We start from the raw sequence: 115,343 nt of genomic DNA, 5'->3' as shown, positions 1-115,343 counted from the left end.
CGGCGGCTCGCTGGCCAGCACGGACGACGAGAGCAAGCACATCATGCTGTCCTTCCTCTATAAGGCCGACCCGGAATACGGGACCGGCGTGACCAAGGTCGCCAAGGGTGACCTGGCTCGGGTCAAGGCACTGGCGGCCAAATTGGTCGACTGATCTTGTTTGCCTGAAAAGCGGGGCCTCATTCGAGGTCCCGTCTGACCAAGGAGCCTTCCCATGCGTTTCTATCTCTCCCTGTTTCTGGCAGCACTGTCGTTCAGTGTGTTTGCCGGGCCGACGGCAGAGGTCTCGAAAGACCCTGCCGTATTGAAAACCCAATTGCAGGATTACTACTTCGATGCCGCCCGTCGTGGCGATGTACCGATGCTCAATACCTTTATCGAGGCCGGTTACTCCCTCGATACACGCGACAGCAAGGGTTACACCGCGCTGATTCTGGCGGCCTATCACGGCCAGACCGCCGCTGTGGACCGCTTGCTGGCGGCTGGCGCCGATGCCTGCGCTCAGGACCAACGTGGCAACACGGCATTGATGGGCGCCATCTTCAAAGGCGAAGTGCAGATCGCCCGAACCCTGCTGGCGGCCAATTGCAGTCCCGATCAGCGTAACGGCGCTGGCCAGACTGCAGCGATGTACGCCGGGTTATTCAACCGTGTCGAGCTGCTGGATGCGCTCAAGGCCAAGGGGGCCGACCTCAACGCCGAAGATCCGCTGGGTAACAGCGCCGCGCGTCTGGCCAGTGGTGAAATCCGCAACGCGGTGCCGCGCTGATCCGGTCCAGCTGAGCTATCATCGCGGTTTTTGCCGGGAGTTCAGATGGCCAAGGCCAAGCGCATGTACGGCTGCACCGAGTGCGGCTCAACCTTCCCCAAGTGGGCTGGCCAATGCGGCGAGTGCGGGGCCTGGAATACACTGACTGAAACCATGGTCGAGAGCGGCGGCGCTGCGGCGCCTAGCGGTCGCACCGGCTGGACCGGCCAGCAGGCGCAGATCAGGACCCTGGCGGAAGTCAGCGTCGAAGAGATACCGCGTTTTTCCACAGCCTCCAGTGAACTCGATCGGGTCTTGGGCGGAGGCCTGGTGGACGGCTCGGTGGTGTTGATTGGCGGTGATCCTGGCATCGGCAAGTCGACCATTCTGTTGCAAACCTTGTGTAACCTCGCCAAGAGCATGCCGGCGCTGTACGTCACCGGTGAAGAATCCCAGCAGCAAGTGGCCATGCGCGCCCGTCGCCTCGGCTTACCCCAAGACAAACTGCGGGTGATGACCGAAACCTGCATCGAAACCATCATCGCCACGGCCCGGCAGGAAAAGCCCAAGGTCATGGTGATCGACTCGATCCAGACGATTTTCACCGAGCAACTGCAATCGGCGCCGGGTGGCGTTTCCCAGGTTCGCGAAAGTGCGGCGCTGCTGGTGCGCTATGCCAAGCAAAGCGGCACGGCGATTTTCCTGGTGGGCCACGTTACCAAGGAAGGCGCATTGGCCGGTCCGCGGGTCTTGGAACACATGGTTGATACCGTGCTGTATTTCGAAGGCGAGTCGGATGGTCGGTTGCGTCTGCTGCGGGCGGTGAAAAACCGTTTCGGCGCGGTGAACGAGCTGGGCGTATTCGGCATGACTGACAAGGGTCTGAAAGAAGTCTCCAACCCCTCGGCGATTTTTCTCACCCGTGCTCAGGAAGAAGTCCCGGGCAGTGTGGTCATGGCGACGTGGGAAGGTACCCGGCCAATGCTGGTTGAAGTACAGGCGCTGGTCGATGACAGTCATCTGGCGAATCCACGTCGGGTTACTCTGGGGCTGGACCAGAACCGGTTGGCGATGTTGCTGGCAGTGCTGCACCGTCACGGCGGCATTCCGACCCACGATCAGGATGTGTTCCTCAACGTGGTCGGCGGGGTCAAAGTGCTGGAAACCGCCTCTGACCTGGCGCTGATGGCGGCGGTGATGTCGAGCCTGCGTAACAAACCGCTGCCCCATGATCTGCTGGTGTTTGGCGAAGTCGGTTTGTCAGGTGAAGTGCGTCCGGTACCGAGCGGTCAGGAACGCCTGAAAGAGGCTGCAAAGCACGGCTTCAAGCGCGCCATCGTGCCCAAAGGCAACGCACCGAAAGAAGCACCGCCGGGGTTGCAGATTATTGCCGTGACCCGCCTGGAACAGGCGCTCGACGCACTGTTCGAGTAACCGAACGCTTCAACTGAACAAACACAACCCCTGTAGGAGCTGCCGAAGGGGTGATCAGATTTCGATCAGCGCACCCAGTTCACGTTCCAGTTCCTCGGGATCGCCCAGGTTGAATTCAATCAACCGCCGCAAGCGCTCGATGGATTCCAGGCTGATGTGTTTGCAGACGAAGCCCAATTGGCCATGGTCATCGTGGGTCAGCATCATATCCATCTTGATCGCGACTTCAGGCGTCAGATGAATATCGACGCAAAAGTGATGCTCCCGATTGCCCAGCCACGGCTCGGGCTTCTCGACCAGCAGCCCCTTGAGCGACAGATCAATCAACTTCACCTGCCATATGTATTCGTCCTGGCGCAGCTCGGTTCGGGCATCGAACGCAATACGTTTGAAGCGGCGGCGATTGGCAGGGTGGTCGCTCATGGCGCAATCCTCATAAAGGTTCGCTGACTATAGACCTGCATCGCCACGGGCTGCCAGCGCAGAGCATGCGCTAGACCAATGTCGGGGTATGGTCTTTGCCGTCAGGAGAGCTAAACTCGGGGTGGCTGTCTTTCTTGTCCACCCTGGCTGGAATAAAAAATGAAAAATAATAATAGCCTGCTACGCCATTTACCCTGGCTGCTGCTGGCAATCGTAGGAGCGTGCGCCCTTGGCGTAGTGGCATTGCGCCGAGGCGAGCCGATCAACGCCTTATGGATTGTGGTCGCTGCCGTGGCCATTTATCTGGTTGCCTATCGTTACTACAGCCTGTTCATCGCCAACAATGTGATGCAACTCGATCCGCGCCGGGCCACCCCCGCCGTGCTCAACAACGATGGTCTGGACTACGTCCCGACCAACAAACACATCCTTTTCGGTCACCACTTTGCAGCCATCGCTGGTGCCGGGCCTTTGGTCGGTCCGGTGCTGGCAGCGCAGATGGGCTACCTGCCCGGCACGCTGTGGCTGATTGCCGGTGTGGTGCTGGCCGGCGCGGTTCAGGACTTCATGGTCCTGTTCATGTCCACCCGCCGCAACGGTCGCTCCCTGGGCGACATGGTCCGTGAAGAAATGGGCCGCATTCCCGGCACCATCGCGCTGTTCGGCTGCTTCCTGATCATGATCATCATCCTCGCGGTGCTGGCGCTGATCGTGGTCAAGGCCCTGGCCGAAAGCCCGTGGGGCATTTTCACCGTGATGGCGACCATCCCGATCGCGATGTTCATGGGCATGTACATGCGCTACATCCGTCCGGGCCGCATTGGTGAAATCTCCGTGGTCGGCGTGCTGCTGCTGCTCGGTTCGATCTGGCTGGGTGGGCAGATTGCTGCTGATCCGGTGTGGGCCAAGGTGTTCAGCTTCACCGGGATCCAGATTACCTGGATGCTGATCGGTTATGGTTTCGTCGCGGCGGTGCTGCCGGTGTGGCTGATTCTGGCACCACGTGACTACCTGTCGACGTTCCTCAAGATCGGCACCATCATTGCGCTGGCGATCGGCATTCTGATCACCATGCCCGAGCTGAAAATGCCGGCGCTGACCCAGTTCATCGACGGCACCGGGCCGGTGTGGAAGGGCGGGTTGTTCCCGTTCCTGTTCATCACCATTGCTTGTGGCGCGGTTTCGGGTTTCCACGCGCTGATCGCTTCCGGCACCACGCCGAAATTGCTCGCCAGTGAAGGCCATGCCCGTTACATCGGTTATGGCGGCATGTTGATGGAATCCTTCGTGGCGATCATGGCGATGGTTGCCGCCTCGGTGATCGAGCCAGGCGTGTACTTCGCCATGAATAGCCCGGCGGCCGTCGTCGGCGGTGATGTGGTGCAAGTGGCGCAAACCGTCAGCAGTTGGGGTTTTGCAATTACCCCGGAAGCGCTGCAAGCGGTGGCCAGGGACATCGGTGAAACCACCGTGCTGGCTCGTGCCGGCGGTGCGCCGACCCTGGCGGTCGGTATTGCGCAGATCCTGCACAGTGTTCTGCCGGGTGAAAACACCATGGCGTTCTGGTACCACTTCGCGATCCTGTTCGAAGCGCTGTTCATCCTGACCGCCGTCGACGCCGGCACGCGGGCCGGACGCTTCATGCTTCAGGATTTGCTCGGCTCCTTCGTTCCGGCGCTCAAACGAACGGAATCCTGGACCGCCAACCTGATCGCGACTGCCGGTTGCGTGGCGATGTGGGGTTACTTGCTTTATCAAGGCGTGATCGATCCGCTCGGTGGCATCAACACCTTGTGGCCGCTGTTCGGTATCTCCAACCAGATGCTCGCCGGCATCGCGCTGATGCTCGCCACCGTCGTCCTGATCAAAATGAAACGCCAACGCTACATCTGGGTCACCTTGTTGCCGGCCGCGTGGTTGCTGATTTGCACCACCACCGCCGGTTTCATCAAGTTGTTCGACGCCAACCCGGCGATCGGCTTCCTGTCTCTGGCCAAGAAATACAGCGATGCATTGGCCAACGGTCAGATCCTCGCGCCGGCCAAGGACATCAATCAGATGCAACACGTGATCTGGAATGCCTACACCAACGCAACGCTGACAGCGCTGTTCCTGTTCGTGGTGTTCAGCATCCTGTTCTATGCGCTCAAGGTCGGTATTTCGGCCTGGGGCAGCAAAGAACGTACGGATAAAGAATCGCCGTTCCAGGCTGTGCCGGACGCGTAATCGAGGATTGCCAACATGTTCAATGACCTGAGTCGCCTCGGTAAATACCTCGGTCAGGCCGCACGCCTGATGGTCGGCATGCCCGACTACGACAATTACGTCGAGCATATGCAAACCAAACACCCGGACAAACCGGTGATGAGCTACGAGATGTTCTTTCGGGAACGTCAGGAAGCGCGTTACGGTGGCAAGGGTGGGCCGAAGTGCTGTTGATTCAACAGCCGGGTTGACGTAATCCCTGTGGGAGCGAGCTTGCTCGCGATAGCGGTCTGACAGTCAGCATCTCTGTTGACTGTGGAGCCGCCATCGCGAGCAAGTTCGCTCCCACATTTGTTTTTGTGTTGTTTTTTAAATTGTCTGAAGCAGGAGGTTCCAGTTGTCCTCTCCCATCCCGGTCACGATCCTCAGCGGCTTCCTCGGCGCTGGTAAAACCACGCTGTTGCGCCACCTGCTCAAAGCCGAGCACGGGCTGAAAATCGCCGTGATCGAAAACGAATTCAGCGACGCTGGCATCGACACCCAATTATTGGGCGATGAGCCGGTGCAAGTGATGACGCTGTCCAACGGCTGCGTCTGCTGCACCATTCACACAGACCTGACCAAGGCCCTGTACCTGTTGCTCGAACGCCTGGACAGCGGTGAAATCGCTTTCGACCGACTGGTGATCGAATGCACCGGCCTGGCCGACCCAGCCCCGGTGGCGCAAACCTTCTTCATCGATGAAGACCTGCGCGAGCGCTACCTTCTCGACGGCATCATCACTTTGGTGGACGCCGCCCACGCCGACACTCACCTGACCCAGACCATCGCCCAGGCGCAGATCGGTTTCGCCGATCGCCTGCTGGTGAGTAAACGGGATTTGGTGGATGAGGCGACTTTCAACGCCCTCAGCGAACGCCTGACCCGCATCAACCGCCGTGCGCCGATTCGCGTCGTTGAGCACGGGAAGATCGACCTGGCCGAATTGCTCGACGTGCGCGGTTTCAATCTCAACGCGGATCTCGGGGGCGGTGTGAGCCTGCGGCCGGTGAGCAAGGCGCCGTCGATTGATCGGATTTCCAGCCTGGTACTGCGCACCGACAAGCCGCTGGATATCGACAAGCTCAGCGAGTTCATGAACGAACTGCTGGAAGACCATGGCAAGCAACTGCTGCGCTACAAGGGTGTGTTGAACATCGCTGGTGAGCCACGGCGGATGGTGTTTCAGGGTGTGCTGAAGTTGTACGGCTTCGATTGGGACACCGAATGGGCGGAGGGCGAGGCGCGGGAAAGCGTAATTGTGTTTATTGCCGATGATTTGCCGGAAGAGAAGATTCGTGCGGGGTTTGAGCGGGTTGCCGCAATCTGATGCATTGTCGGCGTCTGCTATGGCCCTATCGCGAGCAAGCTCGCTCCCACAGTGGACTGCTTTCTTTCAGTTGGAATGCATTTCCCTGTGGGAGCGAGCCTGCTCGCGAAGGCAGTCTAACCGGTAACACAGGCTTCATGGGCTGAACCCAGCAACGTCTGCTCAAGATGATCCAGATGCCGATTCATCAGCATGCCAGCCCTGCAAGCATCGCCACGCTCCACCGCCTCAACCAGTGCCAAATGCTCCTGCCACGCGCAACAGCTGTGCGTCTGACATTCACTTGCGCAATCGCCAACGAAGTCAGCGGCACCAGGCTTCCCAGAAAATGCGCCAACGGTGCATTCCCCGCCATTTGAGCCAATTGCAAATGAAACTCCCCCGATAACCGAATCGCCGCTGCCCGCCGATCTTGCTCGACTGCCTGGCGCTCGCGCTCGATCAGTGCTCGCAGACGTTTCAATCCTTCTGTGTGTGGACGCTGACACGCCAGCCGCACCAACGTGCTTTCGGCCAGGCGCCGGGCATGCAGGGTCTGTCGCGTTTGCTCGGCATCCGGCGCGGCAACGCGCGGTCGATGGTTGGCGCGCAGCACCACGATTTGCTCATGGGACAACTTTGTCAGCGCCCGCCGAACATCCGCGCGACTGACGCCGAACATCAGCTTCAGGCTGTCTTCGGTAAAACGGCTGGCCGGGTCGATACGTTGTTCGAGAATCGCATCGAACAGTCGCGGATACAGATCATCCACCGGCGCCCGCAGTCGGGAGAAGGGCAGGGGCGCGGCGCTCGGCTGGGCGTGCGAGGGTGAAGCGAAACTGTTCATGGCCTGTCTCCATAAGGGCTCAGCGATTCAAGTTGTCGTCCGGGATATTCAGTTCAATGCCCATGCGCTGGCCTTCCCGAAGGATGTGCCGACGCATTTCGGCGCTGGCCTGGGCGCTGTTCTTGCTGCGGATCGCCCGCACCACGGCTTCATTTTCCTCAAGGCGTTCAGCCAAATGCTCCGGCGAGTTGCGCAGCACTTCGGCACTTTGTTTGAGGGCATTGCTGGTCTGTTGCACGACACTCTGGAAGATCGGGTTCGAGGTCAGGGTGAACAATTCTTCGTGGAACGCGATGTAGGCGCTGACCCCGGCTTCACTGTCGTTGGCCTCCAGGGCTTCGCGCATGTCCATCAGGGTCAGGCGCAGTTGCCCCACTTCCTTGCTGCTGATCGATTGCGCCACCAGGCCGACGATGAACGGTTCGAGGGTGTAGCGCAGTTGCAGCACGTCCTCCAGGCTTGCGCCGGCCACTGCGCTGTCGTGGCTTTGGCTGTCGCTGAGATTGGCTTCCAGCACCACTACGCCTTTACCCGGCATGGAGCGCACCAGCCCGAGGGTTTCCAGCACGATCACCGCTTCGCGCAGGCTCGGGCGGCTGATGCCCAGTTGTTCGGCCAGTTCGCGCTGGCCCGGCAACATGTCGCCGGAGCGCCACTGGCCACGGGCCAGAGCGGCCCGAAGTTTTTCTACTACTGAGGTTACGACGGTCGATGTGGTGATCACTGTTCGCTCCATGAGCCTCTAAAACGTTTGATAACCGTGCCTGCCCGTAGGCAGGCACCGCGATTATTCAGAATTCTTGTTGATGGGGCGGGACGACCGGTTTTCTCGGCTGGAAGGTATAACCCACCTGACCGGAAAGCACTTTGTTTGCCCGTTGGATATCGATGTCCTTTTCCCAGCGAGCAATGGCCACGGTGGCGACGCAGTTGCCGATCAGGTTGGTCAGCGCCCGGCCGATGCCCATGAACCAGTCCACCGCCAGCACCAGCACCAGACCGACCACCGGAATGGCCGGGATCGCGGTCAATGTGGCGGCGAGAATCACCAGCGCCGAACCGGGGATGCCGTGGGCACCTTTGGAGGTAATCAACGACACCAGCAGAATCGTCAGCAGGTCGGTCATGGCCAGCGGCGTGCCGGTGGCGTTGGCGATGAAGACGATGGCCAGGGTCAGGTAGATCGAGAAACCGTCGAGGTTAAAGGAGTAACCGGTTGGAATCACCAGCCCGACCGTCGAGCTGCCGATGCCCAGGTGCTCAAGCTTGCGCATGATCTGCGGCAGCACGGCGTCGGAAGAGGCGGTGCCCATGACGATCAGCAATTCTTCACGCAGGTACTTGAGCAGTGGCCACATCCGCAGGCCGGAAAGGCGCATGACCAGGCCGAGAATCAGCGACACGAACGCGGCGCAGGTCAGGTAAAACAAGCCAACCAGGCTGCCCAGGTGTTGCAGCGAATCCAGGCCATATTTGCTGGTAGTGAAGGCGATGGCGCCGAACACGCCGATCGGCGCCAGACGCACGATCATGCCCATGATGCGGAAGATCACGTGGCTGAGTTCGTTGATCAGCCGGGAAATGCCCGAGGCCGCTTCGCCGACCAGGTTCAGGGCGCTGCCGAACAGCACCGAGAACAGCAGGACCTGGAGGATGTTGTTGTCGGCAAAAGCACCGATCACCGACGTCGGGATCAGGTCCATCAGGAATTGCGTGGTGGTGTGCATCTGCTGGCCACGCTGGGCGATGTCGCCCATGTCGGCGGCGGAAAGTTGTTCCAGATGAATGTTCGCGCCGCTGCCGATGCCGGTACTGAAAGCGAACAGCAGGCCAATCAGCAGGGCGATGGTGGTCAGCACTTCAAAGTAGATGACCGACTTGAGACCGATGCGCCCGACCTTCTTCAGATCGCCCGCACCGCTGATGCCGCTGACCACCACGCAGAACACGATCAGGCCAATGAGCATCTTGATCAGTTTGATAAAACCGTCGCCCAGCGGTTTGAGCTGTGCGGAGTATTCGGGAAGGGTCAGCCCACAGATGATGCCGAGCACCAGTCCGAGAACCACTTGGAGGAAGATTGAACGCGAGCACCATCTGAGCATGAGAGGAATCCTGGTCGGTGTCCTGGCTGCCAACGCTTGAGCGCATCAGATTCAGGACTTAATTATTGTGGTCTTACCGGTATGTCCAGAGCAGGCGCAGTCTACGCTCGGTTTTTTCCAGATGACAAGTAAAAAGAGTGAAATCGGCATGACCGGTCTGACCAGTGGCCAACACCGCCTAGGAGCTGCCGAAGGCTGCGATCTTTTGATCTTTCTACAGGCGAAAAAAAACCGGCCATCACTGACCGGTTTTTTTACAGCTGCGATTTAGCGGTGCAATTAAGCGCCGTATACCGGCAGTTTCTTGCAGATGGTCTTGACCTTCTCACGAACGGCGTCGATCACCGCTTCGTTGTTCAGGTCAGCCAGGATGTCGCAGATCCAGCCGGCCAGCTCTTTGCACTCTGCTTCCTTGAAGCCGCGAGTGGTCACAGCCGGAGTACCGAAACGCAGACCGGAGGTCACGAACGGGGAGCGTGGATCGTTTGGCACGGAGTTCTTGTTCACGGTGATGAAAGCCTTGCCCAGAGCGGCATCGGCGTCTTTACCGGAGATTTCCTGCTTGATCAGCGACAGCAGGAACAGGTGGTTTTCAGTACCGCCCGAGACCACGTCGAAACCGCGCTCGATGAACACGCCGGCCATGGCCTTGGCGTTCTTCACCACTTGTTGCTGGTAGGTCTTGAACTCAGGCTGCAGTGCTTCTTTGAAGCAGATCGCTTTAGCGGCGATCACGTGCTCCAGCGGGCCACCCTGGGCGCCCGGGAATACCGCGGAGTTCAGCTTTTTCTCGATGTCGGCGTTGGCGCGAGCCAGGATCAGGCCGCCACGTGGACCGCGCAGGGTCTTGTGCGTGGTGGTGGTCACGACGTCAGCGAAAGGCACCGGGTTCGGATAGACGCCAGCGGCGACCAGACCGGCCACGTGGGCCATGTCGACGAACAGGTAGGCGCCAACCTTGTCAGCGATTTCGCGGAAACGTGGGAAATCCAGAATCTGCGAGTAAGCAGAGAAACCGGCCACGATCATTTTTGGCTTGTGCTCAACAGCCAGGCGCTCGACTTCGTCGTAGTCGATCAGGCCGTTGGCATCGATACCGTACTGAACGGCGTTGTACAGCTTGCCGGAGGACGAAACGCTAGCACCGTGGGTTAGGTGACCGCCGTGGGCCAGGCTCATGCCCAGGATGGTGTCGCCGGCTTGCAGCAGGGCCAGGTAAACGGCGCTGTTGGCTTGGGAGCCAGCGTGCGGCTGAACGTTGGCGTAATCAGCGCCGAACAGTTCTTTTGCACGGTCGATGGCCAGTTGCTCAACCACGTCGACGAACTCGCAACCACCGTAGTAGCGCTTGCCTGGGTAGCCTTCGGCGTACTTGTTGGTCAGTACCGAGCCTTGAGCTTCCATCACCGCAGGGCTGGTGTAGTTTTCCGAAGCGATCAGCTCAATATGTTCTTCCTGGCGCTGAGCTTCTTGCTCCATGGCGGCAAAGAGATCGGCGTCGTACTTGGCAATAGTCAAATCACGGCTGAACATGGCGGTCCTCAAGGATCGGGGCAGAAAAGGGGGGCATTCTAACCCATCAGGTTTTAGATGGCATATGAAAGGACATCATGTCGCAGACAAGTGGCGTTCATGACGGGATCAGCGGTGATTGTGCTGGCCTGTGGCGAGGGAGCTTGCCCCCGTTGGGTCGCGAAGCGGCCCCGGCATTTCCCCGGTCAAACTGTGCAAACAGGTTTTGCGACTGCTTCGCAGCCGAACGGGGGCAAGCCCCCTCGCCACAACGGCCCTCAATCAATCGAACATGAACAGCGCATCATTGCTGAACTGCGCCTCAAACCGGCTCGCCGGCATCGGCCGCCCAAACAGATACCCTTGAACCTCATCGCACCCATGCTCGCGCAGGAAGTCGAGTTGCTCGTGGGTTTCCACGCCCTCGGCGATCACTGCCAGGTTCAGGCTGTGGGCCATGGCGATGATCGCCCGGGCAATCTGCGCATCCTGCTCGCCCGACGGCAGGCCGTCGACGAAGGTGCGGTCGATTTTCAGCACGTCGATCGGGAATTGCTTGAGGTAGTTGAGCGATGAATAACCGGTGCCGAAGTCATCGACCGCGATGCTCAAGCCAAGGTTTTTCAGCCCGGCGAGAATCTGCATCGCCTCGCTGACTTCGCGCATCAGGATACTTTCGGTCAGTTCCAGCTCCAGGCACGCCGGCGGCAGGCCGGTTTCCTTGAGGATGTTGGCGATCCGCGTGCCGAGCTGACCATCGGAGAACTGCCGTGCCGAGATGTTCACCGAGACTTTCGGTACTCGTACCTTGGCCTGATGCCAGGTCTTGAGCTGGCGACAGGCCTCGCTGATCACCCAGTCGCCGACATCCACCACCAGGCCAAGCTCTTCGAGCACTGGAATGAAATCCCCCGGCGGCACCAGCCCGCGACGCGGATGGCGCCAGCGCAGCAGGGCTTCGGCGCCGGTCAGGCGTTTGCCGTCGCCGCTGAACTGCGGCTGGTAATACAGCACGAATTCGTCCTGCTCCAGGGCATGACGCAGATCGCTTTCCAGTTCCAGGCGTTCGAGGGCGCTGGCGTTCATGTCCGCTTGATAGAACTGGAAGTTGTTCTTGCCGCGCTCCTTGGCGTGGTACATCGCGGTGTCGGCGTTCTTCATCAACTGACTGAGTTCGTTGCCGTCCTGCGGGCTCAGGGCAATACCGATACTGGCGGTGACGAAGAACTCGCGACCTTCCAGCACAAACGGTTTCACCAGGCTGGCGAGAATCTGTTCAGCCACATGAATGGCCCGGTTCAGCGCCACTTCACGGTTGATGCGCGGTTGCAGCAGCAAGGTGAACTCATCACCGCCCATTCGCGCCACGGTGTCGTCATCGTCGACGCAACCGAGCAGGCGCGTGGCCATCTCCTTGAGCATGCGGTCGCCGGCGGCGTGGCCCAGGGAGTCGTTGATCGGTTTGAAGCGGTCGAGGTCGAGGAACATCAGCACCACCCACGACTTCTGCCGCTCGGCCGATTGCAGCGCGGTGTGCAGGCGATCCTGGAACAGCGTGCGGTTGGGCAGGTGGGTCAGGGCGTCGTAATAGGCCAGGCGATGAATCCGCTGTTCGCTGGCCTTGCGCTCGCTGATGTCGCTGAAGAAGCACACGTAGCTGGCCAGGTCGCCTTCGTCGTCGAGCACCGCCGTAATGCCTACCCACGCCGGGTAATGTTCGCCATTGCGGCGTTTGAGCCAGACTTCGCCTTCCCAGGTGCTGTGCTGATGCAGTTGCTTGAGCACATAACGCAGGTGGGCTTCTTGTTGATCGTCGACGGTCAACATGTTCGGCAACTGGTCGAGGACCTGCGACACCGCATAACCGCTGACGCGACTGAACGCCTCGTTGGCCTGGACGATGTAACCGGCCGGGTCGGTGATCAGGATCGCCGAGGTCGAATGTTCGAATACCGTGGCCGCCATGCGCAGGTCTTTCTCGGCACGACGCTGCTGGCTGATGTCACGACCGACCCCGAGCACACCTTCGAACGCACCGTGTTCATCCCAGACCAGCACCAATCGCAGCTCGATCGGGATCTTGCGCCCGTCGGCCCGCAGGCAGTCGAACAGGAACAACTGGGTCTTCACCTGACTGCGCAACAACGTCAGTTGATCAGGTTTATCCAGGGCTTTGCTGACCCGGTCCATCAGGCTATAGATGCCGGTCAGTTGTTGCGGGTTGGCGATGGTCGATTGCCAGCCGTTCTGGAAAATCCAGTCGACGTCATAGCCGAGCACCGCTTGCACCGACGGGCTGACGTAATTGAGCGACAGCTTGTTGTCGGTGGAGAAAATCACATCACTGATGCTTTCGGCGAGCATGCGGTAGCGCTGCTCGCTGTCGCGCAAGGATTCGCTGGCCTCGATCTGCTCGGTGATGTCCTTGGCCACGCCGATGATCCGCGTGACCTGATCGTTTCTATCCCGGGCGAGAGCTTGTTCGCGAATGTCGAAACGCCGCCAATTACCGTTGCGATGACGGAAGCGCAGTTGGCATTGCAGCAACTGCGAGTAACCGGCGTGGCGCTGGGTCTGGCGTGATCGGTGGTAATAATCGGCATCTTCGGGGTGCAGGAGGATTTCCCAGAAGTACTCACCCATCTGGTGCAGTTCGGTCCGGTTGTAGCCCAGCGTCTGACCCAGGTGGTGGTTACTGAAGATCATCCGCTGGCTGATCACGTCCTGCACGTACAGGTGATCCGGTACGGTGCGCACGACATCGGACCAGAAGCCTTCACGCTCCAGCAGCGAGAGCTCGACGAGCTTGCGACTGGTGATGTCATTGATACTCAGAATCACTGCTTTGTAGTCGTGCTGCTCTTCCGGCAGGCGCAGAACCAGCCACAAGTGCTGGTCGCGGCCGTTGGTGTCCTGGAGTTTGATTTCCAGTTCGAGTTGTTTCTGCTGGTTGTGTACCGCCTCGATCACTTGGTTACCGATAGCGGTGCAGTCCTGCGGACAACCATCGATCAGCAGTTTCCAGGCCTGCTCGCAAGAATTGACATTAAGCAGTTGCAGAGCGACCTGGTTGACCTCGGTGATGCGCAACTCTTGTAGCAGTTGCTGGCGCTGTTCCGGGACGTCGAGCCAGGTCTTCAGTTGTTCGCTGCTGCTGATTTGGGTCTTGTCGAAAAAGTTTTTCAGCCCGGACAGATCGAGCACGCAAAGCGCCACGCCGGTGCCATCGAAAATATCCTGATAGCGCCGGCGCCCCTCATGCAGCTGACGCTGACGACGACGCATGCTCAACAGCGCGATAAACGGTAGCAGTGAGAAAGCCAGGCCCAGCAGGCATTTACCGATGAACGCCGGCAGCAGTTGTTCGAGCACACGCTGGCGGTCGAACAGACCACGCAATTGCCAGTCACTGCTGCTCAGCGGCACGGCTAGCACGCTGTTGGCCAGATCATCGTCGCTCAGTGCGCCCGGTTTGGCGGAGGGCAGCGCTTCGTCGCGACTGATGATTTGATGATTGATGCGGTTCTCTACCAGCCATAGCGGCCGGATGCCGGCTTCGCCCTGTTTGGTCAGCGAGGAGAAAAACGTCGGCGTCAGGCGCAAGGCCCAATAACCGCGACTGCTGCCGCTGGCTTGATGCAGCAGCAAGTGCACCACCGAGCCATCGTCAGCGTTGCTGAAATAGTGGGCTTGCGAACGGCTGCGGCGTACCAGATCGCTGAGGTAATCGGCGTCCTGGCTGTCGGTGGCGCTGTCGCTGAGAATTTTGCCGGACGGGCTCAGTAGCGCCAGACTGCGCAGGTCGGGTAGCGATTGCTGCACTTTGCGCAGCAATGCCTGCTGTTCGTCGGCTGATTGCGGTTGCTCGATGATCGGTAGCAGATTGAGCGCGATCTGCGCGTTCAGCGCCATGTTCAGGCTGACTTGGGAGGCGAGGTCGGCGGTGTAGTCGATGGTGTACTGGCGCTGGTTTTTCTGGGTTTGCGTAAGCTGATCCAGCAACTGCCAGAGCAGCAGCGCGAGCAGCAACAGCACGAGTGTCGCCAGCGCGCCCTTCAGGGTTCCGCGCAGGGGGGAGCCGAGCGCGGCAGCCGGTGCACGGGTAGAAAGAGGCGGCGTGACATTAGACAAACTGAAATCCTGCGGTTTGGCTGGATTGGCGCGACGTGCACTATAAGCCGGACGCCCGGAGGGCGGCTAGCATGCCTTGTGTTGTGGCTAAGTGCCAGCCCCTCGCGGCTGGACTGCCTTTCATCATTCAGGTAGCTTTGCCGGTTACGCGGGAGCGTTCCAGCTCCTAGACTCAGGCTTTTTCAGCACGCACGCCTCGATACCCATCTGGCGGACGACGCGCACAGCCTGGCCCGGGCATCGCCTGCGCTCTGATCATTCATCTGTCACTGACCCAAGGTTCTCCATGGCTCAATACGTCTTCACCATGCATCGGCTGGGCAAAGTTGTTCCGCCGAAGCGGGAAATCCTGAAAAACATTTCGCTGTCGTTCTTCCCCGGCGCCAAAATCGGCGTACTCGGCCTCAACGGTTCGGGTAAGTCCACGCTGTTGAAAATCATGGCCGGCGTTGATACCGAATTCGAGGGCGAAGCCCGTCCAATGCCGGACCTGAACATCGGCTACCTGCCGCAAGAGCCGATCCTGGATCCGACCAAGACCGTGCGTGAAGTGGTCGAGGAAGCGGTCAGCGTAATCAAGAACGCTCAGGCGCGCCTGGACGAGGTCTACGCGGCTTACGCTGAAGAAGATGCCGACTTCGACAAACTGGCCGCCGAACAGGCCAAGCTCGAAGCCATCCTGCAAGCCAGCGACGGTCACAACCTGGATCGCCAACTGGAAGTCGCCGCCGATGCGCTGCGTCTGCCGGCATGGGATGCCAAGGTCGAATTCCTGTCCGGTGGTGAAAAGCGTCGTGTGGCCCTGTGCCGCCTTCTGCTGTCTGCCCCTGACATGCTGCTACTCGACGAACCGACCAACCACTTGGACGCCGATTCCGTCGCCTGGTTGGAGCACTTCCTGCACGACTTCCCGGGCACCGTGGTAGCGATCACGCACGACCGTTACTTCCTGGACAACGTCGCAGGCTGGATTCTCGAACTCGACCGCGGCGCCGGTATCCCGTACGAGGGCAACTATTCGGGTTGGCTTGAAGCCAAGTCCAATCGTCTGGCTGCCGAATCCAAGCAGCAGTCGGCCCATGAAAAAGCCATGAAGGAAGAACTGGAGTGGGTGCGCCAAGGCGCCAAGGCCCGCCAGTCCAAATCCAAGGCTCGTCTGCAACGCTTCGAAGAAATGCAATCGCAGGAATTCCAGAAGCGCAGCGAAACCAACGAGATCTACATCCCGGCCGGTCCGCGCCTGGGTGACAAGGTCATCGAGTTCAAGAACGTCAGCAAGGGCTACGGCGATCGCGTGTTGATCGACAACCTGTCGTTCTCCATGCCTAAAGGCGCCATTGTTGGCGTGATCGGCGGTAACGGTGCCGGTAAGTCGACCCTGTTCCGCATGCTGATGGGCAAGGAAACGCCGGATTCGGGCACCATCGAAGTCGGCGAAACCGTGCAACTGGCCTGCGTCGATCAGAGCCGCGAAGACCTGGACGGCAGCAAGACTGTGTTCCAGCAAATCTCCGACGGTTCCGACCAGATCCGCATCGGCAACTACGAGATTCCGTCGCGTACCTACGTCGGTCGCTTCAACTTCAAGGGCGGCGATCAGCAGAAGTTCGTCAAGGACCTGTCCGGTGGTGAGCGCGGTCGCTTGCACCTGGCCCTGACCCTGAAAGAGGGCGGCAACGTCCTGCTGCTCGACGAACCGTCCAACGACCTCGACGTTGAAACCCTGCGTTCCCTGGAAGAAGCCCTGCTGGACTTCCCGGGCGCCGCCATTGTGATCTCTCACGATCGGTGGTTCCTTGACCGCGTCGCGACTCACATCCTGGCGTACGAAGACGACTCGCAAGCCATCTTCTTCGAAGGTAACTACACCGAGTACGAAGCTGATCGCAAGAAGCGTCTCGGCGAAGCGGCTGCCCAGCCGCACCGTGTACGGCACAAGAAACTGGCCTGATATCGGGTTGGTTGCATGAAAAACGGAGCCTTCAGGGGCTCCGTTTTTTTGCCTGAAGTTTTTCAGGGTACCGAGCCGCTACCTTCGCGAGCAGGCTCGCTCCCACATTTGAAATACATTCCCCTGTGGGAGCGAGCCTGCTCGCGAAAGCGGTGTAACTGTTGGTGCATGCCGCGAATCCGAGCTCCTCATTCAGGTGCGAAAACAGCTCGAAAAACGAGCTGATTTATATCCTGTGCACCATTTAATTTCATAACTGCGACATTTTGCGCTGTTCCTGTGCGCGAATCGTTTGCTACAGTCCGGCTCAATCTCTTCCAACGACAATAAATTTGCCGAGACTTTTCCCATGATCGAATCCGTCGAATCCTTCCTCGCACGCCTGAAAAAACGCGACCCGGATCAACCCGAATTCCACCAGGCTGTCGAAGAAGTCTTGCGCAGCCTGTGGCCGTTTCTCGAAGCCAATCCGCATTACCTGACTTCAGGGATTCTGGAGCGCGTCTGCGAGCCGGAGCGGGCGGTGGTATTCCGCGTTTCGTGGGTCGATGATCAAGGCAAAGTCCAGGTCAATCGCGGTTTCCGCATCCAGATGAACAGCGCCATCGGCCCCTACAAGGGCGGCTTGCGTTTCCATCCTTCAGTGAACATGGGCGTACTGAAATTCCTCGCCTTCGAACAGACCTTCAAGAACTCCCTGACTTCGTTGCCGATGGGCGGCGGCAAGGGCGGCTCTGACTTCGATCCGAAGGGCAAGAGCGACGCCGAAGTCATGCGTTTCTGTCAGGCCTTCATGAGCGAGTTGTATCGCCACATTGGTGCCGACGTTGATGTGCCGGCCGGTGACATTGGCGTCGGTGCGCGCGAGATCGGTTTCCTGTTCGGCCAGTACAAGCGCCTTAGCAACCAGTTCACCAGCGTCCTGACCGGCAAGGGCATGGCTTACGGCGGCAGCCTGATTCGCCCGGAAGCTACCGGTTTCGGCTGCGTGTACTTCGCCGAAGAAATGCTCAAGCGCCGTGAACAGACCGTTGAAGGCAAACGCGTGGCGATCTCCGGCTCCGGTAACGTTGCGCAATACGCAGCGCGTAAAGTGATGGACCTGGGCGGCAAGGTGATTTCCCTGTCCGACTCCGAAGGCACGCTGTACTGCGAATCGGGTTTGAGCGAAGAGCAATGGCTGGCGCTACTGGAACTGAAAAACGTCAAACGTGGACGCATCAGCGAACTGGCGACAGCGTTCGGTCTGGAATTCCGCGCTGGTCAGTTGCCGTGGTCGTTGCCATGCGACATCGCGCTGCCGTGCGCCACTCAAAACGAGCTAGACGCCGAAGCCGCGCAAACCCTGCTGCGTAATGGCTGCGTATGCGTGGCCGAAGGCGCGAACATGCCGACGACGCTGGAGGCTGTGGATATCTTCGTCGAGGCGGGGATTCTGTTTGCACCGGGCAAGGCGTCGAATGCTGGCGGCGTAGCAGTGAGCGGTCTGGAGATGTCGCAGAACGCCATGCGTCTGCTGTGGACTGCCGGTGAGGTCGACAGCAAGTTGCACGCGATCATGCAGTCGATCCACCACGCTTGCGTGCATTACGGCGAAGAAAATGGCCGGATCAACTACGTCAAAGGCGCGAACATCGCAGGCTTCGTCAAAGTCGCCGATGCGATGCTGGCGCAAGGCGTGGTTTAAGCCGGTTCGATGCGGATCACTTCAATCACTTGATCACCGACGGGGCGCTGCCACAGCACTTCGTCGTTGAGTCGAGCGCCCAACAACGCTCGGCCCAAAGGTGAACCCCAGTTGATCAGGCCTTTAGCGGCGTCGGCCTGATCTTCACCGACCAATTGCACGCGGCGTTCGGTATTGTGTTCGTCGGCGTAAGTGACCCAACTGCCGATATGTACCTTGTCGGTGGACGTGGCGGTAACCGCCACTTGCGCGCTGCCGAGGCGTTGATTGAAGTAACGCAGGTCGCGTTCCAGATCGGCCTGGCGTTGTTTGTCGGCCTGGTCACCCTTGGCCGATTGCTCGGCGTGCAGGGTTTGCAGTTCGGCCACTTTGGCCTGTAACTGCGCCAAGCCCTGCCGGGGTGACGTAGTTGGGCTGCGCGCTGACCTGCCGTTCCACTGGCTGGTCGGCTTGCGCGGCGGCGTTATCTTCATTGACGAAGGCACGGCTCATGGTTTTCTCCCGTTATAGGGTTTGGGCCATGCTCGCAGGGTTTTAGTTTCGACGAATGTCTGCCAGCGACCTATTGCGAGCGAAAGGCTCGCGCGGCGTCCTGATCTTTCTGCTGCTGCCAGGCTCTTTCGCGCTCATCCCAATAGTGGCTGCGGTAGTCCTCGCGATCCTTGTTTTCCAGCATCGCCTGGCACTGGCGGAAGCCATCGCTCCAGCCGTCGGCGTACTGCTTGTCCTTGAGGTAGCGCGGCACGTTTTTACGGAATTCACCGGTCATCGCCCCGCCAGCCTGACGGCCACTGACGCAACCGTCATCGAAGCCATCGGCGAATGCCGGCGGGTAACCCTTGGCGATCAGCTCTTCATGAGTCGACTGGCAACCCGCGCACAACAGCAACACCCCCAACAAAGCCGCACACCGCCACATCGCACTCTCCCGCGCCGCTTCTTCGGCTTGTAAGGAGAGTCTAGAAGGGGATTCATGAGGCGGCTGTCGTAGGCGTGTGAAAAATCCATCAGCACCACCCATCCAAATGTGGGAGCGGGCTTGCTCGCGAAAGCGGTGTGTCAGTCAACATCAATGCTGAATGACACACCGCCTTCGCGAGCAAGCCCGCTCCCACAGGGTTTATCTGTCGGGCTTTAGATCAGTAGTGATACCACTTCACTTCAAGCATGACTTCGGTTTCCGGGGTGGCGAGGTGGCTGAACTCGCGCTGTGCACTCAGGCGCAAACCAAGATTGCGTGACAACTCCCACTGCTGATTCAAGCTCAGGCTGCGGCGCACTTCGCCGTTGGTGAAGAAATCACCCTTGGTTTCCAGGCTGAAATTACCCAGCGGGTTCTTCCACAACACGCCGCTGTTGAAGCCGGCCGCCGGGGCGACAAACCCGGCGAAGTCGTTGTTGTGTTCGATGCGCACGGTGCCCAGCGCAAAACCGAGCACGTCTTGACCCAGTTGCCAGGTGCCGCCGGCGCCGCCATTGACGTGGCTGACCAGGGTTTCATCGTCATGTTTGCCCGGCACGCGTTCCAGGCCGCCAGTGACCTGCCACGACAGCGGCTGCAACAGCTCGTTGCGCGGCGTCAGTGAGCGAATAGTCGCCAGATCCAGTTGCTGCAATTGCCAGTGATTGCCTTCGTACTGGCGCAGTTTCATTTGCAGGATTTCAATTTGCGCGCCCAGCGGAAAGCTCTCGGCGTTGTCGTTGAGGTCGTGATAGGCCATGCGCAAACCGTATTCGCCGAACGCCTTGTCGCCCCGGGTGCCGAGGCCAGCCTGCCAGGTGCGGGACTCATGGCCGTCCTCGGGCAGGCCGGGGCGGGGGATGTCCAGTTCCGGTGCCGGGTTCTGGTTGATCGCCCGCAGCAGTTCGAAACTGCGCTGCGAGCGTTCAGGGTCGCGCTCCTGGCCGTTGGCGCGGTAGCGTTCCAAGCGGTAAGCCGCATCGATGATCAGCGCTTGGCGTTCGCGCGGTTGAGCCTTGAATGCGGGTGCCTGCAATTGCTTCTGATCGGCGCTGACTTTTAGCACCCATTGCTGTTCTTCAGGATTCAACGGCTCGGCGCGGCTCAGCAATTCTCTTTCGCGTGACGGACGATATTGAATGGACTCCACCAAACCGGCTTCTTTCACCGCTTTGACGGTATCGGTCGGGATTGCAGTCAGTGGGAATTGTTCGGTCAACCGCAAGCTCGGCCGCGCCACTTGCAACAGTTCCAGCAGGCGATAGGAGCAGTTTTCGTCGAAGAAGAAATAGTCGAACTGGATCTGCTTCAGCTCCCAGACGTGCTCGACCATGCGCTCGGTTTCTTCCTGGGTCAGGTTCAGCCGGTATTCCCACAGGTCGCGGTTCTCCAGGCTGCGGTATTCCGAGAGTTTTTCCTGATAAGGCACCAGCGCAAACAAACCGGGATAGCCGCCCATCAAGCCCTTCCAGGCATAGAGGATGCTGTTGTCCGAACCTTCGATGTAGGCGCCGAAGTTGATCGCGTAACTGAGCAGGGCGGTGTGGTCGCTTTGCACGTCAGCCTGGTCGATGCGCAGCAAGGTGTGGCCAAACATCGAGGACGGACTGTTGAGGTAAGCCGCCGGGAAAATCATCACCGTGCTATGGGGCGCGACGTCCTTGAACCATTGCTTGAATTCAGTGCAGTCCAGCGTCGGTAGGTCGGTCAGGTTGAGCTGTGCCTTGAGCCAGCGAGTCCGGGCCGGGTAGACGCATTGGGCGTGCTTTTCACCGGCAGTGGCCGGGGCGTAGAGCGCCTGGACCGTCGCCGCCAGTTCGCGGTCCGGGTGTTCGTTACCGTCGGGGGCGAGGAAGAACTTCTTGTCGCTGACATAGCTGCGCCAGCCACCGAGCTTGGCGGTTTCGTAATGGCCCAGGGAAATCCAGAAAGGGTCATTGGCCAGTTGCTGCAAACGTTGATCGTCGATGTGTGGCGCGGCGGACAGCGGGGCGCAGACACAGAGCGCCAGCCAGGCAAGGCGTTTGAGCATAGTGGGCAACTTAAGTCGAAAGAAACAAAGACCCAAAGAGGGCTAGGTCCAAAAAACAAAAGCCGCTCCCCGAAAGGAGCGGTCGGGTCGAGCTTAAGCTTGAGTCGCGTACTTGGCCAGACGCGGATCGTTCTTCAGAACGGCCAGGGTGTTGGTATGCACGTCGTCAGCGGTCACGTCAGCCTTGCTGAAGATTTGCTGGAAATGCTCGTGAGTCACGGCGGCGAAGTGCGCACGGTCTTCCGGCGCCACGCCCAGTACCACGGCATAAGTGGTCAGCGCTTCGCCCTGACCTTTAGCCATGTCTTCGGACAGCTCGTTCATCATGCCATTCATGGCAAACCAGGATTTGCCGCCATAGGTCAGCGACGCATTGGTGGCGCAACCGTTGGTACCGGACGTCATACCGAACGTCGCGTTACCGGAGGTGCCGTTGGTGGTGGATGCCAGGAAATGCGCCGGGGTGCCACGCTGCCCTTCGAACAGCATGTTGCCCCAACCGCAATCCGGGCCGCCTGGCGCCTGAGCCATGGCGTTGAGGGATACGACGGTGAAGAGAGTACCGAGAAGAATCCGTTTCATAGCTGAGTTCTCTTTGTGTGCATACCAATGGACAAGGGGTTCTGGCGTCATCTCGACGTCAGTGGGCCGGTTATTTAGTTCCAGCCGCGCAGTTTGGAGTTTAGGCACGATCCAGGGGTTCCGTGATTTTTTGCAAATCATTCCCCGCGAACATTGATTTGCGCCCGCCCCGCTTGGGAATGGCGAGTTGTCTATGCTTTGGCTTGAGGCGCGCCTTGCCAGTCGGGTATGGCAGCGCCAGAATGCCGCTATCTGCCCCGCCTGATGTAAGGAAGCCCGATGCCTGATCCTGTTGCTGCCAGCTTGCGTCTAGCGCCCGAAGCGCTGACCCGTCCGTTTTCCGCTGAACAGTTCAGCTTCTCTACCACCAATGATCTGGAGCCCTTCCGCGGTGTACTCGGCCAGGAACGTGCGGTCGAAGCCTTGCAGTTCGGTGTGGCCATGCCACGCCCCGGTTACAACGTATTCGTCATGGGCGAGCCCGGTACTGGCCGGTTCTCGTTCGTCAAACGCTACCTGAAGGCCGAAGGCAAGCGCCTGCAGACTCCGGCGGACTGGGTCTACGTCAATAATTTCGATGAGCCGCGCGAACCCCGCGCCCTGGAATTGCCATCGGGCACTGCCGGTGCTTTCATCGGTGATATCAACGGCTTGATCGACAACCTGCTGGCGACCTTTCCGGCGGTCTTCGAGCACCCGTCTTACCAGCAGAAGAAAAGCGCGATCGACCGCGCTTTCAACCAGCGCTACGACCGTGCCCTGGACGTGATCGAGCGCCTGGCGCTGGAGAAGGAAGTCGCGCTTTACCGCGACAGCACCAACATCGCTTTCACCCCGATGAGCGAAGGCAAGGCACTGGATGAAGCCGAATTCGCCCAGTTGCCGGAAGTCGATCGCGAGCGTTTCCACGTCGATATTTCGTGGCTGGAAGAGCGCCTCAATGAAGAGCTCGCCAGCCTGCCGCAATGGAAGCGCGAGTCGAGCAATCAACTGCGCCAGCTCAACGAAGAAACCATCACCCTGGCCTTGCAGCCTATGCTGTCGCCGTTGTCGGAGAAATACGCCGAGAACGCCGCGGTGTGCGGTTACCTGCAAGCCATGCAGGTTTACCTGCTGAAAACCGTGGTCGAGCAACTGGTGGACGACAGCAAGACTGATGCCGTCGCCCGAAAACTGCTGGAAGAGCAATACGCCCCGAGCCTGGTGGTTGGTCATTCCTCCAGCGGCGGCGCACCGGTGGTGTTCGAACCGCATCCTACCTACGAAAACCTGTTCGGCCGTATCGAATACAGCACCGATCAAGGCGCGCTCTACACCACCTATCGCCAGTTGCGCCCGGGTGCCTTGCATCGCGCCAATGGCGGTTTCCTGATTCTTGAAGCGGAAAAAATGCTCAGCGAGCCGTTCGTGTGGGATGCGCTCAAGCGCGCCCTGCAATCGCGCAAGCTGAAAATGGAATCGCCGCTGGGTGAGCTGGGTCGCCTGGCCACCGTGACCCTGACCCCGCAACACATTCCGTTGCAGGTCAAAGTCATCATCATCGGCGCCCGGCAGCTCTACTACACGCTGCAGGACCTCGATCCGGACTTCCAGGAGATGTTCCGCGTCCTGGTGGACTTCGACGAAGACATCCCGATGGTCGATGAGAGCCTGGAGCAGTTTGCCCAGTTGCTGAAAACCCGTACCTCCGAAGAAGGCATGGCGCCGTTGACCGCGGATGCGGTGGCGCGTCTGGCGACCTACAGCGCTCGCCTGGCGGAACACCAGGGGCGTTTGTCGGCGCGTATCGGCGATCTGTTCCAACTGGTCAGCGAGGCGGATTTCATCCGTGACCTGGCGGGTGACGAAATGACCGATGCCGGTCATATCGAACGTGCGCTCAAGGCCAAGGCGACCCGCACCGGGCGCGTCTCGGCGCGGATTCTCGACGACATGCTGGCGGGGATCATCCTGATCGACACCACTGGCGCGGCGGTTGGCAAGTGCAATGGGCTGACAGTACTGGAGGTCGGTGATTCGGCGTTCGGTGTGCCGGCGCGGATTTCTGCCACGGTGTATCCCGGTGGCAGCGGCATTGTCGACATCGAGCGCGAGGTCAACCTTGGCCAGCCGATTCACTCCAAGGGTGTGATGATTCTGACCGGGTATCTGGGCAGTCGTTACGCCCAGGAATTCCCGCTGGCGATTTCTGCGAGCATCGCGCTGGAGCAATCCTACGGCTACGTCGATGGCGACAGTGCGTCGCTGGGCGAGGCGTGCACGCTGATCTCGGCTTTGTCGAAAACCCCGCTCAAACAGTGCTTTGCCATCACCGGTTCGATTAACCAGTTCGGTGAAGTTCAGGCGGTCGGCGGGGTCAACGAGAAGATCGAAGGCTTCTTCCGCCTCTGCGAAGCTCGCGGGCTGACGGGTGAGCAAGGGGCGATCATTCCGCAGGCCAACGTGGCGACGCTGATGCTCGACGAGAAAGTGCTGTCGGCGGTGCGGGCGGGGCAGTTCCATGTCTACGCCGTGCGTCAGGCTGACGAGGCGCTGAGCCTGTTGGTGGGCGAGCCGGCCGGCGCGCCGGATGCCGATGGCCAGTTCCCGGAAGGCAGCGTCAACGCGCGGGTGGTGGAGCGCTTGCGGGTGATCGCGGAAATGATCAGCGAGGAAGACCTCAAAGAGGCCGAGAAGGAAATCGCGCTGGAGGCGTTGGCCGAAACAAAACCAGCGTGACCCTCCAGGACCGTTCCCACTCGCGTGGGAACGATCTCGACATAGATCCCCTGTAGGTGCGAGGCTTGCCCGCGAAGGCCGCGACGCGGTTTACCTGAATGACCGCGTTATCGTTCTTCGCGGGCAAGCCTCGCTCCTACGGTGGGTTGGTGATTTGCCGAAGAAGTGCCATCAGTCTGGCGTCAATATTCACACAATGACCATTCGGCGCCTTCTGGTTTCGCTTTGCTTGCAAAGCGAACTTTTCCTCTATTCTCAGCTCAAGGATAAGGACAGTAATCACTGGATCGAAACAGCCTTCCCATGGGGGCTGAATACCGGATCTACCGAGGGTCGCCGCCATGTCGCGCAACCTCTGCCTCACCCGTCAATGCCTGGGTCTTGTGACCCGTATCGAGTGCGCCATCCGCCCATTGGCGGGAGATACGGGTATGTGGACCTTACTCTTCGCCGCCGGAATGGCCGGCGAACAGCCATCAGCCATCAAGGCCCAAGGCCCGTTCCATGGCCCATTCGTGGCTGAATCCATCCTCGACACCATCGTTGAAAGCCTGACGCTACATGGCTACGAGCTGGCCGATGACCCACAAATCTGGTGCCTGCACCTGCAAGCCCAGTTGCGGGAAATCAACGGCGGCCGTTGTCGCAGCCTCAATTAACTCCTCCCCATGCAGGAGCTGCCGCAGGCTGCGATCTTTTGACTGTACTCTTCAAGGCGCAGTCTCAGGCAACGACGCCTTGTCGAGTTTGACCTCAAAGCCGTATTGCACGGTGGCGAGGTCTGTCCGCTGATAGGTCTCCACGCGCGTTGGACGGCCATAAAAGTAATGCACTCCAAACAACGCCGGGCCTTCTGCGCTGGCGTCATGGCTGACCGAGAGAATCTGTTTCAGGTAATTGCCGCTGTCGTCCTTGACGAAAAACCGCCATTCGTTGGCCGGGAACAGTTTCAGATCCACCACCAGCATGTTGTTCCTGATCTCCAGGCCTTTGGGCAATGCCTTGGCGTCGTAGGCTTGCTGCGCCACTGTCGCCAGAAACAGCGGCATCGAACCGACGGCAATCGCCGGGGTTTCCGGAAACAGATTCAGGTCATAGGTAATCGTCGCGCGCAGCGGATCGACCTGATAAGCCTCGGGCGGCAGTTCGATTGGCTCGTCGAGTTTGCCATTGTGTTTTTCGGTGAAGAACGTCACCGGGCTCTCGCCTGGATTGAAGTCGTCACCGAGCAATTCATCGTTGAAAGTTCGGCGGTGAGAGAACTCGATGCGCGCGGCGCTCGGTTCTTCCACGGATTGATGGATACGGATGCCGGCTTTCAGTTGCTCCTCCGTCAGCGTCGCGCCCTTGAGCCAGTTAGCGGCTTGATCGTCGTATACCACCACCGATGGGTCCAGTGCCTGAATGGCTTTATCAGTGGTGTGCTGATTGAAGGCGCGAATCGGCAGATCCAGCTTTTTACGGCTCACGGTGACGGCGGAGAAGTCCAGCACGCTGACTTCTAGTGTCTCGATGGGGCCATTGAAATAGACCTTGTTGTAGCGTTTCGGGTGCTGTTGCTCAAACGTCTGCTGATCGTCGTTCAACTGCTTTTCCAGGATATCGCTCCAGCTCTTCTGCTGTTGCAACTGCGCCAGTTGCTTCTCGTAGAAAGACACCTGCTCCGGGCTCTCGTTGATCGACCCGGCGCGCACCAGATATTGCCCGGTGGTGTCGCGAGCCTGAACGATTAGCGGATTGAGTTGGGCGCCGGCCACTTCCGGGGCCAGCGGCAGGCTGTTGCTGAATTCGACTTCGGCGTAGTTCTTTTCAAGCTTCAGCAGTTTGACGCTGAGGTTGTCGTTGGTGCGCGTCTGGCCGACATCCTTTTTCGTCAGGTCGAAGCTGTACAAACGACGCGGGGCGATCACTTCAGCTTTGCCTTTGAGCATCAACGGTTGCGGTTGTTTTTTGTTGTCGACCTCCAGACCTTCGATGAAAGGGTAGGTCACCGTCAGATCGTCCGGATTATCGACGTTGGAACTCGAGGGGCTGAGCTGAATGCCCGGATCGGTTTCCGACCATTCGGGCTGGAAAGGGATCACTTTTTTGTTGCTAAGGGTTACTGACTGCCATTCCAGTCCGTGGGGGAAAGGGAACTGCGCAGGCATGGTGAAGCTGAAAGGGAACACTGGCGACAGATCGGTCAGGTAATCGGAGCTTGAGGTTTTACGCAGCACAAACAGGCCATTGAGGTAGGTATCGACCAGCGCCTGAGGGGTTGGGTAGTGTTTGAGCAGGAGCATGGCGTCATCGCCATACTCGGTCTCAATCGGTTTGGCCTTGAGCTTCAGTTCTGCACGTTCAAGCAACAGCAGCGAGCCGCCGAGGTCAGCGAGGGCGTCCTTGAGCTTCTGATCCGCAATGGCATCCAGGGATTTCTCGAATTGCGCGGTCCTTTCTTCGAGGCTGACGGTCTTTTTTTCATCGGCGGGTGAGCAGCCGTTGAGCAGTAGCAGCACGCCAAAAACGGCACTCGTTAAAGGTAATCGCACATCCATTTCCTGTCTTCCTGTCCGGTATCGCTAATCTGTCATTGGTTTGGACACTAGCAGAAAAACTTCGTCATACACGCGCAGGTTGCGGATTTTTGGGCGGTTTCTGGGTGTAATGGGCGGCTGTTATACTCGCCGCCATTTACCAGCCCTTGTGTGAGATTCAATGGAACGCTTTATCGAAAATGCAATGTACGCCTCCCGCTGGCTGCTGGCGCCGATCTACTTCGGTTTGTCCCTGGGCTTGTTGGCGCTGGCGTTGAAGTTTTTCCAGGAAGTCTTCCATGTCATCCCCAACGTCTTCTCGATGGCGGAATCGGACTTGATCCTGGTGCTGCTGTCGTTGATCGACATGGCGCTGGTGGGCGGCTTGCTGGTGATGGTGATGATCTCCGGCTATGAGAACTTCGTGTCCGAACTGGACATTGACGAGGGCAAAGAGAAACTCAACTGGTTGGGCACCATGGATTCGTCTTCGCTGAAGATGAAAGTGGCCGCCTCGATCGTGGCGATTTCGTCGATCCACCTGTTGCGGATTTTCATGGACGCCAAGAACGTCGATCCCGAGCATCTGAAGTGGTACGTGATCATTCACATGACCTTCGTGGTGTCGGCGTTTGCGATGGGTTATCTGGATAAGCTGACCAAGCACTGATCATTTTTTGATCGCTGTAATAGCGCCGCCCGTCTGTTGTGAAACAGACGGGCGGTGGCGTTTGTGGCTTGTGCTTTGGTGCGCACCGGCCTATCCCTGTAGACGTCCTGACTCGCCATAGCGTGAGGTGCGCTCATGAACTTGCAAGAATTGAATGCCTACGCGATCGCCGGGAAGGTCGATGAGCTGAACCTGATCTCACTGGAAGGCGGGATCTACCTGCTGGAGGCGCGCATGCATGGCGCGGCGTATCCGCTGAGTGATGCCCGCGGCCAGATGTTTCACCTGCGTTCGGTCGAGCATGCCCGCGAAGTGCTCCACGCCTGTCCCGCCGTACAGTTCAACCTTGTGCACACTTCGGTTCACGACGAAATGTGCGGGCTCGGCGACAGTGTGCAGGAAAGCCTGAAGGTGCCGATCGCCTTTCGTAGTACATGGCAGCACTGACGCCCTCATCAATGCCACGGCATCTGTGCTAGTCTGCTCGCCCTTTTGGTTCCGGGCGCTCCGGGATGCGCTGTGCACGCACGGCACGTTCCAGGGCTGTCCGCACAGCGGAGCAGTGTCATGTCCGAAGTAAATCTGTCCACCGACGAAACTCGCGTCAGCTACGGTATCGGCCGTCAGTTGGGCGACCAACTGCGCGACAACCCGCCACCGGGCGTTAACCTGGATTCGATCCTGGCTGGCCTGACTGACGCGTTCGCCGGCAAGCCAAGCCGTGTGGGTCAGGAAGAAATGTCCGCCAGCTTCAAAGTGATCCGCGAGATCATGCAAGCCGAAGCGGCTGCCAAAGCTGAAGCCGCTGCTGGCGAAGGCCTGGCATTCCTGGCTGAAAACGCCAAGCGTGACGGCATCACCACTCTGGCTTCCGGCCTGCAATTCGAAGTACTGACTCAAGGTGAAGGCGCCAAGCCGACCCGTGAAGATCAAGTGCGCACTCACTACCACGGCACCCTGATCGACGGCACTGTGTTCGACAGCTCCTACGAGCGCGGCGAGCCTGCAGAATTCCCGGTTGGCGGCGTGATCGCTGGCTGGACCGAAGCCCTGCAACTGATGAACGCCGGTAGCAAATGGCGTCTGTACGTGCCGAGCGAACTGGCTTACGGCGCTCAAGGCGTTGGCAGCATTGCGCCGCACAGCGTACTGGTATTCGACGTCGAGCTGCTCGACGTTCTGTAAGACCGTGATCCTGTAGGAGCGAGGCTTGCCCGCGAAGGCATCAACCCGGTTTCAAGTTGGAACCGAGTTGCCTGGTTCGCGAGCAAGCTTCGCTCTTACAGGGTTTTTAGCGTTACTCATATTTCGAGCTTATGGTGCAGTTCATTGGTCGGGCGCAACGCCCGGGCATAGCAGAACAGAAACAGATTACGCACCAGTTCCTTGAGCACTACCGGCTCGCTGGAACTCAAGCCACTGACGTCCAGGTCACCCTGATCCTGCAACTCGTTCAAGGCTTCTTCTTCAAGTACCGCACAAACTTCCCCGGTTTCCCGATGCAGGATCCTGAGGTAAGGGTGTGGGCGGTCCAGCCAGGCATCGATCAAATAAGTCATGGGTCTCATCTCCATTGATTGGTTTCAATGAGAATAATTCTTATTCATAAAATAGCAAGGGCCTATTGGCGGCTTGTGTTTTTTTATGGGTAAAGATTGCGTAGGGTCAAAACGACTGGCGTTTGGCTACTGCGAGGGATTGCTGGGCGAAGCGGGGGAGGGCGAAGCACCATCCCACGCCGGGCGCGGGATGGAAGACAGCAGAATCAGACTTTTCTGACGAACTCGGATTTGAGCTTCATCGGGCCGATGCCGTCGATCTTGCAGTCGATGTCATGGTCGCCATCGCACAGGCGGATGTTCTTGACCTTGGTGCCGACCTTGACCACCAGGGAGGTGCCCTTGACCTTGAGGTCTTTGATCACGGTGATGGTGTCGCCGTCTTGCAGGACATTGCCCACCGAATCCTTCTTCACGGTGTCATCGGACCCCACTTCAGCTTCGCCGCCGGCGGTCCATTCGTGGGCGCACTCCGGGCAGATCAGTTGTGCGCCGTCTTCGTAGGTGTATTCGGAATTGCATTTCGGGCAGGGTGGCAACGTGCTCACTAAGGCTCCTTGGTTTGAGGATCGCTAAAAGTCGCACATTGTATAGGGTTTCTATGGGGAGGGGGCTAACAGCAAAAGATCGCTGCCTTCGGCAGCTCCTACATGGGAATGTGTACCCTGTAGGAGCTGCCGAAGGCTGCGATCTTTTGATCTTGCTGTGGTTGCAATCAGTGCGTGCGGGCTACCGCAAACTCGCTCAACTCGACCAGCGCATCGCGATATTCGCTGGCCGGCAGGGCGTCGAGGCATTTGATTGCACGGGCCACGTAATCACGGGCCAGTTGCGCGGTGTATTCCAGCGAACCGGAAGCTTCAACGGCCCCGCGGATGCTTTCCAGGTCTTCGATGCCACCTTTCTGGATCGCCTGGCGTACCAGTGCAGCCTGCTCGGGTGTGCCTTCGCGCATGGTGTAGATCAGCGGCAGGGTCGGCTTGCCTTCGGCCAGATCGTCACCGACGTTCTTGCCCAGGGTTTCCGCATCACCTTTGTAATCCAGCAGGTCGTCGACCAATTGGAAGGCTACGCCCAGGTGATCACCGAAGGTGCGCAGCGCTTCGCTCTGTTCCGGGGTGGCTTCGCACAGGGCTGCTGCGCTGTGGGTCGAAGCTTCGAAGAGCATCGCGGTTTTGCCGCGGATGACTTCCATGTAGGTTTCTTCGGTGGTGCTGGCGTCACGGATCTTCGACAGCTGCAGCACTTCGCCTTCGGCGATGATCCGCGTGGCTTGCGAAAGGATCTTCATGACTTGCATGGAGCCCAGTTCGACCATCATTTCGAAGGAGCGCGAATACAGGAAGTCGCCGACCAGCACGCTTGGGGCGTTGCCCCACATGGCGTTGGCGGTCGAACGGCCACGGCGCATGCCGGACATGTCGACCACGTCGTCATGCAGCAGGGTGGCGGTGTGCAGGAACTCGATAGTGGCGGCCAGCAGGCGCAAGTCATCGCCTTCGCGACCCAGGGCCTTGCCACACAGCAACACTAGTAGAGGACGCAGGCGTTTACCGCCGGCCGAGGTAATGTAGTCGCCGATTTTCGATACCAGCGGCACTCGGGAAGTCAGCTGCTTCTTGATGATGCCGTCGACGGCGCTAAAATCGTCCGCCACCGCGCGGTAGAAAGCTTGGGGTTGCATCAGCGACAGTTGCTCCAGAAGGGTTGCGCGGCATGCTAGGACCCACGTCCGGACCTGTCAAGGCGCGATGGACGGCCTCTTGCAACACTTCGGCAGCTTGCGTACAATCGCGCACCCTGAACTTCCTGGGCAGCACCTGCCTTACGCAATTGCAATCAGGCCTTCCAGCCCTATGCAGCCATGCCAGCCAATACCTCTTCTTATAAAGAGCTGGGTGAGCAGGATTATCGGAGAAATACCATGTCGTACGCAGTAATTGTTACTGGTGGCAAGCAATACAAGGTCGCCCCAGGTGAATACCTGAAGATCGAAAAACTGGAAATCGCTACCGGCGAATCCGTTACTTTTGATCGCGTTCTGTTGGTCGCCGATGGCGATGACGTGAACATCGGCGCTCCAGTTGTTGCAGGCGCTACCGTTGTGGCTGAAGTGATTTCCCAAGGTCGTCACGATAAAATCCGCATCATCAAGTTCCGTCGTCGTAAGCACCACATGAAGCGTATGGGCCACCGCCAGTGGTACACCGAGATCAAAATCACCGGTATTCAGGCTTAATTTCAGCCTAATTCCTCACTAGGAGAATTGACTCATGGCACACAAAAAAGCTGGTGGTAGTACCCGTAACGGTCGCGACTCAGAAGCCAAACGCCTTGGCGTGAAGATGTATGGCGGCCAGGTTATCATTCCGGGCAACATCATCGTGCGTCAGCGCGGCACCCAATTCCACGCCGGTTACGGTGTTGGCATGGGTAAAGATCACACTCTGTTCGCTAAAATCGACGGCGTGATCAAGTTTGAAGTAAAAGGCGCTTTCAACCGCCGTTACGTGAGCATTGTCCCGAAGACTGCAGTCGTCGCGGCATAATTACGTAGATGCTGGAAAAGCCCTGTCTCGCGACGGGGCTTTTTCGTTTGTGGGGTGAGTCTCTTGCAAAGCTGTTTGTGATGGGCGAAAGCAGCTGGATTTGCGGTAGTTGCTTGAGGTCGCTGCGCTCATTTTTGCAAGAGTCTTATGTCTTAGTGTTTTTCGGCTCGTCCGTATGACGAGAGGCGTTTTGTTATGAAGTTTGTTGATGAAGTATCTATTCGAGTAAAGGCCGGCGACGGCGGCAACGGTTGCATGAGCTTCCGTCGCGAAAAATTCATTGAGAACGGTGGTCCGAACGGCGGTGACGGTGGTGATGGCGGCTCGGTCTACATGATCGCCGACGAAAACCTCAACACCCTGGTGGACTACCGTTATACCCGGCACTTCGATGCCGAGCGCGGTTCCAACGGCGGTAGCACCGACTGCACCGGTAAAAAAGGTGAAGAGCTGGTACTGCGCGTTCCAGTGGGCACGACCGTTATCGACTCCGCCACTCAGGAAGTCATTGGCGACCTGACCAAGGCCGGCCAACGTCTGTTGGTGGCTCATGGCGGCTGGCACGGTCTGGGTAACACCCGTTTCAAATCCAGTACCAACCGTGCTCCGCGTCAGACCACTCCGGGTAAGCCGGGTGAGGCGCGTGATCTCAAGCTGGAAATGAAAGTGTTGGCCGACGTTGGCCTGCTGGGCTTGCCGAACGCTGGCAAAAGTACCTTTATCCGTTCGGTGTCGGCCGCCAAGCCGAAAGTCGCTGACTACCCGTTCACCACGTTGGTGCCGAACCTGGGCGTGGTTTCTGTCGATCGCTGGAAAAGCTTCGTGGTCGCGGATATTCCGGGGCTGATCGAAGGGGCTTCCGACGGCGCGGGCCTGGGGATTCGCTTCCTCAAGCACTTGTCGCGTACCCGCCTGCTGTTGCACCTCGTGGACATGGCGCCACTCGATGACGCCAGCGCACCAGATGCTGCTGAAGTCATCGTCAGCGAACTGACCAAGTTCAGCCCGTCCCTGGCTGAGCGTGATCGTTGGTTGGTGCTGAACAAGTGCGACCAGATCCTTGAAGAAGAGCACGATGAACGCGTCAAGGAGATCGTTGATCGCCTGGAATGGACCGGTCCGGTCTACGTGATCTCGGCCATCTCCAAGCTCGGTACCGAGCGTCTGTGCCACGACATCATGCGATACATGGAAGATCGTGCTGATCGCCTGGCGAACGACCCGGCCTACAAAGAAGAGTTGGCAGACCTCGATCAGCGCATCGAAGACGAAGCCCGTGCTCAGTTGCAGGCCCTGGATGACCAGCGTGCCCTGCGCCGCACCGGCGTGAAGTCGGTCCATGACATCGGCGACGATGATTGGGACGAAGAAGATGTGGATGACGAAGACGGTCCGGAAATCATTTACGTGCGTGACTGATTCGTTGCGATAAACTTAAACGCCGCTCTCTGGAGCGGCGTTTTAGTATCTGGAAATCGGTAGTCACCGAATAACGTTATGGGCAGCGCTGGGTCGCGCTGTCCTCAAACTAAGGTTGAAGATGATGCGGAGCAAGGTGACAGGTGCGCAGCGTTGGGTCGTGAAGATCGGCAGCGCTTTGCTGACGGCGGACGGCAAGGGCCTGGATCGCGCGGCAATGGGTGTCTGGGTTGAACAGATGGTGGCCTTGCATGAGGCGGGCGTCGAGCTGGTGCTGGTGTCCTCCGGGGCGGTGGCTGCTGGCATGAGTCGGCTGGGCTGGACCGTACGACCCAGTGCAATGCACGAGTTGCAGGCGGCTGCCGCCATCGGTCAGATGGGGTTGGTGCAGGCCTGGGAGTCGAGCTTTGCCGAGCATGGCCGGCATACCGCGCAGATTCTCCTGACGCACGACGACCTGTCCGACCGCAAGCGCTACCTGAACGCCCGTAGTACTTTGCGCGCGCTGGTCGAACTCAAGGTCATTCCGGTGATCAACGAGAACGACACCGTGGTCACCGACGAAATTCGTTTCGGCGACAACGACACGCTGGCGGCGCTGGTGGCCAACCTGGTCGAGGCTGACTTGCTGGTGATCCTGACCGATCGTGACGGGATGTTCGACGCTGATCCGCGTAACAACCCTGGCGCCAAGCTGATTTACGAAGCGCGCGCTGATGATCCGGCGCTGGATGCAGTGGCGGGTGGTACCGGTGGTGCGCTGGGTCGTGGCGGCATGCAGACCAAATTGCGTGCTGCGCGCCTGGCGGCACGTTCCGGTGCGCACACCATCATCGTCGGTGGGCGCATTGATCGCGTGCTGGATCGTCTCAAGGCTGGCGAGCGCATCGGCACCCTGCTGTCGCCTGAGCGCGGCTTGCTGGCGGCGCGTAAGCAGTGGCTGGCCGGGCATCTGCAAACCCGTGGCACCCTCGTGCTGGATGAGGGTGCGGTAACGGCATTGTCCAAGGGCAATAAAAGTTTGCTGCCGGTGGGTGTCAAGCTGGTCCAGGGCAGTTTCCGTCGTGGAGAAATGGTGGTGTGTGTGGCGCCAGACGGTCGCGAAATTGCTCGTGGTCTCGCTAACTACAGCGCCCTTGAGGCACAAAAAATCATCGGTCAGTCGTCTGAGGCGATTGTCGGTTTATTGGGTTACATGGCGGAGCCAGAGCTGGTTCACCGCGATAACCTGATTCTGGTCTGAAGGAATATCTCAATGCGCGTGGCAAAAGGATTGTTGGGTCTGCTGTTGGCAATGCCGCTGCTGGCCTCGGCCGAGGAAATTGGTCAGGTGTCGACGGTGTTCAAGTTTGTCGGCCCGAATGACCGCATCGTCGTCGAGGCTTTCGATGATCCGAAGGTCGATGGCGTGACCTGCTACTTGTCGCGCGCCAAGACGGGCGGCGTGAAGGGTGGCTTGGGTCTGGCTGAAGATCGCGCTGAAGCGTCCTTGGCTTGCCGCCAAGTCGGGCCGATCAGCTTCAAAGGCGAGCTGAAGGATGGTGAAGAGGTGTTCAAGGAGCGCACTTCGCTGGTCTTCAAGACCATGCAGGTGGTGCGGTTCCTCGACAAGAGGCGCAATACGCTGGTGTACCTGGTCTATAGCGATCGTTTGATCGAGGGTAGCCCGCAGAATGCGGTGACGGCGATTCCGATCTTGCCATGGGCTCACGCTCAATAAGTTAGCGCAGATCCAGAATGTGGGAGCGGGCTTGCTCGCGAAAGCCGTGTGTCAGTCAATGCAGATGTCGACTGATGCGCCGCCTTCGCGAGCAAGCCCGCTCCCACATTTTTTGTGCTGGATTTGCTAAATCGCAGGCAATAAAAAACCGACCCTAGGGTCGGTTTTTTAACAAGCTTATCGCTTATGCGGCAACAGCAAGGTTCAGAGCCTTGACGTGACCGTTCAGGCGGCTCTTATGACGAGCAGCCTTGTTCTTGTGGATGATGCCTTTATCGGCCATACGGTCGATAACTGGCACGGCCAGAACGTAAGCAGCTTGAGCTTTTTCAGCGTCTTTTGCGTCGATGGCCTTAACTACATTCTTGATGTAGGTACGAACCATGGAACGCAGGCTGGCGTTGTGGCTGCGACGCTTCTCAGCCTGTTTTGCACGTTTTTTGGCGGAAGGTGTGTTGGCCACCGTCGAGCTCCTCGAAAGACTTTTTAGGAAATAGCAAACAAAATAGGCCGCGAATCATGCCGATGAGTTGATGTCTTGTCAAGGGCGGTTGAGACGTTCCGCTAAGTGGTAGGTATAAAGAGGCGGGATATTTATTTCCGGCGCTTGACCTGTAAACTCGCGAGCTTTGGCTCTGTGCTGCTGCGGCGCGGAGTATCGCATAAGTAGGCGCTTTGTTCGCCTGCTGTTTATCGACAGGCACAAACTCTTTCAATGAATCTGCTCAAATCGTTAGCCGCCGTCAGCTCTATCACAATGCTTTCCCGGGTTCTGGGGTTCGTTCGTGACACGCTCATCGCACGTACATTTGGTGCGGGGATGGCGACCGACGCCTTCTTTATCGCCTTTAAACTGCCCAATCTGTTACGGCGGATCTTCGCCGAAGGGGCGTTTTCCCAGGCATTCGTGCCGATTCTTGCCGAATACAAGAGCCAGAAAGGCGAAGAGGCGACGCGAACCTTTATTGCCTACGTCTCGGGCCTGCTGACGTTGGTGCTGGCGCTGGTGACGGCGCTGGGCATGATCGCCGCACCCTGGGTTATCTGGGCCACGGCGCCGGGTTTCACCGATACACCGGAAAAATTCGAACTGACGTCCAGCCTGTTGCGGGTGACTTTTCCCTACATCTTATTGATCTCCCTGTCCTCATTGGCCGGGGCGATCCTCAATACCTATAACCGTTTCTCGGTGCCGGCCTTCGTGCCGACGCTGCTGAACGTCAGCATGATCATCTTTTCGGTGTTCCTGACGCCGTACTTCAACCCGCCGGTCATGGCCCTGGGCTGGGCGGTGCTGGTCGGTGGCCTGGCGCAACTGCTCTATCAACTGCCGCATCTGAAAAAGATCGGCATGCTGGTGTTGCCGCGGCTGAATCTGCGCGACACCGGCGTCTGGCGGGTAATGAAGCAAATGTTGCCGGCGATTCTTGGGGTTTCCGTCAGTCAGATTTCCCTGATCATCAACACCATCTTCGCCTCGTTCCTGGTAGCCGGCTCTGTATCGTGGATGTATTACGCCGACCGCTTGATGGAGTTGCCGTCCGGCGTGCTGGGCGTGGCGTTGGGCACGATTCTGCTGCCGACCCTGGCCAAGACTTACGCCAGCAAGGATCGCCACGAGTATTCGCGAATCCTCGATTGGGGCCTGCGCCTGTGCTTCGTGCTGGTGTTGCCGTGCTCCCTGGCACTGGGGATTCTGGCGGAGCCGCTGACCGTTTCGTTGTTCCAGTACGGCCAGTTCAGCGCGTTTGATGCATCGATGACTCAGCGGGCGTTGATCGCTTATTCGGTCGGTTTGCTCGGGATTATCGTGATCAAAGTGCTGGCGCCGGGCTTTTATGCGCAACAAAACATCCGCACACCGGTGAAAATCGCGATTTTCACCCTTATTGTTACCCAGCTGTTCAACCTGGTGTTGATCGGTCCACTGGCCCATGCCGGCCTGGCACTGGCTATCAGTGTTGGTGCCTGCATTAACGCCAGTTTGTTGTTCTATCAACTGCGCAAACAACAGATGTACCAACCGCAACCGGGCTGGGGGAAGTTCGGCCTTAAGCTGGTGATTGCTGTGCTAGTGATGTCCGCGGTATTGCTGACCGGAATGCATTTCATGCCGGCCTGGGATCAGGGGCATATGCTTGAGCGTTTCCTGCGTCTGGGCGCCTTGGTGGTGGCAGGCATGGTGTCCTATTTCGGCATGTTGCTGTTGATGGGCTTCCGTTTGCGCGACTTCAATCGCAAGGCGTTGAGCTGAGGTCTTTACCTCGATAAACACGGGCGGGCCGGCAGTTTTGTCGGCTCGATCACTTTGGGTTACGGTGTTGCCTGTCGTCGGCCGCCGGGTGTGGTTATAATCGACCACTTTATGAGCAAGAAGCGCGTTATGCAGCTGGTTCGAGGCCTCCACAATCTGCGCCCCCAGCATCGGGGCTGTGTCGCCACTATTGGCAACTTTGACGGTGTTCACCGTGGTCACCAGGCTATCCTGGCCCGGCTGCGTGAACGCGCGCTCGAGTTGAACGTACCCAGCTGCGTGGTGATTTTTGAGCCGCAGCCGCGGGAATTCTTCGCCCCAGACACGGCCCCGGCCCGTCTGGCCCGGTTGCGGGACAAACTGCAGCTGTTGGCCGACGAAGGGGTCGACCGGGTCTTGTGCCTGGCGTTCAACCAGCGCCTGAGCAAACTCAGCGCCAGCGAATTCGTCGATACGATTCTGGTAGACGGTCTGGGCGTGCAGCATTTGGAGGTCGGTGACGACTTCCGTTTTGGCTGTGATCGGGTAGGGGATTTCGATTTCCTGCAACAGGCCGGCGTCCTGCAAGGGTTTACCGTCGAGGCTGCGCAAACCGTCGAGCTGGACGGTATTCGCGTCAGCAGCACCCAGGTGCGTAATGCCCTGGCCGCTGCCGATTTTGCCTTGGCCGAACGCTTGCTCGGTCGTCCGTTCCGGATTGCCGGGCGCGTCCTGCATGGCCAGAAGCTGGCGCGCCAACTCGGTACGCCAACTGCCAACATACAACTCAAGCGCCGTCGCGTGCCGCTGACCGGGGTTTACCTGGTCAACGTCGACATCGACGGCAAGACCTGGCCAGGCGTCGCCAACATCGGCGTGCGGCCAACGGTCCAAGGTGATGGCAAAGCCCACCTCGAAGTGCATCTTTTAGATTTTGCCGGCGATCTGTATGACCGGCGTTTGACGGTGGTTTTCCACCACAAGCTGCGTGAAGAGCAGCGTTTCGCCTCTCTGGAGGCGCTTAAGACGGCGATCAATGCGGATGTCGCCGCCGCCCGTGCCCTGTCGCACCTAGCGCCAATCGCTAATGAAGAGCCTTAAATGACCGACTATAAAGCCACGCTAAACCTTCCGGACACCGCCTTCCCAATGAAGGCCGGCCTGCCCCAGCGCGAACCGCAGATTCTGCAGCGCTGGGACAGCATTGGCCTGTACGGTAAGTTGCGCGAAATTGGCAAGGATCGTCCGAAGTTCGTGCTTCACGACGGTCCTCCGTACGCCAACGGCACGATTCACATCGGTCATGCGCTGAACAAGATTCTCAAGGACATGATCATCCGCTCGAAGACCCTTTCGGGTTTCGACGCGCCTTATGTTCCGGGCTGGGACTGCCACGGCCTGCCGATCGAGCACAAAGTCGAAGTGACCCACGGCAAAAACCTGGGCGCGGACAAAACCCGCGAACTGTGCCGTGCCTACGCCACCGAGCAGATCGAAGGCCAGAAGTCCGAATTCATCCGTCTGGGCGTGTTGGGCGATTTCGCCAACCCGTACAAGACCATGGACTTCAAAAACGAGGCTGGTGAAATCCGCGCACTCGCCGAAATCGTCAAGGGCGGTTTCGTGTTCAAGGGCCTCAAGCCTGTGAACTGGTGCTTTGACTGCGGTTCGGCCCTGGCTGAAGCGGAAGTCGAGTACGAGAACAAAAAGTCTTCGACCATCGACGTAGCCTTCCCGATTGCCGACGAAGCCAAACTGGCTGCCGCTTTCGGTCTGCCGTCGCTGGCCAAGCCTGCTTCGATCGTGATCTGGACCACCACCCCGTGGACTATCCCGGCCAACCAGGCGCTGAACGTCCACCCGGAATTCAACTATGCCCTGGTCGATGTCGGCGACAAACTGCTGGTACTGGCTGAAGAGCTGGTCGAGTCGTGCCTGGCCCGTTACAGCCTGGAAGGTTCGGTCATCGCGACCACCACCGGTAAAGAGCTGGAGCTGATCAACTTCCGTCACCCGTTCTACGATCGCTTGTCGCCGGTTTACCTGGCCGAGTACGTTGAGCTGGGCGCTGGCACCGGCGTGGTTCACTCCGCACCGGCCTACGGCGTGGACGACTTCGTGACCTGCAAAGCGTATGGCATGGTCAACGACGACATCCTCAACCCGGTACAAAGCAACGGCGTGTACGCGACGTCGCTGGAGTTCTTTGGCGGCCAGTTCATCTGGAAAGCCAACCCGGCCATCGTCGACAAGCTGACCGAAGTCGGTGCGCTGCTGCACACCACCATCATCGAACACAGCTACATGCACTGCTGGCGTCACAAGACCCCGCTGATCTACCGCGCCACCGCGCAGTGGTTCATCGGCATGGACAAAGAGCCGACTTCCGGCGAAACCCTGCGCAAGCGGGCGATCAAAGCCATCGAAGAAACCAAGTTCGTTCCGGCCTGGGGCCAGGCGCGCCTGCACTCGATGATCGCCAACCGTCCGGACTGGTGCATCTCCCGTCAGCGCAACTGGGGCGTACCGATCCCGTTCTTCCTGAATAAGGAAAGCGGCGAACTGCACCCACGTACCGCCGAGCTGATGGAAGAAGTCGCCAAGCGCGTTGAAGTCGAAGGCATCGAAGCCTGGTTCAAGATGGACGCTGCCGAGCTGCTCGGTGACGAAGCGCCGCTTTACGACAAAATCAGCGACACCCTGGACGTCTGGTTCGATTCGGGCACCACGCATTGGCACGTCCTGCGCGGTTCGCACCCGATGGGCCACGAGACCGGCCCGCGTGCCGACCTGTACCTGGAAGGCTCGGATCAACACCGCGGCTGGTTCCACTCGTCGCTGCTGACCGGTTGCGCCATCGACAACCACGCGCCGTACCGCGAGCTGCTGACCCACGGTTTCACCGTGGATGAGTCGGGCCGCAAGATGTCCAAGTCCTTGGGCAACGTGATCGCGCCGCAAAAGGTCAACGACACTCTGGGCGCCGACATCATGCGTCTGTGGGTCGCTTCCACCGATTACTCGGGTGAAATGGCGGTTTCCGACCAGATCCTGCAACGCAGTGCGGACGCCTACCGGCGTATCCGTAACACTGCGCGCTTCCTGCTCTCGAACCTGACCGGTTTCAACCCGGCCACCGACATCCTGCCGGCCGAAGAAATGCTGGCGCTGGACCGTTGGGCCGTGGACCGCACCTTGCTGCTGCAACGTGAGTTGCAAGAGCACTACGGTGAATACCGCTTCTGGAACGTCTACTCCAAGATCCACAACTTCTGCGTGCAGGAGTTGGGCGGGTTCTACCTCGACATCATCAAGGACCGTCAGTACACCACTGGCGCCAACAGCAAGGCCCGCCGTTCGGCGCAAACCGCGCTGTACCACATCAGCGAAGCGCTGGTGCGCTGGATCGCGCCGATCCTGGCGTTCACCGCCGACGAACTGTGGGAATACCTGCCGGGCGAGCGTAACGAATCGGTGATGCTCAACACCTGGTACGAAGGCCTGACCGAGCTGCCGGACAACGTTGAACTGGGCCGCGCCTACTGGGAGCGGATCATGGCGGTGAAGGTCGCGGTCAACAAGGAAATGGAAATCCAGCGTGCAGCGAAAGCTGTCGGTGGCAACCTGCAAGCCGAAGTGACGCTGTTCGCCGAGGAGGCGCTGAGCGCCGACCTGGCCAAGCTGAGCAACGAACTGCGCTTTGTACTGATCACGTCGACCGCCAGCGTTGCGCCATTCGTACAGGCTCCGGCCGACGCGGTAGCCACTGAAGTCAGCGGCCTGAAGCTGAAGATCGTCAAATCGGCCTTCCCGAAGTGCGCCCGTTGCTGGCACTGCCGTGAAGACGTCGGCGTGAACCCGGAGCATCCGGAAATCTGCGGTCGTTGCGTCGACAACATCAGCGGCGCTGGAGAGGTTCGTCACTATGCCTAACGCGGCTGGCCGTTTCGGACGGCTGAGCTGGCTCTGGTTGAGCCTGCTGGTCCTGGTCATTGACCAGGCCAGCAAGTTCTACTTTGAAGGCAAGCTCGAGATGTATCAGCAAATCGTGGTGATCCCCGATTTGTTCAGCTGGACCCTGGCCTACAACACCGGCGCGGCGTTCAGCTTCCTGGCCGACAGCTCTGGCTGGCAGCGCTGGTTGTTTGCGCTGATCGCCGTCGTGGTCAGTGCGGTGCTGGTGGTCTGGCTTAAACGCCTGGGCCGCAACGAAACCTGGCTGGCTGTCGCCTTGGCGCTGGTGCTGGGTGGCGCGTTGGGCAACCTGTATGACCGCATTGCCCTGGGCCATGTGATCGACTTCATTCTGGTGCATTGGCAGAACCGCTGGTATTTCCCGGCGTTCAACTTTGCTGATAGCGCCATCAGCGTCGGGGCAGTGATGCTCGCGCTGGACATGTTCAAAAGTAAGAAGACCGGAGAAACCGTTCATGACTGAACAGGTATTGGCTGAGCAACGCATCCGCCAGAACACGGAAGTCACCTTGCACTTTGCACTGCGCCTGGAGAACGGCGACACCGTCGACAGCACCTTCGACAAAGCCCCGGCGACCTTCAAGGTCGGCGACGGTAACCTGCTGCCAGGTTTCGAAGCGGCCCTGTTCGGCTTCAAGGCTGGCGATAAGCGGACGCTGACGATTGCGCCGGAAAACGCCTTTGGTCAGCCTAACCCGCAAAACGTACAGATCATCCCGCGTTCGCAGTTCAAGGACATGGAGCTGTCGCCGGGTTTGCTGGTGATCTTCAACGATGCGGCCAATACTGAGCTGCCCGGTGTGGTGAAAACCTTCGATGACGAGCAAGTGACCATCGACTTCAACCACCCGCTGGCTGGCAAGACATTGACCTTTGAAGTCGAGATCTTCGACGTCAAATCGCTGTAAGTAACACCGCAACCCATGTGGGAGCGGACTTTGCGAGAGCGAACTTTGTGGCGAGGGGATTTATCCCCGTTCGGCTGCGTAGCAGTCGTCGACCTATCAGTGCATTCATTGAGAATTGCGGTGACTGGTTCGGGGGCGCTTCGCACCCCAACGGGGATAAATCCCCTCAACACAGAGCTTTGCTCCTACAAGGGTGATTGATCTAATTTCTTGCGCGCAAGACACGAGGCACAGCATGCAAATCAAACTCGCCAACCCCCGTGGCTTCTGCGCCGGCGTGGACCGGGCGATCGAAATCGTCAACCGCGCCCTGGAAGTCTTCGGGCCGCCAATCTATGTGCGCCACGAAGTGGTCCACAATAAATTCGTCGTCGAAGACCTGCGTAACCGCGGGGCAATCTTTGTCGAAGAACTGGATCAGGTGCCGGACGACGTCATCGTGATCTTCAGTGCCCACGGCGTTTCCCAGGCTGTGCGTACCGAAGCCTCCGGCCGTGGCCTGAAAGTGTTCGATGCCACCTGCCCGCTGGTGACCAAGGTGCACATTGAAGTCGCACGCTACAGCCGTGACGGTCGTGAATGCATCCTGATCGGCCATGCCGGTCACCCGGAAGTCGAAGGCACCATGGGCCAGTACGACGGCAGCAATGGCGGCGCGATCTACCTGGTTGAAGACGAGAAAGACGTCGCTGCGTTGCAAGTACACAATCCCGAGAAACTGGCGTTTGTGACCCAGACCACGTTGTCCATGGACGACACCAGTCGCGTCATTGATGCCCTGCGCTTGCGTTTCCCGGCCATCGGTGGTCCACGCAAGGACGACATCTGTTACGCCACGCAAAACCGTCAGGACGCGGTCAAACAACTGGCCGACGAGTGCGACGTGGTATTGGTGGTCGGTAGCCCGAACAGCTCCAACTCCAATCGCTTGCGTGAACTGGCCGAGCGCATGTCTACACCGGCCTACCTGATCGACGGTGCCGAAGACCTGCAAAAGAGCTGGTTCGACGGCGTCGAGCGCATCGGCATCACCGCTGGTGCCTCCGCACCTGAAGTGTTGGTGCGTGGCGTGATCCAGCAGTTGCAGGCCTGGGGCGCTACCGGTGCCGATGAACTGGCCGGCCGCGAGGAGAACATCACCTTCTCCATGCCTAAAGAGTTGCGCGTGCGCTCGATTTGATGTTCTGCGCTTTTTGACACAGCGCCTGCTCAGTTTTTGTACTGCTCAGGCGCACTCGACCGCTAGCCGCCAGCACGATCTGCTGCTGGCTGACCGGTTCGCGAGTCGAGCAGATATGTAATGTCCCAGCCTGAAATGCCCGCCCGGGCATCAGCGGTTGTCCCAGACTGCTGAAACGCACGTAACGACTCACCGACCAATTGCCGACAATCGGCACTCGCCCGTCACTGGCGCGTTCGACCAACAAAGGATTGTTGCTGTCCTTCGGACCTTCGCCGCTAAGATCAAGAATGATCCGCCAGCCCTGGCTCCAATCGCCGTTGATGCCGTGGATGACTACGCTCTGACTGTGCGTAATGGCCATGCTGCGAGCGGTGCGGATGCCATCAAGCAGTGATTGCGCGGCCTGCTCACGATGATTCGATTCGGTAAGCGCCGCAAACGCCGGACTGACCAGCAATAGAACAATCCCGGCAATTGCCAGTCCCATAAGCAGTTCGATCAGGCTGAAACCTTGCTGATGCATGTATTTCCCTCCGTGGAATGCTGCGTTCGCGCAATCCTTGCGCGAGTAATGGCAAAACAACCGTACATCTGCCGGTCGAATGTTCTAGCGTGTAAGGGCAGGTATAGCCGACGGCAACGGAGGGCACCGATGGATCATCGTACAAAAGGTTTCACGCTGGTCGAGGTGCTGATCACCCTCGCGGTTTTTCTGATCCTGATCACGATGGCCGTGCCGATGTTTACCCGTTCGGTGCAAGGCACCCGGGCCGATACCGAGATCGGCGACTTGCAGCGAGGGCTCAATTACGCACGGCTGGAGGCCATCGACCGGGGCATTACCACGCGGCTGCGCCCAACGGCGGGTGGCAGCGTCTGGACCGGGGAACTGACGGTCTACGACAGTACTGGCACACCGGCCAATGTATTGCGGGTTGTTCCAGCGATGAGCAGCGGTGCGACTCTGACGCTAACCTCAGGAGTGACCACCATCGATTTCAACAATCTGGGCGGTTTGTCGGCACCGTCCTCGGCGGTGGTGATCAGTTATGTGTTGGGGGCGCAGAGCAGGACGCTGAATGTGTGCTTGAACGGACGGATTCTACTGGGTGGAAGTTGCGGATGAGGGAACGGAGCAAGGGTGCTCAGGAGGGCATGACGCTGATCGAGGTACTGGTCGCGTTGCTGATTCTGACGGTGGGGTTGTTGGGGGCGGCGGCGGTTCAGTTGAACGCGCTCAAGTACACCGACAGCTCGCGAATGACCAGCCAGGCGAGTTTTATCGCCTACGACATGATGGACCGCATCCGCGCCAACTCCGGCGCCGACTATACCGTCACGCCTCCGACGTCGGGCAACCTGAGCGTTGCCCGGGATCAGGATCTCTACGATTTCACCACCAACATCGTCAACTTCGGCGGTGCGAGCGCCACTGGCAGCGTTACGCTGAATCTGCGGGTGTACACCATCACCATCACCTGGGATGACTCGCGAGCCGCTAATGTCGCCAACACGCGTCGCAGTTTCGTTCTGACCAGTCGCGCCACCGCCGACCCGGTGACGACACCATGAAACATTACAGCCGAGGCTTTGGCCTGATCGAATTGATGATTGCGCTGATACTGAGCCTGATCGTGGTGCTGGGTGTGGCGCAGATTTTCATCTCGGCCAAAAACACCTACGTCAGCCAGAACACCGCGGCCGGCATGCAGGAAGATGCGCGGTTTGTATTGAGCAAGATGATTCAGGAAATCCGCGGGGTCGGTATGTTCGGTTGCCTGACGACTGTCACTGACGCCAGTTCGGCGGGTGATTTCAATGCCAGTCAGTTAGCGCCGATCAGTTGGGACAACACCAATCTCAAGCTCACGCTGGTCACGGCAGATGTGGGTGGTAACGGCGGGACGCCGACCTGGACGGTAGTTTCCGACTGTCGAAACAGTGCGTCGGCCTACACGGGCGTGCGGGCACCGGCCTCCGGGCAAATGGCTTTCCCGATTCGCCGGTTGATTTACAGCTTCAGCAACAACCAACTGTTGATGGGCGTCGGCAGCGGCACGCCGACCCAGGCGGTGCTGGTCAACAACGTCAGCGCATTCAACGTGTCGTTCGGTGTCGCCACCAGCACCACTGACGTGGGGGCCTCCAGTTACAGCAGCAACCCGGCCAACCCCGCGCTGATCCGCAGTGTTCGCCTGACCTTGACCCTGACCGATCCCAACAACCGCGTGCGCAATCAAACTTTCAACGTGGTTGCCGCTTTGCGCAACCGGCTTCAGTAGGTGAGTGCCGGATGAGAACCCTGACAAAAATGCAAAAAGACCAACAGGGAATGGCCTTGTTGATCAGCCTGGTGTTTCTGTTGCTGCTGACGTTGATCGGAATTTCATCGATGCAAAACGCGACCCTCCAGGAAAAAATGGCCGGCAGCGTGACCCTGCGCAATCAATCCTTTCAACTGGCCGAGATGAACTTGCGCATCGGCGAAAGCGCGGTGCAACTGGCGACCTATACGCTGGCAGTGTGTGGCTCCACGACGCAATGTGCGCCGCCGGCTGAATCCTCAGCGGTGACCGGTGCCGGGCTCAACTCCACGTCGGGGGTCAATTGGATCGCCGCCGGTGGCGGTTTTTATGGGGTGCAGAACATCGGCACCACGCTGACAGCCATCAATGTGCCGAGCAACACCTCGGCGACGCTGTATCGGGTCACGGCGGTGGGCATCGTGGGTAACAACATTCGCAGTGTGGTGGAGAGCGTCTATGCCAAGTATTGATCGGTGCCGGATGCTGCTGCTTGGCCTGTTGCTGAGTTTTTATCTGGCGGCGCCGGCCTGGGCGTTTACGCCTTCCGACTCACCGCTGCTGAGTGCTGCAGCGGTACCGCCCAATGTGATGCTGCTGATCGACGACTCCGGCAGCATGAACAGCATTATCTATGCGACAGGGTTTGATCCGACGGTTACCCGCACCCCCGCACGGCAATGCAACGCAGTGCTCGGGCTGTGCCTGACGTCATCAACGATCACCGGCGATCCGGTGTTTCTGTCGAGCCTGCCGACCTCCGGTTGCTCGGGCGGCGCCTATGCGTTTTACAACAACAGCCTGATTCCACAATGCCTGAAGCTGCCGGATCCGGTCGGTAGTGGCAACACGCGATACACCGGCGATTACATTGCCTATCTGGTAGGGCTGGCCAATGGTGCAAACCGTGACTTTACGACCGGCACGATCCCTACCGACTACCGGATCAACGTTGCGCGTAACGTGTCGACGGCATTGGTGACCAGTAACCGGGGCTTGCGTATCGGTTTGTCGACCTTCAATCCGCCTACCGGCAACAGCCCCGCAAACGGCGGATATATCGCACGTTCCATCAGCGATCTGGCGGTCGTCACTGGCAGCGTCACCCAGTCTCAAGCTGACAACAATTACAACAACTTGATCTCAGCCATCAACAACTTGAGCGCCATCGCCAACACGCCATTGGCCGAAACCTACTACGAAATCACCCGTTACTTTCGTGGCATGACGCCGTACTACAACTCGACGCCGGCAACCTACACCAGCCCGATCCAGTACCGCTGCCAAAAGAATTACGGCGTGGTGATCACCGATGGCCTTCCGACCTACGACCGCACCTTCCCGAGCAACGATCCGCTGGGCGGCAGCCGTTTACCCAACTGGGACGGGATCAACAATGACGGCAACAACCTCAATGGCGACAATGAGGGCGATACGCTGTATCTGGACGATATCGCCAAGTTCGCCTTCGACATCGACATGCGTTCGACCGGTACGGATCTGGCGGGCAAGGCCTGGAATTCCGCGGATTTCCCAAAGCAGAACATGAACACCTATACCGTCGGATTCACCTCGTCCAACCAGATGTTGTCGGATGCAGCGGCTTACGGCCAAGGCTTGTATTACCAGGCTAACGACGCTGCCGGCCTCAACGCGGCGTTGTCTTCTGCCCTGAGTAACATCACCTCCAAGGCTGGATCCGGCGGGAGTGGTGTCACCAGCAGCAGCACGCTGGCCAGCGGTTCGAGTTACTACCAGACCACGTACGACCCCAAGGACTGGCGCGGGACGATCAAGTCCTATGGTTTCACCACTAGCGGTTCGGTGAACACCGCAGCGGTGTTATGGACCACCGACACGGTCATCGTGCCTGGCGCTACGGCCCCGATCTACCAGTCCTGGAACAGCCTTACCAACGCTGTGATTACCCTGGCCTACAGCAACTTTTCCCCGGCCCAGCAAACGTCACTCGGCTTGAGCCTGCCGACCGGCATCGTCGGCAATGATCTGGTGGAATGGAGCAAGGGCACCAACAAGACCGGGCTGAAAGTACGCACGGTGCTACTGGGAGACATCATCAACTCGCCGCTGGCACTGGCTTCGCCCACAGACCAAACCGCTTCGGACCTGGTGGGCGACTCCACTTACACCGCCTACCTGGCAACCAAAGCGGCCAACATGAGCGCCAGCCTGGTGGTCAATGCCAACAACGGCTTCCTCAACGTTATCAACGCGGCCAACGGCGCCCGACGTTTTGCCTATATGCCTTCGAGTGTGTTGCCATCGTTGCACTACATCGCCGATCCCGCCTACATCAACGGGGTGAGCCACAAGTTTCTGGTCGATGGTCAGGTCGGCGTGTTCGATATGCAACTCAACAGCGCCTGGAAAACCCTGGCCCTTGGCGGTGTAGGGGCCGGTGGCAAGACGTTCTACGCCGTGCAGTTGTTCGATGCCTCGGCGGGCAATGTATTCAATGCGTTGTGGGAAATCAGTGCGCCGACCACTGCGAACACGGCAAACGTTTTCAATGACCTGGGTTATGCCTATGCCCGCCCCGAAGTGGCACGCTTGGCCGATGGGCGCTGGGCGGCATTCATCTCCAATGGTTATGGGAGCAATTCCGGTGTCGCGGCGTTGTATGTGGTGGATGTTCGTGACGGTTCGCTGATCAAGAAAATCGTCATCGACAGTACCGAAACCACCAACGGCTTGTCGTCGGTGAAGCTCAAGGTCAACTCGCAGAACGTGGTGCAGGCCGCTTATGGCGGCGACTTGAAAGGGCGCATGTGGAAGTTCGACCTGAGCGGCGCGACGACCGACACCTGGGGCGTGGCCTTTTCCGGCAAGCCGTTGTTCACGACTCCCGGTGGCACCACTCAGCCGATTACCGCGCAACCACTGCTGGCGGACAACTCCCTGGGCGGCAAGGAAGTGTTTTTCGGCACCGGCAAATTCAACGAGACCACCGACAAGACCAGTAAGGATCTCCAGGCCTTTTACGCAGTCTGGGATGCCAATGGCGGCGCTGGTCAACTGACCGTGTCGAGTTTGCAGGCACAGGCGGTGACCGGAGTGACCACCAGCAGCACCGGCGGGCAGTTCATCACCACGACTCAGAATGAAACGACTTACCCGGCGGAGCAGGGCTGGTACCTGCCGCTGGTTTACAACAACGTGCTGACGGGTGAGCGGGTGATCAATCAGGCCAGTCTGGTGGCTGGTCGGATCGTGTTCACCACGGCCAGCGTGGATACCACCGACCCTTGCGCCAGTTTCGGCACCGGCAAACTGGTCGAACTGGATGCATTCAGCGGTAAGATGCTCAACTACGCAGTGCTCGACACCAATGGTGACGGGGTGGTCGACAGCAACGATGCGATTTCCAGCGGGGTGATTTTCACCGGTGGTATTCCAACGCTGAACGCGGTCGTCAACAATGCGTCCCGCAAGATCGTGAACGACTCCAGCGGCGGCATTACCTCCCTTGTGGAGAAACCCGGCGGTGGCGGCAGCCGTCGCATCATGTGGCGACAAATACAGTAAGTGAGAGTTGAGGCAATGCGCAGATCCAACCGAGGTTTTACCCTGATCGAAATCATGATCGTGATTGCGATCATCGGGATAATCGCCACCATTGGCTATCCGAGCTTCACCGAATACGTGAAAAAGGGCCGTCGCGCCGACGTGGTCGGGCTGCTTTCCGATCAAGCGCAGATTCTTGAGCGGTTCTATTCAAAAAATAACGTTTACACCAACGTCACAGGCCTGAGCGCGGGTAACGACTACTACACCATTACACCGACCATCACCGATCAGACCTTCCTCGTGACGGCTGTGCGCAAGGTCGGCGCGGCCATGGCTACTGACAAGTGCGGCGATTTCACCATCACCAGTACCGGCGTCAGAGGCATGGTCAACGCCCAGGCCGGGCTGGTCACCAAGGATTGCTGGGGTCGCTGAGTTTCTTTTTCGGGTGCCTCTTGCGCCCTCTGTCTAATGAACGGTTGGATCAGAACATGAGCAGGCAACAGCAAGTGGTGATTGTCGGCGGCGGGGTGATCGGCCTGCTGACCGCATTCAATCTCGCGTCCGAAGTACAGAGCGTTGTGCTGCTGGATCGCTCGAACGTCGGCCAGGAGTCATCGTGGGCCGGGGGTGGCATCGTTTCGCCGCTCTATCCGTGGCGCTACAGCCCGGCGGTTACTGCGTTGGCTCACTGGTCCCAGGATTTCTATCCACAGCTGGGTGAAAGGCTTTTTGCCGCCACCGGTGTCGACCCCGAAGTGCACACAACCGGGCTGTACTGGCTGGACCTGGACGACGAGGCCGAAGCGCTGGCCTGGGCCAAGCGGGAAAATCGTCCGCTACGGGCTGTGGATATCTCGGCGGCTCATGACGCTGTGCCTGTCTTGGGTAGCGGTTTTTCCCGGGCGATCTACATGGCCGATGTGGCCAATGTGCGCAACCCACGGCTGGTGAAGTCCTTGAAAGCGGCGCTGGTGGCGCTGCCGAACGTGACGATCCATGAGCAGTGCGAAGTCAGCGGGTTTATCCGTGAAGGCGATGCGGTGGTCGGGGTGCAGACATCAACGGGCGCGATTTATGGTGATCAGGTGGTGCTGACGGCCGGAGCCTGGAGCGGCGACTTGCTCAAAAGCCTTGGCCTGGAGCTCCCGGTCGAGCCGGTCAAAGGCCAGATGATTCTCTACAAATGCGCGGCGGACTTCCTGCCGAGCATGGTGCTGGCCAAGGGGCGATATGCGATTCCGCGACGCGATGGGCATATCCTGATCGGCAGTACGCTGGAGCACGAAGGATACGACAAGACCCCGACCGAATCGGCGCTGGAAAGCCTGAAAGCCTCGGCCGTGGAGTTGATTCCGGCGCTGGCGGATGCCGAGGTGGTGGGCCACTGGGCCGGGTTGCGGCCGGGTTCGCCAGAAGGCATTCCCTACATTGGCCGGGTGCCAGGGTTTGACGGGCTCTGGCTCAATTGCGGGCATTATCGCAATGGGCTGGTGCTGGCACCGGCGTCGTGTCAGTTGTTTGCGGATGTGATGCTGGGCAGGGCGCCGATCATTGATCCGGCACCGTATGCGCCGGTTGGGCGGATTTAAAGTCAGGATCAAAAGATCGCAGCCTTCGGCAGCTCCTACGCCAATCGCATTCCACGTAGGAGCTGCCGAAGGCTGCGATCTTTTAGAGGCTAATCCAAACCGAGTTTCTTCAGCCTGTAGCGCATCGACCGAAACGACAGATTCAGCCGCTGCGCCGCCGCCGTGCGGTTCCAGCGGGTTTCTTCCAGCGCCTGGAGGATGAGTTTGCGTTCGACGTTTTCCAGATAATCTTCCAGATTGTCGATCCGGGTCAGGTCCGGCACGCCGGCTTCGGCAGCGCAGTTACCGTCGGCCAGGCGCAAGTCGCTGGCTTCGATCTGTTTGTTCTCGCACAAGGTGTGGGCGCGTTCGAGCATGTTCTCCAGTTCCCGCACGTTGCCTGGGAAGCGGTAGCTTTTCAGCGCATCAAGGGCTAGCGGGTGGAGTTTTGTCGCGGGTTGGCCGGTGCCGGCCGCCAGGCGCTTGAGTACATGGCTGGCGAGTGTCTCGATATCGTCCCGGCGTTCACGCAGGGGCGGCACCCGCAACTCGATCACGTTGAGCCGATAATACAAATCCTGACGAAAACGTTCGGCACTGACTTCGGCGTCGAGGTCTTTATGGGTGGCGCAAAGGATGCGTACATCGACCACGGTTTCCTGCTGGCCGCCGACGCTGCGCACGGCTTTCTCCTGAATCGCCCGCAGCAGTTTGACCTGCATCGCCAGCGGTAAATCAGCCACTTCATCGAGGAACAGAGTGCCGCCATGGGCTGCCTGGAACAGGCCTGGTTTGTCTTCGATGGCGCCGCTGAAACTGCCTTTGCGATGGCCGAAAAATTCGCTTTCCATCAATTCCGACGGTATCGCCCCGCAGTTGACCGGGACGAAGGGACGATTGGCGCGCGGGCCTTGTTCGTGAATCAGACGAGCGACCAGTTCCTTGCCGCTGCCGGATTCACCGCTGATGTACACCGGTGCCTGGCTGCGGGCCAGCTTGTCGATTTGTTTACGCAGGCTGCGCATGGGCAACGAATCGCCGAGCAATCGTCGATCGATGGCGGTACTGGTGCCACCGGGTGCGGGCAGGCGCAGGGCACTGGTGACCAGTTCCCGGAGCCGGGTCAGGTCCACCGGTTTGGTCAGAAAGTCGAAGGCACCAGCCTTGAGGGCGTTGATGGCGGTTTCCAGGCTGCCGTAGGCGGTGATCATCGCCACCGGCACTTGGGCGTAACGTTGCTGGATGTGCTGCACCAGTTCCAGACCAGTGCCGTCCGGCAGGCGCATGTCGGTCAGGCACAGGTCGAATGACTCCCGGGCCAGCAGGGCTTGGGCTTCGCCAAGGTTGCGGGCACTGAAAGTGTCGAGTTTCATCCGTCCCAGGGTGATTTCCAGGAGTTCGCGGATATCCGGTTCGTCGTCGACGATCAGGACTTTTTGCCGTGGGCTCATGTTCAACTTTGTTTCCGTCCGTGTGCAAAGGTGATGCGAAAGCAGCCGCCGCCTTGGCGTGGTTTGAAGTCTAGGCGCGCCTGGTTGCTTTCGCACAGCTCACGGGACAGATAAAGCCCCAGGCCAGTGCCCTGGCTGCTGGTGGTGAAGAAGGGTTCGAACAAGTGCGCCTGCTGGTCCGGCGCCACGCCGGGGCCATTGTCCTGCACCTCGAGGACCGGCAACTGGCTGTCGGGGTCGACAAACAACTCAAGCCAGACCTCTGCCTGTTTATGAATCAGGGCGCTGTGACGCCAGCCATTGCGCAACAAATTGTCGAGTATCTGGGACAGTTGATTCGTGTCCATCAGCGTTGTGACATGGCCGGCGCCGATGCGCAGGTGAATGGTCTGGCGTTCGGTCGCGGTCTCGCGGGCTTCGGCGACGAACCGCGCAAGCCACGGCTTCAGATCGAGCCGTTGCGGCGTGGTTTGCTGACGGCGGGACAGTTGCAGGACGTTTTCGATAACCCGATTCATTCGCTGAGAGTGGTCTTGAATAATCTGGGTCAGACGTCTATCCGCGCCGTTCAGTTCCTCGGATTCCTGCAGCAACTGTGCGGCATGACTGATGGCGCCCAGCGGATTGCGGATCTCGTGGGCGATACCGGCGGTCAGGCGACCCAGGGCGGCGAGTTTCAGTTGCTGGGCCTGCTGGGAGATCTGGGCGAGGTCTTCGAGAAAGACCAAGGTCTGATGATGGGGGCTTTGGTCCAGGGCAATGAAGCTTGGTTGCAGCTCGAGGCCGGAACTGGCGATTTTCAGACTTTGGGGTCGCAAGGTCGGGTTGTTGAACCACAGTTGCAGGCGTTCGACCAAGGTCGGTGAATAATCATCGATCAACTCGCCGTCGAGGTGGTCCTGGCCCAGTTGGGACCGGGCGCTGTGGTTGGCCAGTTGCACCCGCCGCTGGTCATCGAGCACCAGGATGCCGGTGCGCATACGTTGCAAAATCAGCGCGTTCAGGGCTTCAAGGCCGACCACTTCGCTGGCCCGCTGCTCGGCCAGGTGTTCGCTGACCTCCAGACGTCGGATCAGACCTTGCACCAGCAATGCCGCGGCAAAGCACAGGGCGCCAAGCGTGCCGGCTTGCAGGTAGTCGTTGGGGCTGGTGGGGCGGCTGAAACTCAGCAGGAAGCTCAAACCGACAATGCCAATGGCCGCGACTGCGGCGATCAGCAAGCCAATACGCCCGCGCAACAGTGTGTTGCCGATGGCCACGGACACGATCAGCAAATTGCCAATGGCGCTGGCCGCACCGCCGGCAGCGTAGAACAGACCGCACAGCAGCAACACATCGGCCAGGGCCAGGCTGAATAACTGGCCGGGACGGCGGGTATTCTCCAGGAACACCACCAGCAGAATATTCAGTACCAGGTACAACCAGCTGCCACTGCGCAGCAGGTCGTTGTTGGCGAACATCAGCAACTGGTTGTCCATGTTGCTGGAGATCAACAGCACCAAGGTGATGCCGATACTTAAACGGTAGAGATGATAGAGGCGCAGCAGTCGCTGGGCTTGTTTGCTGCCGGGGCTGGAAGCCTCAGCGATCACTGGAGCCCGGGCCTTGCTCGAGGTGAGCCTGGCTGCAATACCACTGTTGTTGAAGACTCAGCGCACGGTCGCGAGGCAGGTGCACGCCGCAGTGGGCGCAACGAACCATCGGCGACGCGTCTTGCTCGCGCGGGGCACGGTTGGATTGATTTGAAGCGACGGGCGCCTTGAACTTGCGCCAGAACCATACCGCAGCGGCAATCAGGGCGATCCAGAACAGTAAACGAAGCATGGCGGGCTGCTTTATGAATGATGATCAGGCAGTTTAGCCAAGGACCCGACTAGCGCACAGCCTATTAAAGCGCGGACATGAAAAAGGGAGATCCGCAGATCTCCCTTTTTGTCCATCCGGTGTGATCAGTCGAACACGCCGAAGGTCATGTAGCTGAACCACGAACGGTCGCTGTTGTTGCCTTCCGCTTCGTGTTGTTCTTCCTGGATCACTTCGCCGTTGCCATCTTTAGGCTTGAGCTCGCTAGGAATCGAATCTTTCGCGTCCTGGAACTGCTTCTGCACGTCCTGGTTGGCGCGGGTTTCGCCCGGTGGCAGCGGCGGACGGGATTCGATCAGGCCCAGGGTCGCCTTGCTCAGCCACGAACGGTTGTCCGCTTCGGCTACCGATGGCTTGAACTGACCGTCCACCAGGCTTGGGTGGTTCGGGTAGTTGAGCTTCAGGGTTTCGAGGCTGGTGTTGGCCAGTTCGTCCAGGTGCAGACGCTGGTAGGACTCGACCATCACCGCCAGGCCGTCACCGACCGAAGGGGTTTCCTGGAAGTTCTCCACGACATAACGACCACGGTTCGCGGCGGCGACGTAGGCCTGACGAGTCAGGTAGTAGTCGGCAACGTGAATCTCGTAGGAGGCCAGCAGGTTGCGCAGATAAATCATGCGCTGCTTGGCATCCGGCGAGTAGCGGCTGTTCGGGTAGCGGCTGGTCAGCTGGGCGAACTCGTTGTACGAGTCGCGGGCAGCGCCCGGGTCACGCTTGGTCATGTCCAGCGGCAGGAAGCGCGCCAGCAGGCCGACGTCCTGGTCGAAGGAGGTCAGACCCTTGAGGTAATACGCGTAATCCACGTTCGGATGCTGTGGGTGCAAACGAATAAAACGCTCGGCGGCAGACTTGGCAGCCTCAGGTTCGGCGTTTTTGTAGTTGGCGTAGATGAGCTCGAGTTGAGCCTGATCAGCGTAGCGCCCGAACGGATAACGCGACTCCAGGGCCTTCAGCTTGGCTGTGGCACTGGTGTAGCTACTGTTATCCAGATCTTTCTGAGCCTGCTGGTACAGCTCGACTTCGCTAAGGTTTTCGTCTACGACTTCCTTCGATGAGCAAGCAGCGGTCAATGCGAGGATGGCGATCAGCAGCAGGTGTTTCACTTGCATGGCGGCTTGCGTCCCTATGACGGCCGCTGTCTTGGGCGGGGCCGTCCTGTTATGATGAGCGCCCCTTTGAATAGCATCGGGGCAAAAGACGCCGTATTTAACCACAAGCGCGCAGCCGAAACCAAAGGCTGTGCCGACGCCTAGTCTGAGCATGTCCGATAAAATTGAACTTCGCGCAGAGGTGCCGTCCGAATTGGGCGGCCAACGCCTCGATCAAGTCGCCGCACAATTATTCGCTGAGCACTCGCGCTCGCGCCTTTCCGCCTGGATCAAAGACGGCCGCCTGACTGTGGATGGGGCGGTTATCCGCCCGCGAGACATCGTTCATGGTGGCGCCATTCTTGAGCTAACCGCCGAGCAGGAAGCTCAGGGCGAATGGATCGCTCAGGACATTGAGCTGGACATCGTCTATGAAGATGACGACATCCTGGTGATCAACAAACCTGCGGGTCTGGTGGTGCATCCGGCTGCCGGTCACGCTGACGGCACCTTGCTCAACGCCTTGCTGCACCACGTGCCGGACATTATCAATGTGCCCCGCGCCGGTATCGTGCATCGCCTGGACAAGGACACCACTGGTCTGATGGTGGTGGCCAAGACCATTCAAGCGCAGACGCAGCTGGTAACACAGTTGCAGAGTCGCAGCGTCAGCCGGATCTACGAGTGCATCGTGATCGGTGTGGTGACCGCCGGCGGCAAAATCAACGCGCCGATCGGTCGTCACGGCCAGCAACGCCAGCGCATGGCGGTGATGGAAGGTGGCAAGCAAGCCGTCAGCCACTACCGCGTGCTCGAGCGTTTCCGCTCCCACACTCACGTGCGGGTGAAGCTGGAAACCGGTCGTACGCACCAGATTCGTGTGCATATGTCTCACATCAACTTCCCGTTGGTCGGAGATCCTGCCTACGGCGGTCGTTTCCGTATCCCGCCGGCAGCCAGTGTGACCATGGTCGAATCGTTGAAGGCGTTTCCACGTCAGGCACTGCATGCGCGGTTCCTGGAGCTGGATCATCCGACGACCGGTAAACGCATGAGCTGGGAATCGCCACTTCCGGACGATTTCGTCTGGTTGCTGACCCTGCTCAAGCAAGACCGTGAGGCGTTCATCGGATGAGCGACTGGCTGATTCCCGACTGGCCTGCGCCTGCCGGGGTGAAAGCCTGTGTGACCACCCGTGCGGGCGGCGTCAGTCTGGCGCCGTTCGACAGCCTCAACCTCGGCGATCACGTCGACGACAGCCCAGACGCTGTGGCCGAAAATCGCCGTCGCCTCACCGATCATTTCTCTATTCAACCGGCCTGGTTACAGCAGGTTCACGGCATTGCTGTGTCTCATGCTGATCCAGGTCTGGTAGCCACTGCCGACGCCAGTTGGACGGCGACGCCCGGTATTGCCTGCACGGCGATGACGGCAGATTGCCTGCCTGCACTGTTCTGCGACCGTGCCGGCACTCGCGTCGCGGCAGCCCATGCCGGCTGGCGCGGGCTGGCGGCGGGTGTGCTGGAGGCGACCCTCGACAGTCTGGCCGTGGCACCGCATGAGGTGCTGGTCTGGCTCGGCCCGGCCATAGGCCCGCAAGCCTTTGAAGTCGGCCCCGAAGTACGGGAAGTCTTCATCCAGCAACTGCCTGAGGCTGCTAAAGCCTTCGTTCCGAGTCAGAACGCCGGCAAGTTCATGGCCGACATCTATGAGCTCGCGCGTTTGCGTCTGGCCGCTCGTGGCGTCACCGCTGTTTATGGTGGCGGTTTCTGCACCGTGACCGATCCACGCTTCTTTTCTTACCGCCGCAGTCCACACACTGGTCGGTTTGCCTCTTTGATCTGGCTCGAAGACTAAGCTTCCCTGATCTACATCAACCGTATGACGCTTGAAACTCCCAGAATCGACCGCATCTAGTGAGGTATCTGGCAGGTTTCTTCACTCAGGATGGTTTTTTAGGTCCGGCCTGCTCAAAAGGAAGGTGACCCATGCGTATAGACCGTTTAACCAGCAAATTGCAGTTAGCTCTATCCGACGCCCAATCCCTGGCCGTCGGCCTCGATCATCCAGGCATTGAACCGGCGCACTTGATGCAAGCGATGCTTGAACAACAGGGTGGTTCGATCAAACCCCTGTTGATGCAAGTCGGCTTTGACGTCAACAGCCTGCGCAAAGAGCTGACCAAAGAGCTCGACCAACTGCCGAAAATCCAGAACCCGACCGGCGACGTGAACATGTCGCAAGATTTGGCGCGTCTGCTCAACCAGGCCGATCGCCTGGCCCAGCAGAAGGGTGATCAGTTCATCTCCAGCGAACTGGTGTTGCTCGCCGCCATGGACGACAACAACAAGCTCGGCAAACTGCTGCTCGGCCAAGGCGTGAGCAAGAAAGCCCTGGAAAACGCGATCAACAACCTGCGTGGCGGCGAAGCGGTTAACGACGCCAACCACGAAGAGTCGCGTCAGGCGCTGGATAAGTACACCGTCGACCTGACCAAGCGCGCCGAAGAAGGCAAGCTCGATCCGGTGATTGGCCGTGACGACGAAATTCGCCGGACCATTCAGGTTCTGCAGCGCCGTACCAAGAACAACCCGGTGCTGATCGGTGAGCCTGGCGTGGGTAAAACCGCCATCGCCGAAGGCCTGGCCCAACGGATCATCAACGGCGAAGTGCCGGATGGTCTCAAAGGCAAACGTCTGTTGTCCCTGGACATGGGCGCGCTGATTGCTGGTGCCAAGTATCGCGGCGAGTTCGAAGAACGCCTCAAATCCCTGCTCAATGAGCTGTCGAAGCAGGAAGGGCAGATCATTCTGTTCATCGACGAACTGCACACCATGGTCGGCGCCGGTAAAGGCGAAGGCTCGATGGATGCCGGCAACATGCTCAAACCGGCATTGGCTCGCGGCGAACTGCACTGCGTCGGCGCGACCACGCTCAACGAGTACCGCCAATATATAGAGAAGGACGCGGCCCTCGAGCGGCGCTTCCAGAAAGTATTGGTGGAAGAGCCGAGTGAAGAAGACACCATTGCTATCTTGCGGGGCTTGAAAGAGCGGTATGAGGTTCACCACAAGGTAGCGATCACCGACGGCGCGATCATCGCGGCGGCCAAGCTCAGCCATCGCTACATCACTGACCGTCAGTTGCCGGACAAGGCCATCGACCTGATCGACGAGGCTGCCAGCCGTATCCGCATGGAGATCGATTCCAAGCCGGAAGTGCTCGACCGTCTGGAGCGTCGTCTGATTCAGCTGAAGGTGGAGTCCCAGGCGCTGAAGAAAGAAAGCGACGAAGCGGCGATTAAACGCCTGGAAAAACTCCAGGTAGAAATCGTTCGCCTGGAACGTGAGTATTCGGACCTCGAAGAAATCTGGAACGCGGAAAAGGCCGAAGTCCAAGGCTCGGCGCAGATCCAGCAGAAAATCGAACAGTCCCGTCAGGAGCTGGAAGCTGCCCGCCGCAAAGGCGACTTGAACCGCATGGCCGAGCTGCAATACGGGGTTATCCCGGACCTGGAGCGCAGCCTGCAAATGGTCGACCAGCACGGCAAAAGCGAAAACCAGTTGCTGCGCAGCAAGGTGACCGAAGAAGAGATCGCTGAAGTCGTGTCGAAGTGGACCGGCATTCCGGTGTCGAAAATGCTCGAAGGCGAGCGCGACAAGCTGATGAAGATGGAAAGCCTGTTGCACCAACGTGTGATCGGCCAGGACGAAGCGGTGATCGCGGTCTCCAATGCGGTGCGGCGTTCCCGTGCCGGGTTGTCCGACCCGAATCGCCCGAGTGGTTCGTTCATGTTCCTCGGCCCGACCGGGGTCGGTAAGACCGAGCTGTGTAAGGCGCTGGCCGAATTCCTCTTTGATACTGAAGAGGCGATGATTCGCATCGATATGTCCGAGTTCATGGAGAAACATTCCGTGGCTCGACTGATTGGTGCGCCACCAGGCTACGTAGGCTATGAAGAGGGCGGTTACCTGACTGAGGCGGTGCGTCGCAAGCCTTACTCGGTAATCCTCCTGGACGAGGTCGAGAAGGCCCACCCGGACGTCTTCAACATCTTGCTGCAAGTGCTGGAAGACGGCCGACTGACGGATAGCCATGGCCGCACGGTGGATTTCAAAAACACCGTGATCGTCATGACCTCAAACCTGGGCTCGGTACAGATCCAGGAGTTGGTCGGTGATCGTGAAGCCCAGCGCGCGGCAGTGATGGATGCGATTTCCACGCACTTCCGGCCGGAGTTCATCAACCGAGTCGACGAAGTGGTGATCTTTGAACCGTTGGCGCGGGATCAGATTGCGGGCATCACCGAGATCCAGTTGGGTCGTCTGCGCAGTCGCCTGACCGAGCGTGAGCTGAAACTGGAGCTCAGCCCTGAGGCGATGGATAAGTTGATCGCAGTGGGTTACGACCCGGTCTATGGCGCACGGCCGCTCAAACGAGCGATCCAGCGCTGGATCGAGAACCCGTTGGCGCAGTTGATTCTGTCCGGTCGTTTCCTGCCGGGCGAGACGGCTGTCGGCATTGTAGAAAACGACGAAATCGTTTTCTCCTGAGCCGTAATGCCAGTGAAATAAAGAAGGCCTCGCATTGCGAGGCCTTTTTTTCGCCAGGCTGTTGAACTCTAAGGAAAAGGCTTGTAAAGTGCGCCCCGCAGTAAGTCACCCGGAAGGGTTTCTGCTCCCCAAGCAGAAATCTGAAATAAGTTGCAAATCATTAACTTGAATGCAATTTAGGGGGTTGACAGAGGTGCTTAAGATTGTAGAATAGCGCGCCTCAGACACACGAACGCAGCGATGCGAACGGGTCGAAGAGATGCAGCAAGCTTCACCGTTGTAAATTGAAATATGTAGTTCCGTGATAGCTCAGTCGGTAGAGCAAATGACTGTTAATCATTGGGTCCCAGGTTCGAGTCCTGGTCACGGAGCCAATTTCAAACCGGGGTATAGCGCAGTCCGGTAGCGCGCCTGCTTTGGGAGCAGGATGTCAGGAGTTCGAATCCCCTTACCCCGACCATTTTTGGGTCGTTAGCTCAGTTGGTAGAGCAGTTGGCTTTTAACCAATTGGTCGTAGGTTCGAATCCCACACGACCCACCATTTTTGAAACCAGTTAACGCTGGGATCAGATCTTAAGATCAGAGGCCAAAAGCGCTGATCGAAGAAGAAGGCGACTGAGTGGTCGCCTTTTTTTTACCGGGGTATAGCGCAGTCCGGTAGCGCGCCTGCTTTGGGAGCAGGATGTCAGGAGTTCGAATCCCCTTACCCCGACCATATTAAAAATCCTCGTATCGAAAGATACGGGGATTTTTTTTGTCTTTGAAAAAGTGAATACGCTTCAAGTCGTCGTACAACTTGCCGATAACGAGCCATCGGAGCGCAAACAGCGCTTCCCTCCCGCCCATAAAAAGAAAAGGCGCTCGTTATGTTTCTTCGTCAGCTGAATATTGCCCCTCGTGCAGCGCTGGGTTTTGCCTTGATTGCGGTGCTGGTGGCATTGCTCGGGGTATTTGCACTGGGGCAGATGTCGAGCATTCGTGACAGCGAGGTGGCGGTGGAAAGCCAGTGGCTGCCGAGCATCCGTGGCGGCGACGAGATTCGCGAGATCATGCTGCGCATTCGCACCATTTCCCTGCGCATGGCCCTGGACCAGGATCCGAAGAACATCGCGCAATACCGCAGCCAGATGGACACCCGGGACAAGGAGCTGAGCGACAAGATTGCCGCCTATGACAAATTGGTCAACACCGCTGAAGGCAAGCAGTTGTATGACCAATTCAAAAGCACCTTCGCCGCTTACCGCTCGGGCATCGCCCAGTCGTTCACCTTGGCCGAACAAGGTCGTCACGATGAGTTGACCAAGCTGCTGCTGGTGGACATGAAGACCGTGGTCGATGGTTCCGGCAAACAGCTCAATGACTTGGCAGATCTGTTCGCTAAACAAGTCGCCGCCGAAAGCCAGAATTCTGCAGCGCACTACGAAACATCGCGGACGATCGTCAGCCTGTTCATCGCCCTGGCGGCGCTGGCCACCGTCGGTTTGGCGATGTTGCTGACTCGCAGCATCGTGCGCCCCCTGAACGAAGCCTTGAATGCCGCAGAAAACGTGGCCCGAGGCGATCTCACCAACCCGATCCAGACCCATGGCAACGATGAAGTCAGCCGCTTGCTCAAGGCGCTGGCGACCATGCAGCAGAACCTGCGCGAAACCCTGCAAGGCATCAGCGGTTCGGCCACCCAACTGGCCACGGCGGCCGATGAATTGAACGCAGTGACTCTCGACAGCACCCAAGGCCTGCAACAGCAGAACAACGAGATCGAGCAGGCTGCCACCGCAGTCAATGAGATGACCACTGCCGTGGAGGAAGTCGCGCGCAATGCGGTGTCGACGTCTGACGCCACACGCCAGTCCAGCGAGTCGGCGCATCTGGGCCAGGAGCGAGTCAGCGAAACCGCCAGCGCCATCAGCGCCCTCGCCAGCGATGTACAACACACCGGCGAACTGGTGCAGTCGTTGGCCAATCAGTCCCAGGACATCGGCAAGGTGCTGGACGTGATTCGGGCCATCGCTGAGCAAACCAACCTGTTGGCGCTCAACGCTGCGATTGAAGCAGCGCGCGCGGGGGAGAGTGGTCGCGGTTTTGCGGTGGTCGCAGATGAAGTGCGGGCACTGGCGCATCGCACGCAGCAGTCGACCCAGGAGATCGAGCAAATGGTTCAGGGCATGCGCAGCGGGTCGAGCCTGGCGCTCGACTCCATGCAAGCCAGCGCTTCTCGGGCAGCCAGTACGTTGGTGTTGGCCGAGCGTGCCGGCGAGGCCTTGCAGACTATCACTACCTCGGTGCACGAGATTCACGAACGAAACCTGGTGATTGCCAGTGCGGCCGAAGAGCAAGCGCAAGTCGCGCGGGAAGTTGATCGCAACCTGGTGAATATCCGTGACCTGTCGGTGCGCTCTGCCGCTGGCGCCGATCAGACCAGCGCCTCCAGCCATGAACTGTCCAAACTGGCCAATGCACTGCAAGGCATGGTGCAACGCTTTCGGGTGTAAACGAAAGGCAGGTTAAACCGAGGTGAATGCATCGCGGGCAAGCCACGCTCCCACAATTGATCTTTGTTGGTCGCACATTTTGTGCGCGACGCAGATCCAATGTAGGAGCGAGGCTTGCCCGCGAAGAGGTCCTAACCAGCGCCGAAAATATTAGTGCAGTTTCAGCCGCGGCTCAGTCCCGCGCCCAATCTTGCTACCGAGCATCAACATCGCCGTCCGAAACGCGCCATACAACGCCATCTGATGCATCCGGTACAACGACACGTAAAACATCCGCGCCAGCCAGCCTTCCAGCATCACGCTGCCGGTGAGGTTGCCCATCAAGTTACCCACAGCCGAAAAACGCGACAGCGAGATCAGCGAGCCGTAATCGGTGTACTTGTACTCCGGCAATGCTTTGCCTTCGATCCGCAGCTTCAGGGATTTGGCCAGCAACGACGCCTGTTGATGCGCAGCCTGGGCCCGTGGCGGTACGTTGCGGTCGGTGCCCGGTTGCGGGCAAGCGGCGCAGTCACCGAAGGCGAAGATGTTCTCGTCTCGGGTGGTTTGCAGGGTCGGCAGCACTTGCAGCTGGTTGATGCGGTTGGTTTCCAGGCCATCGATGTCCTTCAGGAAACCCGGTGCACGAATCCCGGCGGCCCAGACTTTCAGGCTGGCGTTGATCACTTTGCCATCGGCAGTGATCAGGCTGTCGGCGGTGACTTCACTGACGGCCGCATTGGTCATGACGTTGACCCCGAGTTTCTCCAGGGTTTTATGCACAGGCCCGCCGATACGTTCCGGCAAGGCTGGCAGCACCCGTGGCCCGGCTTCGATCAGGGTGATGTGCATGTTTTCCGGTTTGATCCGGTCCAGACCGTAGGCTGCCAATTCATGGGCGGCGTTGTGCAGTTCTGCCGCCAGCTCGACGCCAGTGGCCCCGGCGCCAACGATGGCCACGCTGATTTGCTCCTCGACATCGGTTTGCCCGGCATGGGCGCGCAAGTAATGGTTGAGCAATTGCTGATGAAAACGCTCGGCCTGTTTGCGGGTGTCGAGGAACAGGCAGTGCTGCGCTGCGCCCTGGGTGCCGAAATCGTTGGTGGTACTGCCGACGGCAATCACCAGCGAGTCGTAGCCCAGTTCACGGGCCGGCACCAGTTCCACGCCGGCGTCGTCGTAGGTGGCGGCCAGCTGGATTTTTTTCTGTGCGCGATCAAGCCCGCTCATGCGCCCCAGCTGGAACTCGAAGTGGTTCCATTTCGCTTGGGCAACATAGTTGAGTTCGTCTTCGGATGAGTTCAGCGACCCTGCCGCCACTTCGTGCAACAGCGGTTTCCATATGTGGGTCAGGTTCGCGTCGACCAGCATCACACTGGCCGTGCCGCGCTTGCCCAGAGTCTTACCCAGACGGGTAGCCAACTCCAGACCGCCGGCGCCGCCGCCAACGATAACAATACGATGAGTCATGGGGATATCTCGCAAGGCTAAAAGAAATCGGTGCGATTACCCGAGCGAGCGCGAGGCAGCTCATAGCGTCAGGTAACTGATCAGTCGGCTCAACAGGCCCAAACCAATGGTCACTGCCAGCACCACCACCAGGAGCATCCACGGCCTGAAAGGCCGGCGCTCGACTTGGTGTTGGGACAAGTGCAGGTACTCTTCGACATGCTTCTGGTCGTCGGGGTTCAGGCGGCTGGTCATATTAGGCCTCGTCAGGGGAGTAGACGTTGCTGAATGTGTAGAAGCTACAGGCAGATTTAACGAACGTTGAACGGAGCATAGCCGCTGTCCGGGATGGGCTCGACACTCACCGTATCGTCCAGTCGAATGATTCCACTTTGTATCACTCGGGCGGTGATTCCGCCATGGCCGCGAACGGCCTGAAATGTCCCGGGGCCGAGGTTGTTTTGAAGACGTGCGCAAGGTTGGCACCAGCCGGTGGTTTCGAAAATCGCCTGGCCGATTTTGAAGCGACGTCCCTTGAGGCTGAACAGGTTAATACCGCTGATAGCGAGGTTGCGCCGCAATTCATCAGGCAGCACCGGTTTTTCGTCCGGGCGTCCCATCAGCGAACTGATCACAGCCAGATGTTCCCACTGAATCAGCGTCACTTGCCGCGCATTGCGTACTCCGGGACGGGCGCGATCACCGGTCAGACCTGCCTCAAGTCGCGCTTCCACGGCATCCAGTTCGATCATCGGCACGTGAGGTTCCGGGCGCACACCGATCCAGCGCACGCGACCTTGTTGCGGCACTTCGGCAATCAATTCCTGCAACGGGCTCAAAGGCTGATCCCGACGTCGAAGACGATGCTGCGTCCCAGGTTGCTGCGCAGGAAATCCGGGGCATCCGGATGGGCAAAGAGCACGCGGGCGAACGTCGGGCCGACCAGCGATAACGAGCGCCAGCCTTGGCGCAGGTATTCGGTGGGTGGCGGGAAATGGCTGTTCAGGTCCAGCACTTCGCGCTTGAGACTGGCGAAGGCGATGATATCGAGCTCCCCCAAGTCCATCCCGCGTTCTTTGTAGTTGTGGGCTTTTTTGCGCAAGGTCGGCGCCAGTCTCAGCAAGAACTCATTGGCCGGAATGCGCCGGGGCTTGGCCTCGCGGCGCACCAGCGAACTCAGGGAAAACGCGCTGCGCCGACGTTGCAGTTCGTCGCGCCATTCGTCGTTGAGGCGCCGGCCTTCGTCGAGCACGAAGAACACCTCGAAACTGGCGTCCCGAAACAGCACGTCCGGTGGCTCGCCGGCCGGGGCGAATTCGTCGGCGCGATAGGGAATGTTCAAGCCTTGCAGCAGGCGTTGACAGACCCAACGCTCACGCTCCCATTTGCGGGCATTGGACAGGAACGCGTTGGCTTGCTCGGCCGCGATGGTCAGCAGGCGTAAATAATCTGAGTCATCCATAGGCCCAAGCTTAGCGTTCAAATGCGACAAGCAGATAGCTTTGCATCGAGCGGTGTAGACTTTTCAACTTAAGGATCCCAGCCTTCGGCAGCGCCTACGGGGTGGGAATGCTGAAACGTGAGGGAATCATGATCGGTGCTGAACTGTTGTCGTTCACAAGTCTGACAGTCGGCTGGCTGATTTATGTGCCCGTGGTGATTTGGGCGATCTGCCGCGCTCCGTGGGTCGAGTTATTCTCCGACCGGCGTCGGCAGCATTTGCTGTTTGGCACGGTGTTCGCGCTGTTTATGCTGTGGTTGGTGCGACGGGATTTTGATACCGGCGTGTCGTATCACTTTATCGGCATGACGGCGGTGACGCTCTTGTTGGACTGGCCGCTGGCGATTGTCGGTGGATTGGTCGCGCAACTGGGGCTGGTGCTGCTTGGGCGACAGGATTTGGTGGCTGTCGGGGTGAATGGCTCGCTGCTGATTCTGCTTCCGGTTCTGGTCACCGAGTGCTGCGCGATCTTGGTGGAGCGGGCGCAACCGCGTAATCCCTTTGTGTATATCTTCGTTTCCGGTTTCTTTGCGGCGGCGCTGTCGGCATTGCTCTGTCTGCTGGTGGGGCTCTGGTTGCTGTGGTTCGACGAAATTTTTGCCATGCCGTACTGGCTGGAAGACTTCATCGGCTATCTGTGGCTGATCATCTTTCCCGAGGCATTCATCAACGGCATGGTGATCAGCGCATTGGTGGTGTTTTGCCCCGAATGGCTGGAGACGTTCAATCGCACCCGCTACCTTTCGGCACCGTGGAAAGACGACGACCCCAAGTCTTGATCCACATCAAATCCCTCAATCACTGACGCTTCCATGCTTCGGGAAACCTACAGGAGCATCGAAATGAGTGTCTACGAGTGGGCAAGGCAGGAGTTGCGTCACAGTCTGGATGCGGCGCAGGAAGTGGGGTTTGATCCGGGGTTGAGCCTGCGCGCCTTGCTCAGCGCGGTGGTGCAACAGAGCAAGGCGGTGCGCAGTGTCGAGGATCTGGCGGATGAGTTGCAGTTTCTCGCAGAGAACCTCGATGAAGGCCAGGACTACGGTTTTATGCGGCCCTGACTTTTGAGGATAAAGACTCGGTTCAGTGACGCGGCTCGAAGTCTTCGCTGAACAGGTCGTCCTCGGCATCCGGGCTGACCGGAATCTTGTGTTCTTCCGACGCCCAGGCACCCAGGTCAATTAGTTTGCAACGGTCCGAACAGAAAGGCCGGAACGTGCTGGTGGCGCTCCATTCAACAGGGGCACCGCAAGTTGGGCAGGTGACGACAGGGGGTTGGCTCATGACTGGCCTCCACGCAAAGTTAGGTAAAAGTGATGCAGGCGTTCGACCTCACTGTGCAGCCAGGCGAGGTCGCGGTCATTGACCACCACATCGTCGGCATGGCTCACGCGATCCTGCCTGTTGGACTGGGCCTTGAGGATCGCCTGAACCTGTTGCTCGCTGGTCTGATCACGCTGCAGTGTGCGTTCGATCTGCAGTTGTTCCGGGGCGTCGATCACTAAAACCCGTTGGGTCATGGCGTACTGCCCGGACTCGATCAACAGCGGCGACACCAGAATTGCGTAAGGCGATTGTGCCTTGGCCAGATGATTAACGATTTCCTCGGCGATCAGCGGATGCAGCAGCGCTTCGAGCCAGCGGCGTTCTTCCGGGACTTCGAAGATCAGCTTGCGCAGTGCGCCGCGATCCAGTTGCCCGTCGGCTTGCAGCACGCCGGGGCCGAAGTGCTCGGCGATCTTCGCCAGAGCCGGGCGCCCCGGTTCCACCACCCAGCGTGCGGCGTGATCGGCATCGATCACGTGCACGCCCAAGTCGATAAAGTGCTGGGCGGCCGCGCTTTTACCGCTGCCGATGCCGCCGGTCAGGCCGAGAATCCAGGGTTTTTCCACGGGGGTATTCATTTAAAACCGACAAACTGCCAATAGAAGTCGGTTATTTGACCACCCCAGAGCAAGGCAATCCAGCCGGCAATTGCCAGATAGGGACCAAAGGGGATCGGCGTCGAGGTTTTCGCGTCCCGCAGGCGCAACAAAATCACCCCGAGAATGGCGCCCACCAAGGATGACAACAGGATCGTCAGCGGCAGGATCTGCCAACCGCCCCAGGCCCCCAGCATCGCCAGCAACTTGAAGTCCCCGTGACCGATGCCATCCTTGCCGGTGATCAGCTTGAACAGCCAGAACACCGACCACAGCGCCATATAGCCGGCCACTGCGCCCCACAAGGCATCGTGCAGCGGCACGAACAGGTCGAAGCTGTTGACGATCAGTCCCAGCCACAACAGTGGCAGCACCAACACATCGGGCAACAGTTGATGTTCGGCATCGATCAGGCTCATGGCCAGCAGGCCCCAAGTCAACACCAGCACCAGACAGGCAGGCCAGCCGAAACCGAAATGCCAGGCGATAAATGCCGAAAGCATACCGCAGGCCAGTTCGGTCAGCGGGTAGCGCTTGCTGATCGGTGTTGCGCAGTTTGAGCAACGGCCACGCAAAAACAGATAGCTGAGCACCGGGATGTTTTCCCAGGCACGGATTCTGTGGGCGCAGTGCGGGCACTGAGAGTGGGGCAGCATCAGGTTGTAGGTTGGCAGGGGCGTTTCGCCGGGCAGGCCCAATACATCGTGGGCTTGCATTCGCCATTCCCGCTCGAGCATTTTCGGCAGGCGCCAGATCACCACGTTGAGGAAGCTGCCGATCACCAGGCCGAGTACCAGGGCAGTGATCACGAAGGCCAACGGATAGAGACTCAGGTATTCATTCAAAGGCATGTCAGACCGCTGAGCCGAGTTGGAAGATGGGCAGGTACATGGCAATCACCAGCCCGCCGACGATAACCCCCAGCACCACCATGATGAACGGCTCCATCAGGCTGGTGAGGTTGTCGACCATGTTGTCCACTTCGTCCTCGTAAAAACTGGCGACCTTGTCGAGCATGTCGTCCAGGGCGCCGGACTCTTCGCCAATGGCGGCCATCTGGATCGCCATGTTCGGGAAGATGCCGGAAGTGCGCATGGCGAAATTCAGCTGCATGCCGGTCGACACGTCCTGCCTGATGCGCAACACCGCGCGTTTGAACACGATATTGCCGGTTGCGCCGGCCACCGATTCCAGGGCATCTACCAGTGGTACGCCGGCGGCGAACGTGGTCGACAGCGTGCGCGCGTAACGGGCTACGGCGGACTTGTACATCAGCGTGCCTACCAATGGCAGTTTCAACAGCCAGGTGTCCATCCGGTCGCGAAAAACCTGAGACTTTTTGAAGGCGCGACGCACGCCGTAGATCGCCACGACCAATGCGCCGAGGATCAGCCACCACCACTCCTGCATGAACTCCGACAGGCCGATCACCATCAGGGTGAAGGACGGCAGTTCGGCGCCAAACCCGGCGAACACCGTTTTGAATTGCGGCACCACTTTGACCAGCAGAATGCCGGTGACGATGATCGCGACGAACACCACGGCCAGTGGATACGTCATGGCTTTCTTGATCTTGGCCTTGAGGCTTTCGCTCTTTTCCTTATAGGTGGCCACCCGGTCCAGCAATGTATCCAGGGCGCCGGCTTGTTCACCGGCGTCCACCAGGTTGCAGTACAACTCATCGAAATATTGCGGCTTCTTGCGCAGCGATGCCGCGAAACTGTTACCCGCAGCGACCTCTTGTTTCACCTCGTCCACCAGCTTGCGCATGGCCGGGTTTTCGAAGCCTTCGCCGATGATGTCGAACGACTGCAACAGCGGCACGCCGGCCTTCATCATGGTCGCCATCTGTCGAGTGAACAGCGAAATGTCCTGAGCCTTGATGCGTTTGCCGAAGTTGAAAATCGAGGCGGATTTTTTGCGTATCTTGCCCGGATTGATGCCTTGCTTGCGCAGCTGCGCCTTGATCAGTGCCGGGTTCTGACCGCTCAGTTCGCCGGTCATTTTCGTGCCTTTCTTGTCCGTGCCTTCCCAGGCGTACACGCTGATTTTTGCTGCCTTGACCGCCATGTTCAGTCCTTGGTGACCCGGTTGATTTCTTCCAGGCTGGTGATGCCTTGCATGGCCTTGATCAGGCCCGAAGTACGCAGGTCGTTGAAGCCGTCCTTGCGCATCTGAATCTCGATTTCCAGGGAGTTGCCTTCGGCCATGATCAGCCGTTGCAGTTCTGGTGTGTTTTTCACCACTTCATAGATCCCGATTCGTCCTTTGTAGCCGTTGTTGCAGAGATCGCAACCGACCGGCTCATAGATCGTGAACGAGCCGATGCGTTCCTCGGGGAAGCCTTCCTTGATCAGCGTTTCCCGGGGTATTTCGATGGCTGTCTTGCAATGGCTGCACAGTTTGCGCGCCAGGCGCTGGGCGATGATCAGGCTGACCGAGGTGGCGATGTTGAAACCCGGAATGCCCATGTTGTGCAGGCGAGTCAGGGTTTCCGCGGCGCTATTGGTGTGCAGGGTCGACAGTACCAAGTGGCCGGTCTGAGCAGCCTTGATCGCTATTTCTGCGGTTTCCAGGTCGCGAATCTCGCCGACCATGATCACGTCCGGGTCCTGACGCAGGAACGAGCGCAACGCCTGGGCGAAATCCAGTCCCTGCTTGGGATTGACGTTCACCTGGTTGATGCCTTCCATGTTGATCTCCACCGGGTCTTCGGCGGTGGATATGTTGATGTCCACGGTGTTGAGGATATTCAGCCCGGTGTAGAGCGACACGGTTTTGCCCGAGCCGGTGGGGCCGGTGACCAGAATCATCCCTTGTGGCTGCTTGAGGGCGGCCATGAACAGGGCTTTCTGGTCAGGTTCGTAGCCGAGGGCGTCGATGCCCATTTGGGCGCTGGACGGGTCGAGAATCCGGATCACCACTTTTTCGCCCCACAGGGTCGGCAGGGTGTTTACCCGGAAGTCGATGGACTTGGTCTTGGACAGGCGCATCTTGATCCGCCCGTCCTGAGGGCGCCGCCGTTCGGAAATGTCGAGGCTGGCCATGACTTTCAGCCTGGCGGCGATCCGGCCGGCCAGTTGAATCGGTGGCTTGGCGACTTCGCGCAGAATGCCGTCGGTGCGCATCCGTACGCGGTAGGTTTTTTCGTAGGGCTCGAAGTGCAAGTCGGAAGAGCCGCTCTTGATCGCATCGAGCAACATCTTGTGGACGAAACGCACCACCGGCGCATCATCCGCATCTTGCCCGGCGATGGAGTCCTGATGCCTGTCGTCGAACGATTCGACTTCCACTCCATCAAGATCAACGTCGGCCATCTCTTCGAGGCCGGTGGCGTGGGTGTCGAAGAATTTCTCGATGGCGTCGCTGAGCTTGTCGTCCTCGACCAGAATTGCTTCGGTGCTCAGCCCGGTGCTGAACTGGATGTCGTTGATCGCCTGGTGATTGGTCGGGTCGGAAATCCCCACGAACAGTTTATTGCCACGTCGCCAGAGGGGCAGGGCGTGATGCTGGCGGACCAGTTTTTCGCTGACCAGGCCTTTGGGCTGGGTTTCCTTGTCGAGGCAGTTGAGGTCCAGCAGGGCCATGCCGAAATGTTCCGAGGCGATCTCCGCCACTTGCCGGCTTCTCACCAGTTTGTTCTGGACCAGATAACTGACCAGGGAAATGCGATTGCGTTGGGCTTGCTGATACGCCTGTTGCGCGCTTTTGTCAGTGAGCAGTTCGGCCAGCACCAATTGCTTGGCCAGGCCGCTAAGGGCGATGTCGTTCATGGGGATACCGGACGCAGACAGTTCATGACTTATAGCCTAGTCAAGGGATGCAGCGAAACCAGCGGCGTTCAGGTGACAAAAAGTGTCAGATAGTGCGGTTACCGGGGGTAGGAGAGGGCGGAGCGCGGTATCGGCGCCCACTGCTCAGGGCCTGAAGGCGTTGGCATGGGCTATGCTGCGTCCTTTGCAGATCATGAGATTCCGACTCATGCATGGAGCTTGTCTATGAACACTCAAAAAGGTTTTACCCTGATCGAGCTGTTGATCGTGGTGGCGATCATCGGGATTCTGGCGACGTTTGCGTTGCCGGCTTATACCAAGTACCAGGCGCGGGCCAAGGTGACCGCCGGCCTGGCGGAAGTCAGCGCCCTGAAAGTGCCGTTCGAGGACACCATCAACCAAGGTACCGATCCAACGCTGACGCTGGTCGCGGGTAGCGCGACGTTTTCAACCACCAACTGCGGCACGGTGACCGCTTCGGGTACGGCGTCCACAGGGGCGGGAACCATCGTGTGTACGCTGGCCAACGCACCGGCTCCGGTGCTGGGCAAGACGATTACCCTGACGCGTTCTTCCGGCACCGGTTCGACAACCGGTACCTGGAGCTGCGCTTCGACGGTCAACGCCGACTACGCGCCTAAAGGCTGCCCAGGTAGCGGTACTTGATCAATTAGGTCGCGCCTGCAAATGCCCCGTTTTACGGGGCATTTTCTTTTCTCGGCGATAAATAAAAGCTTCAATAATTTCAGCGTCTTAGGAACTTTCCAAAAAACCGCAACTTGCATGCGATTTAATCGGTGGTCATGCAAATTGCATGATTCCGAAGATTTTCTTAATTTTTAAGTTATTGATTTATAACGATTTATTGTGTTTTCAAAAGTTGGCACAGCGTTCGCAATATACCCAGTAACCCTGCTGAGAAGACATGCAGCAGACTTTCTAGAAAAACAGGAGTTACTCGTATGAAGAAGTTCGCTATCGCTGCTGCTACTGCAACCGCGCTGACCCTGACCATGGCCAACGCTGCATTCGCTCAGACCACCACCACTCAAGCCCCGATGACTCTGGCGGCCGGTGAAATGACCAAGGCTGAAGGCGCTACGTCCGATACCTGGATCACTACCAAAGTCAAAAGCGACCTGGTCACCGAAAAAGGCATTCCAGGCACCGACATCAAAGTTGAAACCAACAAAGGCGTTGTATCGCTGTCGTCGACTGTAGCCGTTACCGCAGCTCAGAAGACCACCGCTGTTGCCATCACCAAGAAAATCAAAGGCGTCAAAGCGGTTTCCGCTGACGGCCTGAAAGCCGAGTAAGGCAAGACTTCTCGCCTGGACTGGGAGAGGGCGCGGTAGGCGGGCCGAGCAATACGTCTGCCGCATCTGAGAGTTCATGCGAACGGCCACAAGGATGTGGTCATTACAGGCCTGCGACATTCGTGTCGCAGGCCTGTTCTATTGTGAGCGTCGCAAAAGCAAAAGATCGCAGCCTTCGGACGATCTTTTGATCTTCAGTTACCGCGTTTGCTGCTGATCGCTCTCAATCGATTACCCTCAAACCGCAGGTACTGATACATCCCGCCATTCGGTCCGTAGGTCCATTCCTCGACCTGAAACTCTTCCCGTCGGTTGGCGCTTTTTTTGTAGCCCAGCAGATCGCGGCTGACCGGTTCGCCACACTTTTGCAGCACCTCGCCGGACCTGTCCCCCACACTGACCAATTGACTGCCACAGCGCAGGGTATCGGCTGCGCTGGCCTGACTGGCAGCCATCGCCAGGGCCAGGCCGATCAGCAATGGTCTGATCATCACTCGGCGTCCAGGTGCAGTGGTGTAATCACCCGACCGTCACTTTGCGCTTCACCCAGGTTGGCGTCGATGAAGTACACGCGGTCGTCGGCCATTTGCGCCTTGTCCACCAGGAAGTCCTTGATGCTGCTGGCCCGTTCCTGGCCCAGTTGACGCAGCAGCACGTCGCTGGAACTCCAGAACTTGATCACGTCGGCGCGCATTTTGGCGGTGCGTTCTTCCTTGCCAAGGTCCTTCCATTCAGCCGGCGGTTGGGTCTTGAGGCGTGTGCGGTAAATCCCTTCCAGCAGCGGACCTTTCTCGCCATCCGGCACTTGCAGCAAGGACGCCTGGGCCGGGACTTTGTCGCCGCGACGCTGGAGCATTTTGTAGTAGTTGTACTGGTATTCGCGTTCCAGTCGTTGCTCGGCAATCAACGGACCATCGCTGCTCTGCGCAGCGGTGCCTTCGATTTCCAGGCGCAGGGCCGGACGTTCCTTGAGTGCGCCAGAGAGTTTGACCAGCGACGCTTCAGCGTCCTTGCTCAGGTCACTGGAGCCCGGTGCAAACGACACGGTACCGAGGTCTTCCGAACCGCCACCACTGATCAACCCGCCAATCAGTTTGAACGGCGCGGCGGCCGCCTTCACGATCAGGTTGCGCAGGGTCTGCCAGACAATTGGCATCACACTGAACTGCGGGTTGTTCAGGTCGCCGGTCACCGGTAACTCGATGGAAATCTTGCCGTCGACGTCCTTGAGCAAAGCGATCGCCAGTTTCAGCGGCAGGCTCGTGGCGTCCGGGCTGTCGACTTTCTCGCCCAGTTGCAGTTGTTCGACCACGACCTTGTTTTCGGCCTTCAGTTGGCCCTTGGTGATCAGGTAATGCAGGTCGAGATTGAGCCGGCCCTTGCGGATGCGGTAGCCGGCGAACTTGCCGGAGTAAGGCGTCAGGGTGGTCAGCTCAACACGTTTGAAACTGGTGGCAATGTCGAGGCTGGCCATCGGGTCGAACGGGTTGACCGCGCCCTTGATGGTCACCGGCGCATAGCGATCAACCTTGCCCTTGACGTCGACACTCGCGGGTTTCGCCTGACGGCTGTCGATGGTGCCGATCGCTCCGTTGAGCTCTTGAACGGCAGTGGCGAAGTTCGGGGTCAGGCTGAAGTCGGCGAAGTTCGCCGAGCCGTCATTGATGGCAATACCGCCTACATGAATGCCCATCGGTTTGTCTTTGCTGGCCGCCGGTTTGGCCGCAGCACTTTTTGCACCGGAATCGGCGGGTTGCGGAATCAGCAAGTCATCGATGTTGGTGGTGCGGTCATCGTTGATCATGAAACGCACATAGGGCTGGAACAGGTTGACCTTGTCGATCGACAGGCTGTTGCCGTGCTGATAGTTCAGGCCTTCGAGCACCAGTTGCTGCCACTTGAGGAAGTCGCGGGTTTTCAGGGTGTCGAGGGTGTGCAGTTGATCGACCTGGGCACGGCCGGTCACGCTGAACGCCAGCGGATCGGTGCTTTTCAGGTCCACTGCCAAGTCACTGCCGAGCATGCCGCTGCGTAGTTCCAGGCGAATGAACGGGGTGATGTAGGACTGGGCGACTCGCAGGTCGATGTCTTTGGTTTGCACTTTCAACTTGGCACTGACCGGCGCCAGATTGACCAGGCCGTCGGCCGTGATCTTGCCTTGCTTGCCCACGCCGGTGTCGAGCTTGAGGTTGAAAGGCGAGCCATTGAGGCTATCGAAGTTCTGCAAATCCAGGTTCAGCGGGCCGACTTCCAGCGCCACTGCCGGTTGTGCTTTGCGGTCCGCCAGATGCACTTGGTAGTCGCGCAGTTGCACGTCTTTGAGCAGCACCTGCCACGGTTTGCTCGGTGGCGCCGGTTCAGGTTTTGGCGAATCGGCTGCTGCTGGAGTGCTTGTCGGTTCGGCTTTAGCTTTTACCGCTGCCTTGGATGGCTGGCTGGCGAACAGTTTCTGCCAGTCCAGTTGGCCATCGGCTTCCAGGGCCGCCCAGGTTTCGAGTTTGTTGCTGCGGATTTTCCCGACGACGACTTGCTGCTTGGCCAGGTCGACGGTGGTGTCACTGACGTCCAGGCGTTCGAGTTTCACCAGCGGCCGACCGTCCGGCGTGTTGATAGCAAAAGGCGCGACGCTGACCGCGACGTTGCTCAGCAGCAGTTCGGTTTCTTTGGCCAGATTGAGTTTGTAGTCGGTGCTCAGGTTCAGCACGCCGTTTTCCAGGGCCAGCGGCAGCGTGTCCCGTACGTACGGCCACCAGACTTTCATCTGGCCGTCGGTGACTTTCAACTTACCTTCGGAGGCGATCGGGATCAGGCTGAAATTGCCGCTCCAGTCGATTTTCCCGCCTTCCGGGCCGGCCGCGACCAGGGTCATGTCGGCATTATCATCGGGCAGGGTGCTGAGGTTATTCAGCTCGAAATCGAGTTTGTCGTAAAGGAATTCGATGGGCTCGCTTGGGCGCGCATCCTGGAAGTGTACATAGCCGCCGGCCAGTTTGATTCGCTCTACCCGCAGCGGAAACGGCTTGGCGTTCGGATCGGCCGGGGTCGGTTCGCTGGCGGGTAGTTTGAACAGACCGAGCAGATTGAGTTTGCCGTCCTTGCCGAAAAGGATTTCGGTCTTGGGTTTGTCCAGTTCGATATCGGACAAGTGCAGAGCCTTGGTCCAAAGACTGTCGATCTGCAGGTTGGCGTACAGACGTTCAAAGCCGACCTGTTCCTTGCCCGGTTCACCGATGACCAGGCCCCACAGAGTGACTTCAAGGCTGAAAGGGTTGAGTTCGATCCGCTGAATATGCGCGGGCATCGTGGCGTAGTTGGCCAGTTGCTGGTTGGCGATCCGCAAGGCGATGCCCGGCAAAATCAGAAACCCCAGCAGGCTGTAGAGGGCCAGGGCAGTCAGCAAGGCGCCGATAGCGCGAATCAATCCTTTGGGCATGTGCGGCTTCATTTGTCTGATCGGAGTGCCTTGGAGTATGGCACGCGTTTTCGGTTCAGAAGTACTTGCCGCTATTCAGGATTGTTCAGATTCTTTTGCAGGAACAAATAACATGTGGGAGCGAGCCTGCTCGCGAAGGCGTTGTATCAGTCGCTATATCTGCTGTTGATACACCGCTTTCGCGAGCAGGCTCGCTCCCACATCGGATGGTTGTCAGCCGCGCGGGAGGGCTCAGAGTTGCAGGATCAGGGTTTTCAGCGGTGGCTGCTGATCCATCGACGGGAAGTCGCCGCCCGGTGTCATCACCGACCACTCTCGCACCGGCCGCCCGGCTTTCTCCGCACACCGCAGGACCTGGTCGCGCCAGTCGTCCATGCTGACTTTTGCCAGGTTGTTGCAGCAGATCAGCACGCCGTTGTCGGCGGTGGTCAGCAGGGCGGGTTTGAGCAGGCTCTGATAGTCGCGCAGCAGGTCGACGGTGCCGAATGCACTTTTGGCCCAGGCCGGTGGATCGAGCAGCACCAGATCGTACTGACGTTGTTCCAGGCGTTGATAGCTAGGCAGTTTCTGCCCGCGACGCTGACTGATCGGCAGGCCGGCCAATTGACGGATCGCCGGGAAGTAATCGGACTGGATGAATTCCATGGTCGGCAACTGCGGGTTGAGTAGACCGTTTTCGCGGCCGACGGCCAGGTTGCCCTCGGCAAAGTCCAGGTTGCAGACCTCGCTCGCGCCACCCGCCGCCGCACTCAGGCCGACGCCGCAGGTGTAGGCAAACAGGTTCAGTACGCTTTTGTTTTTGCTGTGCTCCTTGACCCAGCCGCGGGTGTTGCGCAGATCGAGGAACAGCAGTGGGTCCTGCCCGGCGTGACGGCCGCGAACCCGATAGTTGAGGCCCCATTCGTGGCCGACCAGGTCTTGCAGGGCGGCTTCGTCGGCGCGGTAGACGGTGTCTTCGCGGTCGATGCGCGAATTGCCCCGGGAGCGATCGTTGTAAACCAGCAGGGTGTCGAGGCCCAGTTGTTGATTGATCGTTTCGTGCAGTTGCAGCAAGTCATCGCGTTCCAGCGACTGGTGAAAACTTTGCACCAGCAATTGTGGGCCGTAACGGTCGATGGTCAGGCCGCCGGCGCCTTCCTGGCTGCCATGGAACAAGCGATAGCAATCGGTGCCCTGCTGATGCAGTTCGGCAAGCAGGTCCTGGCGATGGTCGAGGGCGGCGCGCAGCGCCTGAATCAAGGAAGACATGCTGGGCGCCTTGCAGGAGGGAATTTGGCGCGGGAGTTTAACAGCTTGGTGTGGACGAGGTGCATCCTGTGGCGAGGGGGCTTGCCCCCGTTCCAGTGCGCAGCACTGGCAAAATTTTAGTAACACTCTATATTTTGGGGCCGCTTCGCAGCCCAACGGGGGCAAGCCCCCTCGCCACAAGGTTAGCGGTTAGTTCAACAACCCCATCCGCCGCTTGGCCCGCTGCACTGAGCCATTGCGCATGGCCCAGCGCAGCATCGGCGCACTGCGTTTGACGCTGGCGCGGATCAGTTTGCGTTGCAGCGGGCTCTGGCTGACGCCGAGCATGTCACTGGCCCAGTCCGGCAGCAGGTCGATCCCGGCCTGCATCATCAAACCGCCAAACGGTTTGGCCAGGCGGCTGGGGGAGGGCGCGTTCAACAGCAATCGCAGGACTTCACGACTGCGCTCATCGCACAGTAATTGTGGGCGGATTCGCTCAAGGTACTCGGCCATTTCCTTACGGTTGCGCGGCACGTCACGAGCCCCGAGTCGTTCAGCAACCAGCGCGATTTCGCCGTAGTAACGGTCCTGATCCGCCAGGGACAGGTTCGGGTTGCGGTAACGCAAATGCGCAGCAAGGAAGTTGCTGACTTCGGCCACGTGCACCCACGTCAGCAAATCCGGATCGCTGGCGGCGTAAGGCCGACCATCCGGTGCGGTGCCGACCACTTGCAGGTGAATGGTCCGGACTTTCTCGATCAGCCAGTCGGCGTCCTTGCGCGAACCGAACGTGGTCCCGGCGATGAACTGACTGGTGCGGCGCAATCGGCCGATCATGTCTTCGCGGAAATTCGAGTGGTCCCAGACCCCGGCCAGGGCCAACGGATGCAGGGCTTGCAGCATCAGCGCACTGATGCCACCGATCAGCATGCTGCTGAAATCGCCATGAACTTGCCAGCTCACCGAATCGGGGCCGAACAGCCCGGGATCGCCCTTTGGGTTCTCCAGATCGAGCTTGCCCAGGGACAGCCCCGTCAGACTCATGAGTTGGGTTTCGATGCGGCTGCGGATGAATTCCATGGCGACTCAGTGCTGAAGGGCGGGCGCGATCGGTTGAGCGCGCCCGCAATGTTATTGATTCAGTCGCTTATCGATCAGGCCCTGCACCACACTGGGATCGGCGAGTGTCGAGGTATCGCCCAAACTGTCCAGCTCATTACAGGCAATCTTGCGCAGAATCCGCCGCATGATCTTGCCCGAACGGGTTTTCGGCAAGGCTGGCGCCCATTGAATCAGGTCTGGCTTGGCGAAGCTGCCGATTTCCTTGCTGACGTGAGCCAGCAGGTCTTTCTTCAGTTCGTCGTTGGGCTCGACGCCGTTCATGGGCGTGACAAAGGCGTAGATGCCCTGGCCCTTGAGGTCGTGGGGGTAACCGACCACCGCCGCCTCGGCGATGCTGTCGTGCAGCACCAGCGCGCTTTCCACTTCGGCGGTACCGATGCGATGCCCGGACACGTTGATCACGTCGTCGATACGCCCGGTGATCCAGTAGTCGCCGTCCTCGTCGCGTCGCGCGCCGTCGCCGGTGAAGTAGTAGCCGGGGTAGGGTTTGAAGTAGGTTTCGACCATGCGTTTCGGGTCGCCGTAGACGCTGCGAATCTGTGCCGGCCAGCTGGATTTGATCGCCAGCACGCCGCTGCCGGCGCCTTTGATTTCCTTGCCGTGCTCGTCGAGCAATACCGGTTGTACGCCAAACATCGGTTGGGTGGCGCAGCCCGGTTTGATTCGTTGGGCGCTGACCAGCGGGCTGAGCATGATGCCGCCGGTTTCGGTCTGCCACCAGGTGTCGACAATCGGGCAGCGTTGCTCACCGACCACGTTGAAGTACCAATCCCACGCTTCCGGGTTGATCGGCTCTCCGACACTGCCGAGTAATCTGAGGCTCTGGCGCGACGTTTCCTTCAACGGTTCGGGGCCTTCACGCATCAGCGAGCGCAGGGCGGTCGGCGCGGTGTAGAAGATATTCACGTGGTGTTTATCGATGACCTGCCAGAAGCGCGAGCTGCTCGGGTAGCTCGGCACGCCTTCGAAGATCAGCGTGGTCGCGCCGTTGGCCAACGGCCCGTAGACGATGTAACTGTGGCCGGTGACCCAGCCGATATCGGCGGTGCACCAGAAGACTTCGCCGTCGCGGTAGTCGAGCACGTACTTGAAGGTCATCGCCGCTTGCAGCAGGTAGCCGCCGGTGGTGTGCAACACGCCTTTGGGTTTGCCGGTGCTGCCGGAGGTGTAGAGGATGAACAGCGGGTCTTCAGCATCCATCGGTTCGGGCGGGCAATCGTCACTGACGTCGCGCAGGGCCTGGTGATACCAGAGGTCACGGCCTTCGACCCACTTCACGTCACTCTGGGTACGCTCGACCACGATCACGGTGCTGACGTCCGGGCAACTTTGCAGAGCCTTGTCGACGTTCGCTTTGAGCGGCACGAATTTACCGCCACGCACGCCTTCATCGGCGGTGATCACGGTGCGGCAGTCGGCGTCGAGAATGCGGTCGCGCACGGAGTCTGGAGAAAAACCGCCGAACACCACCGAATGCACGGCACCAATGCGCGCGCAGGCGAGCATCGCGTAGGCAGCTTCGGGGATCATCGGCATGTAGATGCACACCCGATCACCTTTCTTCACACCACGACTTTTCAGTACGTTGGCCAGGCGGCAGACGTTGTGATGGAGTTTTTTGTAGGTGATCTGGGCGGATTCGACCGGGTCGTCACCTTCCCAAATGATTGCGGTCTGATCGCCCCGTTTTTCCAGGTGACGGTCAATGCAGTTGTAACTGACGTTCAACTGGCCCCCGGCGAACCAGCTCGCTTCACCGGTTTTCAGGTCATAGCGCTGGACGGTTTGCCACGGTTTGCTCCAGTCGAGAAAGCGCGTGGCCTGTTTGGCCCAGAAGGTGCTGGGGTGTTCGATGGATTGTCGGTACAGGCGCTGGTAGTCGTCCTGACTCAATTGGGCAGCCCGGCGCACGGCATCGGCTTTGGGGAACGTGCTGATATCGAACATGACGGTTCCTTATTCTTGTTTTGCGACAAGATAAAGATGCGCCGAGAGACGAAAGGGTTCAAGCCAGACACAAAACCAATGTGGGAGCGGGCTTGCTCGCGAAGTCGGTGTGTCAGTCAACGTTTAAGCTGAATGACCCGCCGCATTCGCGAGCAAGCCCGCTCCCACAGGGTTAGCCGCGGTGACGACCGCGGAAGTAGTTGATCAGGCCTTGGGTCGAAGCATCGTCAGCCGGGGTTTCTTCGCTGCCGACCAGGCGGTTGTAGACGCCTTTGCCCAGCTCTTTGCCCAGCTCCACGCCCCACTGGTCGAAGGCGTTGATGCCCCAGACCACGCTTTGCACGAAAACTTTGTGTTCGTACAGCGCCACCAGTGCGCCGAGACGACGCGGGCTGATGCGCTCGACCACCATGGTGTTGCTCGGGCGGTTGCCCGGGATCACCTTGTGCGGTGCAAGCTTCTGTACTTCGTCTTCGGCCATGCCCTTGTCACGCAACTCGGCTTCGGCCTCGGCGCGGGTCTTGCCGAGCATCAGTGCCTGGCTTTGGGACAGGCAGTTGGCGTACAGCCACTGGTGGTGATCGGACACCGGGTTGAAGCTGACAATCGGCACGATGAAGTCAGCCGGAATCAGTTGGGTGCCTTGGTGCAGCAACTGGTGATAAGCGTGCTGACCGTTGCAGCCGACGCCGCCCCAGATGACCGGGCCCGTATCGGTAGACACCGGGGTGCCGTCCTGACGCACGCTCTTGCCGTTGGATTCCATGTCCAACTGTTGCAAGTGCTTGGTGATGTTACGCAGGTAGTGGTCGTACGGCAGGATCGCGTGGCTTTGCGCGCCCCAGAAGTTGCCGTACCAGACACCGAGCAACGCCAGCAGTACCGGCATGTTCTGTTCGAACGGTGCGCTCTGGAAATGCTGGTCCATGGTGTAGGCACCGGACAGCAGTTCCTTGAAGTTCGACATGCCGATGGCCAGGGCAATCGGCAACCCGATGGCCGACCACAGCGAGTAACGCCCGCCGACCCAGTCCCACATCGGGAAGATGTTTTCTTCGCGGATACCGAAGGCCACGGCGGCGGCATTGTTGCTCGACACCGCAATGAAGTGACGATACAGCTCGGCTTCCGAACCACCCTGCGCCAGGTACCAGGCACGTGCGGCCTGAGCGTTCTTCAGGGTTTCGAGGGTGTTGAAGGATTTCGACGAGACGATGAACAGCGTGGTCTCGGCGCGCAGCTTCATGGTCAGTTCGTGGAACTCACTGCCGTCGATGTTTGCCAGGTAGTGGCAACGCACGCCTTTCTGGGCGTAGGACAGCAGCGCTTCGGACACCAGTTCAGGGCCGAGGAACGAGCCACCGATGCCGATGTTCACCACGTCAGTGATCGGCTTCTCGGTGTAACCGCGCCACAGTCCATCGTGGATGCGGCCCACGAGGTCGGTGATCTGGTTCAGCACTTTGTGCACTTCAGGCATCACGTTGACGCCGTTGACCGACAACTTGTCGCCCACTGGGCGGCGCAAAGCGGTGTGCAGCGCTGGTCGACCTTCGGAGGAGTTGACGATTTCGCCGTCGAACAGCGCTTTGATAGCGCCCTTGAGATCGACTTCGTTGGCCAGGCCCACCAGCAGGTTACGGGTCTCGGCGGTGATCAGGTTCTTCGAATAATCGAGAAACAGGCCGCAGCTGCTGAGGGTGAATTGAGTAAAGCGCTGCGGGTCGGCATTGAAGGCCTCGCGCATGCTGAAATCCTGCATGGCTTGGCGGTGGTCTTTCAACGCTTGCCAGGCGGGCAGAGCGGTAACGTCGTGAGGAGTGCGGTAATACGCCATCGCTGCGGTTTTCCTTTTACTTGAACTGCCTTTAAGACATTGAAGATCCCGGAATGTCCCGACCACAGGGTGGGTTACGTCCGGTCAATCTGCTTGGAGACGATTAAATAGCGCAGGGCGGTAACAGTAAACCTCGCGTGTGGATCTGTCTTCGCTTTGTATGACTCGTTTTCTGTACTTTTTTAACATCAAGGTTAGAAACAGTCCGACAAACGGACGAGGATGAGGAGGTTCAGGCGACCTGAACCGGAATGGCATTGCTGGTGTGGCTCAGTTCATTGCCCGGCGCCATGTAAAGCATGCGCGGTTTGAAGTTGAGCAGTTCGGCCTCGCTGTAGTGAGCGTAAGCGCAAATGATGACCCGATCGCCAACCTTGGCCTTGTGCGCCGCGGCGCCGTTGACCGAGATCATGCCGGAACCTTCTTCACCACGAATCGCGTAGGTGGTGAAGCGTTCACCGTTGTCGATGTTGTAGATCTGGATCTGTTCGTATTCACGGATGCCGGACAGGTCCAGCCATTCGCCATCAATGGCGCAAGAGCCTTCGTAATCGAGTACTGCGTGAGTGACTTCGGCGCGGTGCAGCTTGGCTTTGAGCATGATGGCGTGCATGAGTGTTTTCCCAGGTCGGAATCGAACGGCGGGCAGTTTGCCCGAAGGCTTGAGGGGCATCAATACGATGTGGAAATCGCCGCAGATCAAATGTGGGAGCGGGCTTGCTCGCGAATGCGCTGGGTCAGCCAACATCAATGCTGAATGACCCAGCGCATTCGCGAGTAAGCCCGCTCCCACAGGGGTATTGCGGTGTTTAGGCTGGCGCGTCGAGGTTCAGGTGCAGGTTGTCGATCAACCGCGTAGTCCCGAGGAACGCCGCCACCAGAATCACCAGATCCCGATCTTGCGCAGTGGCCTGACGCAAGGTCAGCGCATGGCGGATTTCCAGGTAATCGGCCCGCAAGCCAGCCGCTTCGAGCTGTTTAATCTGCGAGTCGATCAGCGCCGGGTAATCGCGATCACCCTGTTTAATGGCGTCGGCCATCGACGACAGCGTGCGATACACCACTGGCGCAATCGCTCGCTGTTCTTCATTGAGAAAGCCATTGCGCGACGACAGGGCCAGGCCATCGGCAGCCCTTACGGTCGGCTCGCCGATGATCTGGATCGGCATGTTCAAGTCGTGCACCAGCGCGCGAATCACCGCCAGTTGCTGGAAGTCTTTCTGGCCGAAGATCGCCAGGTCCGGCTGAACCATGTTGAACAGTTTGCTGACCACCGTCGCCACGCCCTCGAAGTGCCCAGGACGGCTGGCGCCGCACAAGCCTTCGGACAGTTGCGGAACGCTGACACGGGTCTGGCCGGCCATGCCGTCGGGGTACATTTCTTCGACGGTCGGGGCGAACAGCAGGTGGCAGCCGGCCTGGAGCAGTTTTTCCTGATCGGCCGTCAACGTGCGTGGGTACTTGTCGAGGTCTTCGCCAGCGCCGAATTGCAGCGGGTTGACAAAAATGCTCGCGACCACGAAGTCCGCCCGTTGGGAGGCTTTGGTAATCAGTGCGACGTGACCGCTGTGCAGGTTGCCCATGGTCGGTACGAAGGCGATGCGCTTGCCTTCACCGCGGGCACGGGCCACGGCGGCCCGCAGTTCGCGGACGGTTTTTACGGTGTTCATGCAGAGAATCCATGTTCGATGCCAGGGAAAGTCGTCGCTTTGACTTCAGTGACGTAAGCGCTCAGCGCCGCTTGAATGCTGACTTGACCGGCCATGAAGTTCTTTACGAACTTCGGCACGCGGCCAGTGATGGACAGGCCCAGCATGTCGTGCAGTACCAGTACCTGGCCATCGGTGGCGCTACCGGCGCCGATACCGATCACCGGAATACCCACGGCTTGGGTGATTTCCTGGGCCAGTTCGCTCGGTACACATTCAAGCAACAGCATGGCGGCGCCGGCCTGCTCCAGTGCGATGGCGTCAGCACGCATCTGCCGTGCCTGGTTCTCGCTGCGGCCCTGGACTTTGTAACCGCCCAGGATGTTCACCGCCTGCGGGGTCAGACCCATGTGGGCGCACACCGGCACGCCGCGCTCGGCGAGCAGGCGGATGGAGTCCGCCAGCCACAAGGCACCTTCGACCTTGATCATGTGGGCGCCGGCCTGCATCAGCGTGGCACTGTTGATCATGGTTTGTTCAAGGGTGGCGTTGGCCATGAACGGCAGGTCGGCGAGGATCAGGGCGTCGGAGTTACCGCGTTTGACGGCAGCCACGTGGTAGGCCATTTCCGCAGTGGTCACCGGCAGGGTGCTGTCGTGACCTTGCAAAACCATGCCGAGGGAGTCGCCCACCAGCAGCACTTCAACACCGGCCTCGTTGCAGGCGTGGGCGAAGGTCGCGTCATAGCAGGTCAGCATGGTGATTTTTTCACCTTTCTGCTTGAGGCTCTGGAGCGTGGTCAGGGTGATGGCTGGCATGTAAAAAATCCTCGTTCAGGCGCTATGGAAACTACTGCGAGTAACGCGCGTGATTCTTCATTTACTCAGGCGCACGGTCTTTTGTCGTGCTTATAAGGCCTGGATTGCGCCCTTTAGCGCCGCGTTGGCGGCAGCGGGACGCCTATAGTCGTGAGGAGGACTCGGGAAGTCAATTGTGTGTGTTACCGCGTTGTTACGGTTGGGGTGTTACCGGGGTAACTGATGCGATTCAGCGGTGCGGCGGGGCTGATTCGACGAATTTTTGTCCGACAAAAACCTGGATATGGAGCACCGCTTTTGTGGCGAGGGGATTTATCCCCGTCGGGGTGCGCAGCGCCCCCTATATCTGTCATCACGGTACATCAGGCTGATCGCATTCAGCCTTTTTGGGGCTGCTGCGCAACCCAACGGGGATAAATCCCCTCGCCACAAAGGCTCAGGAGATTGCAGTTAATCAGTCGGCAGGCGTTCGAGGCCGACGAACAGGTAGGCGGCGAGCAGGTCGGGGTGGGGACACACCACGAACGAATTTTTGCCCGACAAAAACCTTGTTGGAAAAGGGCTTTTGTGGCGAGGGGATTTATCCCCGTTGGGGTGCGCAGCGCCCCCTATATCTGCCACCACGGTACATCAGGCTGACCGTATTCAGCCTTTTTGGGGCTGCTGCGCAACCCAACGGGGATAAATCCCCTCGCCACAAAGGCAGTTAATCAGTCGGGAGGGGTTCTAGGCCGACGAACAGGCAGGCGGCGAGCAGGTCGGGGAGGGGATACAGCACGAACGAATTTTTGCCCGACAAAAACCTTGTTGGAAAAGGGCTTTCGTGGCGAGGGGATTTATCCCCGTTGGGGTGCGCAGCGCCCCCTATATCTGCCACCACGGTACATCAGGCTGACCGCATTCAGCCTTTTTGGGGCTGCTGCGCAACCCAACGGGGATAAATCCCCTCGCCACAAAGACTCAGGAGATTGCAGTCAATCAGTCGGGAGGCGTTCGAGGCTGACGAACAGGCAGGCGGCGAGCAGGTCGGGGAGGGATACAGCACGAACGAATTTTTGCCCGACAAAAACCTTGTTTGAAAAGGGCTTTTGTGGCGAGGGGATTTATCCCCGTTGGGGTGCGCAGCGCCCCTATATCTGCCATCACGGTACATCAGGCTGATCGCATTCAGCCTTTTTGGGGCTGCTGCGCAACCCAACGGGGATAAATCCCCTCGCCACAAAGGCTCAGGAGATTGCAGTTAATCAGTCGGCAGGTGTTCGAGTCCGACGAACAGGCAGCCGCCGAGCAGGTCGGGGTGGGGATACAGCATGAACGAATTTTTGCCCGACAAAAACCTGGATATGGAGTACCGCTTTTGTGGCGAGGGGATTTATCCCCGTTGGGGTGCGCAGCGCCCCCTATATCTGCCATCACGGTACATCAGGCTGATCGGATTCAGCCTTTTTGGGGCTGCTGCGCAACCCAACGGGGATAAATCCCCTCGCCACAAAGGCTCAGGAGATTGCAGTTAATCAGTCGGCAGGCGTTCTGGGCCGACGATCAGGCAGGCGGCGAGCAGGTCGGGGAGGGGATACAGCACGAACGAATTTTTGTCCGACAAAAACCTTGTTGGAAAAGGGCTTTTGTGGCGAGGGGATTTATCCCCGTCGGGGTGCGCAGCGCCCCCTATATCTATATCTGCCATCACGGTACATCAGGCTGATCGGATTCAGCCTTTTTGGGGCTGCTGCGCAACCCACGGGGATAAATCCCCTCGCCACGAAGGCTCAGGAGATTGCAGTTAATCAGTCGGGAGGCGTTCTAGGCCGACGAACGGGCAGGCGGCGAGTAGGTCGGGGGAGGGGATACAGCACGAACGAATTTTTGTCCGACAAAAACCTTGTTGGAAAAGGGGCTTTTGTGGCGAGGGGATTTATCCCCGTTGGGGTGCGCAGCGCCCCCTATATCTGCCATCACGGTACATCAGGCTGATCGCATTCAGCCTTTTTGGGGCTGCTGCGCAACCCGACGGGGATAAATCCCCTCGCCACGAAGGCTCAGGAGATTGCAGTTAATCAGTCGGCAGGCGTTCTAGGCCGACGAACGGGCAGGCGGCGAGCAGGTCGGGGAGGGTACGACCGTCAGGTAGGCGCAGGTCTGGCGGCGCCAGTTCGGCCAGTGGATACAGGACGAAGGCTCGCTCTTGCAGGTGGTAGTGGGGGACTTTGAGGCGAGGTTCGTCGATCAGGCGATCGCCGAACAGCACGATGTCGAGATCCAGCGTGCGTGGCCCCCAACGTTCAAGACGTTCGCGACCCTGGCCATTCTCGATGGCTTGCAGCGCATCGAGCAGCTCCAGCGGCGCGAGCGTGCTGTGCAGCGCGGCAACCGCGTTGGTGTAGCGCGGTTGGCCGGGCAGCAATGAGTCGCTTTGATAAAACGCGGAAACCCCGACCAGTTCGGTCTGCGGCAACTGCGCCAGCGCTTCGACGGCGCTGCGCAATTGTTCGGCGGGGTCAGCTAGATTGCTGCCCATGCCGATGTAGATGCGTTCCATGGATTACTCGCTCGTGGTGCTCGGAGCGCCGGCCGCGCGTTTGCGCTTGGCGCCGCCGCTGCGACGACGCTTGCGTGGCGCACCGGTGCCGTCATCCTTGCCGCTCAGGTCACGGATCATGTCGCGACGTTCGCTGTCGTTAGCGTCCTGATAATCCGTCCACCATTCGCCCAGGCCGTCGGTCTGCTCGCCAGCGCTTTCACGCAGCAGCAGGAAGTCGTAACCGGCGCGGAATCGCGGGTTGTCCAGCAACAGGTCGGCGCGCTTGCCGCTACGGCGTGGCAGACGCTCCTGCATGTCCCAGATCTCGCGGATCGGCATGGTGAAGCGTTTTGGGATCGCAATGCGCTGGCACTGTTCGGCAATCAACTCGTGAGCCGCTTCCTGCATCGCCGGAATCGGCGGCATGCCGCGCTCTTGCAGACGCAGTACACGGCCCGGCAGGGCCGGCCACAGCAGTGCAGCAAACAGGAACGCCGGGGTGACCGGTTTGTTCTGCTTGATCCGCAGGTCGGTGTTGATCAGTGCTTCACTGATCAACGTGTGGGTGTACGTCGGGTTGTATTCCAAGGCTTCGGCGCTGGCCGGGAACAGTGGATCGAACAACTGCAAGTCGACCAGCATCTCAAAGGTGTCCGCGGCGTGGCCGGAGAGGAACAGCTTGAGCACTTCTTCGAACAGACGGGCCGACGGAATCTCGCGCAGCATCGGTGCCAGATCGCGGATCGGCGCGGCGCTGTGTTTTTCGATACCGAAATTCAGCTTGGCGGCAAAACGCACGGCCCGCAGCATCCGTACCGGGTCTTCCTGGTAGCGTTGCTGTGGGTCGCCGATCAGGCGGATCAGGTGATTGCGGATGTCGTGTACGCCGTTGGCGTAGTCGAGAATGCGTTCGCTGACCGGATCGTAATACAGCGCGTTGATGGTGAAGTCGCGGCGTTGCGCGTCTTCTTCCAGAGTGCCGTAGACGTTGTCGCGCAGAATGCGCCCGCTCTCGTTGCGGGAGGACTGGTTGCTGTCTTCCTCCTCATCGTTTTGCGGGTGATTGGCGCGGAACGTCGCGACTTCAATGATTTCGCGACCAAAGTGGATGTGCACCAGTTTGAAGCGACGACCGATGATCCGCGCATTGCGGAATTCGGCACGTACCTGTTCAGGAGTGGCGCTGGTGGCGACGTCGAAATCTTTTGGCGTGATGCCGAGCAACATGTCACGCACACAGCCGCCGACCAGGTAAGCCTGATAACCGGCGTTCTGCAGGCGTTCGACGATGTTCACCGCGTAACGGCTGAATTGTGCCTTCTGCAGCGAATGTTGGCCGCTGTTGAGCACTTCAGGCGTACTACGGATGTGTTGCGTATGACGCTTGGGAGAACGGAATGACTGGAACAACTTCTTCAGCATGGGATGCACTGTTTGAAGGAATGTTCGGCCATAACGAAGAATGACCGCATGATGGGCCGGGATTCTAGCATTTAGTCGGGGGATGGTGTAGGAAGCTGCGCCAGCCTGATGAGGATTGCTCCGAGGCCTTGAAGCGAAGGCTCTGGCGTGGGCTTTTCAGGAATCGCAGAAACTACAAGGGGAGCCGAAGCTCCCCAAGAAGTAGTTGCATGCTCTATTTTTATTATTGGTTTCGGGCTTTTTGTTTTTGTTAAGTGCCCTCGTCATGAAGATTTTCCTTCATGACCCTCCCAATCGGGAGCCAAGAGCAAACGGATTGCTTTGGTCGCTGTGTTGCAGTGATCTTGCGATCCAACCAGTTCAGGCTCTGTCTTAGGACAGTTTTTGTTGTTCTCGGCCTGGTCGTGGGGCACGCCCCAAATACAACGCCTCTCCAAAAGAATCAGTTAGCTGCGCCTCTCGCCGTCTTGTTTTTATTGTGCGTGAGTCGATTCGTCTTATTTTTATTGTCTTGTGCATTGCTTGTTATTGTTCTTGTACTAAACATATAGCAGGGTGCGTGCCAACTTTTGCGAAGCCTAGCAAAACAAGGGGTTAGGCTGCTTGGTGAGGTTTTTCAGGGCCAAAAAAAACCGGGGCTTCGTTACCGTAAGCCCCGGCTTCTGTTACGTGAAAAAGCTGCGGTAACAGTTTTTTCACAATGTCACGTGTTACCCGCACACCTGACAGGTGACGTTCAGCTCTCGCTGGCCACCCCGGTCTTGCGCCGTGGAATGCCCAGGCGTTGACGGCGTTCCCACAGGCACTTGCGGCTGACCCCGAGCTTGCGGGCCAGTTCGGTTTCGGTCATGTGGTCCTGATGCTCGAGGACGAAGTGCTGGAAGTAGTCTTCCAGTGACAGGTCTTCGGTCGGCTCGTGGCTGGCGTTAGCGGCGCTGCCCTGTTGCGGGGCCAGGCCGATGAAATCGTCGTCGTCCAGATCGCTCAGTTCGATGTCGATGCCCAGCAACTCGGCGGAGATTTCCGGGCTCTCGCACAGAATCACCGCACGTTCGACAGCATTTTCCAGCTCGCGGACGTTACCCGGCCAGGTGTAATGACGAATCGCCTGCTCGGCATCCGGGGCAAACTTCAGATCGGTGCGGTTGACCCGCGCGCTCTGCCGCGCCAGGAACGCATTGGCGATTTCGTTGACGTCGGCACCGCGCTCGCGCAGGGCCGGCAGTTTCAATGCAATCACGTGGAGACGGTAATAAAGGTCTTCACGGAACTGGCCGATTTTCGCCAGGCTCTTGAGGTCCCGGTGAGTCGCGGCAATCAGGCGTACATCGACTTTCTGCGATTGCACCGAACCGACCCGGCGAATTTCGCCTTCCTGTAGCACGCGCAACAAGCGAGCCTGGGCTTCGAGTGGCAGTTCGCCGATTTCATCGAGGAACAAGGTACCGCCGTCCGCCGCTTCGACCAGCCCGGCACGCCCGGCGCTGGCGCCAGTGAACGCACCTTTTTCGTGGCCGAACAGCTCGGACTCGATCAGGCTTTCCGGAATGGCGGCGCAGTTCACCGAAATCATCGGTGCCTTGGCGCGTTTGGAGAGGTTGTGCAGGGCGCGAGCCACCAGTTCTTTACCGGTGCCGGACTCGCCCTGGATCAGGACGTTGGAATCGGTGGGCGCGACTTTGCGGATCTTGCTGTACAGGTCCTGCATCGGTGGGCAGGAGCCGATGATGCCGATCTCGCCGTTGCTGTTATCGACGCCCGGTTTCGCGGCACCGTTGGCGGCTTTGCCGACCACCGGTTCACCCGCGGCTGGCGCCGACTGGCGATCACGCAGGATGCGCGCAACAGCCTGGAGCATTTCGTCGTGATCGAAAGGCTTGGCGATGTAGTCCACCGCGCCCATCTTCATGGAATCGACGGCCGAACGCAGGCTGGCGTAACTGGTCATGATCAGCACCGGAGTGCCCTGACCGAGCTTGATCAGTTCAGTGCCCGGTGCGCCAGGCAGGCGCAGGTCACTGACGATCAGGTCAAACGTGGGAATGCTGAAACGCTCTTGTGCTTCCTGCACGGATCCGGCTTCGCTGACCTGGTACTGATTACGTTCCAGCAGGCGGCGCAAGGCGGAGCGGATAATTGTTTCGTCTTCGACGATCAAAATGTGCGGCATTGATTCGATACTCTCGACGGTCTCAGTTCACAGCGGACGTCGCTTCGACATGACGCGGCAAAGTCACCCGAATACGGGTGCCGCGTTGGCTTTGAACATCAGCCGGGCTGTCGATGGTGATTTGTCCATAATGCTCTTCAACGATGGAATAGACCAGTGCAAGGCCCAGACCGGTGCCTTCGCCAGGATCCTTGGTGGTGAAGAAAGGTTCGAACAATCTATCCATGATGTTCTTCGGAATACCGCTGCCTTCGTCTTCCACGATCAGATCGACCGTGTGTTCGCCGGCTTCGCTTTTGACCCGTACCGCGCTGTGTGGCGGCGAGGCGTCGCGGGCGTTTGAGAGCAGGTTGATCAACACCTGGGCGAGCCGCTGGGGATCGCCTTCGACCCAGTGATCGGGGTCGCACAGGTTGTAGAACTGGACTTCGAAATTGCGCCGGTTCAGGGCCAGCAGGCCGATGGCATCCTGCGCGACTTCCGCCAGACAGACGGGCTCGTCGCTGTGCTGATGGCTACCCGCGTGGGCGAAACTCATCAACGACTGGACGATGCGCGACACGCGTTTGGTCTGCTCCAGAATCTGTCCGCTGATTTCCGTCAGTTCGGCGTCTTCTTCGCGCTCTTCGCGCAGGTTCTGCGCCAGGCAGGCGATACCGGTGATCGGGTTGCCGATTTCATGGGCCACCCCGGCCGCCAGTCGGCCAATGCTCGCCAGCCGCTCAGAATGGACCAGTTTGTCTTCAAGCATCTGGGTTTCGGTCAAATCTTCCACCAGCAGCACCAGGCCACTGTTGCCCGGTGCCAGCGGTTCGTCGATCGCCGCTTTGTGCAGGTTCAGCCAGCGGGTCTGGCCATCGAGTGCCAGGTGCTGTTTGTGCAAGTGTTCGTCTGGCAGGTTGATGAAGCCTTGCAGCAATTCTTTCCACGGATCGCCAATGGTGCTCAGGCGCGAACCGACCACGCGCTGCGCGGCAATCCCGGTCAACTCCTCCATGGCTTTGTTCCACATCAGGATCTCTTGATCCTTGGCCAGGGAACAGACGCCCATCGGCAGTTCCTGCAAGGTCTGACGGTGGTAGCGGCGCAGGGCATCGAGTTCAGCCGCCAGGCCGGTGAGGCGCGAGTGGTAATCCTCGAGACGGCTTTCAATGAAGTGGATGTCTTCGGTGACGTAGTTTTCGCCGCCGGCCTTATAAGGCAGGAAGGTTTCGACCATGTCCTGGGCGACGCTCGGCCCCATCAGGCCGGAAAGGTTGGCTTCGATCCGGTCACGCAAACGACGCAAGGCGTACGGTCGGCGTTCGTCGAATGGCAAATAGAGATCGCGCAGGGCCTGTTCGACTTCTTTTTGCGCAGCCTTGGCGCCCAGGGGTTTGGCCAGTTGCGTGGCGAACTCTTGTGGCGAAGCCGCGTGCAGTTCCCGGCGTTGCGGGCGACGGACGTTGTCCACGGCGCAGGCTTCGGCGGCGCTGGCCTCTTCCGGGCTGGCGTTGGTGAACAGCGAGATCAGCGTAAACATCAGCACGTTGGCGGCCAGCGAGGCAATCGCCGCCATGTGCCAACTGGTGTCGTCGAGCACGTAGATCATGTTCAGCAGTGGAATGTAGAAACCCTGCAGATTGCCTACCAGTGGCATCAGCATGGTCACCATCCACACCAGGATCCCCGCCAGCAAACCGGCGATGAAGCCGCGGCGGTTGGCGGTCGGCCAGTACAGGACCGACAGTACGCCCGGCAGGAATTGCAAAGTGGCGACGAAGGCGACGATGCCGAGGTTGGCCAGGTCTTGCTCGGCGCCCAGCAGCAGGTAGAAGCCGTAGCCGGCCATGATGATCGCGACAATCAGCGCCCGGCGGGTCCACTTCAGCCAACGGTAGATGTTGCCTTCGGCCGGCGGCTGATACAGCGGCAGCACCAAATGGTTGAGCGCCATCCCGGACAACGCCAGGGTGGTAACAATGATCAGCCCGCTGGACGCCGATAAACCGCCGACATAAGCCAATAGCGCCAAGGCCTTGTTATTGGCGGCGATGCCGACTCCGAGGGTGAAATATTCCGGGCTCGTTGTAGCGCCCAGTTTCAGTCCGGCCCAGAGAATCAGCGGCACGGCCAGGCTCATCAGCAGCAGGAACAGCGGCAAGCCCCAGCTCGCACTGACCAGTGAGCGCGGGTTGAGGTTTTCGGTAAACGTCATGTGATACATGTGCGGCATCACAATCGCCGAAGCGAAGAACACCAAAAGCAGCGTACGCCACGGGCCTTCCTGCAAAGGCGTGTGCAGGGCGGCGAGGGCGGTCTGGTTTTGCAACAGCCAGACTTCCAGCTGTTGCGGGCCGTCGAACACGCCGTACAACGCATAAAGGCCAACGCCGCCGATGGCGATCAGCTTGATCACCGACTCGAAGGCAATCGCGAATACCAGGCCTTCGTGTTTCTCCCGGGTCGCAATGTGGCGCGAGCCGAAGAAGATCGTGAACAGGGTAATCAGTGCGCAGAAACTCAGGGCCACGCGGTGTTGCACCGGTTCGCGAGTGAGAATGCCGATGGAGTCGGCTACCGCTTGAATCTGCAACGCCAGCAACGGCAGGACGCCGATCAGCATGAAGATCGTCGTCAGCGCGCCGGCCCAGGTGCTGCGGAAGCGGAAGGCGAACAAGTCCGCCAGTGACGACAGTTGATAGGTGCGAGTGATCTTCAGGATCGGATACAGCAACACCGGCGCCAGCAAAAATGCGCCGGACACCCCGAGGTAGCTCGATAGAAAGCCGTAGCCGTACTGATAGGCCAGGCCCACGGTGCCGTAGAACGCCCACGCACTGGCGTAAACCCCCAGCGACAGGGTGTAAGTCAGCGGGTGGCGAATGATCGCCCGGGGGATCATGCCCCGTTCGCTGATCCAGGCGACGCCGAACAGCACCGCCAGGTACGCGGCGCTGATCAGGATCATCTGGGTCAGGCTAAAGCTCATCGGCATCTTTTTGGCTCTGCAGGATGAAGGTCACGACGATCAGAATCAGCCAGAGCAGATAAGGGCGATACCAGGCGCCAGTGGCGTCGATCCACCAATCCATGATGGCCGGGGAGAACAGATAAATCCCCACTACCAAAAGCAGGACCAAGCGATAGATGTACATCCCGGCCTCTCTTTTTTAGGCGCGTGCCCGAAAACGTGCGGCGATGGTAACGGATGGCGGCGCTACTGCAAGTGCCATCACTGCAGTTGCGCTTCGGGCAGGGTCAGTGTGCGCGGGATCTTTGCGGCATCCCAGTGGGCGATGCCCCAATTCAGTACTTCCCGAGGCGTGGCGTAAGCCAGTTCGCTGCCCGGATTTTGCCCCAGCGCGCGTAATGCCCGCAGTAACAGTGGCGTGGCCTGATCGTCGGCCAATGGCGGCGAACGGTAGGATTTGCCGAGCTTGTTACCGTCCGGCTGAGTAATCAGCGGCACGTGCAGGTAACGCGGTTGCCGCAGGCCGAGCAGTTCTTGCAGGTAGAGCTGGCGTGGTGTCGAGTCGAGCAAGTCGGCGCCGCGCACGATGTCGGTGATGCCTTGCCAGGCATCATCGAGCACCACGGCCAGTTGATAGGCATAGAGCCCGTCGCGGCGGCGAATCACGAAATCGCCGACATCCCGACCCAGGTGCTGGCGGAACTCGCCTTGCACCCGGTCGATGAAATGGTATTCGAGCTCCGGCACCCGCAGGCGGATGGCCGCGTCTTCAGCGCCATGCCCGGCATTGCGGCACAGGCCCGGATAGATGCCGTGATACGGCTCCAATTGTTTGCGTGAACAGGTGCAAGCGTAGGCCAGGCCATGACTGAACAGACGATTGAGCACTTCGGCATAGGCGTCGTGCCTGTCGCTTTGACGAACCAGTTCACCATCCCACTCGAAACCATAGCGTTCCAGCGCGTTGAGGATCGCGGCTTGGGCGCCGGGTTCTTCCCGAGGTGGGTCGAGGTCTTCCATGCGCATCAGCCAGCGGCCACCCACAGAACGGGCGTCGAGGTACGAAGCGAGTGCAGCGACCAGCGAACCGAAGTGCAAGTGGCCGCTGGGCGTGGGGGCGAAACGGCCGATGTAGGGAGAGACATTCATGAGGGCGATGGTACGTCGTCTGATCGTGCGCGATCCACAGGGTTCGGTGCTGTGCCGAATTTCAGAAACAAAAACGGAGCGTTCGCACGCTCCGTTTTTCGTTCAAGTCGAGATTACTTGCCGACTTGCTTTTCCTTGATTTCCGCCAGGGTCTTGCAGTCAACGCACATGTCGGCGGTAGGGCGGGCTTCCAGTCGCTTGACGCCAATCTCGACGCCGCAGGACTCGCACCAGCCATATTCTTCGTCTTCGATCAATTGCAGCGTTTTGTCGATCTTCTTGATCAACTTGCGCTCACGATCACGGGCGCGCAATTCAAGGCTGAATTCTTCTTCCTGGCTGGCACGATCTGCCGGGTCAGGGAAGTTGGCCGCTTCGTCTTTCATGTGATCAACCGTACGGTCGACTTCCTGCATCAAGTCCTGTTTCCACTTATTCAGGATCTTGGTGAAGTGAGCGCGCATGGGCTTGCCCATGTACTCTTCGCCCTTTACTTCTTTGTAGGGTTCGAAGCCGCTGATCGACTGGTTTTGTTGTTGCTTTGCTTGGGTGGACATGAAATAGACCGCCTCTACTCTTGTAATCCATTGCGCAGGATTGCTCCATCACCGACACCTGCCGGCCCTGCGGCTGCAAGCGGGCGAACTTACCAGATCAAATCGGGCCGCGCTACTCCCGGATGTCGAGGGGGTGACCCGCGGTGCTTGCAAATGATTGCAAAGCCTTGTCTGGTGGTGATGGAGACCTGATCAAATATTGATTTTAGTCAAACCTGGCGCGCACGCTTGAGTCGTTCAGGCCAGAGTTATAACGGCTCTGACCGCTTTAGGTTCTCGCTCGTTCCAGTGGTTGGGTAGAATCGATTCTTTTACCCGTTGAAGGAAGGCTAATGGCTCAGTCCTACAGTGCCCGCAGTCGTGCGATTGAACCGTTCCATGTCATGGCGCTGCTGGCGCGGGCCAATGAACTGCAGGCTGCCGGTCACGACGTGATCCACCTGGAAATCGGCGAGCCGGACTTCACCACCGCCGAGCCGATCATCCAGGCCGGCCAGGCTGCGCTGACGGCGGGCAAGACCCGTTACACCGCGGCACGGGGCATTCCCGAACTGCGCGAGGCCATTTCGGGCTTTTATCAGCAGCGTTACGGGCTGAACATCGATCCACAGCGAATTCTGGTGACGCCGGGCGGTTCCGGCGCGTTGCTGCTGGCCAGCGCTTTGCTGGTCGACCCAGGCAAACACTGGCTGCTGGCGGACCCGGGCTACCCGTGCAACCGGCACTTCCTGCGGCTGGTGGAAGGCGCGGCGCAGCTTGTTCCTGTCGGTCCGGACGTGCGTTATCAGCTGACCCCGGACCTGGTGGCGCGGCATTGGGACCATGACAGCGTCGGCGCCCTGGTGGCTTCGCCGGCCAATCCGACCGGGACCATCCTGACCCGCGATGAGCTGGCCGGGCTGTCGGCTGCGATCAAGCAGCGCCACGGCCATCTGGTGGTGGACGAGATCTACCACGGCCTGACCTACGGCACCGACGCGGCCAGCGTGCTGGAAGTCGATGACAGCGCCTTTGTCCTGAACAGTTTTTCCAAGTATTTCGGCATGACCGGCTGGCGCCTCGGTTGGCTGGTGGCGCCGCAAGCAGCGGTCGGCGAACTGGAAAAGCTCGCCCAGAACCTCTACATCAGCGCCCCGAGCATGGCCCAGTACGCCGCGTTGGCCTGCTTCGAACCGGCGACCATCAGCATTCTGGAAGAGCGCCGCGCCGAATTCGGTCGTCGTCGCGACTTCCTCTTGCCGGCCTTGCGTGAGCTCGGTTTTGGCATCGCCGTGGAACCTGAGGGCGCGTTCTACTTGTATGCAGATATCAGCCAGTTCGGCGGTGATGCCTTCGCGTTCTGCCGACACTTCCTCGAAACAGAGCACGTGGCGATTACCCCGGGCCTGGACTTCGGGCGTTATCAGGCCGGGCATCACGTGCGGTTTGCCTACACCCAAAGCCTGCCGCGCTTGCAGGAAGCGGTGGAACGGATCGCTCGCGGCTTGAAGAGCTGGCAAGGCTGATGCGTTTTCATCCTCCCCTTGAAGAAGGTCGTCTGATCCGTCGTTACAAGCGTTTTCTCGCCGATATCGAAACCGTTAGCGGCGAGTTGCTGACGATTCACTGCCCGAACACCGGCTCGATGCTCAATTGCCAGGTCGAGGGCGGGCAGGTCTGGTTCAGCCGCTCCAACGACCCGAAGCGCAAATTACCCGGCACCTGGGAAATCGGTGAAACCCCGCAAGGGCGGTTGTTTTGCGTGAACACCGGGCGAGCCAATGGCTTGATCGAAGAGGCGTTGCGTGCCGGCGTGATCACCGAGTTGAACGGTTTTACCGAGCTGAAACGCGAAGTGGCCTATGGGCAGGAAAACAGCCGCATCGATTTCCGTCTCGATTACCCGAACGGGCCGGCGTACGTGGAAGTCAAAAGTGTCACTTTGGGCTTTGACGGTACGCCAGTGGCGGCGTTTCCCGATGCGGTGACCCAGCGCGGGGCCAAGCATTTGCGGGAACTGGCGCATCTGGCCCGGGACGGGATTCGCGCGGTGCAGTTGTATTGCGTCAATCTCAGCGGCATCGACGCCGTGCGTCCGGCAGAAGAAATCGATTCGGCCTACGCCGCCGCGTTGCGTGAAGCGGTGGCGTGCGGCGTTGAGGTGCTGGCTTATGGCGTGCGTATCAGCCACGAAGAGATGCTGGTTGACCGGCGTCTGGACGTATTGCTCAACGGTTAAAGGCTGATCCAGATCCCTTGCGCGTCTTCGCGGCTGGGAACGACGGTCAGGGATTGCCCCGCGCAGGGGCCGGCGACGCATTCGCCGTCCTCGATAAGAAACAGTGCGCCGTGGGTGGCGCACTGGATCAGGCTGTTGCTGGGGTCCAGAAACTGGTCGGGTTTCCATTCCAGCCCCACGCCACGGTGCGGGCAGCGGTTGATGTAGACGTAAACCTGACCACCCCGGCGCACGGCGAAGAGCTTCTGGCCGTCGATGTCGAAACCGCGGCTGCTGGCATCGGCCAACTCCAGGCCCTGGCAAAGAAACTTCATGTCTATCCTCAAGTGTCGCGGTTCGTGACTGGATATGTCCGGACTTGACGCGCAAATGCAAACAATTATCAAATGGCCGCCCGCCCATGGGGGCGCTTGCCGGATGTCGAGGATACTTGGCCTGTCAGGTTGATGCCCGGGAAAACCCTTTAAGGAAGCCGTTTATGCGTCTGAGTACCCGCGTTGTCGCCTTGTGTGTCGGACTCATCGTCAGCCACCAGGCGGCAGCGGCCGAACTGCCGCAGCGATGGGTGAGTGCCGGTGGCGCCTTGTCGGAGTGGGTGAGTGCCTTGGGTGGCGAGTCAAAACTGGTGGGCGTCGATACCACCAGTCAGCATCCGGATTCTTTGAAGGCCCTGCCGAGCATTGGCTATCAGCGGCAATTGTCGGCGGAAGGCATCTTGAGCTTACGCCCGCAGATGCTCATCGGCACCGAAGAAATGGGTCCACCGCCGGTGCTTTCGCAGATTCGCAGTGCCGGTGTTCAGGTCGAATTGTTCTCGGCCCAGCCGGATTTGCCTGCCTTGCAGGGCAACTTGCAGCATCTGGGCAAGTTGCTCGGCGCAGAAGACCAGGCGACCCAGGCATTCCTGGCGTATCAACAGAAACTGGATCAGCAAAAGCTCCGGATCACCGAGGCGCAGCTCAAACAGAAATCGCCGGGTGTGCTGTTGTTGCTCGGCCATGCGGGCGGCAATCCAATGATCGCCGGCAAGGACACCGCCGCCGATTGGTTGCTGCAACAGGCCGGCGGCCACAACTTGGCGACGCATACCGGTTATAAACCTTTTTCCAACGAGTCCTTGGCCAGCCTGAACCCTGAAGTGCTGGTGTTCTCCGACCGTGCGCTGACCGGCGATGCGGCCCGCGCAGCATTGTTCAAGGAAAACCCCATCTTGTCCTCGACCCGTGCCGCGAAGGACGGCCGCGTGATGGAACTCGATCCAACTTTACTGGTGGGCGGGCTCGGACCGCGGTTGCCCGAGGCGCTGAAAAAGTTGTCTGACGGTTTATATCTCGGCGCGAGTGACCAATGACCACTTTGGTTAAACCCCGCACACTGTTTATTGGCTTGAGTCTGCTGTGTTTGCTGGCGATCTGGCTGTCGTTGGCGCTGGGGCCGGTGAGCTTGCCGTTGCTCGACACGTTGCGTGCGGCGCTGCGGTTGATCGGTGTGCCGATTGCCCCGGACGGTCTGGAGCAGGCTGAACTGATTCTTGGGCAGATTCGCCTGCCGCGAACCCTGCTCGGTTTGGCGGTGGGCGGTGTGCTGGCCTTGTCTGGCGTGGCAATGCAGGGTCTGTTTCGCAACCCATTGGCCGATCCGGGGCTGGTCGGTGTTTCCAGCGGCGCCGCACTGGGCGCGGCGATTGCGATTGTCGGTGGTTCGGCGTTTGGCGGCTTGCCCGAGTCCTTCGGGCCTTATCTTTTGTCGTTGTGCGCGTTTCTTGGCGGGCTCGGCGTGACCGCGCTGGTGTATCGACTCGGCCGGCGTAACGGGCAAACCAACGTCGCGACCATGCTGCTGGCCGGTATTGCGTTAACGGCGCTGGCCGGTTCGGCGGTGGGTTTGTTCACCTATCTGGCGGACGATGCGACCCTGCGCACGCTGACTTTCTGGAACCTGGGCAGCCTCAACGGCGCCAGTTATTCGCGGCTCTGGCCATTGCTGCTGGTGACGGCTGGTGTGGCGCTGTGGTTGCCGCGCAGGGCCAAGGCCTTGAATGCATTGTTGCTGGGCGAGTCGGAGGCCGGTCACCTGGGCATTGATGTCGAAGGGCTCAAGCGTGAACTGGTGTTCTGCACCGCGCTGGGTGTCGGCGCGGCGGTGGCGGCAGCAGGGATGATCGGGTTTGTCGGGCTGGTGGTGCCGCATCTGGTGCGGCTGCTGGCCGGTCCTGATCATCGGGTGCTGTTACCGGCCTCGGTGCTGGCGGGGGCGAGTCTGTTGTTGTTCGCTGACCTGGTGGCGAGACTGGCCCTGGCGCCGGCCGAGTTGCCGATTGGTATTGTCACGGCGTTCATTGGCGCGCCGTTCTTTCTGATTCTGCTGCTCAGGAGGCGTGCCTGATGTTGCGCACAGAAAACCTGAAGATCCGCCGAGGCAGCAAAACGGTGCTGACGGACATCACACTGGAACTCAAGCCGGGTGAAGTCCTCGGTGTGCTGGGGCCGAACGGTGCTGGCAAGAGCACCTTGCTCGGCGCGTTGTGCGGTGAATTGCGTCCTGATGAAGGACGCGTCTGGCTCGATGAGCGTGGCCTTGAGCCACTGCACGGGTGCCCTGCGAGCGCAGCGATTGGCGGTACTACCGCAAGTGTCGACCCTCGACTTCGGCTTTCGTGTCGAGGAAGTGGTCGGCATGGGGCGTTTGCCTTATCAAAGCGGTCGGGTGCGCGATGACGAAATTGTTGCCGCCGCGTTGGGCGCCGCCGATGCCGGGCATTTGAGCGGTCGCAGTTACCTGGCGCTGTCCGGCGGCGAACGTCAGCGAGTGCATCTGGCCCGGGTGCTGGCGCAGCTCTGGCCCGGCGAGGCGGGGCAGACCTTACTGCTTGATGAGCCGACCTCGATGCTCGATCCACTGCATCAGCACACCACATTGCAGGCTGTGCGCGAGTTTGCTGATCGCGGTGCCGCGGTGTTGGTGATCCTGCATGATCTGAACCTGGCGGCGCGTTATTGTGATCGTCTGTTGCTGCTCGAAGGCGGGCGCCCGGTGGCGCTGGATACACCAGAGCAGGTGCTGCGTCCGGAGCCGCTCAAAGCGGTGTTCGGGCTGGAAGTATTGGTGCAGCCGCACCCGGAGCGTGGGCATCCGCTGATCATCGCCCGCTGAGTCGTTCATCGAGGTGAGAGCATGCGTGGGATCTGGGGGTTGGCGCTGCTGGTATTGGCGGGGTGTCTGGCGGGGTGTCAGCATGTTGCGTTGCCGCCTCCGGTCAGTGGCGACATTCGTGATCTGCACAACGGCCAACTGCTGACGACGCAGCAATTGCTGGCGCGTCTTGCCAAGCCCACGCGGGTGATCATTGGCGAGCAGCATGACAATGCCGATCACCATGCCGCGCAGTTGTGGTTGTTGCAATCGCTGAGCGAGCAACGACCGCAGGGCAGCCTGCTGCTGGAAATGCTCACGCCGGATCAGCAGCCGAAAGTCGATGCGCTTCGCCAATCTGCGTCGCTGCCCAGCGACCTCCCTAATGCGCTGTCCTGGCAGGATGGCTGGGACTGGAATCTTTATGGGCCGATCGTTCGCTTCGCCCTCACACAACCGTATCCGCTGCTGGCGGCCAACCTTGAAAGCACTGAAATCCGCGCGTTCTATCAACAGCCGCCGCGCTTGAGCGGGGCACGCAGCAATGCGCAAACCGTGAAAGCGACTCTGCTGGCGCAAATCAGTGGCTCCCATTGCGGACTGCTTCCAAAATCCAAAATGCCAGCAATGCTGGCGGTGCAGCAGCAACGTGACCGGCGAATGGCTGAGCGTTTACGTGTCGCCCCCGAGCCTTCGCTGCTGTTTGCCGGTGCGTATCATGCGCGCAAGGATGTCGGTGTACCGCTTCATATACTGGATTTGGGCGAACCCGAAGCGCCAACCGTGCTGATGCTGGCGCAGCAGGGCAGTGAGGTCACGTTGGCGATGGCTGATTACGTCTGGTACACGCCCGCCACGCCGGCACCGGATTATTGCGAAGAGATGCGTAAGCAGATGGGCAAGTAGCGTCGGCGACTTTTCTACAGGCAAAAAAAGACCCGGCAAGAGCCGGGTCAAATAACCGTGATTAGCCTGATGAGGAGATAATCTGAGAGTCCGAACCAAGGGCTTTTCAGAAAATCGACCAGTCTCGCGACCAGTTGTGATAATCATAGCGATTCTCATTACCAAGTCAACCGCTGTTTTCTCATTTATTTTCAATCAGCCAGCAGGCCCTGTAATCGTTGGGTTTAGCCTGGATTTTTAAGTGAACTCAACTGGGTAATCTGCTTGTTCAGCAAGTCAATGCGCCGCGCCATGCTCTCGATCAGGCTGTGGGAAATCTTCGGATTGCTTTGGGTCAGGCTCAGAAACTGATCCTTGGGAATCAACATTACCGTGCTCGGTTCGCTGGTGATCACACTGGCGTTGCGCTTCTCGCCAGTGAACACCGCCATGGCACCGAAAATCTCATCCTTGGGCACATCGCCGACTTTATGCCCGTCGACAAACGCTTCGGCATGGCCTTCGATGATGACGAATACATGGTCTGCCTCGTCGCCCTGGTTGATCAGGATTTCCCCGGCCTCCACCCGTTTGAAACCATTGGTACTGCGAAACTCGCGCGGTTTCAGTTCGGCTACGGCGTGGGCGAGGATTGCCATTTGCCCCAACAGGTATTCGAGGAATTGATCCGCCCGGCCGGGCTCGGCATACACATGCTGGACAATCTCACTGCGCCGATAAGGTTGCAAGCGCAGTGGCCCATCACTGCACAAACGGCAATCGGCCCAGGCTTCGCCCTGTTGCAGGCCGAACAAATCACCTTCCTGCCAGTAAAACAGCGCCCGTGCACCGATGCCGCCATGGATCACACCGTCAGTCAGCAGAAACAACTGATCGCCTGGCAACTGCGCCATCAGGTCATCCGTCGATTCCAGTTGCAGATCCGGCCCGCACGGTGCCAAGCCGTGCAGCCACTGCGCAGGCAAATTCTGCAAGCGATTGATCAGTGTGTCGGCGTAAGCCGGTTGTTCCCCGAGCAAGTACATGGCGATGGGCGCCTGTTCAATTCTTGTGGCGTGAAGAAATGGCTTCCAGTTGTTTGTTCAGCGCTTCCTTGCGTTCAGCGGGGATGTCGTTCCAGTGCACGTCCATCAGGGCGCCTTCAATTGCATACAGCAACACCTTGGACGCCCGGAACCCACGCGTACGCACGGCCCGATAAGCATCCACCGCCCCCAGGCGACGCAAGTCCGAGGCGCTGTGGATGCCCACGGCATGCAGCCACTGCGCTGACGTCTTGCCAAGATTCTTCAGGTGTTGCAGTTCATCATTCATCAAGCCTCCTTGCGACGGCCGAACGGTGCGTGGGCGAGCCTTTGAGGAGTGTAGCCATCAGTAGGAAAAGCGTGATTGTTTGGTCGGTTTCGACGCAAACGCTTCTAAGAGGCAAGGTCCTGAAGCGTTCGAAGGGGCTGCGAATGCAGCAGAGGAGGGCAGCGCAAATAACTGTGGGGAGCGGCGGTGCGACGATTCGACTTGTTCGCGAAGACGTAGTGTCAGTCGACATGAATGTTGAAGGTTAAACCGCTTTCGCGAGCAAGCCCGCTCCCACAGGGGGCGTGTCGTGTCAGGTAGGCGATGCGGATGTTAGCGGGTGCGATAGCGCAGGCGTGTCCCGAAATTCATCGACATCAGGATTTCGTCGGCACTCAGCTCTGTTGGGAAGTAGGCGCCGGAGATTTGCGCATGGGCCAGGCTTGCACCTTCCAGCGAGGCATTGCGGAAGTCGATGCCACGCAAGTCGGCGGAACGGAAGTACGCATCGGTGAAGTCGATGCCATCGGCGTTCAGCTCACGCAGATCAAGACCACGGAAATCGCCACTGACCATGTCAATCGGGCCATCGAGGGGGCGTTGCTTGTTGAAGCCTGTGATGTCGTCTTTGTGCAGCAAGGCATAAAGCGGGGTGTCGAGAAGTTTCGGCTGGCTCATGTCAAATCACCTGTTGGTTTTATGACGCCAGTATAGTGCCACTATTTGACAGCCGTGAAGCCAGCGAAGGCTCCACGGCTGAAAAATTTCTTACAAGCCCGGCAGGCGCTGGCGAATCTGCGCCACGACAGCGTCCAGGGTCCCGCTCTCATTGGTCTGAACACGCTTGCTGCAGAGAATCTCGGCCGGCGTCAGTGCTTCGCGGGTGCCTTGCTGGTCGGCGATAACGGCCAGATTGGCGTCGGACGGATCCTTTTTGTCTGCCTGACGCAGGGCCAGCCAGCTCTCGATTACGGCTTGCGGTGCGTTGCAATCCAGAATCAGGAAGGGTGCGCCGGTCGCTTCAGCAATTTTTGCCGCGCCGTCACGCTGGTCGCGCTTGAGGTAGGTGGCATCGATCACCACCGGGAAACCGGCACGCAGGATTACGTCAGCGATTTCATGCAGGCGGGTGTAGGTCGCTGAGCTGGCGTCAGCACTATAAATGCCGGCCTGTGGATCGTTCGGCACGGTCTGCTCGCCGAACAGACGTTTGCGTTCTACGTCGGAACGCAGGCGAATGGCACCCAGTGCTTCCACCAGACGCATGGCCACACGGCTTTTACCGACAGCGGAAACGCCGTGGGTGATGGCCATGAAGCGCGAAGGAATGGTGCTGTAGCTTTCCGCCAGGTTGGCGTAGTTGCGGTACTGGCGCAGGGTGGTGGCGCGCTGCACCGGATCGGCCTCGGCCGGCATGCTGAACAGGCTGACCTTGGCGCGAACCAGTGCACGGTAGGCTTTATAGAAGTTGAGCAGCTCAAGGCCCTGATAGTCGCCGGTCAGTTCCAGGTACTGGCTGATGAAACGGCGCGCCAGGCTCTTAAGGCCGCGGTCTTCCAGGTCCATTGCCAGGAAACCGGTGTCAGCGTAGACGTCGGTGAAGCGGAACGGCTCGTTGAACTCGATGCAGTCGAAGATCACGACCTTGCCGTCGATCACGGTGGCGTTGCCCAGGTGAATGTCACCGTGGCATTCGCGAATGAAACCGTCGGCCTTGCGTTGGGCAAACAGCGGCTTCAGACGCTCGAAGCTGCTTTCGGCCCAGGCTTGCAGGGCGTCGAGTTGCAACAGATCAGCCTTGTCGCTGAGGAACGGGCGGATCTGTTCGAAGTTCTGGCGTACCGGTGCCATGACGCTGTCCGGGGTGCCTGCTTCGTGTTCGGCAGGTACTTTCGGCGCAGTGAGGTGGAACTGCGCAATTTGCGCGGCCATCTCGTCGATGTGCGCGGTGGTCAGTTCGCCGTTGGCTTGCAGGGTGCTGAGCAATTGGCTTTGCGGGAACTGACGCATTTTCAGCGCGTATTCGACAACCGGGCCGTCACCGCCCAGTTGTGGGGCTTCGGCACTGCCGGTGATCGGCAACACTTCAAGATACAAATCATTGGTCAGACGCTGGTTCAGGCGTAGTTCTTCACCGCAGAAATGTTCGCGAGCATCGAGGTTGGTGAAGTCGAGGAAGCCGAAGTTCACCGGCTTCTTCACTTTATAAGCAAAGGGACCCGTGAGGATGACCCAGGAGATATGGGTCTCGATAACCTGGAACCCATCGACGGGATGCGGGTAGAGGGCCGGGTTTTGCAGGGCGGCGATCAGGGACTGGCTCACAGGCGATCCTTCAGAGTCGGGGGAAATTCAAGGTCGCCATTATGGCCGCAACTCCGCCGGACGCAAACCTTGGCAGGCTCCTGTTGAGTATGAATAAAGTGCGTATAATCCGCCGCCATGACTCGTACTCGATCCCCTCGCAGCAAAAAAAAACCACCGTCCAGCGGCCTGCGCCCCTGGCTGGGCTGGGCCCTTAAACTCAGCCTGGTCGGCCTTGTCGTGCTTGCCGGGTTCGCGGTTTATCTGGACGCCATCGTTCAGGAGAAGTTTTCCGGCAAGCGCTGGACCATTCCGGCCAAGGTGTATGCGCGCCCGCTGGAGCTGTTTACCGGCCAGAAGCTGAGCAAGGACGACTTCCTCACCGAACTCGACGCCTTGGGCTACCGGCGCGAAGCTGTGAGCAACGGTCCCGGCGCAGCAGCGGTCAGCGGCAATACCGTCGACTTGAACACCCGTGGCTTCCAATTTTATGAAGGTATGGAGAAGCCCCAGCCCGTACGGGTGCGGTTCTCCGGTGACTATGTGGCCGAACTCTCGGCGACCAACGGTTCGAAGCTTTCTGTGGTGCGGCTGGAACCGCTGATGATCGGCGGGATTTACCCGAAAAACCTCGAAGACCGCATTCTGATCAAGCTCGATCAGGTTCCGCCGTACCTGCTCGACACCCTGGTCGCGGTGGAAGATCGGGATTATTACAGCCACTGGGGTGTGTCTCCCAAATCGATTGCCCGAGCTATTTGGGTCAACACCTCTGGCGGCAAGATGACCCAGGGTGGCAGCACGCTGACGCAGCAGTTGGTCAAAAACTTCTACCTGACCAGCGAACGCAGCCTGACCCGCAAACTCACCGAAGCCATGATGGCGATGTTGCTTGAGCTGCATTACAGCAAACAGGACATTCTTGAGGCTTACCTCAACGAAGTGTTCGTCGGTCAGGATGGCCAGCGTGCGGTGCACGGTTTCGGCCTGGCCAGTCAGTTCTTCTTCGGGCAGCCGTTGTCCGAACTGAAACTGCATCAAGTCGCGCTGCTGGTGGGCATGGTCAAGGGGCCGTCCTATTACAACCCGCGTCGCAACCCGGAGCGGGCGCTTGAGCGGCGCAACCTGGTGCTTGATGTGCTTGAGCAACAAGGCGTTGCTACTGCCGAACAAGTCGCTGCCGCGAAGGCCATGCCGCTGGGCGTGACGACTCGCGGCAAACTGGCGGACAGTTCGTTCCCGGGCTTTATCGATCTGGTTAAGCGTCAGTTACGTGAAGACTATCGCGACGAAGACTTGACCGAAGAAGGCCTGCGGATTTTCACCAGTTTCGACCCGATCCTGCAGATGAAGGCCGAAGCCTCGGTCAACGACACCTTTAAACGACTGGCCGGGCGCAAAGGTTCGGATGATGTCGAAGCGGCCATGGTCGTGACCAATCCGGAAACCGGCGAAGTCCAGGCCATGATCGGCAGCCGTCAGGCGAGTTTTGCCGGTTTCAACCGTGCCTTGGATGCGGTACGCCCGATCGGCTCGTTGATCAAGCCTGCGGTTTATCTGACTGCTCTTGAGAAACCAAGCCAGTACACCTTGACCAGTTGGCTATCGGATGAATCCTTCTCGGTGAAAGGTGCAGACGGTCAGGTCTGGAAACCACAGAATTATGACCGACGTTCCCACGGCACGGTGTTCCTGTATCAAGGGTTGGCGCATTCCTACAACCTGTCGACTGCGCGTCTCGGGTTGGAGCTGGGTGTACCGAACGTCCTCAAGACCCTGGCGCGCCTGGGCGTGAGTCGAGAGTTCCCGGCGTTCCCGTCGATGCTGTTGGGCGCGGGTGGTCTGACGCCGATGGAAGTGGCAACCATGTATCAGACCCTGGCCAACGGCGGGTTCAATACGCCGATGCGCGGGATTCGCAGCGTGCTGACTGCCGAAGGCGAGCCACTTAAACGTTATCCGTTCCAGATTCAGCAGCGTTTCGATCCGGCCTCTATTTTCCTGATCCAGAGCGCCATGCAGCGCGTCATGCGTGAAGGTACCGGTAGCTCGGTTTATAACGTGCTGCCCAAAACCCTGACGCTGGCGGGCAAGACCGGTACCAGTAACGATTCGCGGGACAGCTGGTTCGCCGGTTTCAGTCAGGATCTGCTGGCGGTGGTCTGGCTGGGTCGCGACGATAACGGCAAGACACCGTTCACCGGCGCTACCGGTGCGTTGCAGGTCTGGACCAGTTTCATGCGCAAGGCCGATCCGCTGCCGCTGGACATGCCGCAGCCGGACAGCATTGTTCAGGCCTGGGTAGATTCGCGCACCGGGCAAGGCTCTGATGCCAACTGCCCAGGTGCGGTGCAGATGCCGTATATTCGCGGCAGTGAACCGCCTCCCGGCGCCGCTTGTGGTGGTCAAGCCCCTGCTTCCGGTGAAACGGTGATGGATTGGGTCAAGGGCTGGATGAATTAAGCAAAGAGGGTTTCAAGTGAATAAGTGGTTGATTCCAGCGGTTACCGCCGTGGCTTTGCTCAGCGGTTGCTCCACCGTACAGCGCGGTTCGATTCCGGTTGTGGACTCCGGCAGCGCTGTATCTAACAGTGAGCGGATTCAGGCGAATGGCGGTTTCCGCAAGACGACAGTAAAACGTCCGGTGCAAGGTCAGCCCCAGGCCATCCCGCAAGGTGATAGCGGCGTAGTGGTGATGGTACCGGGTGGTGGCGCCGTGACTTCGGCCCCGATCAGCACTTCGCCGATCACGCCGGGCCCGATCACGCCGGGCCCGATCACGCCGGGTCCGATTGATACCTCGCCGGTTCAGTCCGCGCCAATCAATCAGGGCAGCTACAGCATGCCATCGACCCCGAGCGGGATTCCGTCGGCAAGCACCGGTGGCGGCTTGTCTGCCGACGAGCAACTGGATGGTCCGGTGCTGGCGCTGCTGACTACCGCTCAACAGCAACAGGCCAGTGGCGACCTCAACGGTGCGTCCTCCAGCCTGGAGCGCGCCCAGCGAGTAGCTCCGCGTGAGCCGCAAGTGCTTTATCGTCTGGCGCAGGTGCGTATGGCTCAAGGCGATGCACCACAAGCCGAGCAGTTCGCTCGTCGTGGTCTGACCTTTGCCAGTGGCCGTCCGGATCTGCAGGCCAACCTGTGGGAACTGATCGCTCAAGCTCGTGAAAAGCAGGGTGATACCGCTGGCGCCACACTGGCCCGTCAGAAGGCCAAGGTTGCGCTGTGATGGATGCACGTTTCCCGAAAATTGCCGAGCAGTTGCTGCTGATCGAACGTGAGCTGCGGATTCAGGGCTGGTGGGACGAGGTCTCGCCAAGTGCTGAAGCACTGTCCAGTGTCGAGCCGTTCTCGGTCGACACCCTGGACTTTGAGCAATGGCTGCAATGGATCTTCTTGCCGCGCATGAAAGTGATCCTCGAACAGGATCTGCCGTTGCCCAATGCGTCAGGGATTCAGGAAATGGCCGAAATGGTCTTTGCCTCCCGCAATGTCCAGGGCAAGGATCGGTATCTGCAGGTCCTGCTCAAAGAGTTCGACCTGCTGATCACCGCCTCGCGCTGATCCCCGATCTTTGTGGGAGCGGGCTTGCTCGCGAAAGCGGTGTCACATTCAAAATTGATGTCGGCTGACCCACCGCTATCGCGAGCAAGCTCGCTCCCACAAGGGCGCGACGTTACTGGCAGTTCTCGGCAATCTGCTTCTGCGCCTCAACAATGCGCTCCTGACGCTGCGCATCATCCAGCCGTCGCATCTGTCCCTCGACTTCCTCCCTCAAACGCGGATTGTTCTGCAACTGCGCAAGGTTCGTCCGCGCCTGTTCGCAAAAGGTCTTGAGCTGCGCCTGTTGGTCAGCGACCTGTTTCTTGACCTTGTCGTCGATCGCTTTCTGATCACCCAACACACCGCTACCCGGCATTGGCGCAGGTTTCTGCGCGGGCGAGGAGGGCGTCTGCATGCTGGTCGACGGCTGACCCGGTGGCGGCTGGGCATCGAAGTGGGTCACCCCTTGGGCATCCACCCACTTGTAGATCTGAGCCGCCATGCACAAAGGGCTCAGGGTGATCAGCAGACTGGCGGTGAAGAAGAACGTTCGCATGCCATTTCCTTGTCATAAGTTGCGCAATTGAAGCTAACACACTTGCGGTTTACGGGTTTTTTCTTGCGTTCTCATGCGCTTACTCACAATAAAGCACATAGACGACTTGACTTGCAGAGGACGAAACAGAAGAATCCAAAGTCCGCTGTAGAGGGACTGCCAGAAGCAGACCCACTCGGTAGATCATGAGGCGCATACCCGCGCCGACCTGTTACACCCGCAACGCGTTACCTCGCGCTGGGTGGGAAAGGCCCGCAACACTTGGGACGATCCCAATACTTGCTCAGTCAGTGCTGACGTAGTCGGCGACCACCGTCGCTCATGCTCTGCCGAGAAGTAAACCTATTAAGACCCGTCCCCTTGTGTGTGGACGGTATTCTGGCGTTTTAGAGGTGAACAACGTGGAGCTTTTATCTGGCGGTGAGATGCTCGTCCGCTTTTTGCGTGACGAAGGCGTCAAATATATCTACGGGTACCCGGGCGGTGCTCTTCTTCATGTCTACGATGCCCTGTTCAAAGAACCGGAAGTGACCCACATCCTGGTTCGTCACGAACAGGCTGCGACCCATATGGCTGACGGTTATGCCCGTGCCACCGGTAAAGCCGGTGTGGTACTGGTGACTTCCGGCCCGGGCGCAACCAACGCCATCACCGGTATTGCCACGGCCTACATGGACTCCATTCCGATGGTGGTCATTTCCGGCCAGGTGCCTAGCAACATGGTAGGTACCGACGCGTTCCAGGAAACCGACATGATCGGTATCTCCCGGCCGATCGTGAAGCACAGCTTCATGATCAAGCACGCTTCGGAAATCCCGGAAGTCATGAAGAAGGCGTTCTACCTGGCGCAATCCGGTCGTCCTGGTCCGGTCGTTGTCGATATTCCGAAAGACATGACCAACCCGGCCGAGAAGTTCGAATACATCTTCCCGAAAAAAGCCAAGCTGCGTTCCTACAGCCCAGCTGTTCGCGGTCACTCCGGGCAAATTCGCAAGGCAGCAGAAATGCTCCTGGCGGCCAAGCGTCCGGTGATGTACGCCGGCGGCGGCGTGATTCTGGGTGGCGGCTCCGCGCCGCTGACCGAATTGGCGAAGATGCTCAACCTGCCAGTGACCAATACCCTGATGGGCTTGGGTGCCTACCCAGGCACCGACCGTCAGTTCATCGGCATGCTCGGCATGCACGGCAGCTACACCGCTAACCTGGCGATGCACCATGCTGACGTGATCCTGGCAGTCGGCGCACGTTTCGATGACCGTGTGATCAACGGCCCGGCGAAGTTCTGCCCGAATGCCAAGATCATTCACATCGACATCGACCCGGCTTCGATCTCCAAGACCATCAAGGCCGACGTGCCTATCGTTGGTCCGGTCGAGAGCGTCCTGACCGAAATGGTCGCGATCCTCAAGGAAATCGGCGAGACCCCGAACAAGGAGTCCGTTGCCAGTTGGTGGAAGCAAGTTGACGAGTGGCGCGGTGACCGCGGCCTGTTCCCTTACGACAAGGGCGACGGCAGCATCATCAAGCCGCAAACCGTGGTCGAAACCCTGTGCGAAGTGACCAAGGGCGATGCCTTTGTCGCCTCCGACGTGGGTCAGCATCAAATGTTCGCGGCGCAGTACTACAAGTTCGACAAGCCTAACCGCTGGATCAACTCCGGTGGCCTGGGCACCATGGGCTTCGGTTTCCCGGCGGCCATGGGTATCAAGTTGAGCTTCCCGGATGCCGACGTCGTCTGCGTGACAGGCGAGGGCAGTATCCAGATGAACATTCAGGAACTGTCCACCTGTCTGCAATACGGTTTGCCGGTCAAAATCGTCATCCTGAACAACGGTGTTCTGGGTATGGTTCGCCAGTGGCAAGACATGAGCTATGGCAGTCGTCACTCGCATTCCTACATGGAGTCGTTGCCTGACTTCGTCAAGCTGGCAGAGGCCTATGGTCACGTAGGCATGCGCATCACCGACTCGAAAGAATTGAAGTCGAAGATGGAGGAAGCGTTTGCCATGAAGGATCGCCTGGTGGTGCTCGATATTTCAGTCGACACCAGCGAGCACGTCTACCCGATGCAGATCAAAGACGGCTCCATGCGCGATATGTGGCTGAGCAAGACGGAGCGTACTTAATCATGCGGCACATTATTTCCTTGCTTCTGGAAAACGAACCGGGCGCTCTGTCTCGTGTAGTCGGCCTGTTCTCGCAGCGCAACTACAACATCGAAAGCCTGACTGTGGCACCAACCGAAGACCCGACCCTGTCGCGCCTGACGTTGACCACTGTCGGCCACGATGAAGTTATCGAGCAGATCACCAAGAACCTGAACAAGCTGATTGAAGTGGTCAAATTGGTCGACCTGTCGGAGAGTGCTCACATCGAGCGCGAACTGATGCTGGTCAAGGTCAAGGCCACCGGCGCCCAGCGCGCCGAGATCAAGCGCACTACCGATATTTACCGTGGGCAGATCGTAGATGTCAGCGCCAGCGTGTATACCGTTCAATTGACCGGTACCAGCGACAAGCTCGACAGCTTCATTCAGTCCATCGGCACCGCCTCGATTCTGGAAACCGTCCGTAGCGGCGTAACCGGTATCGCCCGCGGCGACAAAGTACTCAGCATCTAAACCAAATTAGCGAATGGCCTGAACGGCCTGGATATATAGGGGAATTTCATGAAAGTTTATTACGAAAAAGACTGCGACCTGTCGATCATCCAGGGCAAGAAAGTTGCCATCATCGGTTACGGTTCCCAGGGCCACGCTCAAGCGTGCAACCTGAAAGACTCCGGCGTTGACGTTACTGTCGGCCTGCGTAAAGGTTCGGCCACTGTTGCCAAAGCCGAAGCTCACGGCCTGAAAGTGACTGACGTTGCTTCCGCTGTTGCGGCTGCCGACCTGGTCATGATCCTGACCCCGGACGAGTTCCAGTCTGCTTTGTACAAGAACGAAATCGAGCCGAACATCAAGAAAGGCGCCACCCTGGCCTTCTCCCACGGCTTCGCGATCCACTACAACCAGGTTGTTCCGCGCGCTGACCTCGACGTGATCATGATCGCGCCGAAAGCACCGGGCCACACCGTACGTTCCGAGTTCGTAAAGGGCGGCGGTATTCCTGACCTGATCGCTATCTACCAGGATGCTTCGGGCAACGCCAAAAACGTTGCACTGTCCTACGCTGCTGGCGTTGGTGGCGGTCGTACCGGCATCATCGAAACCACTTTCAAGGACGAGACCGAAACCGACCTGTTCGGCGAACAAGCCGTACTGTGCGGCGGTACCGTTGAACTGGTTAAAGCCGGTTTCGAAACCCTGGTTGAAGCTGGCTATGCGCCGGAAATGGCCTACTTCGAATGCCTGCACGAACTGAAGCTGATCGTTGACCTCATGTACGAAGGCGGTATCGCCAACATGAACTACTCGATCTCCAACAACGCTGAATACGGCGAGTACGTGACTGGTCCGGAAGTGATCAACGCCGAATCCCGTCAGGCTATGCGTAACGCCCTGAAACGTATTCAGGACGGCGAATACGCCAAGATGTTCATCAGCGAAGGCGCTACCGGCTATCCTTCGATGACCGCCAAGCGTCGTAACAACGCCGCTCACGGTATCGAAATCATCGGCGAGCAACTGCGCTCCATGATGCCGTGGATCGGTGCCAACAAGATCGTCGACAAAGCCAAAAACTAAGTCGCACGCTTGTACGAGAAACGCGGCCTAGGCCGCGTTTTTTCGTTTGGGTCACCGGTTCTGGTATAAAGCTGCATCGTTTGTGGCCGAACTGTCGTCCCAGACACCTGTCGAAAACTTTCCATCCTGTTGCAAGGTAATGTCCATGAGCGAACGTCCCGAAGAGCCAAACCAGGCTCCTGACGCCGAAAGTCTGCTGCCCATCGATGAACACATCGAAGAAGGGCATGACGCTGAAGGTCGTAAAGTCCGGCATCGTGGTATCTATCTTCTGCCGAATCTTTTCACCACTGCGAATCTGTTCGCGGGGTTCTATTCCATCATCAACTCGATGAGTGCACAGGCTGCATTGAGCGCCGGTGACTCGGTCAGTGCCAGCAAGTATTTTGCGTTCGCCGCCATCGCGATTTTCGTCGCCATGGTGCTCGATGGTCTGGACGGTCGGGTTGCGCGGATGACCAATACCCAGAGCGCTTTCGGTGCCGAGTACGACTCGTTGTCGGACATGGTCGCCTTTGGTGTCGCACCGGCATTGTTGGCATTCGGCTGGGCCCTGGGTGACATGGGCAAGGTCGGCTGGATGGTTGCCTTCATCTATGTGGCGGGCGCGGCGTTGCGTCTGGCCCGGTTCAATACCCAGGTTGGTACGGCGGACAAGCGCTACTTCATTGGCCTGGCCAGTCCGGCGGCGGCGGGTGTTGTTGCTGGGATCGTCTGGGCATTCAGCGATTACGGCATCCAGGGTTCCAAGATGTCGTTTCTGGTGGCGCTGATGGTGGCGGCCGCCGGCATGTTGATGGTCAGTAACATCAAGTACAACAGCTTCAAGGAGCTGGACTTGAAAGGGCGTGTGCCTTTTGTGGCGATCCTTGCCGTGGTGTTGGTGTTTGCCGTTGTATTCAGTGATCCGCCGCGCATTCTGTTGCTGGTGTTCCTCGGGTATGCGGCCTCAGGCCCGGTTCAATACCTGTTACGTCTTCGTCGGAATAAAAACGTGTAATTTCCCTCATACTCCGCAGTCTATTGGTGCATCTGTCCTCCAATGCTGCGGAGTAGCCATGCTGATCAAATTCCCCAAAGCGTCTGACTGCCTTGAGTCAGACGTGACGCCTGAATCCCTCTATCTCTCTCGTCGCAATGTGCTCGGTGTTGCCGTGGCCGGCTTGGCCGTGAGCAGCCTTCCTCGATGGGCCAATGCTGGCGATGCTGCGCGTTACGCCGACGTCGAGCCTGGCAAGGCGCCGTCCTGGTTCGCCGAAAAGCTTTCTTCTACAAAGTGGGGGGCGGTCAACGTCAAGGATGAAGCGATCACACCGTTCAAGGATGCAACCCACTACAACAACTTCTATGAGTTTGGCACTGACAAAGGTGATCCGGCGGCCAATGCTGGCGCGCTGAAGACCGAGCCATGGAGCGTGGTGGTAGACGGGGAGGTGGGCAAGCCTGGGCGGTACGCGCTGGAGGACTTCATGAAGCCTTACCAGCTGGAGGAGCGGATCTACCGTCTTCGCTGTGTGGAGGCCTGGTCGATGGTCATTCCCTGGGTCGGCTTTCCCATCTCGGCGTTACTCAAGGAGGTCGAGCCAACCTCCAAAGCCAAATACATTCGTTTCGAGACCCTGCAGGACCCTAAGAATATGCCCGGGCAGCGTTCCGGTTTTGCCTTGATCGACTGGCCCTATATAGAAGGGTTGCGTCTGGATGAGGCAATGAACCCGTTGGCGATTCTTGCGGTGGGTATGTACGGGCGCGAGTTGCCGAATCAGAACGGTGCGCCTCTGCGTTTGGTGGTGCCATGGAAGTACGGATTCAAGAGCATCAAATCCATCGTGCGGATCAGCCTGGTCAGCGAGCAGCCGAAAACCACCTGGCAAAGCATTGCCGCGGATGAGTATGGTTTTTATGCGAACGTGAATCCTACGGTTGATCACCCGCGCTGGACTCAGGCGCGGGAGCGGCGTTTGCCGAGTGGTCTGTTCAAGCCCAATGTGCGGGACACGCAGATGTTCAATGGCTACTCGGATGAAGTCGCTTCTTTGTATGCGGGTCTCGATCTTCGGAAGTACTACTGATGCGTTTTGCTGTTTGGCGTATTTTTGTCTTTATAGTTATCGCGGTCTGGCCGCTGCTTTGGTTGTATCAGGCCTGGGCGGATGTGCTCGGGCCTGATCCGGGTAAAGTACTGGTTGATCGCTTGGGGTTGGGCACGCTTGTCCTTCTGCTGATTACATTAAGTATGACGCCCTTGCAGAAACTGACTGGTTGGGCGGGGTGGATTGCTGTCCGGCGCCAGTTGGGGTTGTGGTGCTTTGCTTATGTTGTGCTGCATTTGAGCGGGTACACCGCGTTCATTCTCGGTTTTGACTGGTCGCAGTTGGGCGTCGAGTTGCGCAAGCGGCCTTACATTATCGTCGGGACGCTGGGGTTTCTCTGTTTGCTGGCGCTGGCCGTGACGTCCAATCGCTACAGTCAGCGGCGTTTGGGTTCTCGTTGGAAGAAGCTGCATCGACTGGTCTATGTGATTCTCGGACTCGGCTTGCTGCATATGTTGTGGATTGTTCGCGCGGATCTGAAGGAGTGGGCTGTCTATGCTTCTATAGGTGCGCTGCTTCTGGTGCTGCGTATTCCGCCGGTGACGCGTCGTATCCCGCGTTTGCTGGGCAAAAAGCCGGTTTTGCAAGAAAAGCGAA

102 protein-coding genes, 4 tRNA genes and 3 pseudogenes (1 of these 109 running past the window's edge) are annotated in these 115,343 nt (G+C 59.1%); 58 read left to right on the top strand and 51 right to left on the bottom strand.

The window, feature by feature from the left end; translation table 11 throughout:
• The 3 genes in view from JFT87_RS00545 to radA are tightly spaced (at most 60 nt apart) and all read left to right on the top strand, a layout consistent with a single transcriptional unit that may run on beyond the window.
• Positions 1–154, top strand: partial view of a catalase gene (locus JFT87_RS00545; protein WP_201198091.1) — the final stretch only. It extends 1,388 nt beyond the left edge of the window; 154 of the gene's 1,542 nt are visible here — the last part of the coding sequence; its start codon lies off the left edge, out of view; it ends in the stop codon at positions 152–154.
• Between the two features lie 60 nt (positions 155–214).
• Entirely contained in the window at positions 215–769 is a 555-nt protein-coding gene (locus JFT87_RS00540) for an ankyrin repeat domain-containing protein (RefSeq protein ID WP_201198090.1), read from the top strand.
• Positions 770–814: 45 nt separating this feature from the next.
• On the top strand, positions 815–2,182 hold the full coding sequence (gene radA, locus JFT87_RS00535; RefSeq protein WP_123404825.1) for a DNA repair protein RadA: 1,368 nt from the start codon (positions 815–817) through the stop codon (positions 2,180–2,182).
• A 54-nt stretch (positions 2,183–2,236) separates the two neighbouring features.
• Here radA and JFT87_RS00530 read toward each other — a convergent pair whose 3' ends face one another.
• Positions 2,237–2,605 carry a PilZ domain-containing protein gene (locus JFT87_RS00530; RefSeq protein WP_201198089.1) on the bottom strand — a complete coding sequence of 123 codons (369 nt, stop codon included), beginning with the start codon at positions 2,603–2,605 and terminating at the stop codon, positions 2,237–2,239.
• 159 nt (positions 2,606–2,764) lie between these two features.
• Here JFT87_RS00530 and JFT87_RS00525 point away from each other — a divergent pair, with 159 nt between their 5' ends.
• From JFT87_RS00525 to yjiA, 3 genes are all read left to right on the top strand, one after another.
• Positions 2,765–4,831, top strand: a complete 2,067-nt coding sequence (locus JFT87_RS00525; RefSeq protein WP_201198088.1) for a carbon starvation CstA family protein — start codon at positions 2,765–2,767, stop codon at positions 4,829–4,831.
• Between the two features lie 15 nt (positions 4,832–4,846).
• On the top strand, positions 4,847–5,044 hold the full coding sequence (locus tag JFT87_RS00520) for a YbdD/YjiX family protein (protein WP_007895266.1): 198 nt from the start codon (positions 4,847–4,849) through the stop codon (positions 5,042–5,044).
• 163 nt (positions 5,045–5,207) lie between these two features.
• The gene (yjiA, locus tag JFT87_RS00515; protein ID WP_201198087.1) at positions 5,208–6,179 is read left to right on the top strand and encodes a GTPase; all 972 of its coding nucleotides are present in this window, start codon (positions 5,208–5,210) and stop codon (positions 6,177–6,179) included.
• Positions 6,180–6,295: 116 nt separating this feature from the next.
• Here yjiA and JFT87_RS00510 read toward each other — a convergent pair.
• The 5 genes and pseudogenes from JFT87_RS00510 to JFT87_RS00490 form a co-directional block, all read right to left on the bottom strand.
• Positions 6,296–7,005: pseudogene (locus JFT87_RS00510) on the bottom strand (GntR family transcriptional regulator).
• Positions 7,006–7,024: 19 nt separating this feature from the next.
• Positions 7,025–7,729 (bottom strand): FCD domain-containing protein, encoded by a 705-nt coding sequence (locus JFT87_RS00505; protein ID WP_201198086.1) that lies wholly within the window; start codon positions 7,727–7,729, stop codon positions 7,025–7,027.
• 67 nt (positions 7,730–7,796) lie between these two features.
• Complete coding sequence (locus tag JFT87_RS00500; RefSeq protein WP_201198085.1) at positions 7,797–9,110, bottom strand: C4-dicarboxylate transporter DctA; 1,314 nt, start codon at positions 9,108–9,110, stop codon at positions 7,797–7,799.
• A 279-nt stretch (positions 9,111–9,389) separates the two neighbouring features.
• Positions 9,390–10,643 (bottom strand): serine hydroxymethyltransferase, encoded by a 1,254-nt coding sequence (gene glyA, locus JFT87_RS00495; protein ID WP_123509173.1) that lies wholly within the window; start codon positions 10,641–10,643, stop codon positions 9,390–9,392.
• Positions 10,644–10,904: 261 nt separating this feature from the next.
• Positions 10,905–14,753: a sensor domain-containing protein gene (locus tag JFT87_RS00490; RefSeq protein ID WP_201198084.1), complete on the bottom strand. Its 3,849-nt coding sequence runs from the start codon at positions 14,751–14,753 to the stop codon at positions 10,905–10,907.
• 286 nt (positions 14,754–15,039) lie between these two features.
• Between JFT87_RS00490 and ettA the strand changes: the two genes are divergently transcribed.
• A complete protein-coding gene (gene ettA, locus JFT87_RS00485) occupies positions 15,040–16,704 on the top strand; it encodes an energy-dependent translational throttle protein EttA (RefSeq protein WP_201198083.1) in 1,665 nt (554 codons plus the stop codon).
• A gap of 349 nt (positions 16,705–17,053) precedes the next feature.
• On the top strand, positions 17,054–18,391 hold the full coding sequence (gene gdhA, locus JFT87_RS00480) for an NADP-specific glutamate dehydrogenase (RefSeq protein WP_201198082.1): 1,338 nt from the start codon (positions 17,054–17,056) through the stop codon (positions 18,389–18,391).
• Here gdhA and JFT87_RS00475 read toward each other — a convergent pair.
• The 4 genes and pseudogenes from JFT87_RS00475 to JFT87_RS00460 form a co-directional block, all read right to left on the bottom strand.
• Positions 18,388–18,883, bottom strand: a pseudogene (locus tag JFT87_RS00475) (GreA/GreB family elongation factor). The gene gdhA and the pseudogene JFT87_RS00475 sit on opposite strands and share 4 nt — an antisense overlap.
• A gap of 70 nt (positions 18,884–18,953) precedes the next feature.
• On the bottom strand, positions 18,954–19,310 hold the full coding sequence (locus JFT87_RS00470; protein WP_201198081.1) for a hypothetical protein: 357 nt from the start codon (positions 19,308–19,310) through the stop codon (positions 18,954–18,956).
• Positions 19,311–19,530: 220 nt separating this feature from the next.
• Positions 19,531–21,384 carry an Lnb N-terminal periplasmic domain-containing protein gene (locus tag JFT87_RS00465; protein ID WP_201198080.1) on the bottom strand — a complete coding sequence of 618 codons (1,854 nt, stop codon included), beginning with the start codon at positions 21,382–21,384 and terminating at the stop codon, positions 19,531–19,533.
• Positions 21,385–21,477: 93 nt separating this feature from the next.
• Entirely contained in the window at positions 21,478–21,966 is a 489-nt protein-coding gene (locus tag JFT87_RS00460) for a DUF3015 domain-containing protein (protein WP_201198079.1), read from the bottom strand.
• Positions 21,967–22,245: 279 nt separating this feature from the next.
• Here JFT87_RS00460 and JFT87_RS00455 point away from each other — a divergent pair, with 279 nt between their 5' ends.
• Both JFT87_RS00455 and JFT87_RS00450 read left to right on the top strand, forming a co-directional pair.
• Positions 22,246–24,684 (top strand): Lon protease family protein, encoded by a 2,439-nt coding sequence (locus JFT87_RS00455; RefSeq protein WP_201198078.1) that lies wholly within the window; start codon positions 22,246–22,248, stop codon positions 24,682–24,684.
• A gap of 341 nt (positions 24,685–25,025) precedes the next feature.
• A complete protein-coding gene (locus tag JFT87_RS00450) occupies positions 25,026–25,343 on the top strand; it encodes a PA4575 family protein (protein ID WP_201198077.1) in 318 nt (105 codons plus the stop codon).
• 51 nt (positions 25,344–25,394) lie between these two features.
• On the opposite strand, the gene JFT87_RS00445 is transcribed toward JFT87_RS00450, so the two are convergent.
• Complete coding sequence (locus JFT87_RS00445; protein WP_201198076.1) at positions 25,395–27,224, bottom strand: hypothetical protein; 1,830 nt, start codon at positions 27,222–27,224, stop codon at positions 25,395–25,397.
• A 160-nt stretch (positions 27,225–27,384) separates the two neighbouring features.
• Between JFT87_RS00445 and JFT87_RS00440 the strand changes: the two genes are divergently transcribed.
• From JFT87_RS00440 to JFT87_RS00430, 3 genes are all read left to right on the top strand, one after another.
• Positions 27,385–27,873 (top strand): TIGR00645 family protein, encoded by a 489-nt coding sequence (locus JFT87_RS00440; protein ID WP_201198075.1) that lies wholly within the window; start codon positions 27,385–27,387, stop codon positions 27,871–27,873.
• 135 nt (positions 27,874–28,008) lie between these two features.
• Positions 28,009–28,320 (top strand): DUF6482 family protein, encoded by a 312-nt coding sequence (locus JFT87_RS00435; protein ID WP_201198074.1) that lies wholly within the window; start codon positions 28,009–28,011, stop codon positions 28,318–28,320.
• Positions 28,321–28,440: 120 nt separating this feature from the next.
• Positions 28,441–29,058 (top strand): FKBP-type peptidyl-prolyl cis-trans isomerase, encoded by a 618-nt coding sequence (locus JFT87_RS00430; protein WP_201198073.1) that lies wholly within the window; start codon positions 28,441–28,443, stop codon positions 29,056–29,058.
• A gap of 116 nt (positions 29,059–29,174) precedes the next feature.
• On the opposite strand, the gene JFT87_RS00425 is transcribed toward JFT87_RS00430, so the two are convergent.
• From JFT87_RS00425 to JFT87_RS00415, 3 genes are all read right to left on the bottom strand, one after another.
• Entirely contained in the window at positions 29,175–29,432 is a 258-nt protein-coding gene (locus JFT87_RS00425) for a PA4570 family protein (RefSeq protein WP_201198072.1), read from the bottom strand.
• A gap of 206 nt (positions 29,433–29,638) precedes the next feature.
• The gene (locus JFT87_RS00420) at positions 29,639–29,980 is read right to left on the bottom strand and encodes a zinc ribbon domain-containing protein YjdM (protein ID WP_201198071.1); all 342 of its coding nucleotides are present in this window, start codon (positions 29,978–29,980) and stop codon (positions 29,639–29,641) included.
• Positions 29,981–30,147: 167 nt separating this feature from the next.
• Complete coding sequence (locus JFT87_RS00415) at positions 30,148–31,116, bottom strand: polyprenyl synthetase family protein (RefSeq protein WP_201198070.1); 969 nt, start codon at positions 31,114–31,116, stop codon at positions 30,148–30,150.
• 240 nt (positions 31,117–31,356) lie between these two features.
• On the opposite strand from JFT87_RS00415, the gene rplU reads away from it, so the two are divergent.
• The 5 genes from rplU (at position 31,357) to JFT87_RS00390 (ending at position 35,120) form a co-directional block, all read left to right on the top strand.
• Entirely contained in the window at positions 31,357–31,671 is a 315-nt protein-coding gene (rplU, locus tag JFT87_RS00410; RefSeq protein WP_201198069.1) for a 50S ribosomal protein L21, read from the top strand.
• A gap of 34 nt (positions 31,672–31,705) precedes the next feature.
• The gene (gene rpmA / locus JFT87_RS00405) at positions 31,706–31,981 is read left to right on the top strand and encodes a 50S ribosomal protein L27 (protein ID WP_046048788.1); all 276 of its coding nucleotides are present in this window, start codon (positions 31,706–31,708) and stop codon (positions 31,979–31,981) included.
• A gap of 195 nt (positions 31,982–32,176) precedes the next feature.
• A complete protein-coding gene (gene cgtA, locus JFT87_RS00400) occupies positions 32,177–33,400 on the top strand; it encodes an Obg family GTPase CgtA (protein ID WP_201198068.1) in 1,224 nt (407 codons plus the stop codon).
• A gap of 124 nt (positions 33,401–33,524) precedes the next feature.
• Positions 33,525–34,643, top strand: a complete 1,119-nt coding sequence (gene proB, locus JFT87_RS00395; RefSeq protein ID WP_201205034.1) for a glutamate 5-kinase — start codon at positions 33,525–33,527, stop codon at positions 34,641–34,643.
• Positions 34,644–34,655: 12 nt separating this feature from the next.
• Positions 34,656–35,120, top strand: a complete 465-nt coding sequence (locus tag JFT87_RS00390) for a CreA family protein (protein ID WP_201198067.1) — start codon at positions 34,656–34,658, stop codon at positions 35,118–35,120.
• A 184-nt stretch (positions 35,121–35,304) separates the two neighbouring features.
• Here the strand turns inward: JFT87_RS00390 and rpsT are convergent, their stop codons facing one another.
• Positions 35,305–35,583, bottom strand: a complete 279-nt coding sequence (rpsT, locus tag JFT87_RS00385; RefSeq protein ID WP_008154937.1) for a 30S ribosomal protein S20 — start codon at positions 35,581–35,583, stop codon at positions 35,305–35,307.
• Positions 35,584–35,835: 252 nt separating this feature from the next.
• Here rpsT and murJ point away from each other — a divergent pair, with 252 nt between their 5' ends.
• The 6 genes from murJ (at position 35,836) to ispH (ending at position 43,416) form a co-directional block, all read left to right on the top strand.
• The gene (murJ, locus tag JFT87_RS00380; protein ID WP_201198066.1) at positions 35,836–37,374 is read left to right on the top strand and encodes a murein biosynthesis integral membrane protein MurJ; all 1,539 of its coding nucleotides are present in this window, start codon (positions 35,836–35,838) and stop codon (positions 37,372–37,374) included.
• Positions 37,375–37,503: 129 nt separating this feature from the next.
• Complete coding sequence (gene ribF / locus JFT87_RS00375) at positions 37,504–38,454, top strand: bifunctional riboflavin kinase/FAD synthetase (RefSeq protein ID WP_201198065.1); 951 nt, start codon at positions 37,504–37,506, stop codon at positions 38,452–38,454.
• On the top strand, positions 38,455–41,286 hold the full coding sequence (gene ileS / locus JFT87_RS00370) for an isoleucine--tRNA ligase (RefSeq protein WP_201198064.1): 2,832 nt from the start codon (positions 38,455–38,457) through the stop codon (positions 41,284–41,286).
• Entirely contained in the window at positions 41,279–41,791 is a 513-nt protein-coding gene (gene lspA / locus JFT87_RS00365) for a signal peptidase II (protein WP_201194590.1), read from the top strand. The genes ileS and lspA overlap by 8 nt, the downstream gene beginning before the upstream one ends.
• A 7-nt stretch (positions 41,792–41,798) precedes the next feature.
• Positions 41,799–42,236 carry an FKBP-type peptidyl-prolyl cis-trans isomerase gene (gene fkpB / locus JFT87_RS00360; protein ID WP_201194680.1) on the top strand — a complete coding sequence of 146 codons (438 nt, stop codon included), beginning with the start codon at positions 41,799–41,801 and terminating at the stop codon, positions 42,234–42,236.
• Between the two features lie 235 nt (positions 42,237–42,471).
• The gene (ispH, locus tag JFT87_RS00355; protein WP_201198063.1) at positions 42,472–43,416 is read left to right on the top strand and encodes a 4-hydroxy-3-methylbut-2-enyl diphosphate reductase; all 945 of its coding nucleotides are present in this window, start codon (positions 42,472–42,474) and stop codon (positions 43,414–43,416) included.
• Here the strand turns inward: ispH and JFT87_RS00350 are convergent.
• Positions 43,388–43,942: a GspH/FimT family pseudopilin gene (locus JFT87_RS00350; protein WP_201198062.1), complete on the bottom strand. Its 555-nt coding sequence runs from the start codon at positions 43,940–43,942 to the stop codon at positions 43,388–43,390. The genes ispH and JFT87_RS00350 overlap by 29 nt on opposite strands.
• Before the next feature lie 129 nt (positions 43,943–44,071).
• Between JFT87_RS00350 and JFT87_RS00345 the strand changes: the two genes are divergently transcribed.
• From JFT87_RS00345 to thiO, 7 genes are read left to right on the top strand one after another with little or no spacing between them, the layout of a single operon-like run.
• The gene (locus JFT87_RS00345) at positions 44,072–44,545 is read left to right on the top strand and encodes a GspH/FimT family pseudopilin (protein ID WP_201198061.1); all 474 of its coding nucleotides are present in this window, start codon (positions 44,072–44,074) and stop codon (positions 44,543–44,545) included.
• Positions 44,542–44,991 carry a type IV pilus modification protein PilV gene (pilV, locus tag JFT87_RS00340; protein WP_201198060.1) on the top strand — a complete coding sequence of 150 codons (450 nt, stop codon included), beginning with the start codon at positions 44,542–44,544 and terminating at the stop codon, positions 44,989–44,991. Before JFT87_RS00345 ends, pilV begins: the two co-directional genes overlap by 4 nt.
• Positions 44,988–45,701: a PilW family protein gene (locus JFT87_RS00335; protein ID WP_201198059.1), complete on the top strand. Its 714-nt coding sequence runs from the start codon at positions 44,988–44,990 to the stop codon at positions 45,699–45,701. The genes pilV and JFT87_RS00335 overlap by 4 nt, the downstream gene beginning before the upstream one ends.
• A gap of 11 nt (positions 45,702–45,712) precedes the next feature.
• Positions 45,713–46,195: a pilus assembly PilX family protein gene (locus tag JFT87_RS00330; protein WP_201198058.1), complete on the top strand. Its 483-nt coding sequence runs from the start codon at positions 45,713–45,715 to the stop codon at positions 46,193–46,195.
• The gene (locus JFT87_RS00325) at positions 46,182–49,268 is read left to right on the top strand and encodes a pilus assembly protein (protein ID WP_201198057.1); all 3,087 of its coding nucleotides are present in this window, start codon (positions 46,182–46,184) and stop codon (positions 49,266–49,268) included. The genes JFT87_RS00330 and JFT87_RS00325 overlap by 14 nt, the downstream gene beginning before the upstream one ends.
• A gap of 15 nt (positions 49,269–49,283) precedes the next feature.
• Entirely contained in the window at positions 49,284–49,685 is a 402-nt protein-coding gene (locus tag JFT87_RS00320; RefSeq protein WP_201198056.1) for a type IV pilin protein, read from the top strand.
• A gap of 56 nt (positions 49,686–49,741) precedes the next feature.
• Positions 49,742–50,842: a glycine oxidase ThiO gene (thiO, locus tag JFT87_RS00315; protein WP_201198055.1), complete on the top strand. Its 1,101-nt coding sequence runs from the start codon at positions 49,742–49,744 to the stop codon at positions 50,840–50,842.
• Between the two features lie 89 nt (positions 50,843–50,931).
• Here thiO and JFT87_RS00310 read toward each other — a convergent pair whose 3' ends face one another.
• The 4 genes from JFT87_RS00310 to JFT87_RS00295 all read right to left on the bottom strand — a co-directional run bounded on the left by JFT87_RS00310 (position 50,932) and on the right by JFT87_RS00295 (position 55,244).
• Positions 50,932–52,272, bottom strand: coding sequence for a sigma-54-dependent transcriptional regulator (locus JFT87_RS00310; protein ID WP_201198054.1), 1,341 nt, complete (start codon positions 52,270–52,272; stop codon positions 50,932–50,934).
• 2 nt (positions 52,273–52,274) lie between these two features.
• The gene (locus JFT87_RS00305; RefSeq protein WP_201198053.1) at positions 52,275–53,864 is read right to left on the bottom strand and encodes a sensor histidine kinase; all 1,590 of its coding nucleotides are present in this window, start codon (positions 53,862–53,864) and stop codon (positions 52,275–52,277) included.
• The gene (locus tag JFT87_RS00300) at positions 53,854–54,096 is read right to left on the bottom strand and encodes a PP0621 family protein (protein WP_201198052.1); all 243 of its coding nucleotides are present in this window, start codon (positions 54,094–54,096) and stop codon (positions 53,854–53,856) included. The genes JFT87_RS00305 and JFT87_RS00300 overlap by 11 nt, the downstream gene beginning before the upstream one ends.
• Positions 54,097–54,221: 125 nt before the next feature.
• Positions 54,222–55,244 (bottom strand): outer membrane protein assembly factor BamD, encoded by a 1,023-nt coding sequence (locus tag JFT87_RS00295; protein ID WP_201198051.1) that lies wholly within the window; start codon positions 55,242–55,244, stop codon positions 54,222–54,224.
• 151 nt (positions 55,245–55,395) lie between these two features.
• Here JFT87_RS00295 and rluD point away from each other — a divergent pair, with 151 nt between their 5' ends.
• The 8 genes from rluD (at position 55,396) to JFT87_RS00255 (ending at position 62,268) form a co-directional block, all read left to right on the top strand.
• Entirely contained in the window at positions 55,396–56,358 is a 963-nt protein-coding gene (gene rluD, locus JFT87_RS00290; protein WP_201198050.1) for a 23S rRNA pseudouridine(1911/1915/1917) synthase RluD, read from the top strand.
• A complete protein-coding gene (gene pgeF / locus JFT87_RS00285) occupies positions 56,355–57,080 on the top strand; it encodes a peptidoglycan editing factor PgeF (RefSeq protein WP_201198049.1) in 726 nt (241 codons plus the stop codon). The genes rluD and pgeF overlap by 4 nt, the downstream gene beginning before the upstream one ends.
• Positions 57,081–57,211: 131 nt before the next feature.
• A complete protein-coding gene (gene clpB, locus JFT87_RS00280) occupies positions 57,212–59,776 on the top strand; it encodes an ATP-dependent chaperone ClpB (RefSeq protein WP_201198048.1) in 2,565 nt (854 codons plus the stop codon).
• 298 nt (positions 59,777–60,074) lie between these two features.
• A tRNA-Asn gene (locus tag JFT87_RS00275) sits at positions 60,075–60,150 on the top strand.
• A gap of 9 nt (positions 60,151–60,159) precedes the next feature.
• Positions 60,160–60,236, top strand: a tRNA-Pro gene (locus tag JFT87_RS00270).
• 5 nt (positions 60,237–60,241) lie between these two features.
• Positions 60,242–60,317 (top strand) — tRNA-Lys (locus tag JFT87_RS00265).
• Positions 60,318–60,414: 97 nt separating this feature from the next.
• Positions 60,415–60,491 (top strand) — tRNA-Pro (locus JFT87_RS00260).
• A gap of 151 nt (positions 60,492–60,642) precedes the next feature.
• Positions 60,643–62,268, top strand: a complete 1,626-nt coding sequence (locus JFT87_RS00255; protein WP_201198047.1) for a methyl-accepting chemotaxis protein — start codon at positions 60,643–60,645, stop codon at positions 62,266–62,268.
• Positions 62,269–62,418: 150 nt separating this feature from the next.
• Here the strand turns inward: JFT87_RS00255 and JFT87_RS00250 are convergent, their stop codons facing one another.
• Genes JFT87_RS00250 through JFT87_RS00235 form a run of 4 tightly spaced genes read right to left on the bottom strand, consistent with a single transcriptional unit; the run spans position 62,419 to position 65,158 of the window.
• Complete coding sequence (locus tag JFT87_RS00250; RefSeq protein WP_201198046.1) at positions 62,419–63,717, bottom strand: NAD(P)/FAD-dependent oxidoreductase; 1,299 nt, start codon at positions 63,715–63,717, stop codon at positions 62,419–62,421.
• A gap of 60 nt (positions 63,718–63,777) precedes the next feature.
• Entirely contained in the window at positions 63,778–63,951 is a 174-nt protein-coding gene (locus JFT87_RS00245; RefSeq protein ID WP_007938396.1) for a DUF3094 domain-containing protein, read from the bottom strand.
• A 56-nt stretch (positions 63,952–64,007) separates the two neighbouring features.
• On the bottom strand, positions 64,008–64,535 hold the full coding sequence (locus JFT87_RS00240; protein WP_201198045.1) for an MOSC domain-containing protein: 528 nt from the start codon (positions 64,533–64,535) through the stop codon (positions 64,008–64,010).
• Positions 64,532–65,158 (bottom strand): DUF1780 domain-containing protein, encoded by a 627-nt coding sequence (locus JFT87_RS00235; protein ID WP_008154887.1) that lies wholly within the window; start codon positions 65,156–65,158, stop codon positions 64,532–64,534. The genes JFT87_RS00240 and JFT87_RS00235 overlap by 4 nt, the downstream gene beginning before the upstream one ends.
• Positions 65,159–65,286: 128 nt before the next feature.
• Here JFT87_RS00235 and JFT87_RS00230 point away from each other — a divergent pair, with 128 nt between their 5' ends.
• Together JFT87_RS00230 and JFT87_RS00225 are read left to right on the top strand one after the other, a co-directional pair.
• Positions 65,287–65,976 carry an energy-coupling factor ABC transporter permease gene (locus JFT87_RS00230; protein WP_201205032.1) on the top strand — a complete coding sequence of 230 codons (690 nt, stop codon included), beginning with the start codon at positions 65,287–65,289 and terminating at the stop codon, positions 65,974–65,976.
• A gap of 63 nt (positions 65,977–66,039) precedes the next feature.
• Positions 66,040–66,255: a hypothetical protein gene (locus tag JFT87_RS00225; RefSeq protein WP_201198044.1), complete on the top strand. Its 216-nt coding sequence runs from the start codon at positions 66,040–66,042 to the stop codon at positions 66,253–66,255.
• Between the two features lie 22 nt (positions 66,256–66,277).
• Here JFT87_RS00225 and yacG read toward each other — a convergent pair whose 3' ends face one another.
• From yacG to pilB, 5 genes are read right to left on the bottom strand one after another with little or no spacing between them, the layout of a single operon-like run.
• Positions 66,278–66,478 carry a DNA gyrase inhibitor YacG gene (gene yacG, locus JFT87_RS00220; RefSeq protein ID WP_201194621.1) on the bottom strand — a complete coding sequence of 67 codons (201 nt, stop codon included), beginning with the start codon at positions 66,476–66,478 and terminating at the stop codon, positions 66,278–66,280.
• On the bottom strand, positions 66,475–67,098 hold the full coding sequence (gene coaE / locus JFT87_RS00215) for a dephospho-CoA kinase (protein ID WP_201198043.1): 624 nt from the start codon (positions 67,096–67,098) through the stop codon (positions 66,475–66,477). The genes yacG and coaE overlap by 4 nt, the downstream gene beginning before the upstream one ends.
• A complete protein-coding gene (locus tag JFT87_RS00210; protein ID WP_201198042.1) occupies positions 67,095–67,967 on the bottom strand; it encodes a prepilin peptidase in 873 nt (290 codons plus the stop codon). Before JFT87_RS00210 ends, coaE begins: the two co-directional genes overlap by 4 nt.
• Before the next feature lies 1 nt (position 67,968).
• Complete coding sequence (locus JFT87_RS00205; protein ID WP_201198041.1) at positions 67,969–69,186, bottom strand: type II secretion system F family protein; 1,218 nt, start codon at positions 69,184–69,186, stop codon at positions 67,969–67,971.
• Positions 69,187–69,188: 2 nt separating this feature from the next.
• On the bottom strand, positions 69,189–70,889 hold the full coding sequence (pilB, locus tag JFT87_RS00200) for a type IV-A pilus assembly ATPase PilB (protein WP_201198040.1): 1,701 nt from the start codon (positions 70,887–70,889) through the stop codon (positions 69,189–69,191).
• A gap of 225 nt (positions 70,890–71,114) precedes the next feature.
• Between pilB and JFT87_RS00195 the strand changes: the two genes are divergently transcribed.
• On the top strand, positions 71,115–71,555 hold the full coding sequence (locus JFT87_RS00195; protein WP_201198039.1) for a pilin: 441 nt from the start codon (positions 71,115–71,117) through the stop codon (positions 71,553–71,555).
• A gap of 296 nt (positions 71,556–71,851) precedes the next feature.
• Positions 71,852–72,205: a BON domain-containing protein gene (locus JFT87_RS00190; RefSeq protein ID WP_201198038.1), complete on the top strand. Its 354-nt coding sequence runs from the start codon at positions 71,852–71,854 to the stop codon at positions 72,203–72,205.
• Between the two features lie 194 nt (positions 72,206–72,399).
• On the opposite strand, the gene JFT87_RS00185 is transcribed toward JFT87_RS00190, so the two are convergent.
• The 16 genes from JFT87_RS00185 to dksA form a co-directional block, all read right to left on the bottom strand.
• Complete coding sequence (locus JFT87_RS00185; RefSeq protein ID WP_201198037.1) at positions 72,400–72,696, bottom strand: DUF2845 domain-containing protein; 297 nt, start codon at positions 72,694–72,696, stop codon at positions 72,400–72,402.
• Positions 72,696–75,638: a DUF748 domain-containing protein gene (locus JFT87_RS00180; RefSeq protein WP_201198036.1), complete on the bottom strand. Its 2,943-nt coding sequence runs from the start codon at positions 75,636–75,638 to the stop codon at positions 72,696–72,698. Before JFT87_RS00180 ends, JFT87_RS00185 begins: the two co-directional genes overlap by 1 nt.
• Before the next feature lie 231 nt (positions 75,639–75,869).
• The gene (locus tag JFT87_RS00175) at positions 75,870–76,886 is read right to left on the bottom strand and encodes a class I SAM-dependent rRNA methyltransferase (RefSeq protein WP_201198035.1); all 1,017 of its coding nucleotides are present in this window, start codon (positions 76,884–76,886) and stop codon (positions 75,870–75,872) included.
• Between the two features lie 189 nt (positions 76,887–77,075).
• A complete protein-coding gene (locus JFT87_RS00170; protein WP_201198034.1) occupies positions 77,076–77,948 on the bottom strand; it encodes an oxygenase MpaB family protein in 873 nt (290 codons plus the stop codon).
• A 51-nt stretch (positions 77,949–77,999) separates the two neighbouring features.
• The gene (gene acs / locus JFT87_RS00165; protein WP_201198033.1) at positions 78,000–79,937 is read right to left on the bottom strand and encodes an acetate--CoA ligase; all 1,938 of its coding nucleotides are present in this window, start codon (positions 79,935–79,937) and stop codon (positions 78,000–78,002) included.
• 172 nt (positions 79,938–80,109) lie between these two features.
• Positions 80,110–81,774 (bottom strand): glucose-6-phosphate isomerase, encoded by a 1,665-nt coding sequence (gene pgi / locus JFT87_RS00160; RefSeq protein ID WP_201198032.1) that lies wholly within the window; start codon positions 81,772–81,774, stop codon positions 80,110–80,112.
• Positions 81,775–82,006: 232 nt separating this feature from the next.
• Positions 82,007–82,387 (bottom strand): aspartate 1-decarboxylase, encoded by a 381-nt coding sequence (gene panD, locus JFT87_RS00155; protein ID WP_201194633.1) that lies wholly within the window; start codon positions 82,385–82,387, stop codon positions 82,007–82,009.
• A gap of 196 nt (positions 82,388–82,583) precedes the next feature.
• Positions 82,584–83,444 (bottom strand): pantoate--beta-alanine ligase, encoded by an 861-nt coding sequence (gene panC / locus JFT87_RS00150; RefSeq protein ID WP_201198031.1) that lies wholly within the window; start codon positions 83,442–83,444, stop codon positions 82,584–82,586.
• A complete protein-coding gene (panB, locus tag JFT87_RS00145; protein WP_201198030.1) occupies positions 83,441–84,241 on the bottom strand; it encodes a 3-methyl-2-oxobutanoate hydroxymethyltransferase in 801 nt (266 codons plus the stop codon). The genes panC and panB overlap by 4 nt, the downstream gene beginning before the upstream one ends.
• A 2,053-nt stretch (positions 84,242–86,294) precedes the next feature.
• A complete protein-coding gene (gene folK, locus JFT87_RS00140) occupies positions 86,295–86,780 on the bottom strand; it encodes a 2-amino-4-hydroxy-6-hydroxymethyldihydropteridine diphosphokinase (RefSeq protein WP_201198029.1) in 486 nt (161 codons plus the stop codon).
• Positions 86,781–86,783: 3 nt separating this feature from the next.
• Positions 86,784–88,184, bottom strand: a complete 1,401-nt coding sequence (locus tag JFT87_RS00135; protein WP_201198028.1) for a polynucleotide adenylyltransferase PcnB — start codon at positions 88,182–88,184, stop codon at positions 86,784–86,786.
• A 736-nt stretch (positions 88,185–88,920) separates the two neighbouring features.
• Positions 88,921–90,354, bottom strand: a complete 1,434-nt coding sequence (locus JFT87_RS00130) for a sigma-54-dependent transcriptional regulator (RefSeq protein WP_201198027.1) — start codon at positions 90,352–90,354, stop codon at positions 88,921–88,923.
• Between the two features lie 22 nt (positions 90,355–90,376).
• On the bottom strand, positions 90,377–93,331 hold the full coding sequence (locus tag JFT87_RS00125) for a sensor histidine kinase (protein WP_201198026.1): 2,955 nt from the start codon (positions 93,329–93,331) through the stop codon (positions 90,377–90,379).
• Positions 93,315–93,491, bottom strand: a complete 177-nt coding sequence (locus tag JFT87_RS00120; RefSeq protein WP_003176118.1) for a hypothetical protein — start codon at positions 93,489–93,491, stop codon at positions 93,315–93,317. The genes JFT87_RS00125 and JFT87_RS00120 overlap by 17 nt, the downstream gene beginning before the upstream one ends.
• 77 nt (positions 93,492–93,568) lie before the next feature.
• Complete coding sequence (gluQRS, locus tag JFT87_RS00115) at positions 93,569–94,456, bottom strand: tRNA glutamyl-Q(34) synthetase GluQRS (protein WP_201198025.1); 888 nt, start codon at positions 94,454–94,456, stop codon at positions 93,569–93,571.
• Positions 94,457–94,569: 113 nt separating this feature from the next.
• Positions 94,570–95,013, bottom strand: coding sequence for an RNA polymerase-binding protein DksA (dksA, locus tag JFT87_RS00110; RefSeq protein ID WP_008153293.1), 444 nt, complete (start codon positions 95,011–95,013; stop codon positions 94,570–94,572).
• A gap of 332 nt (positions 95,014–95,345) precedes the next feature.
• Here dksA and JFT87_RS00105 point away from each other — a divergent pair, with 332 nt between their 5' ends.
• Both JFT87_RS00105 and sfsA read left to right on the top strand, forming a co-directional pair.
• Positions 95,346–96,518 carry a pyridoxal phosphate-dependent aminotransferase gene (locus JFT87_RS00105; RefSeq protein WP_201198024.1) on the top strand — a complete coding sequence of 391 codons (1,173 nt, stop codon included), beginning with the start codon at positions 95,346–95,348 and terminating at the stop codon, positions 96,516–96,518.
• On the top strand, positions 96,518–97,231 hold the full coding sequence (gene sfsA / locus JFT87_RS00100) for a DNA/RNA nuclease SfsA (protein ID WP_201198023.1): 714 nt from the start codon (positions 96,518–96,520) through the stop codon (positions 97,229–97,231). Before JFT87_RS00105 ends, sfsA begins: the two co-directional genes overlap by 1 nt.
• On the opposite strand, the gene JFT87_RS00095 is transcribed toward sfsA, so the two are convergent.
• Positions 97,228–97,545: a Rieske (2Fe-2S) protein gene (locus JFT87_RS00095; protein ID WP_201198022.1), complete on the bottom strand. Its 318-nt coding sequence runs from the start codon at positions 97,543–97,545 to the stop codon at positions 97,228–97,230. The genes sfsA and JFT87_RS00095 overlap by 4 nt on opposite strands.
• 164 nt (positions 97,546–97,709) lie before the next feature.
• On the opposite strand from JFT87_RS00095, the gene JFT87_RS00090 reads away from it, so the two are divergent.
• The 4 genes and pseudogenes from JFT87_RS00090 (at position 97,710) to JFT87_RS00075 (ending at position 101,269) form a co-directional block, all read left to right on the top strand.
• Complete coding sequence (locus tag JFT87_RS00090) at positions 97,710–98,582, top strand: heme/hemin ABC transporter substrate-binding protein (protein ID WP_201198021.1); 873 nt, start codon at positions 97,710–97,712, stop codon at positions 98,580–98,582.
• Positions 98,583–98,632: 50 nt separating this feature from the next.
• Entirely contained in the window at positions 98,633–99,616 is a 984-nt protein-coding gene (locus JFT87_RS00085) for a FecCD family ABC transporter permease (protein WP_201205030.1), read from the top strand.
• Positions 99,616–100,384, top strand: a pseudogene (locus JFT87_RS00080) (heme ABC transporter ATP-binding protein). Before JFT87_RS00085 ends, JFT87_RS00080 begins: the two are co-directional and overlap by 1 nt.
• Positions 100,385–100,405: 21 nt before the next feature.
• Positions 100,406–101,269, top strand: coding sequence for a ChaN family lipoprotein (locus tag JFT87_RS00075; RefSeq protein ID WP_201198020.1), 864 nt, complete (start codon positions 100,406–100,408; stop codon positions 101,267–101,269).
• A gap of 224 nt (positions 101,270–101,493) precedes the next feature.
• Here JFT87_RS00075 and JFT87_RS00070 read toward each other — a convergent pair whose 3' ends face one another.
• The 4 genes from JFT87_RS00070 to JFT87_RS00055 form a co-directional block, all read right to left on the bottom strand.
• Positions 101,494–102,294: a Crp/Fnr family transcriptional regulator gene (locus tag JFT87_RS00070; RefSeq protein WP_201198019.1), complete on the bottom strand. Its 801-nt coding sequence runs from the start codon at positions 102,292–102,294 to the stop codon at positions 101,494–101,496.
• 16 nt (positions 102,295–102,310) lie between these two features.
• Entirely contained in the window at positions 102,311–102,583 is a 273-nt protein-coding gene (locus tag JFT87_RS00065; RefSeq protein ID WP_007971093.1) for a TfoX/Sxy family protein, read from the bottom strand.
• Between the two features lie 312 nt (positions 102,584–102,895).
• Positions 102,896–103,240, bottom strand: a complete 345-nt coding sequence (locus JFT87_RS00060) for a pentapeptide repeat-containing protein (RefSeq protein WP_201198018.1) — start codon at positions 103,238–103,240, stop codon at positions 102,896–102,898.
• A gap of 90 nt (positions 103,241–103,330) precedes the next feature.
• Positions 103,331–104,887 carry an AAA family ATPase gene (locus JFT87_RS00055; protein WP_201198017.1) on the bottom strand — a complete coding sequence of 519 codons (1,557 nt, stop codon included), beginning with the start codon at positions 104,885–104,887 and terminating at the stop codon, positions 103,331–103,333.
• Between the two features lie 117 nt (positions 104,888–105,004).
• Between JFT87_RS00055 and mrcB the strand changes: the two genes are divergently transcribed.
• From mrcB to JFT87_RS00040, 3 genes are read left to right on the top strand one after another with little or no spacing between them, the layout of a single operon-like run.
• On the top strand, positions 105,005–107,329 hold the full coding sequence (mrcB, locus tag JFT87_RS00050) for a penicillin-binding protein 1B (RefSeq protein ID WP_201198016.1): 2,325 nt from the start codon (positions 105,005–105,007) through the stop codon (positions 107,327–107,329).
• A gap of 16 nt (positions 107,330–107,345) precedes the next feature.
• Complete coding sequence (locus JFT87_RS00045; RefSeq protein ID WP_201198015.1) at positions 107,346–108,098, top strand: tetratricopeptide repeat protein; 753 nt, start codon at positions 107,346–107,348, stop codon at positions 108,096–108,098.
• Positions 108,098–108,433, top strand: coding sequence for a YqcC family protein (locus JFT87_RS00040; protein WP_201198014.1), 336 nt, complete (start codon positions 108,098–108,100; stop codon positions 108,431–108,433). Before JFT87_RS00045 ends, JFT87_RS00040 begins: the two co-directional genes overlap by 1 nt.
• Positions 108,434–108,545: 112 nt before the next feature.
• Here the strand turns inward: JFT87_RS00040 and JFT87_RS00035 are convergent, their stop codons facing one another.
• Complete coding sequence (locus tag JFT87_RS00035) at positions 108,546–108,968, bottom strand: DUF4124 domain-containing protein (protein ID WP_201198013.1); 423 nt, start codon at positions 108,966–108,968, stop codon at positions 108,546–108,548.
• A gap of 401 nt (positions 108,969–109,369) precedes the next feature.
• Between JFT87_RS00035 and JFT87_RS00030 the strand changes: the two genes are divergently transcribed.
• The 6 genes from JFT87_RS00030 to msrQ form a co-directional block, all read left to right on the top strand.
• Complete coding sequence (locus tag JFT87_RS00030) at positions 109,370–111,094, top strand: acetolactate synthase 3 large subunit (RefSeq protein ID WP_201198012.1); 1,725 nt, start codon at positions 109,370–109,372, stop codon at positions 111,092–111,094.
• 2 nt (positions 111,095–111,096) lie between these two features.
• A complete protein-coding gene (gene ilvN / locus JFT87_RS00025) occupies positions 111,097–111,588 on the top strand; it encodes an acetolactate synthase small subunit (protein ID WP_003176102.1) in 492 nt (163 codons plus the stop codon).
• A 48-nt stretch (positions 111,589–111,636) separates the two neighbouring features.
• A complete protein-coding gene (ilvC, locus tag JFT87_RS00020) occupies positions 111,637–112,653 on the top strand; it encodes a ketol-acid reductoisomerase (RefSeq protein ID WP_007948647.1) in 1,017 nt (338 codons plus the stop codon).
• Between the two features lie 145 nt (positions 112,654–112,798).
• Positions 112,799–113,653 carry a CDP-diacylglycerol--serine O-phosphatidyltransferase gene (pssA, locus tag JFT87_RS00015; RefSeq protein ID WP_201198011.1) on the top strand — a complete coding sequence of 285 codons (855 nt, stop codon included), beginning with the start codon at positions 112,799–112,801 and terminating at the stop codon, positions 113,651–113,653.
• 58 nt (positions 113,654–113,711) lie between these two features.
• Positions 113,712–114,725, top strand: coding sequence for a protein-methionine-sulfoxide reductase catalytic subunit MsrP (gene msrP / locus JFT87_RS00010; RefSeq protein WP_201198010.1), 1,014 nt, complete (start codon positions 113,712–113,714; stop codon positions 114,723–114,725).
• Positions 114,725–115,343, top strand: a 619-nt coding sequence (msrQ, locus tag JFT87_RS00005; protein ID WP_201198009.1) for a protein-methionine-sulfoxide reductase heme-binding subunit MsrQ, incomplete at its 3' end; no start/stop codon positions are given. The genes msrP and msrQ, both read left to right, overlap by 1 nt.

This window comes from Pseudomonas sp. TH15, assembly GCF_016651105.1.
In the GTDB taxonomy this organism is placed as follows: Bacteria; Pseudomonadota; Gammaproteobacteria; order Pseudomonadales; family Pseudomonadaceae; genus Aquipseudomonas.
Note: the sequence above shows the minus strand (reverse complement) of the source record. Positions and strands in the feature narration are given on the sequence as shown.

Coding starts and splice junctions, on each gene's coding strand:
- pgeF (WP_201198049.1), top strand. CDS start 56,355: ATGAGCGACTGGCTGATTCCCGACTGGCCTGCGCCTGCCGGGGTGAAA.
- JFT87_RS00440 (WP_201198075.1), top strand. CDS start 27,385: ATGGAACGCTTTATCGAAAATGCAATGTACGCCTCCCGCTGGCTGCTG.
- JFT87_RS00415 (WP_201198070.1), bottom strand. CDS start 31,116: ATGCAACCCCAAGCTTTCTACCGCGCGGTGGCGGACGATTTTAGCGCC.
- JFT87_RS00225 (WP_201198044.1), top strand. CDS start 66,040: ATGAGTGTCTACGAGTGGGCAAGGCAGGAGTTGCGTCACAGTCTGGAT.
- JFT87_RS00455 (WP_201198078.1), top strand. CDS start 22,246: ATGCCTGATCCTGTTGCTGCCAGCTTGCGTCTAGCGCCCGAAGCGCTG.
- JFT87_RS00060 (WP_201198018.1), bottom strand. CDS start 103,240: ATGAGCCAGCCGAAACTTCTCGACACCCCGCTTTATGCCTTGCTGCAC.
- JFT87_RS00120 (WP_003176118.1), bottom strand. CDS start 93,491: ATGTACATCTATCGCTTGGTCCTGCTTTTGGTAGTGGGGATTTATCTG.
- JFT87_RS00210 (WP_201198042.1), bottom strand. CDS start 67,967: ATGCCTTTGAATGAATACCTGAGTCTCTATCCGTTGGCCTTCGTGATC.
- glyA (WP_123509173.1), bottom strand. CDS start 10,643: ATGTTCAGCCGTGATTTGACTATTGCCAAGTACGACGCCGATCTCTTT.
- panD (WP_201194633.1), bottom strand. CDS start 82,387: ATGCACGCCATCATGCTCAAAGCCAAGCTGCACCGCGCCGAAGTCACT.
- yacG (WP_201194621.1), bottom strand. CDS start 66,478: ATGAGCCAACCCCCTGTCGTCACCTGCCCAACTTGCGGTGCCCCTGTT.
- JFT87_RS00190 (WP_201198038.1), top strand. CDS start 71,852: ATGAAGAAGTTCGCTATCGCTGCTGCTACTGCAACCGCGCTGACCCTG.
- JFT87_RS00230 (WP_201205032.1), top strand. CDS start 65,287: ATGATCGGTGCTGAACTGTTGTCGTTCACAAGTCTGACAGTCGGCTGG.
- murJ (WP_201198066.1), top strand. CDS start 35,836: ATGAATCTGCTCAAATCGTTAGCCGCCGTCAGCTCTATCACAATGCTT.
- JFT87_RS00105 (WP_201198024.1), top strand. CDS start 95,346: ATGGCTCAGTCCTACAGTGCCCGCAGTCGTGCGATTGAACCGTTCCAT.
- JFT87_RS00175 (WP_201198035.1), bottom strand. CDS start 76,886: ATGTCTTCCTTGATTCAGGCGCTGCGCGCCGCCCTCGACCATCGCCAG.
- JFT87_RS00235 (WP_008154887.1), bottom strand. CDS start 65,158: ATGGATGACTCAGATTATTTACGCCTGCTGACCATCGCGGCCGAGCAA.
- JFT87_RS00125 (WP_201198026.1), bottom strand. CDS start 93,331: ATGCCGATGAGCTTTAGCCTGACCCAGATGATCCTGATCAGCGCCGCG.
- JFT87_RS00070 (WP_201198019.1), bottom strand. CDS start 102,294: ATGTACTTGCTCGGGGAACAACCGGCTTACGCCGACACACTGATCAAT.
- JFT87_RS00135 (WP_201198028.1), bottom strand. CDS start 88,184: ATGCTGAAGAAGTTGTTCCAGTCATTCCGTTCTCCCAAGCGTCATACG.
- JFT87_RS00255 (WP_201198047.1), top strand. CDS start 60,643: ATGTTTCTTCGTCAGCTGAATATTGCCCCTCGTGCAGCGCTGGGTTTT.
- JFT87_RS00330 (WP_201198058.1), top strand. CDS start 45,713: ATGAGAACCCTGACAAAAATGCAAAAAGACCAACAGGGAATGGCCTTG.
- JFT87_RS00430 (WP_201198073.1), top strand. CDS start 28,441: ATGTCCGAAGTAAATCTGTCCACCGACGAAACTCGCGTCAGCTACGGT.
- folK (WP_201198029.1), bottom strand. CDS start 86,780: ATGGAACGCATCTACATCGGCATGGGCAGCAATCTAGCTGACCCCGCC.
- JFT87_RS00435 (WP_201198074.1), top strand. CDS start 28,009: ATGAACTTGCAAGAATTGAATGCCTACGCGATCGCCGGGAAGGTCGAT.
- JFT87_RS00300 (WP_201198052.1), bottom strand. CDS start 54,096: ATGCTTCGTTTACTGTTCTGGATCGCCCTGATTGCCGCTGCGGTATGG.
- JFT87_RS00040 (WP_201198014.1), top strand. CDS start 108,098: ATGGATGCACGTTTCCCGAAAATTGCCGAGCAGTTGCTGCTGATCGAA.
- ileS (WP_201198064.1), top strand. CDS start 38,455: ATGACCGACTATAAAGCCACGCTAAACCTTCCGGACACCGCCTTCCCA.
- pssA (WP_201198011.1), top strand. CDS start 112,799: ATGAGCGAACGTCCCGAAGAGCCAAACCAGGCTCCTGACGCCGAAAGT.
- sfsA (WP_201198023.1), top strand. CDS start 96,518: ATGCGTTTTCATCCTCCCCTTGAAGAAGGTCGTCTGATCCGTCGTTAC.
- radA (WP_123404825.1), top strand. CDS start 815: ATGGCCAAGGCCAAGCGCATGTACGGCTGCACCGAGTGCGGCTCAACC.
- JFT87_RS00320 (WP_201198056.1), top strand. CDS start 49,284: ATGCGCAGATCCAACCGAGGTTTTACCCTGATCGAAATCATGATCGTG.
- dksA (WP_008153293.1), bottom strand. CDS start 95,013: ATGTCCACCCAAGCAAAGCAACAACAAAACCAGTCGATCAGCGGCTTC.
- rplU (WP_201198069.1), top strand. CDS start 31,357: ATGTCGTACGCAGTAATTGTTACTGGTGGCAAGCAATACAAGGTCGCC.
- JFT87_RS00065 (WP_007971093.1), bottom strand. CDS start 102,583: ATGAATGATGAACTGCAACACCTGAAGAATCTTGGCAAGACGTCAGCG.
- JFT87_RS00170 (WP_201198034.1), bottom strand. CDS start 77,948: ATGGAATTCATCCGCAGCCGCATCGAAACCCAACTCATGAGTCTGACG.
- JFT87_RS00500 (WP_201198085.1), bottom strand. CDS start 9,110: ATGCTCAGATGGTGCTCGCGTTCAATCTTCCTCCAAGTGGTTCTCGGA.
- JFT87_RS00335 (WP_201198059.1), top strand. CDS start 44,988: ATGAAACATTACAGCCGAGGCTTTGGCCTGATCGAATTGATGATTGCG.
- pilV (WP_201198060.1), top strand. CDS start 44,542: ATGAGGGAACGGAGCAAGGGTGCTCAGGAGGGCATGACGCTGATCGAG.
- pgi (WP_201198032.1), bottom strand. CDS start 81,774: ATGGCGTATTACCGCACTCCTCACGACGTTACCGCTCTGCCCGCCTGG.
- JFT87_RS00090 (WP_201198021.1), top strand. CDS start 97,710: ATGCGTCTGAGTACCCGCGTTGTCGCCTTGTGTGTCGGACTCATCGTC.
- panB (WP_201198030.1), bottom strand. CDS start 84,241: ATGCCAGCCATCACCCTGACCACGCTCCAGAGCCTCAAGCAGAAAGGT.
- JFT87_RS00350 (WP_201198062.1), bottom strand. CDS start 43,942: ATGCATCAGCAAGGTTTCAGCCTGATCGAACTGCTTATGGGACTGGCA.
- JFT87_RS00195 (WP_201198039.1), top strand. CDS start 71,115: ATGAACACTCAAAAAGGTTTTACCCTGATCGAGCTGTTGATCGTGGTG.
- JFT87_RS00185 (WP_201198037.1), bottom strand. CDS start 72,696: ATGATCAGACCATTGCTGATCGGCCTGGCCCTGGCGATGGCTGCCAGT.
- JFT87_RS00180 (WP_201198036.1), bottom strand. CDS start 75,638: ATGCCCAAAGGATTGATTCGCGCTATCGGCGCCTTGCTGACTGCCCTG.
- rluD (WP_201198050.1), top strand. CDS start 55,396: ATGTCCGATAAAATTGAACTTCGCGCAGAGGTGCCGTCCGAATTGGGC.
- lspA (WP_201194590.1), top strand. CDS start 41,279: ATGCCTAACGCGGCTGGCCGTTTCGGACGGCTGAGCTGGCTCTGGTTG.
- acs (WP_201198033.1), bottom strand. CDS start 79,937: ATGTTCGATATCAGCACGTTCCCCAAAGCCGATGCCGTGCGCCGGGCT.
- JFT87_RS00520 (WP_007895266.1), top strand. CDS start 4,847: ATGTTCAATGACCTGAGTCGCCTCGGTAAATACCTCGGTCAGGCCGCA.
- pilB (WP_201198040.1), bottom strand. CDS start 70,889: ATGAACGACATCGCCCTTAGCGGCCTGGCCAAGCAATTGGTGCTGGCC.
- ilvC (WP_007948647.1), top strand. CDS start 111,637: ATGAAAGTTTATTACGAAAAAGACTGCGACCTGTCGATCATCCAGGGC.
- JFT87_RS00075 (WP_201198020.1), top strand. CDS start 100,406: ATGCGTGGGATCTGGGGGTTGGCGCTGCTGGTATTGGCGGGGTGTCTG.
- JFT87_RS00530 (WP_201198089.1), bottom strand. CDS start 2,605: ATGAGCGACCACCCTGCCAATCGCCGCCGCTTCAAACGTATTGCGTTC.
- thiO (WP_201198055.1), top strand. CDS start 49,742: ATGAGCAGGCAACAGCAAGTGGTGATTGTCGGCGGCGGGGTGATCGGC.
- JFT87_RS00390 (WP_201198067.1), top strand. CDS start 34,656: ATGCGCGTGGCAAAAGGATTGTTGGGTCTGCTGTTGGCAATGCCGCTG.
- gdhA (WP_201198082.1), top strand. CDS start 17,054: ATGATCGAATCCGTCGAATCCTTCCTCGCACGCCTGAAAAAACGCGAC.
- rpmA (WP_046048788.1), top strand. CDS start 31,706: ATGGCACACAAAAAAGCTGGTGGTAGTACCCGTAACGGTCGCGACTCA.
- JFT87_RS00445 (WP_201198076.1), bottom strand. CDS start 27,224: ATGGATGTGCGATTACCTTTAACGAGTGCCGTTTTTGGCGTGCTGCTA.
- JFT87_RS00205 (WP_201198041.1), bottom strand. CDS start 69,186: ATGGCGGTCAAGGCAGCAAAAATCAGCGTGTACGCCTGGGAAGGCACG.
- ilvN (WP_003176102.1), top strand. CDS start 111,097: ATGCGGCACATTATTTCCTTGCTTCTGGAAAACGAACCGGGCGCTCTG.
- JFT87_RS00245 (WP_007938396.1), bottom strand. CDS start 63,951: ATGACCAGCCGCCTGAACCCCGACGACCAGAAGCATGTCGAAGAGTAC.
- gluQRS (WP_201198025.1), bottom strand. CDS start 94,456: ATGAATGTCTCTCCCTACATCGGCCGTTTCGCCCCCACGCCCAGCGGC.
- JFT87_RS00465 (WP_201198080.1), bottom strand. CDS start 21,384: ATGCTCAAACGCCTTGCCTGGCTGGCGCTCTGTGTCTGCGCCCCGCTG.
- msrP (WP_201198010.1), top strand. CDS start 113,712: ATGCTGATCAAATTCCCCAAAGCGTCTGACTGCCTTGAGTCAGACGTG.
- JFT87_RS00470 (WP_201198081.1), bottom strand. CDS start 19,310: ATGTGGCGGTGTGCGGCTTTGTTGGGGGTGTTGCTGTTGTGCGCGGGT.
- JFT87_RS00295 (WP_201198051.1), bottom strand. CDS start 55,244: ATGCAAGTGAAACACCTGCTGCTGATCGCCATCCTCGCATTGACCGCT.
- coaE (WP_201198043.1), bottom strand. CDS start 67,098: ATGAATACCCCCGTGGAAAAACCCTGGATTCTCGGCCTGACCGGCGGC.
- JFT87_RS00345 (WP_201198061.1), top strand. CDS start 44,072: ATGGATCATCGTACAAAAGGTTTCACGCTGGTCGAGGTGCTGATCACC.
- JFT87_RS00540 (WP_201198090.1), top strand. CDS start 215: ATGCGTTTCTATCTCTCCCTGTTTCTGGCAGCACTGTCGTTCAGTGTG.
- JFT87_RS00095 (WP_201198022.1), bottom strand. CDS start 97,545: ATGAAGTTTCTTTGCCAGGGCCTGGAGTTGGCCGATGCCAGCAGCCGC.
- JFT87_RS00450 (WP_201198077.1), top strand. CDS start 25,026: ATGTCGCGCAACCTCTGCCTCACCCGTCAATGCCTGGGTCTTGTGACC.
- panC (WP_201198031.1), bottom strand. CDS start 83,444: ATGAACACCGTAAAAACCGTCCGCGAACTGCGGGCCGCCGTGGCCCGT.
- ispH (WP_201198063.1), top strand. CDS start 42,472: ATGCAAATCAAACTCGCCAACCCCCGTGGCTTCTGCGCCGGCGTGGAC.
- cgtA (WP_201198068.1), top strand. CDS start 32,177: ATGAAGTTTGTTGATGAAGTATCTATTCGAGTAAAGGCCGGCGACGGC.
- proB (WP_201205034.1), top strand. CDS start 33,525: ATGCGGAGCAAGGTGACAGGTGCGCAGCGTTGGGTCGTGAAGATCGGC.
- JFT87_RS00250 (WP_201198046.1), bottom strand. CDS start 63,717: ATGACTCATCGTATTGTTATCGTTGGCGGCGGCGCCGGCGGTCTGGAG.
- JFT87_RS00310 (WP_201198054.1), bottom strand. CDS start 52,272: ATGAGCCCACGGCAAAAAGTCCTGATCGTCGACGACGAACCGGATATC.
- JFT87_RS00325 (WP_201198057.1), top strand. CDS start 46,182: ATGCCAAGTATTGATCGGTGCCGGATGCTGCTGCTTGGCCTGTTGCTG.
- ettA (WP_201198083.1), top strand. CDS start 15,040: ATGGCTCAATACGTCTTCACCATGCATCGGCTGGGCAAAGTTGTTCCG.
- mrcB (WP_201198016.1), top strand. CDS start 105,005: ATGACTCGTACTCGATCCCCTCGCAGCAAAAAAAAACCACCGTCCAGC.
- JFT87_RS00130 (WP_201198027.1), bottom strand. CDS start 90,354: ATGCCGCACATTTTGATCGTCGAAGACGAAACAATTATCCGCTCCGCC.
- JFT87_RS00425 (WP_201198072.1), bottom strand. CDS start 29,432: ATGACTTATTTGATCGATGCCTGGCTGGACCGCCCACACCCTTACCTC.
- JFT87_RS00460 (WP_201198079.1), bottom strand. CDS start 21,966: ATGAAACGGATTCTTCTCGGTACTCTCTTCACCGTCGTATCCCTCAAC.
- ribF (WP_201198065.1), top strand. CDS start 37,504: ATGCAGCTGGTTCGAGGCCTCCACAATCTGCGCCCCCAGCATCGGGGC.
- JFT87_RS00525 (WP_201198088.1), top strand. CDS start 2,765: ATGAAAAATAATAATAGCCTGCTACGCCATTTACCCTGGCTGCTGCTG.
- JFT87_RS00035 (WP_201198013.1), bottom strand. CDS start 108,968: ATGCGAACGTTCTTCTTCACCGCCAGTCTGCTGATCACCCTGAGCCCT.
- clpB (WP_201198048.1), top strand. CDS start 57,212: ATGCGTATAGACCGTTTAACCAGCAAATTGCAGTTAGCTCTATCCGAC.